Here is a 110,959-nt window from a genome sequence, read left to right as displayed (position 1 = left end):
GGCGCGACCCTGCGCCGGAAATCTCAAGAAAGTCTGAAACGCGAGCGAGCGGCGACTTCAGCCGGGCAGAACAGAGTAAACGACCCGGTAACCACACTCATAAGACCTTGGTTATTGTTCGCTTTACTTCGATTTAAGAGCTGATCCGTAGAGTGAGGCTTGTAAACGGGATCCAGCGGGCAAATCCGATGGTCCTTCCAGTACCAACCCCTTTTGCTCGCTCAATCAAGGAAACTCACATGACCAAGTTCATCTCCAAGTTCGTTGCCGACGAATCCGGCGCCACCGCCATCGAGTACGGCCTGATCGCCGCCCTGATCGCCGTCGTCATCATCTCGGCCGTCACCACGCTCGGCACCACGATCTCCGCCAAGTTCGCGGCCGTTACCACCGGCATGACCGGCGCCTGATACCAATCGTCACGTAAAGTCTTGAAGCCGGCCCTGGGCCGGAGATCAGGGGGCCGGGGTGGAAACACCCCGGCCCTTTGCTTTTGAACTGCGCTGGATCGGTCGATCCTGTTTTTACAGTAAACGTCGAAGTAACCACGCCCGACGACGCGGTCTTAACCGCTTCCGGACATGATGCTCAGGCGTTTGGGGGTCCAGCGGGCGACCGGTCTCCCCCCAGCCATCGTTGCTCGCTTGACCCACTCATAAAGGAAACCAGAATGACCAAGTTCATCTCCAAGTTCGTTGCCGACGAATCCGGCGCCACCGCCATCGAATACGGCCTGATCGCCGCCCTGATCGCCGTCGTCATCATCTCGGCCGTCACCACGCTCGGCACCACGATCTCCGCCAAGTTCGCGGCCGTCACCACCGGCATGACCGGCGCCTGATACCGTCGGTCCAGTAAAGTCTTGAAGCCGGGGCCGGGGTGGAAACACCCCGGCCCTTTGCTTTTGTCCCGCATCGAAAGCGCCACGGTAAACAGCCCGGTTACTATCCTTGCCGACGCGTCCTTAAGGTTCCGGCGTCATGTTTGCCGTCAGCCGGGGCAGGAGCTGCGGCATTGACCACAGTTCCCCGCGTCTCTCACCCACTTACCAGGACCGCCGCCATGACCAAGTTCATCTCCAAGTTCGTTGCCGACGAATCCGGCGCCACCGCCATTGAGTACGGCCTGATCGCCGCCCTGATCGCCGTCGTCATCATCGCCGCCGTGACCACGCTCGGCACGACGATCTCGTCCAAGTTCGAGGCCGTCACCACCGGCATGACCGGCGCCTGATCCCGTCGGTCCAGTAAAGTCTTGAAGTCAGCCTGCGGGCTGAAGGTGGGGGCCGGAGCGGAAACGCTCCGGCCCTTTGCCTTGTCCGGCCCGGAAACCGGGTCTTAACGGGACCGAGGCTAGAGGTGGGTCATGGACACCGTCACCCTCCTGCTGCTCAGCCTGCTGCCCGGTCTGACGATCGCGGCGGGCATTCGTGACCTGACGACGATGACGATCCCGAACTGGATCTCGGCGGCGCTGATCCTGGGCTTCTTCCCGGCCGCCTTCATGGTGGGATTGAGCCCCATGAACGTTCTGGTCCATGTCGGCATCGCCGCCGGTGCCCTGTTCGTCGGGATGGGACTGTTCGCCGCGCGGATCATCGGCGGCGGCGACGCCAAGCTGATGGCGGCGGCCTGTCTGTGGCTGGGTCTCAGCGGATCGGGCGCCTTCATGCTGTGGACCGGCGTGGCGGGCGGCCTGTTCTGCCTGATGCTGATCTTCGCCCGCACCCAGGTCCGACCCTATGTCGCCGGCGGCCCCGAATGGGTCCATCACCTGCTCGAGCCCAAGGGCGACATTCCCTACGGCGTCGCCATCGCCGTCGGCGTGCTGATGGCCTTTCCGTCGAGTGCGCTGCTGACGACGTTCGCCTCGGGAACCTGAAGCGATTCCCCGCTTAGGAGCGCGTTAACCCGCAGCCTTCATTCTCGTTAACGGCAGAGGCCGGGGGACCGATTCCACGCGCGCTCCCATCCTGCCGGAGACCGTCATGAAGCCCGCCAAGATCGCCGTCATCTGTATCGCCGCCGTCGCGGCCATCGGCCTGGCCTTCGTCGTGCGCGCCATGGGCTCTTCGGGCGGACAGCCCGTCGCCACGGCCACGGCCGGCCCCGTCGTTCCCGCTCGCCCCATGACCAAGGTGCTGGTCGCCGCCCGCGACCTGGACCCCGGCAAGCGGCTGGAAGACGCCGACCTGACCTGGAAGGAATGGCCGGTCGACGAGGTCAACCCCGCCTTCATCACCGATGGCACCACACCCATTCCCGTCCCGCCCACCACCGGAGAGGCCGCAGCGGCCGCCGGTGCTCTGGAAGGTGCAGCCGCCAAGCCGGCCGGTGCCGTCGCCTCGGTCACCCGCGCCGCCACCGACATGGCCACGGGCGGGGCCAAGGCCGACTATTTCGGATCAGTCGTGCGCGAGCCCATCCTGGCCGGCGAACCCATCGTGGCCCGCAAGATCGTGCGCGCCGGCGACAGCGGATACCTGGCCGCCTATCTGGAGCCCGGGATGCGGGCCATGGCCATCAAGGTCTCGGTCGAGACCGCAGCCGGCGGCTTCATCCTGCCCGGCGACCGGGTCGATGTGTTGCTGACCCAGCAGACCACCCTGTCGAACCTGGACGGTGCCAGCCAGGCCTCAAAATTCCGGTCCTCGATGGTGATGCAGAACGTCAAGGTGCTGGCCATCGACCAGACCACCCGCGCCGGCGAGGACGAACAGTCGGTCGTCGGCGCCACCGCCACCCTGGAACTGCGGCCCTCCGATTCCGAGGCCCTGGCCCTGGCCAAGTCCGAGGGCGAGCTGTCGCTGGTGCTGCGCTCCTATGCCGACACCGCCGGACCGTCGGGCCGAGTGCAGGCACCGCGTGAATCCTCCGCCGTCCGCATCTTCCGTGGCGGCGCTCCCGAAACGGTCGTGATCCCGTGAGAGGTTCGATGACATCCAACCCGCGCCCGACCTGGCTGCGTCGCATCGGCGTGGCGGCCTCGGCCCTGCTGATCGGCGCGTCGTCCCTGATGCCCGCCACGACCCTGGCCCAGACGGCGCGCACCGTTTCGGCCGGCGGCGAGGCGCAGCTGGTCAATCTGCCGCGTGGGTCATCGTTCGCGGTGGACCTGCCTGCCGACGCCCATGACGTCATCATCTCCAACCCGGCGATCGCCGAGGCCCTGACCCATTCGCCGCGCCGCGTGACCGTGATCGGCGTCGCGCCCGGCCAGACCGACGCCGTCTTTCTCGATGCCTCGGGCCGGACCATCCTGTCGCTGCGGGTCCGGGTCGATGCGGGCGTCTATGCGCTTCAGGACACCATCAACCGGATCGCGCCGGGGTCCCAGGCCCGCGCCGAGGCGGTCAACGACAGCATCATCCTGACCGGTCTGGTGACCAGCCCGGCCGAGGCCGACCGGATCGTCCAGATCGCCCGTGCCTTCGTCTCGGCCCCCGAGAAGGTCATGAACATGATGAGCGTCGCCGAGAGCGACCAGGTCACGCTCAAGGTCCGGGTCGTCGAGATCCAGAGGAACGCCATCAAGCAGCTGGGCTTCAACACCTCGGCGGTGCTGGGTCAGCTGGGCGACGCCCAGTTCCTGATCGGCCAGGCGGCCAGCTTCGGCGTCAACGGTGCCCTGCTGGGCGGGATTTCGGCCGGGTCGTCGATCGACACCACGCGCAACTATCAGCTGGAACGGCCCTGCGTCGGGGCCGGCTATGTCGCCGGCACCATGTGCCCGTTCGTCGCCAACGGTCCCGAGGACGCCGGAAACTGGGACACCGCCCAGCCCGGGACCGGTCCCGGCGACCGCGACCTGAACCAGGGCAATGCGACCATCAAGGCGTTCGAACGGGTCGGACTGGTCCGCACCCTGGCCGAGCCCAACCTGACCGCCGTGTCCGGCGAGGCCGCGACCTTCCTGGCCGGCGGCGAGTTCCCTGTGCCCTCGGGCCGCGACCAGCAGGGCAATGTCAGCGTCGAATACAAGCCCTATGGTATCAGCCTGGCCTTCCGTCCGGTCGTCCTGACCGGCGGCCGCATCTCGATGCAGATCAAGGTCGAGGTCTCCGAACTGACGAGCCAGGGCGGCTTTACGCTCGGGGCCGGCACGGTCGGTGCCCTGACCCTGCAAGGGCTTCAGGTCCGCCGCACCGAAAGCACCGTCGAACTGCCCTCGGGTGGGTCGATGATGATCGCCGGCCTGCTTCAGGAACAGACCCGCCAGGCCATCGACGGCCTGCCCGGGACGACGACCGGCATCCTGGGGTCGCTGTTCCGCTCGCGCGACTATCTGTCGGGCGAGACCGAGCTGGTGGTGATCGTCGAGCCCTATATCGTCACACCGACCTCGCCGGGGCGGATGCAGACGCCCGCAGACGGCCTGCGCATCGCCACCGACATCCAGACCACCTTCTTCGGCCAGCTGAACCAGACCTATGGCAGCCCCGCCCCGACCGCCGTCGCCGGCGTCGGCTGGCAGGGCCCGGTCGGCTATGTGATCGAGTGAGCCCCATGATCGGCAGAACCGTCCGCACCGTCCTTCTCGCCGCCGTCGCCTCGGCGTCGCTGGCCGCCTGCATGGGTGGCCCGGCCGGGGGCGAGGGCCCCATGCCCCTGACCCCGACGTCGCGTTATTCCCTCCAGGTCGAGCCCGGCGTCGACCGCATCGCCCTGGCCGTCCGCGAGGACGGGGTGTCCCCGGCCCAGCAGGCGGCTCTGGGTGCCCTGATCCGTCGCTTCGGCGCCGAGCGCGCCACGGCCCTACGGATCCAGGCTCCGGGCGGCGGCGACGTGGTCGCCGGTGACTTCGCCTACCGGATCAAGGCGGCGCTGGAGCACGGCGGCGTTCCCGGACACCTGATCCAGATCGAGGGCTATGACGCGCCGGACGCCCGCGCGCCGGTGCTGGTCGGGTTCGAGACCCTGGAGGCCGTGGTGCCCCAGTGCGGCCTGCAATGGAACAATCTGGCGCGCACGGCTCGCAACGAGACCTCCTCGAACTTCGGCTGCGCGGTCAACGCCAACCTGGCGGCCCAGATCGCCAATCCGCGCGACATCGTCACGCCGCGCAACATGACAGCCTCCGACCAGGGCCGACGCGCCGTGGTCTTCGACAACTACCGCAAAGGCGAAGCCACGGCGGCCCCTCAAGAAGACCTGATCGCGAACGAGCGGGTCTCGCAGGCGGTGGACTGAGCGGATCATGAGTAACGCCTTCGCTCCACGCAGCTATGAGGCTTTCGAGGACGAGTTTGACCTGGACGGCGAGTTCGCGCCGGGGGCTGCGGGCGCGCGCGAGCCGCTGCAGTTCATGGCCCCGGCCGGAGCCTCGCCCCAGGCCGCTGCGATGCCGCAGGTCACCGCCATGCCCCAGGCCGCCGGTATGCCCGCGTCCATGCCGGCGCCCGGCTACAATCCCGTGGGCGAGATGATCGCCGGAGCCCAGACGGCCCTGGCCCCCAGCTCCATGCAGACCGCCCCCGTCCATACGGCCGCGTCGCTCGGTGCGCCCATGGGTGCCGAGGTGTCGGTGCCGCGCATCGCCATCCACGTCTTTGCCGAACGCCAGGACACCCTGGCCGCCGCCGAGCGCGCCGGTCAGGACCGTCGCCTGTCGCGCGCCACGACCCAGATCCGCGTGGGTGGCGTTCCGGCCGCTGTCGAGGCCTATCACCACGAGCCGACGCCGCCGCTCATCATCGTCGAATGCCTGACCGACCCGCACAGCCTGCTGGCCCAGGTCGACGCCCTGGCCGAGGTCTGCGACGCAGGCACCAAGGTGGTGGTCATCGGGGCCTCCAACGACATCATCCTGTTCCGCGAGCTGATGCGGCGGGGGGTGTCGGAATACCTGGTCGCCCCGATCCAGCCGCTGCAGCTGATCGCGGCCATCGGCGGGCTGTTCGCCGATCCAGCCATGCCCTTCGTCGGCCGTTCGATCGCCTTCGTCGGCGCGCGGGGTGGAGCGGGATCGTCCTCGGTCGCTCACAACACCGCCTATGCCATGTCCGAGCGGATCGGTGCCAACACCGTCATCGTCGACTATGACCTGCCGTTCGGCACGGCGGGGCTCGACTTCAATCAGGACCCGCTGAACGGCGTCGCCGACGCCTTGGGTCAGCCCGACCGGCTGGACGCCACGCTTCTGGACCGGATGATGGTCCGCTGCACCGACAAGCTGAGCCTGTTCGCAGCCCCCGCGACGCTCGACGTGGACTGGGACATTTCGCCGGACGCCTTCGAAGAGGTGACCAGCCGGATTCGTTCGACGGCACCCTTCGTGGTGCTGGACCTGCCGCATCTGTGGTCGGGCTGGATGAGGAAGACCCTGATCGCCGCCGACGAGGTGGTGGTGGTGGCGACGCCCGATCTGGCATCCCTGCGCAACGCCAAGAACATGATGGACCTGATCCGCGCCGGACGTCCCAACGACGCTCCGCCCCGGCTGGTGCTCAACCAGATGGGGATGCCGGGCCGACCGGAGATCCCGGCCAAGGATTTCGGGGCCGCCCTGGGGGTCCACCCCAGCCTGATCATCCCGTTCGACGCCAAGCTGTTCGGGGCCGCCGCCAACAACGGCCAGATGATCATCGACGCCGGCGCCAAGTCCAAGGCGGCCGACGCCTTCCAGACCCTGGCCCAGATCGTGTCGCGTCGCGAACTGCCCGCCGTCGCGGGTCCGAAGGGCAAGGCCTCGGCCAAGACCCCGTCGGAGAGCAAGTCGCTCTTCGGCAAGCTGTTCAAGAAGCGCTGACGGTCCCGCCGTGTTCGGAAAACGCACAGGATCGTCCAGCCCCTCGGCCCCCATGGCTCCTGCACGGCCTGCGCCGGAGCAGCCGGATCAGGGTGTCCAGACCCAGGCCTTCGCCTTTGCCGACGAAGCGCCCCAGCCGGCCCAGGCCTTCGGCACGGGCGGCACGGCACGACAGGCCGAGCCTTCCGGCGGTGCCGACCGGCTGGATGCCCTGGCGGCCCGGCCCAAGCCCGCCGCCTCTGCACCACCTCAGGCGTCGAACGGCCCCGGCCCCAAGGCCACACCCGCCTTCGAACAGCTGAAGAAGGCCCAGGCGGTCACCGAGATCGTCCGCGAGCAGAGCGACTACTACCACGCTACGAAGACGACCATCTTCAACGCGTTGATGAACACCATCGACCTGTCGCAGCTGGCGCAGCTGGACACCAAGGCCGCGTCCGAGGAAATCCGCGACATCGTCGCCGAGCTGGTGGCGATCAAGAACGTCTCCATGTCGGTCGCCGAACAGGAGCACCTCGTCCAGGACATCGTCAACGACGTGCTGGGCTATGGTCCGCTGGAGCCGCTGCTGGCGCGCGACGACATCGCCGACATCATGGTCAACGGCGCCGGCCGGGTCTTCATCGAAGTGAACGGCAAGGTCCAGCTGACCAATGTCCGCTTCCGCGACAATACCCAGCTGATGAACATCTGCCAGCGGATCGTGAGCCAGGTCGGCCGTCGCGTGGACGAAAGCAGCCCCATCTGCGACGCCCGCCTGCCCGACGGGTCGCGCGTCAACGTCATCGCCCCGCCGCTTGCCATCGACGGCGCGACCCTGACGATCCGGAAGTTCAAAAAAGACAAGCTGACGATGAAGAACCTGGTGGAGTACGCCTCCATCAGTCCGGAAGGGGCCCGGGTCCTGGGCGTCATCGGTGCCTGCCGATGCAATGTGGTCATCTCGGGCGGTACGGGTTCGGGCAAGACGACTCTGCTCAACACCCTGACCGCCTTCATCGACCCGACCGAGCGGGTCATCACCTGCGAGGACGCAGCCGAGCTTCAGCTGCAACAGCCGCACGTGGTCCGCCTGGAAACCCGGCCGCCGAACCTGGAGGGCCAGGGTGCCATCCACATGCGCGACCTGATCAAGAACTGTCTGCGGATGCGGCCCGAACGCATCATCGTCGGCGAGGTCCGGGGGCCGGAGGCGTTCGACCTGTTGCAGGCCATGAACACCGGCCACGACGGCTCCATGGGCACCCTGCACGCCAACAGCCCGCGCGAGGCCCTGGCCCGGATGGAGTCCATGATCACCATGGGCGGCTATGGCCTGCCGTCCAAGACGATCCGCGAGATGATCACCGGCTCGGTCGACGTCATCATCCAGGCCGCGCGTCTGAGGGACGGCTCGCGCCGCATCACCCACATCACCGAGGTGGTCGGGCTGGAAGGTGACGTGATCGTGACGCAGGACCTGTTCGTCTATGAGATCACCGGCGAGGACGCGAACGGCAAGATCATCGGCCGCCACCGCTCGACCGGCATCGCCCGGCCCCGCTTCTGGGACCGCGCCCGCTATTACGGGCTGGAGCGCGAACTGGCCGAAGCCCTGGACGCGGCGGAGTAGGCGGCGATGCTTCCCATCCTCGCGGCCATCCTGGCCTTCGTGACCATCGGCGGCCTGGGCTGGGTCCTGGTCGGCGGCGACGATTCCTCGACCCAGGCGCTGAAGCGCGCACAAGGGTTGGGGACCCGGACCCCGAACGCCAATCGAAAGGCCGCCCAGGCCGCCGTCGCCAACACGCCTGAAGCGCGCCGAAAGGCGATCCACGACCAGCTCAAGGAGGCCGACCGCAAGGAGCGCAAGGCCCGAATGACCATGGCCGCCAAGCTCAAGCAGGCGGGCCTGACCATGCCGATCCGGACCTTCTGGATCATCAGTGCGGGCCTGGCCGTCACGGCCCTGCTGCTGCCCCTGCTGCTCGGGGCCAACATCGTGCTCTGCCTCGGTCTGGCGGTCGTTTTCGGGGCGGGCCTGCCGCGCTGGATCGTCGGCTTCATCGGCAAGCGCCGCCGCAACAAATTCTCGCTCGAGTTCGCCAACGCCGTCGACGTCATCGTGCGCGGCATCCGGTCCGGCCTGCCGGTCCAGGAATGTTTCCGGATCATCGCCCGCGAGAGCCCGTCGCCCCTGGGGCCGGAGTTCCAGCGGCTGGTCGAGGGGCTGGGCGTCGGCCTGACCCTGCCCCAGGCGCTGGACAAGATGTACGAGCGGATGCCGACCGCCGAACTGCGCTTCTTCGCGATCGTCATCGCCATTCAACAGAAGACCGGCGGTAACCTGGCCGAGGCTCTCGCCAATCTGACCACCGTGCTGCGCGCGCGCCGGATGATGGCCGAAAAGATCAAGGCCCTGTCCTCCGAAGCCATGGCCTCGGCCGGCATCATCGGCTCCCTGCCCCCCGTGGTCATGGGGCTCGTCTTCATCACGACCCCTGCCTACATCATGCTGCTGTTCACCGACCCGCGCGGTCAGGTGATGCTGCTGGGGGCCGGACTGTGGATGTCCTGCGGCGTCTTCGTGATGAAGAAGATGATCGCGTTCAAGTTCTGAGGCGCCAGCAGTCATGATCGCCTTCCTCACCAATCCGCAGAACCTGCTCAGCCTTCTGGTCGGAGTCCTGGCCTTTGCGGCCCTGTTCACCGTGCTCAGTTCCATGAACGGCGGGGCCAGGCTGGAAGACCGGATGAAGGCCGTCTCGGTCCGCCGCGACGAGCTCAAGCGTCGCTCGCGCCAGGCCCTGGCCAAGGAGGGCGGCCTGCGTCACGCCGACGACGGCTTCCACAAGGACGTGGTCGAAAAGCTGAACCTAGCCAAGATGCTGGAAGACCCCAAGGTCGCCGAAAAGCTGGCCCAAGCCGGCTTCCGGGGGCCCAAGCCTCTGAACCGGTTCTATTTCTTCCGCTTCGCCTCACCCTTCATCTTCTTCGCCTTCGTCGGCTTCTATCTGTTCGTGTTCAACGATTTCGGCTTGCCCCTGATGGCGCGGGTCACGGCGACGATGGCGGCGACGGTGATCGGCTTCTATGCGCCCAACATCTATCTCTCGAACGTCATCGCCAAGCGCCAGCAGTCCATCATGCAGGCCTTTCCCGACGCGCTTGATCTGTTGCTGATCTGCGTCGAGGCCGGGATGTCGATCGAGGCGGCGATCCAGAAGGTCAGCCAGGAGATCGGCGGGTCGTCGATCGAACTGGCCGAGGAACTGTCGCTACTCTCGGCAGAGCTCAGCTACCTGCCCGAACGGCGCCAGGCCTATGAGGGGCTGGCCAAACGCACCAACCACGCCGGGGTCAAGTCGGTGGCCACCGCCATGGTCCAGGCCGAACAATACGGAACCCCCCTGGGCTCGGCGCTGCGTACCATGGCCAAGGAAAACCGCGACCTGCGGATGTCGGCCGCCGAGAAGAAGGCCGCCGCCCTGCCGGCCAAGCTGACCGTGCCGATGATCCTGTTCTTCCTGCCGGTGCTGTTCGTCGTGATCCTGGGCCCCGCGATCATCAACATCCAGGACACGATGAAGGCCTCGGGCGGGTGATCTAGCCTTCCGCCGCCGCCTTCAGCGCCTCGCTGATCGCCACGACGGCGGGTTTGATGGCCTTCTTCTGCTTGTCGAACGCCAGTTCGCCCCGCAGGCCTGAATAGATCACGCCGTTGGCGAGGATGCAGTTCTCGGGGCCGAGCGTCTCGATCTCGTAGAAGCGGGCCACCGTGAACAGAAAGCCGCGCTTCTCGACCCAGACCAGCTGGCTGTTGGGTGTCCAGTCGCTGACCTTCGCCGTCACCACACGTTCCGGCAGGCCAGGTATCCGTTCGGTCAGGCTGACGGCGCCGCCATAGCCGACCGCGCCCGAAACGCCCGTCTCGACGGGGTTCCACTGATCCCACGACGCCAGGTCCGCGATGAAGGACCACAGACGCTCGGGCGGGGCCACGACCCCGATCCTGCTTTCGACCTTGAACTGCATGGGTCTGGATTTGCCACGCCTTTTCGGCGGAGGAAAGGCGCAAGCGATCTGCCTTTCCGGCGGAGGAAAGGCGTTCAGTGGCCGCCTTCGGGGCCGGGCTGGGAGGCCGGCGGAGCCTCGATGGCACGTCGGGCCCCGTGCAGCAGCGCCACCTTCAGGGTCTTGCTGAACAGACAGACCGCCAGGGCCCCCAGCAACAGGGCGGCATTGGCCGCGAAAGGTGCCCATTCCGACAGCTGGTACAGGCCGACGCCGATGACCGGCGGGGCCAGGAAGCTGAGGCCCGCGAGGGACATCATCAGGCCGGCGACCGCGCCCTGCTCACGCTGGCCGACCGCCAGGGACGAACCGGCGGTGAATCCCGGACGGGCGAAGCCGACACCCATCGACACGACCGCATAGCCCACCACCACACCGAAGAACCCGGGTGCCGCGATGGAGAGCAGGTTTCCGCCCAGCGCCAGGGCGGCACCCCAGCGCATGAGGTCCCTGGCCTGGATCTTGAGCAGGGGGATCAAACCCCACTGGACCATCAGGGTCGCCGCCGCGCCAGCGAACATGGCCACGCCGATGAAGGGCTGGGCCTGGGCGGCCGTGATGCCCTGGGTCGCCATCTCGTCGATGACGTGGAAACCGAGGACCGAAATATTGACCCCCTGCGCGCTGGTCACCAGCAGTCCGTAGAGCAGGAAGGCGCGCACGCGACGGTCCTTCCACAGCCCCTTGCCGGTGCGGTCGGCGCGGCCGCTGGGGGACGGGGTGCGGATCACATCCCCGCTGGGCAACCGTTTCCAGACGACCCAGAGCACGACCAGGCCGCACGCCGCGAACGCATACATGGGTCCGGCCAGTCCCACGATCGGCAGGACGAAGAAGGGGGCGACTGTCGGACCGATGACCGTGCCGAGCCCCTGGGCCGAGGCCAGCAGGGCCATGGCCTGGGTCCGGCCCGCACCCTGGGTTCGATCGGCGACATAGGCTTGGGACGCGATCGGCGCGGCCGATCCGAACACGCCGTAGACGGTGCGCGCCATGGCCATCAGCACGAAGGCGGCGATCGGCCCCATCCAGGCCTCCAGCCCCGCCGTGGCGGCCAGGCCGAACCCCGCCATGGACACCGTGAAGCCGCCCAGGCCGATCAGGATGACCCGCTTGCGCCCCAGCCGGTCGGACAACCGGGCCCAGACGGGTGAGGCGAACGTCCACATCAGGGCCGAGATGGCAAAAGCCGCGACCACCAACGTGTCCGCCAGACCGAAGGCCCGGCCGATGTTCGGCAGCACCGACTGCAACGCCATATTGCCCGCCGCCGCGATCAGGCTGACGGCGAACAGTATCATGAAGGTGGGTGATCTGGGCGACACAGGATCGTCCTAGACCCCGCAGGGCCTCGCGTCACGCCGTCGCGGCTAATCCTCGACCAGGGTCAGCTCGGGTCTTACACGGCGGTGGTCGATCAACCCCAGCCGCGCCTTGACCTCGAGCAGGTCTGCGCCGACCGGCACGATCAGCAGCTGCTTGGGCTGGGCGGCATTGACGGCGATGACCGCATTCTTCGGACAGACGTCGAAACAGGCCGTCTCGATCACCGCCAGTTCGGCCTTGCGACCCTTTCCGGCCTTCAGATATTTGCGCAGGGCCTTCTTCAGGGTCTTGTCGCCGTCGGGGCCGAAGCCGCCGCCTTTCAGCTTCTTCGAGCATTTCTTGCAGACCAGGACGACGTCGCGCCACTGGGTCTTGGAGGTCTTGATGGCCATGAAACGCAGATCGGCGAGATCGTGCAGTCTTGCAAGAGGGCACGTCGGCCTTGCGCCGACGTCCCGGTGCCCCTCATGATCGGATCATCCCCGGAGACGCCATGACACGCCTGTTCGCAACCCTCGCCGCGGCCCTGACGCTAGCCGCCGGCACCGCTCAGGCCCAGAGCGCCGACACCCTGTCGGCCGATGTCGCGACGGCGACGACGGCGGTCATGCCCCGTGTGATCGAATGGCGGCGTCACCTGCATCAGAACCCGGAGCTGGGTTTCGCCGAGGTCAACACCGCCGCCTATCTCGCCGAACGGCTGAGGGCCATGGGGCTGGAGGTCACCACCGGGGTCGGCAAGACCGGGGTGGTGGCGGTGCTGAAGGGCGGCCTGCCCGGCGAACATGTGGTGGCGCTGCGGTCCGACATGGACGCCCTGCCGGTACTGGAGGCGACCGGCCTCCTCTTCGCCTCGACCGCGACCGGGACCTATCAGGGGGCGACCGTGCCCGTCGCCCACGCCTGTGGGCACGACGCCCACATGGCCATGCTGCTGGGTGCCGCCGAGGTGCTGTCGGGCATGAAGGATCGCATTCCCGGAACGATCGTCTTCATCTTCCAGCCGGCGGAGGAAGGCGCACCTCCCGGCGAACCCCTGGGCGGTGCCGCCCTGATGATCGAGGAAGGCGTGCTGACCGACCACAAGATCGAGGCCATCTTCGGCATCCATGTCGTGCCGGGCAAGGCGGGGACGCTGTTCTATCGGCCGCAGGGATTCATGGCGGCCTCGGACCGGGTCGACATCACGTTGAAGGGTCGCCAGACCCACGGGGCCTGGCCCTGGCGCGGGGTGGACGTCATCGCCGTGGCCAGCCAGATCGTGACGACGATCAACACCCTGACGGCGCGGACGATCGATCCGACGACGACGCCGACCGTCTTCACCGTCGCCACCATCAACGCCGGGGTGCGCTACAACATCATCCCCGAAGACGCGACAATGAGCGGGACGCTGCGCACCTTCGACGTCGCCTCGCGCGACGACCTGGTCAAGCGGGCCGAGGCCGCCATCGACAACGTCGCCGAAATCTATGGCGCAACGGCCGAGTTCTCGATCCGCCAGAACGCGGCCCTGACCTATAACGACCCGGCCCTGTCGGAATGGCTGGCCCCCGTGCTGGCCGAGGCTTCGCCGGTCGGGACGGTCAATCCGGCCAGCCCGCCGACGACGGTGGCGGAGGACTTCTCCTTCTTCCAGCAGAAGATTCCCGGGGTCTTCTTTCACCTGGGCGGGACGAAGGACGGCGTCGATCCGGCGACCACCGCCCCCAACCATTCCCCAGGTTTCGACGTGGACGAAAGCGCCCTGCCCGTCGGGGTGCGCGCCCATGCCATGACCGCGATCCGATATCTGCAGAGGCCTTGAAGCGCAGCGTCACCGGCAACCCGCCCTTGGCCGAACGACTCCGCCGTGCGTGACGGAGGCGCATGAAGCGGCCGGGTGAAGCGGATCACCGTTGGCCCGCTTTCAATGAGGCGGATCGAGTTTTGGGCCGACCGGCAAGCGGCCGGCCCGATGTTGGCGGCCTATCGTCTCGCGGTGAGAACGAAGCCGAAGGTCAGGGGCTCGGTCAGCCGGGTGTCCGCCGAAACGATGGCCGGACCCATCGGCTGGGCGATCAGGTTCAACGTCGCGTTGGTCCTGTGCTCATTGTCCCCGATGTTTCGGACATAGGCCGTCAGGGACAGGTTGTCGTTCGACGAACTCCATGTCGCGCTCAGATCCCCGAGGTACTGCTCGTCGGTCCGCACCCAGGGCTGATAGCCCAGGGCCGCAGCCTCGCTGGACAAGGGGTTGGTATCGTAGGCGCTTCTATAGCGCAGACCGGATCTCAGCTTCAGCGTCGAACCGTTGCTCAGGTCCACCAGGCGATCATACGAAAGCTGTGCCGTGAAAGGCACCACGTTCGGAATCCTGGAACTGGAGAAGAACTTGTCGGCGGTCCGCCCCCGGACCCAGGCACGATCTGGCTTTCCCGGTGGAGCAGGTCGCCGCGCGTGTAGCCCATGTTCAGCGCAAACTGATCACGCGGCGTCGCCTGGAAGGTCATTTCGACCTCTCCGCCATAGGCACGGGCCGGCACCGAAATGGCCGAGAAGGTCGGGTCGAAGGTGATTGTGTTTCCGGTGCGGATATTACCGACCTGGTAGCCGCCGTAGTCGTAGTAGAAGGCCGACGCATTGACCCGAAGCCGGTTGTCGAGGAACTGGTTCTTGGATCCGATCTCGTAGGACGTCAGCGTTTCCGAGGTGAAATCGACGACGATCGGCGCGCCGCTGACGCCGGTCGTGGCGGCGACGTCACCGGGCGAGAAGCCCGTGGCCGTCATCGCATAGATGAGATTCTGAGGCGTCAGGTCGTGCTCAAGCCGCAGCTTGTAGGTCGTGTTCGTGAACTTCCGCTGACCAGCGGAGCCCGAGACCACCTGGGTTCCGAAGGGTGTTGTATAGGTCTGGTTGATCTGCGTTTCGGTCTCGTCGTAGCGAAGTCCGACCGTCGCCCGCCAGTCGTCGGAGAAGGCGTAGGTCGCCTCGCCGAACGCGCCGATGGCCCTGGTCGTCTTGGCTGTGTCGGAGGCGAACTGCTGAGCCAGGGTGAACGGATTCGTCGAAACGACCTGATTTTCGATTTCGTTTCGGTAGTAGGTCATCCGGCCTGCCAGGTCAGGCGGCTGCCTGTGCCAGACGCAAGCCGCAACTCATGCGTGATGAACTCATCCGTCGGCGTCGTAATGATCTGGTCGGCACCGAGGCCCGGAAACGGTCCGGCGGGCGGGGCGATAATCGCGATATTGCGCGCGACCGACTCCCAGGTCCGGAAAGCGGGGATGTAGGTCAGGGTCATGTCGCCCAATGACCAGTTGAACTCGGCCCAATACTGTTTGAAGGCGTTCTCGCCGTCGCCGATCGGGTTTGGGTTGGCGATGTAGCTTTCGGGATCGGTCGCACTGACGTTGAACGTCACACCGCCGGAATGCTGGGTATTGTCCTGCTGGGCGTAGCCCAACAACACCGAAAGATCTTCGGTCGGCTGATAGAGCAGCTTGGCGCGAAGATCCTTGTTGGTGATCGCGTCCCCTGCCGAAAAATAGCCGTCCCGGTCGAAATAGTTGCCGGCCAGACGCAGGCCGAGTTTTCCGTCGATGATCGGCACGTTGACCGCACCCGTGACGTGACGCAGGTCATGGTTGCCGGCCTCGGCCGTCGCGTTGAAGCCGAATTCACTGAGGCCAGGATCGTTGGTGCGCACCGTGACCACGCCCGTGGTGGCGCTGCGTCCATACAGCGTGCCTTGCGGTCCCCGCAGGACTTCGACCCGGTTGATGTCGTACGAACCGCCGACGCCGCTGTAGACCCCGTCCACATAGATCGCAGCCGACGTCGCGACGGCGGTCGAGCTGCCGCCGATGCCCGTGTTGGAAGGGATGCCCCGGAAGTTGAGGCCGGCTGCGGGAGAGTCCGTCCCGGCTGACGATCCCGGCGAACTGGCGGCGAAGGTCGCCGCACCGCCCGTCACCCCGGGGATGTCTTCGAGAATGGCGCTCAGCGTGTATTTGCCTTCGGCTTCCAGTTCCTGGCCGGTGCGGACGGAGACCGAAGCCGCCGCGCGTTGAAGGTTTTCACTCCTTCGCTGGGCGGTGACCACGACCTCGCCCAGGTTGGCGGTGCCGGGGTCGGTTTGCGGGGCCTCTTGCGACCAGGCCATGCCCGCGGTGAGCGCGATCGTGCTGCTCGTTACGACTGAAAAAAGCCGAAGCTTCACTGGTTTCTCTCCCCTGATGTGACGTCTTGTTTTTTTTGGTGACCGCAAGGAGGCGCTCGACCTGGCCGTTGACGGCTATGTCGGCACACTCGCAGTCCCAGGCGGGCATCTTTTAGGGCCCGCCCACAAAGTTGATCTCGAACATCCCACAAGTCAACTTCTCTTGAACTGTTCGGTCCAAAAATGACTATCTTGCCCATAAGTCAGGATGTTCTGCGGCCCGGTCGATAACGTGCAAGCGTATGCATCAACGATTTCAGCCTCTTCTGGGTTTGCCGCCCAGGTCCGACGACAGCGGCGATCTCCATTCAGATCGACAGGTCCGGTCAAAGAACGATCACACCGGGCTGCGGAACAGCTTGGACTGGCGACCGCAACGCGACCGCGCTACAGGCGAGATTCACTTCAGGGAACCTGTCCATGATCACCCGCCTCGACGCGAGCGCCCGCATGAGCGAGGCGGTCATCCACGGCGATACCGTCTATCTGGCCGGTCAGGTCGGCGAGCCCGGTGACGACGTCACCGCCCAGACGAAGACAGTCCTGACGGAAATCGACAGCCTTCTGGCGCGGGCCGGGACCGACAAGTCGAAGATCCTGATGGCCACCATCTGGCTGGCCGACATCGGCGATTTCGCCGCCATGAACGCGGTCTGGGACGCCTGGGTCGACACGGCCAATCCACCCGCGCGCGCGACGTCGGAAGGCAAGCTCGCCACGCCCGACTATCTGGTCGAGATCATCGTGGTCGCAGCGAAGTAGGATCGGGACGGTGAGCGACAGCGAGCTGGAACGGTTCAAGGCGGCGCGAACGACCGCCCTGTTCCGTCTCGACCTGATCTCGAAGGGTGCCCGGATCACCTATGACGACGGCACGCCGGTGGACATGGCGTCGGAGAAGGCGCGGCTCGAGGATGTCGTCGCCGACATGGATCGCCGCATCGCCCGGATCGAGCTGGTCTCAGCCAAGGCACCGCCCGGCCCCTTGCACTGACCCGAAACGAAAACGGGGCCGGTGATTGCTCACCGACCCCGCAAGTCACTCGAAAAATCCGTGAAGGACTATTCGGCGGCCTTCAGCTGACCGGCAGATTCCTTGCCGGTGCGACGGTCGCGTTCGACCTCGTAGGAGATCTTCTGACCTTCGTTGAGGGTGTTCAGGTCGGACGTTTCAACGGCCGAGACGTGAACGAACACGTCCTTGCCGCCGTCCGAGGGCTCGATGAAGCCGTAGCCCTTGGTGGAGTTGTACCATTTGACAGTGCCGGTAGCCATTTTAAGGACCTCCGCTAGCAATTAGCCACGTGCAAGAGCGCGCGCGGCCTGTCGGGTCTGAATGGGATCGGCCAGAAACTCGGTGCGTTCGCAAAGAGAGAGGGGCGTGACGCAGAGAGATCGACGAGCGGCTTATGCCTGCAAACCGGGGCGGAAACAAGGTCGATGATTCGGATGCCAATTCAGGCGTCCTCGTCTTCGTCCTCTTCGACCACCTTGCCCGGCTCTTCTTCACCCTCGGGCGCGACATAGTGAGCGACGCAGAGCTTACGCAGGGCCGAGGTCAGGGAACCGCCGTACAACCGGTCCTGGACCCGCTCGTGGCCCTCTTGCTGGAGCTTCGTCTTGATGTCGCCGACCGTGCGGCAGGAACCGCTCTTGGCCAGCTCATAGGCACGTTCGATCGTGGTGGGGCGAAAAGTCATGCTCCACTAGATAGGCGCAAGCGGAGCGATATGCGAGGGGAGGAAGAAAAACCGCCTTGTTTCAATGTTGTGTCGGATTGTGGACAAAAGGCTGCGACAAACATGTTGCCTTTTTGTTCCATGTGAAACACTGTGTTTGAAGACCGGAGGAACCCGTCATGACCGACGAGATCGTGCTCTACACCAACCCCCAGTCGCGCGGTCGCATCGCCCGCTGGATGCTGGAGGAAGTCGGCCGACCCTACCGGACAGAGATCATCGACTATGGCGCGATGAAGTCGCCCGACTATCTGGCCGTCAATCCGATGGGCAAGGTGCCCGCCCTGACCCATCGCGGAGTGACCGTCACCGAATGCGCGGCCATCTGCGCCTATCTGGCCGACGCCTTTCCGGAAGCCGGCCTGGCTCCGGCGTTCGACGATCCGGCGCGCGGGACCTATCTGCGCTGGATGTTCTTTGCGGCCGGGCCGGTCGAGACGGCGGTGACAGCGAAATCCCTCGGCCTGCTGGCACCGGCCGACAAGGCGGGCATGGTCGGCTACGGTTCGTATGAGGCCACCATCGACGCGCTGGAGACCGCCGTGAGCGAGGGCCCCTATATTCTGGGCGACCGGTTCAGCGCGGCCGACGTCTATGTCGGCAGCCAGATCGGCTGGGGCCTGATGTTCAAGTCGATCCCCGAACGGCCGGCCTTCGCCGCCTATGCCGCCCGGATCATGGGCCGGGAGGCGGCGACGCGGGCGCGGACGCTGGACGACGGCGCGGCAACCTGACAGGGCGCTTGATCCTTGGAGGAACAGGGCGGAAGGTCGGGTCGTTGATGTCGCGTCCCACAGGAGCTGGATCCATGACTCGCCCCCTGATCCCCGCCGCCGTCGCCGCCCTTGCCCCGCTCGTCTTCGCCCTGGGTGCCTGCGCTTCCGCCGGCGCGCCGATGGAAAGCTATGGAGCCGCGACCGAACGCCTGGCCGCCGATTGTCAGGCGCACGGCGGCATCCTGCAGACCTCCGGTGCCCAGACCGGGCGCCCCGAGACCGACAATATCTGCAAGATCACCGGCGGGGCCTCGCGCCTGACCAGCGGCGGGCGTTGATCGGCCCGCGCCTCCCGACTTCGGCTTGTCAGATGCGCCGACCGCGCTAGACCGGTTGGATGACCGATACGGACCAACTCGAAACGCCCCTGACCGCCCCCGACGACCAGCCGGTGGTGCGGGTCATCGCCATGCCCGCCGACACCAACCCGGAGGGCGACATCTTCGGCGGCTGGCTGCTGGCCCAGATGGATCTGGCCGGGTCCACCCCCGCCTTCGACCTGGCCCGCGGTCGTTGTGCCACGATCGCCGTGGACGCCATGGTGTTCCACCAACCCGTTTCGGTCGGGGACGAGGTGTCGATCTATGCGCGGATCATCAAGGTCGGCCGCACCTCGATCCGGGTTCATGTCGAGGCCTGGAAGAGGCCTCGCGCCTCCCACACCGTCAGCCGGGTGACCGAGGGCGTCTTCACCTATGTGGCCATCGACGAGGACCGGAAGCCCCGCCCTCTTCCCGAGGCGCGCTGAAAGCCGGCGCCCACTTGATTTGCGAACGGTTCGCAACCAAGTCCCGGTTCAGGCGGCACCCGGCCGCGGAGATTTTTCCATGACCCGATCGACCACCACCGTCGCAACCTCGAACGCGTCGAAATACCTGACCCAACTGTCCAAGCACTGGAGCCATCGCTTTCCGGACCTGACCTATACGGCCGAGCGCGCCGACATTCCGCTGCCCGGTGGTCCCTGTGTGCTGACGGCGGATCCGCAGGCACTCCATATCGTCATCGACGGATCCGACGCCCAGACGGCGGAGCGGCTGGAAGGCGTCGTGGCCGAGCATCTGCGCCGTTTCGCCTTTCGTGAGGACCTGACGTTCGACTGGGTGCGCGAGGCCGGCTGACGTGCCGGGAACCCCGCAAATCTTGACCCGGAGCCCCTCCGCGCCTACCTGAAGACCATGTCCGTTCGCCGCATTCTTACCATCGACAACCCCGCCGACCTGGCCGTGCTCAAGCAGGTCTCCCGGCCGGTCGAGGCCGTGGACGACGACGTCCGCGCCCTGATGGACGACATGCTGGAGACCATGTACGCCGCGCCCGGCATCGGCCTGGCCGCCGCCCAGATCGGCGATCTGCGCAGGGTCGTGGTCATGGACCTGCACGACGGCGAGCCGACCACCGATGCCCCGGTCGTCGATGAGGGCGGCGAGGACGCCGAGCCCAACCGCACCGCCAACAACCCCCGCTTCTTCGCCAACCCCCAGGTGCTGTGGGCGTCCGACGAGATGTTCCAGTACGAGGAAGGCTGCCTGTCCCTGCCGGAATACTTCGACACGGTCGAACGCCCGGCCCGCATCCGGATCGGCTATCTGGACCGTGACAATAAGGCGGTCGAGGAAGAGATCGACGGCCTGTATGCCGTCTGTTTCCAGCACGAACTCGATCACCTGGAAGGCGTCCTGTTCATCGATCATCTGTCGCGGCTGAAGCGCGACCGGGCGGTGGCCAAGGTCAAGAAATACATGCGCTCGCGCGCACTCGAGGACGCATGATGGCCCGAGGCAAATCCGTCATCATCGACGCGGCCGGCAGGCGGCGTCTGACGACCTCGCAAAAGGTCGGCATCGGCAGCGTGGCGACCCTGGTCGGCGTCGCGGCACTGGGCATCATCGCAGGGGTCCTGCTGGACCGGCTGCTGGATTTCGACGACGCCCTGGATGCCGGTGGCGAATGGGACGAGGGCGGTGGGGTTCGCACCCGCTGGTACGATCCTTCCTAGATCATCTGTTCTTCTCCCGCTTGCGGGAGAAGTGGCCCGTCTTCGAGCGAAGCTCGAACAGGGTCGAAGAGGGAATTCTCCCATCGATGCTTCGGACTCCCCCCATCGTCACTGGATCGCTGCGCGATCGACGTGACACTTCCCTCGCAAGCGGGGGAAGAAAAGTGGCGTCCCTGACCAGTCACGACTAAGGCCCTGTCATGCGCCTCGCCTTCATGGGAACTCCCGACTTCGCCGTGCCGTCGCTGGCGGAGCTGATCGCCAGCGGGCACGAGATCGTGGCCGTCTATTCACAGCCGCCGAGGCCGAAAGGCCGTGGGCAGAAGCTGACGCCGTCGCCGGTGCAGGCCTTTGCCGAGGCCATGGGACTGCCGGTCTTCACCCCCGCCTCGATGAAATCGCCAGAGGCCATCGCCGACTTCCAGAGCCTGGATCTCGATGCCGCCTGTGTCGTCGCCTATGGCCAGATCCTGAAGACCGAAGTGCTCGACGCACCGCGCCTGGGCTGTTTCAACCTGCACGGTTCGCTTCTGCCCCGCTGGCGGGGCGCCGCGCCGATCCAGCGCGCCATCATGGCCGGAGATCGCCAGACCGGTGTCCAGATCATGCGGATGTCGGAGGGACTCGACGAGGGGGCGATCCTGCTGTCCGAGGTCCTGCCGATCACGGCCGACGACACCGCCGCCAGTTTGTCGGAACGGATGTCGGTGATCGGCGCGACCCTGTGGACCCGGGCGCTCGCCGCCATCGAACGTGGCGGAGTGACCGAGACGCCGCAGGTCGGCGAACCCACCTATGCCCGCAAGATCACCCCGGCCGAGGCCCGCATCGACTGGACCCGGCCGAGCGCAGAGATCGACGCCCATATCCGCGGCCTGTCGCCCTTCCCCGGGGCCTGGTGCGAAGCCCCCGACGGGATGCGGATGAAGGTGCTGATGTCGCGGGTCAGCCTGAAGGGCTCGGGCCAACCCGGCGAGGTTCTCGGTGATGACCTGCTGGTCGCCTGTGGTGAGGGGGCCGTGCGCCTGATCCGTGTCCAGCGCGAGGGCCGGGCCGCCCAGGACGCCTCCGAGTTCCTCAAGGGGTTCGCCATCACCGCCGGATCGTTGCTCGGCTGATGCCCCGCTATCGCCTGACGATCGAATACGACGGCGGTCCCTACAACGGGTTTCAGGCCCAGGCCGGTCAGCCGACGGTGCAGGGCGCGATCGAGACGGCGATCCAGGGGTTCTGTGGCCAGGACGTGCGGATCGCCGCCGCCGGCCGTACCGATTCCGGCGTCCACGCGACCGGTCAGGTGGTCCACGTCGATCTGGAGCGCGACTGGCCGGCCGCGACGGTCATGAACGCCCTGAACGCCCATATGGTCCGGGAGGCGGTGTCGGTGCTGGATTGCGTCGCCGCCCCTGACGACTGGCACGCGCGGTTCTCGGCGACCGGGCGGCGCTACCTGTACCGGATCCTGAACCGGCCCGGTCGCCCGGCCCTGTTGCAGGGTCAGGTCTGGCACATGCGAAAGCCGCTGGACGCCGGGGCCATGCATGATGCCGCCCAGAGACTGGTCGGCCATCACGACTTCACCACCTTCCGGGACCTGGCCTGCCAGTCGAAGTCGCCGGTCAAGACGCTGGATGTCGCTCGCGTCGCGCAGATCGGCGAGGAGGTGCATCTGGTGTTCGAGGCGCGGTCGTTTCTGCATCGCCAGGTGCGATCGATGGCCGGGACGCTCGTCGAGGTGGGCCTGGGGCGCTGGACGGCGTCGGACGTTACTGATGCCCTGGAGGCGCGGGACCGCGCGCGATGCGGCCCCGTCGCCCCTTCGGACGGACTGTATCTGACCGGGGTCGCCTACGACTGACGGCCCCGGATCAGCTCATGATCAAGCGGTGACCGGCAGGCGGCTGACCGCATAGCGGACCTGGGCGTATTCGGGCAGTTGCGACAGGGCTTCCTCGCGCACGGCACGCTCGCAGGCAGCGCGGTCGGAAATGCGGGTCGTGGCGCCACGGGACTCGCGGCAGAAGCTGCGAGCGGCCTTCTGAACGCGAGCGTCGAAGGTGGCGGCACCGGCGGTGGTGGCCAGGTCGAGGTCGCCATAGGCGATACGGGCTTCCTGGGCCGAGGCGGCACCGGCGGCGGCGAGGGTGCAGGCGGCGAGAAAGGCGGCGATCGTGCGGGTCATGGGTCGGTTTCCTGAGAGATGTTCGTCGCTCTGATCGGCGACGACCGAAACCTGGAGCCCGAACATCGCCGCCGGTTGTCCGACCGGCGGCAAACGTAAGGCAAAGCTTTAAATCGAGGTCATGACATCGGCTTCATGACATTCCAGACAGCCCTTCGGGTGACTATCGCACGGGAGCACCTATGTAATTCCGCATCTGGCTCTGCCCTTCGCGCTGATCTATCGTCGGTTGAACCAATCAAAGGGCAGGAACGACGTCATGGGTTTTCAGGTCGGCGGCGCAGGCAATGACACCCTCACGGGTCAGCCCAATGAGAACGATCAGCTGTATGGCCTGACCGGCAACGACGTGCTCGTCGGCAACAGCGGCGACGACTATCTGGACGGGGGCGACGGCGACGATGTCCTGACCGGGGGACTGGGCGCCGACGTCCTGTTCGGCGGGGCCGGGGCGGACCGGTTCGTCTATCTGAGCGGGTCGGACTCGGGGCTTAACCGCAACTACGACATGCTGGCCGATTTCGAGACCGGCATCGACACCATCGACCTGCGCGCCCTGTCGGTGTCCAGCGTCAGCATCCGCCGCGAGAGCGGCACCAACTCCAGCTTCGTCTTCGTCCAGCTGACGTCCGGCGAACTGCTGACCATTCTTGCCGCCGGTCAGGCGATCACGGCCGGCGACCTTTTGCTGTCCCAGAATGTCGGCGTCTTCGTCGGACGGGGCGATCCGGGCGAACTTCTGACCGGGTCGCCGGGACCCGATACCCTGTTCGGGTCGACCGGCAACGACACCCTGCTGGGCAACGACGGCAATGATGTGCTGGTCGGCGGCCTGGGCGGCGACACCCTGGGCGGCGGCGGGGGCGTGGATACCTTCCTCTATACATCGGTCAACGATTCCAACGCCGCCGGGTTCGACAACCTTTTCGACTTCCAGACCCGCATCGATTTCATCGACTTCCGGGGCCTGACCCTGTCGTCGATCAGCATCCAGCGCGAGGCCGACGGCACCAGCCTGGTTTTCGCCACCTCCAGCACCGGCCTTCTGACCCTCCTGGCGGCCACACCGATCAACTCAAGCGACCTGCTGCTCGCGGGCAACTATTTCAACAACGTCGTCGTCCTGGGCACGGCCAACGCCGATATCCTAACGGGCGGGCTGGCGAGAGACGCGTTGTATGGACAGGAGGGTGCCGACGTCCTGTACGGTGCTGCTGGGAGCGACTCCTTGTTCGGCGGGATCGGGGACGACACCCTTCTTGGAGAGGATGGCAGCGATTCCCTCTACGGCCAGGCCGGAAACGATGTCATCTATGGCGGACAGGGCAGCGATTATATTCAGGGTGATGACGGAAACGATGTCCTGTACGGCGACGCGGGCGGCGACAGCATGTACGGGTTTCAAGGTCGCGACGTCTACGCTTGGCGCGCTTACGAGGGCGCTGTCCGCCAGTCCGAATACGTCGACCTTAACCGCGCTGACGGCGACACCCTGCGGTTCGACATGGCGTCTATCACCGGCGTGACCCTGTACCGGTTCGGGAGTTTCCAGACCCAGCTCGACATCGTCGGCGGAGCGGGCGAGTCCCTGCTGCTGAACTTCTTCAGCAATGCCCTGTTGCTTTCGGATCTGACCTTCGTGGGTTCACCGACCTTCTTCACCATCGACGACCGCAGCGGTACGACGACCTTCAGCGGCACGACCCGGAATGAGGTCATCATCGGCGGCAGCGGGATCGACACCATGTCCGGCGGGGGCGGTCGCGACACCTTCCGCTATCTGGTCACCAGCGACTCGACGATCACGGCCTCGGACACGATCGCCGATTTCATCAGTGGGGACGACCTGCTGGACTTCCGCGCGTTCGGGTCGAACGCCGTCATCAACCTGGCCGTGGTCATCGGTGCCATGAACGTCTTCGTCGATGTCGACGGCAACGGCACCAACGACATGCTGATCCGCCTCACCGGCGTTTCGGCCCTGACCCCCAACGACTTCCTGTTCAACGGACGTTTCGGCAGCCAGCCGGCGGCCGCCCCGATCGAGGCGGCTGAGCCTGAGGCCCTCGCCGTGATCGGGTTCGGGGCGAACGACGACGGATTGGCCGGATTCGACGGTCTGACCGGGTGGTCCGGCCAGGGCCACGGCGACTGGGCCCTGTTCGCCTGACACACAGGCACCGGGCCGCCGGAGCCTGGTGCGGACCCAATCCCCTCGGAGACGATCTTGGGCTTCTTCACCGGTACGAGCGGCTCGGACACTCTGACAGGTCGTCCGAACGAGGATGATCAGGTCTATGGCTTCGACGGCGACGACACCCTGTCCGGAGACAGCGGTGCCGACTTCCTGCACGGCGGGAACGGGGCGGATGTCCTGACCGGGGGCGCGGGCGGCGACGCCCTGTTCGGCGGGACGGGGGCGGACGCCTTCGTCTATCTGAACGCGTCGGACTCAAGCCAGGCGAGCGGGATCGACACCCTGATCGACTTCGAGACCGGGATCGACCGCATCGACCTGCGCGCCCTGTCGGTGACGGCCGCCAGCATCCTCCAGCGCCAGGGCGGAGGCAGCTATCTGTTCGTGACGACCAGCACGGGCCAGACCCTGACGCTGAACTCCAACCAGACCCTGTTCGCCGGCGACCTGCTGATGATCCAGGCCGTCGGGGTCCATGTCGGAGGCACGTCGGCGTCGGAGACCCTGAACGGGACCATCAATGCCGATATCCTGTACGGTCAGGGCGGATCGGACACCCTGCTGGGCGGCGCGGGCGACGACATCCTGAATGGCGGGGCGGGCGGCGACACCCTGATCGGCGGGGCGGGTTTCGACAGCTTCCTGTATCTCGCGGATACCGATTCGAATGCCGCCACCGGCTATGACAACATTGCTGACTTTCAGACCGGTGCCGACAGGCTCGACCTGCGCAACATCGCGCTGACGGGGCTCAACATCGTACGCCAGACCGACGGATCGGCGATTGTCTTTGTGAACACCAATGCGGGCGGACTGGTCTTGCTGTCCGGCAGCACGATCAACACCGCCGACCTGCTGCTGCCCTTCGATCCTGTGAACGGCATCGTTGATGCGGGATCCTCTGCGGGCGAAACCTTCGTCGGCGCAGGCATCAGGGATATCGTCTACGGGCTTGGCGGAAATGACGTCATTTTCGGCAACGACGGAAATGACATCCTTTTCGGCGGCGATGGCGACGACGTCATGTACGGCGGGCGTGGCAACGACAGGATGGACGGCAGCGGCGGTCGCGATGTCTTTGCCTGGCGTGAGTACGAGGGCCTGACACGGTCATCGGACAGTATCGCACTGTTCACCGGGGCCGATGACCGGGTCCGCTTCGAGATGCTGGACATCGTATCGATCAGCCTGAACCGATCGCCGTTCGGAACCGAGATAGATGTGATCGGCCTGGGCGGAACGACGCTTTATCTGGTTCTTACCACGGTGGTGAACGGCCAGGACCTGGAGTTTCTTCGCGCGCCCCTCTTCATCAACCTGACGGGATCGGTGGGCAATGACACTCTGATCGGCGGCGCGTTCAACGAGATCATCACCGGCGGAGGCAACTTCGACAACCTGACGGGTGGCGGCGGGCGCGACACCTTCCGCTACAATTCCGCGACGGACTCACAAGGGGCGTTTGCCGATTTCATAACCGATTTCACCAGCGGGCAGGATCTGCTGGATCTGCGGCCGTTGGGATCCAACATCGTCGTGAATTTCGTCCAGTCCGGCAATACCATGCATGTCTTCGTCGATGTCGATGCGAACGGCACGAACGACATGCAGATCCGCCTGACCGGCGTCACCGCCCTGACCCCCAACGACTTCCTGTTCACCGGCCGGTTCGGCAGCCAGCCGGCGGCCGCCCCGATCGAGCCGGAGTCTGCTCCGATGTTTGAAGACGCAGGCGTCCCGGACGCGGTGGCACCCTGGCTGCATCCCACCCACGGCGACTGGATGCTGGTCGCCTGACGACGGGGCTCAGCCGCTGTTCCTGAGGCCCGCCGCGATGCCGTTGACGGCCAGAAGGATGCCTTCGCGGACGCGGGGGTCGTCGTCGCCGGCGCGGCGGCGGCGGATCAGCTCGATCTGGACATGGTTCAGCGGCTCGACATAGGGCATCCGCAGCCGGATCAGCCGGTCCAGCTCGGGCTGGCCGCCCAGCAGGTCGGACTGGCTGGTAATGGTCAGGATGGCGTCGCGGGTCCGGTCCCACTCGGCCCTGATCTCTCCGTAGATGGTGGCGGCCAGGTTCGCGTCCGGCACCAGCCGGGCATAGCGCCGCGCGATGGTCATGTCCGACTTGGCCATGATCATCTCCATGTTCTGGAGCAGAGTGCGGAAGAATGGCCATTCGCGGCCCATGGCCTGAAGCTCGCCCATGTCCGCGCCGGCGACGGCGCTGCCGAAGCCGAACCAACCCGGCAGCATCACGCGGCTCTGCGACCAGCTGAACACCCACGGAATGGCGCGCAGGTCCTCGATGGCGGTGGAGGCCGTGCGCGAGGCCGGGCGCGAGCCGATCTTCAGCTCGGCCAGTTCGGCGATCGGGGTGGCGGCGCGGAAATAATCGACGAAGCCGGGATGCTCGTACACCAAGGCACGATAGGCGTTCATCGAGGCCTGGCTGAGGGCCGAAGCCGTCTTGCCATGGCGCGCGGTCAGGGCGTCGTCCGGCGGTGGGGCCAGGGAGGCGATCAGGACGCCGGCGGTCAGGGCGTCGAGGTTGCGCCGCGCCACGTCGGGCTCGCCGTATTTGTTAGCGATGACCTCTCCCTGTTCGGTGATGCGGATGCGGCCCGCCACGGTCCCGGTCGGTTGCGAGATCACCCCGGCGAAGCTGGACCCGCCGCCGCGACCGACCGCCCCGCCCCGTCCGTGGAACAACTGGAGCTTCAGCCCCGCCGCATGGGTGACGTCGAGCAGGGCGCGCGACGCCTCGTGCAGCTCCCAGGTCGAGGTCAGGTAGGAGCCGTCCTTGTTGGAGTCCGAATAGCCGATCATGACTTCCTGAACCCCGCGCGCGGCCGCCACCGCGCGTGCGGAGGGTTCGGCCAGCAGCCGTTCCAGCGTCGGCTTTGCGGCGCGAAGGTCATCGATCGTCTCGAACAAGGGCGCGGCCTGGATCGGACAGGCGCCGGGGTCGGACGGCCGATAGATCCCGACCTCCTTGAGCAGCAGATAGACCTCCAGCAGGTCGGACGCCGCATCCGTCTTGGACACGATATGGGTGCGGATCGCCTGGGGGCCGTAGGCGGCCAGGGCCCGGGCGGCGGCCTGAAGGATGGCGCGCTCCTTCAGCGTCTCTTCGGCATAGGTCGCATAGGGGCTGAACAGCAGACGGCCCGAGGCCAGTTCGGCCGACAGGACGGCGATGCGCGCCTCTTCGTCCAGCGATGCATAGTCGGCCTCTACTCCTGCGACCTTGAACAGGTCGGCGACGACACGCTCATGGACGTCGGAGTTCTGGCGCAGGTCCAGGGTCGCCATGTGAAAGCCGAAGATGTCCACCGCCGTGATCAGCCGCGACAGGCTGTCGTCGGCGAACACCTGGCCGTGGCTGGCGACCAGACTGTCCTGCAGGATGGCCAGCTCGGCCCGGAAGGCCTCGGGGCCGTCATAGACGGGAGCCTCGAACCGGGCCGGACGCGGCGCCGCCATTCCGGTCAGATGCAGGTGGGTCGCGGCCAGCCGGGCGTAGATCTCGGTCAGGGCGCGGCGATAGGGTTCGTCCGTGCGGTGCGGACTGTCGTCATCCGACGCCTTGGACAGGGCCTTCAGGGCCGGGGTTACCGTGGCCAGGGTCCCCGACAGGCTGAGCTCGGCCCCCAGGGCATGGACCTCATCCAGATAGAACCGCAGCACGGCGCGCGCGGCCGTCGCCATGGCCGCCGACAGGGTCTGTCCGTCCACATTGGGATTGCCGTCCCGGTCGCCCCCGACCCAGGCTCCGATGCGGATGAAGGGGGCGAGGTCCGGCGCATCCAGCGCGGTGCGCCACTCGGCCAGCTGGGCCGGGGCCACCCGCAGGAAGATGCGCTCGAGGAAGGAGACCACCGTGTCGATCTCGTCCTGCACCACCAGTCCGCTCATCCGCACCAGACGCGTGGCCCAAAGGATGGTCGTCTGGCGGCGAAGGCCCCGCGTCATGACCTCGGGCGCACAGCTCAGGTCGTCGCGGTCGCAGGCGTCGAGCAGGTCGGACACCGAGGCGATCCGGTCCAGCACCGACTTGCGCCGCACCTCCGACGGGTGGGCGGTCAGGACCGGCGAGATCAGGGCGTCGGACAACAGGGCCCGGGCGTCCTCCTGCGTCTGACCCGCCGCCTTCAGCCGGGCCAGCGCCCCCTCCAGCGTGTCGGGCCGGGCCCCCTCGGCGGTCTGGGTCTGGGCGCGGCGCTTGCCCGCCCGGTCCTCGGCGACATTGGCCAGCAGCGAGAAGACCGCGAACCCGTGCGCCAGCCCCACCGCCTGATCCAGCGACAGGTCCTTGAGCAGGGCCTCCAGCTTTGACGCCCCATGCGACTGCGGATCGCGGTGATAGGCCACCGAGGCCTGACGCACCGCCTCGATCCGGTCGTACAGATCCTGACCGCCCTCATCCCGGATCACCTCGCCCAGCAGCCCGCCCAGCAGGCGAACCTCCTCGCGCAAGCGATCGTCGGCGACGGGAGCGGATGCAGGCATGGTAACGTCTTTCAGCGGGGAGGCCGGAGGATCATGTGACGTCGGCTGACCGTGTTTCGTCAACGCAATACGCGTTTCAACCGACCCTGCTTGATGGTGTCCTCAACGCTCGACCGTACACGGGCGAACAGGCCGGGCGGCAGAAATCCGTATTCGACGGTACCGTCGCGCCTTCGTGCCAGATCGTGACCGGGCCACTGGAAGATGTTGGCTTCGTCCGTAACGATCCATGATGGAAGATCATCCAGTCCAAGGCTTTTCTTCACCGACGGCGGAAGTTCGATCGCGGATGTGCTGTCACGCGGAGCAGAATGGGTGACCGGAACCGTCACGACGGTGTTCGGACCAACAGCCCTCGTTTCAAGCGCCAAGACAATCACACATGGACGCGGATAGCGGGCCTCTTCGCGACCAGTATCCGCCTCGCGACGCCACAGATAGTTCAGGGCAATCACGAGCCCGGGCTCCGGCCTCGGCAAGGCCACGCTCTATTCGTCCAGTAGGGCGTCGAGGTGAGCGTGACGCGGGTCCATTTCCGCTTTGCCGATTGCCTCAACGATATCGTCCGGCAAATCCCAGACGAAATAGGCCTTGGTCTCGCGCGCCTTTAATTCCTGATAGTGATCGAAATCGGCCTTGGAGATCAGAACCTCGGTGATCCCCGACCGATCACTGACCGCGACAGGCTCCCGATGCGCAGCCCGGCGATACTGGCCCATCTTCTTGGCGAAGTCGGTGGCGGATACTTCGATCATGGGGGCCTCCTCTGATGCGGATCATACGGATTTTGCGGATCCGCGTCCAGTGAGGCAGACGGTTACAGATCGCCTACCTTGCCTCCACCTCCCTTTTCCGCCATAAGCCGCGCCTTCCGGCGCAATTGAACCTGCGTCTCCACCTGCACGTCCCCATCATCGCGATGGACGAGGCAGGCGAGAACCCTCTGCCGACGTGAGCGTCGCCAGAGGCCGTTTTCGTATGGAGTGTGGTTCGACCGCCTCTTGAGGTGCTCATGTTCGAGGCTCTGAACGAAAGGTTGACAGGCGTTTTCGACCGGATCACCGGTCGTGGAGCCCTGTCCGAGAAGGACGTCTCCGAGGCGATGCGCGAGGTTCGCGTGGCCCTGCTGGAGGCCGACGTCGCCCTGCCGGTCGTCAAGGACTTCATCGCCTTCGCCACCGAACGCGCCACCGGCGAAGACGTCATCCGCTCGGTCAAGCCGGCCGATCAGGTGGTCAAGATCGTCTATGACGGCCTGATCGAGATGCTGGGCGGCGAGGAGCCGACCCCGATCAACCTGAACGCCGCGCCGCCCGCCGTCATCCTGATGGCCGGCCTGCAGGGCTCGGGCAAGACCACGACCTCGGCCAAGCTGGCGCTGCGTCTGACGAAGTTCGATCGCAAGAAGGTCATGCTTGCATCCCTCGATACGCGCCGTCCGGCCGCGATGGAGCAGCTTGCCCAGCTGGGCAAGCAGATCGAGGTCGCCGTCCTGCCGATCGTCGCGGGCGAGAGCGCGGTCCAGATCGCCCGGCGCGCCCTGACGTCCGCGAAACTCCAGGGCTTCGACGTCCTGATCCTCGACACCGCCGGGCGGATCACTCTGGACGAGGCCCTGATGGCCGAGGTGGCCGAGGTGGCCGCCGTCGCCAATCCGGTCGAGACGCTGCTGGTCGCCGACAGCCTGACCGGCCAGGACGCGGTGCGCACCGCCAAGGCCTTCCACGAGCGGCTACCGCTGACCGGCCTGGTCCTGACCCGCGCCGACGGCGACGGGCGTGGCGGTGCCATGCTGTCGATGCGGGCGGTCACCGGCCTGCCGATCAAATACATGGGCTCGGGCGAGAAGGTCGATGCCCTCGACGTGTTCGACGCCCGCCGCGTCGCCGGCCGCATCCTGGGCCAGGGGGACATCGTCGCCCTGGTCGAGAAGGCGTCCCAGGAACTGGATCAGTCCAAGGCCGAGGCCATGGCCCGCAAGCTGGCCAAGGGCCAGTTCGACCTGAACGACCTGGCCGCCCAGTTCCAGCAGATGAAGAAGATGGGCGGGCTTCAGGGCATCATGGGAATGCTGCCCGGCGTCGCCAAGATGAAGAACCAGATGGCCGAGAGCGGCGTCGACGACAAATCGATCGCGCGCCAGGAAGCCATCATCAGCTCCATGACCAAGGCCGAGCGCAAGAAGCCGGACCTGTTGAACGCCAGCCGCAAGAAGCGCGTCGCGGCGGGTGCCGGGGTCGAGGTCCAGGACATCAACCGCCTGCTGAAACAGCACCGCCAGATGGCCGACATGGTCAAGTCCATGTCCAGGGGCGGCCCGCGCAAGATGCAGCAGATGGCCGCCATGCTGGGCGGCCTCGGCGGCCCCACCGGTGTCCCCGGCATGGGCTCGGGCGCCGACATGAAACGCCTTCAGGCCATGGGGGGCGGCAAGCTGCCCGACACCTCGGCCGACGAGATGAAAGCCATTCAGGACCGGCTCGCCGGTCTGGGCGGCGGACAACTGCCGGGAGGGCTTCCGGGCCTGCCCGGACTTCCCATCAAGAAATAATCCGACTTAACGAAAGAGACTGAAAATGCTGAAGATTCGACTGGCCCGCGGTGGTGCCAAGAAGCGCCCCTACTATCACATCGTCATCGCCGACTCGCACTCGCCCCGCGACGGCAAGTTCATCGAGAAGGTCGGCAGCTACAACCCGATGCTGCCCAAGGACGGCGAGAAGCCCCGCGTCGCCCTGAAGGCCGACCGGATCTCGGAGTGGCTGTCCAAGGGCGCCCAGCCGACCGACCGCGTGGCCCGCTTCATCTCGCAGAGCACCGACGAAGCCCTGGTCGGCAAGGTCGCCTGGACGCAATCCAATAACCCGACCAAGGGTGCCCCGGGCAAGAAGGCCCAGGAGCGTTCGGCCGAACGCGCCCAGCGCGAAGCCGACCGCGCCGAGGCTGAAGCCGCCGCCAAGATCGAGGCCGCCGAAGCCGCCCAGAAGGCCAAGGAAGACGCCGCCGCCGCTGCCGAAGCCGCCAAGAACGCTCCGGTCGTCGAAGAGACCCCGGCCGAAGAGGCTCCGGCCGCTGAAGCTGAAGGTTCGGCCGAGGTCGCCGTCGAAGAGGCTCCGGCCGAAGGCACCGCCGAAGACGAAAAGACCGAGGCCTAAGCCTCAACCTCCGCTCATTCCGGCCTTTGTCGGGATGAGCGGGCCTGGGGTTCACGGACATGACGGACGCACAGCCCAAACTCATCCTCGTCGGCCAGGTCGCCGGCGGGTTCGGTGTGAAGGGGGAGGTGCGGGTCACGGCCTATACCGCCGACCCCAGAGCGCTGACCGCATACGGCCCGCTGCTGCGCGCCGATGGATCACCGGGCCTGACCCTGACGGCCACACGGGCGACCAAGGACGGCCTTATCGGCCGGGCCAGCGAAATCAGGACCAAAGAAGAGGCAGACGCTCTGCGCGGGCTGAAGCTGCACGTCCCGCGCGACCGGTTCCCAGAGCCGGACGAAGACGAGGTCTATCTGGCCGACCTGATCGGCGTCGAGGCCCGCGACCCGGAAGGCGTCGTGCTGGGCACGGTGCGGGCGGTGCAGAATTTCGGTGCCGACGACATGCTCGAGATCTCGCCCGCGACCGGTGGCCCGACCTGGTTCCTGCCCTTCACCAAGGCGACGACGCCCGAGCTTCATCTCGCCGACGGCTGGCTCCTGGCCGAGCGGCCCGTAGAGGTTGGCGAACGCGAGCCGGACTGAGGGTGCCTGAAACGAAACGGGCCCCGCGACAAGGTCGCGAGGCCCGGGATCAAAATGGTGCAGGTACGACTACTCGATCTCGACCGTCTCGGCGTCGCCGACATATTTCTTGATCGACTCGATCGCCCGCTTGGCCCCCGACTTGTCGGAATAGCCCTCGGTCGCGAAAATCACCTCTGAATTGTACTTGAAGCGGACGCGGAACTCGCCCGCCTTGTCCTTGTAGACTTCGAACTTGTGCGCCACGGGGGCCTCCTTGGATGGGTCCTGTCGGACTGCGGCCAAGCTACGGCGTCGCACCCCGGCGTCAATCCCGAAATGTCATCCACCGCTCACTTCGGACGACGCGAACCGTCAGCCGGCGAAGCACCAGGCCAGAACCGCCTTCTGAGCGTGGATGCGGTTCTCTGCCTCGTCCCAGACCAGCGAGCGCGGTCCGTCGATGACCGCGTCGGTGACCTCCTCGCCACGGTGGGCCGGCAGGCAGTGCAGGAAGACGGCGGCGGGATCGGCCTTGTTCATCAGGGCCTCGTCGACGCCATAGGTCTCGAAGGCATGCAGGCGCTGCTCATAGTCGCTGTCGCCCATCGACACCCAGGTGTCGGTGACCACGACGTCGGCGCCCAGCACCGCCTCGTTCGGATCGGACGTCAGGGTGACGGCGTTGCCGCCCCTGGCCAGGTCGTGGAGGTCGGGGTGATACTCGGCGGGGCAGGCGACGTTGAAGTGGAAGCCCAGCTTGGGCGCCGCATGCATGAAGGAATGGCAGACATTGTTGCCGTCCCCGACCCAGGCGATGGTCTTGCCCGAGATCGGACCCTTGGCCTCTTCGATGGTCATGATGTCGGCCAGGATCTGGCACGGGTGTGATCGGTCGGTGAGGCCGTTGATGACGGGCACGGTCGAGACGCGGGCGAACCGTTCGACGTCCTCATGGGAATTGGCGCGGATCATGACGGCATCGACCATGCGCGACAGGACCTTGGCGGTGTCCTCGACCGGCTCGCCGCGACCCAGTTGCATGTCCGAGGCGGTGGCGATGATCGACGATCCGCCGAGTTGGCGGATGGCGGCGTCGAAGCTGAACCGGGTGCGGGTCGAGTTCTTCTCGAAGATCATGGCCAGGACGCGGTCCCTGGCCGGTGCGTCGGCATCGGCGCGACCCTTGGGCCAGCCCTTGCGGGCGGCCTTGCGGGCATGGGCGTCGTCGAGGATCGCGCGCAGGTCTTCTGCGGAGAGACGGTGGATGTCGAGGAAGTGTCTGACCATGATTTCCGCTCATCCCGGCGAAAGCCGGGACCCAGTTCTTAAGTGTGGCAGAGCGGCTGGGATGAGCAGCCGTGGTGGATATTGAACTCCGATCGCCCAAAACACTGGGTCCCGGCTTTCGCCGGGATGAGCGGAGGTGGTGAACTTACGCCGCCGCCTTCATCTGCGCTCGGGCCACCTCGCAGGCACCCTCGAACTTCTCGATGGCCTCGCGCGCCTCATCGAGCGTGATGTTCAGCGGCGGCAGGATGCGGCAGCAATTGTCGCCGCCGCCGGCGATCAGCAGATGCTGTTCATCGCGCGCGAGGGCCATGAAGTCACGGTTGTTGGGGATCAGCTTGACCCCGATCAGCAAACCCTTGCCGCGCACATCGGCGATCACGTCGGGAAACCGTTCCTTCAGCCCGTGCAGCTGCTGCTTCAGGTAGCCGGCGATCTCGTTGACGTTCTGGATCAGCGCGGGCTTCACCAGTTCGCCGAAGGCCGCAACGCCAACCGCCATGGCCAGGGGATTGCCGCCGAAGGTCGAGCCGTGGGCTCCGACCGTCATGCCCGACGCTGCCTTCTCCGACGCCAGGCAGGCCCCGATGGGGAAGCCGCCGCCCAGGGCCTTGGCGATGGCCATGATATCGGGCTCCATCCCGGCCCATTCGTGGGCCCAGAGCTTGCCGGTCCGGCCCATGCCGCACTGGACCTCGTCGAAGATGATGAGCACGCCGTGCTGGTCGCAGAGCTCGCGCAGGCCGCGCAGGCAGACGTCCGGCATGGCGCGGCAACCGCCCTCGCCCTGGACCGGCTCGACGATGATGGCGGCGGTCGTCGGGGCGGCGATGGCGGCCTTCAGCGCCTCGTGGTCGCCCCAGGTCAGCTGGTGGAAGCCCTCCATCGGCGGACCGAAGCCGTTGGTATAGCTGGGGTTGGCCGCCGCGTTGATCGCGCCATAGGTACGGCCGTGAAAGGATCCGTCGAAGCCGTAGATGTCGATCCGCTCAGGCGCACCGGCGTGGTGGTGGTATTTGCGCGCGGTCTTGATCGCGCACTCGACCGCCTCGGTGCCCGAGTTGGTGAAAAAGACGGCATCTGCGAACGAATGCTCGCACAGCATGTCGGCCAGCTTTTCCTGGTCCGGAATCCGGAAGATGTTGGACACATGCCACAGCTTCTCGGCCTGGTCCTTGACCGCCTGGACCAGGATCGGATTGGCGTGACCCAGAGCGTTGGTCGAGATGCCGGAAACGCAGTCTAGGTATTCCGTGCCGTCCACCGACCACAGACGCATGCCTCGCCCGCGATCCACTTCCAGCGGCGCGCGATTGTAGACACCCATCAGATGGCTTGTGGACACGGGACCTGTACCTCCAAAAGCAATGAAGCCCCGACGCGGGCGCGGCGGGACTTTCCTAAAGCGACGTTGTCGGACGCGAGACGAGGTGAGTCAACTCACGGCTCCGAATCGCGACATCGAAACGCCTTGACCGTTCCAGTGTTACAGCATAGTGGAACGCCCGCAATGACCGATGCCCTTCCCAACCCGGCCCCCGACAAGGCCTCACGATCGGCGGATGCCGATCGGGCGGCGCTGTTCGACGCCCTGTTGTCGCTGAAGACGCGCGACGAGGTCGATGCCTTCCTGGCCGACCTCTGCACCCCGTCCGAGGTCCGCGCCTTCGCCGAACGCTGGGCCGTCGCCCGGCTGCTGGCGCAGAACTGCAAATCCTATCGCGAGATCGCGCTGGAGGCCGGGGCCAGCCCCACCACCGTCGTGCGCGTCGCGCGGTTCCTGAAAGAGATGCCGCATCAGGGTTATCGCCTGGTGCTCGATCGTCTGAACTCGAAAGCCTGACATTTCCATGAGTACCGTCCAGGGGCGACTTCGCATCGCCATCCAGAAATCCGGCCGCCTGTCCGAACGCAGCCTCGACCTGATCCGCGACGCGGGTCTCAAGTGGGTCAAAGGCGCCAACGACCTGCTGTACAAGGTCGAGAACTATCCGATCGACCTGCTGCGGGTCCGCGACGACGACATTCCCACGTTTGTCGCCGACGGCGTCTGTGATCTCGGCATCGTCGGCGAGAACGTGCTGGAGGAGGACAAGAACGGCGGCAGCCATGCCGAGGTCGTCATGCCGCTGGGCTTCGGCCGCTGCACGCTGAAGCTCGCGGTGCCGCCGACCATGACCTATGCGGGCCCGCGCTCGCTGGCCGGACTGCGGATCGCGACCTCCTATCCCAAGATCCTGCAACGCTATCTGGACGACCAGGGCATCGGGGCCGAGATCGTGACCATGCGTGGTGCCGTCGAGGTGGCGCCGAGGCTGAAGCTCGCCGCCGCGATCTGTGACCTGGTCTCGACGGGCGCGACGCTGGAGGCCAACGGCCTGATCGCCAAGGAGACGGTGCTGCAAAGCCAGGCCGTCCTGATCAAGTCTCCGACCCCGCCGGAGCCCGCCCTGCAACACCTGCTGGATTCGATCGTCGAGCGGATGGCGGGCGTGGTGTCCTCGCAGGGGGCCAAATATGTGATGCTGAACGCCCCACGTTCGGCCCTCGACGCGATCACCGCCATCCTGCCCGGCGCCGGCGCGCCGACAGTCATGCCGTTGATGGGCCGCGACGACGCCGTCGCCGTCCACGCCGTCTGCCAGGAAGCGGTGTTCTGGGAGACGCTGGAGAAGCTCAAGGCGGCCGGAGCCTCCGCTATCCTGGTGCTGCCGATCGAGAAGATGATGTGATGGCCACGACCGCCTTCAAACGCATTGACTGGGCGTCGCTAGATGCCGCCGGGCGCAAGGCCGCTCTCGCTCGCCCGCGCCAGAGAACGGAGGGCCGCGTCACCGACGTGGTCCGGGAGATCTTCGACGACGTCCAGACAAGGGGCGGCGCCGCCGTCGCCGACTGGGCGATCAAGCTCGACAAGGCCCCGCCCCGGCGCATCGCGATCACGCCGGATGTCGTGGCGGCCGCGCGCGACGCCCTGCCGCCCGCCGACACGCGCTGCATCCGCATCGCCGCCGAGAATGTCCGCGTCTTCCACCAGGCGACCCGGCCCGAGGACACCGCGTTCGTCGAGACCACACCGGGCGTGCGCTCGAAACTGGTCTGGCGCCCCATCGGCGCGGCGGGCCTCTATGTGCCCGGCGGTTCGGCGCCGTTGTTCTCGTCCCTGCTGATGCTGGCCATCCCGGCTCAGGTCGCGGGGGTGCGCCAGCGAGTGGCGGTCACGCCTCCGTCGAAGGACGGCGGGGTCCACCCGGCGATGATCATCGCCGCCGCCGAGGCCGAGCTGGACGCCCTGTGGCTTGTCGGCGGGGCCCAGGCGATTGCGGCCATGACCTTCGGCGCGACCTTCGACGACGGCGAGATCGTGGCCTGCGACAAGCTGTTCGGACCCGGCAACGCCTATGTCGCCGAGGCCAAGAAATATGCCTCGTCCCTGCCCGGCGGTCCGTCGGTCGACATGCCGGCGGGACCGTCGGAACTGCTGGTCATCGCCGACGGGTCGGCCGATCCCGAGATCGCCGCCGCCGACCTGCTCAGCCAGGCCGAACACGACGCCGACGCTCAGGTCATCCTGGTCTGCGACTCGACCGCGACGATCAACGCCATCCTCGAAGCCGTCGAGGAGCAGCTCGAGACCCTGCCCCGCGCCGAGATCGCGCGCGCCTCGCTCGCGGAAGCCCGGATCATCAAGGTGAGCGATACGGCGACCGCCTGTGAAGTGACCAACCTGTACGGACCGGAACACCTAGCCATCCAGACGGAGGACGCCGAGGCCCTAGTCGCCTCCATCACCGCCGCAGGCGCCGTCTTCGTCGGCCGTTTCGCGGCCGAGACCCTGGGGGACTACGCGGCGGGCCCCAGCCACGTCCTGCCCACCGACGGCGGGGCCCGGACTCTGGGCGGGATCACGACGTCGAGCTTCATGACCACCATGTCGGTCCAGACGGTGACGGAAGCGGGCGCGGCGGTGCTGGCCCCCGTGGCGGCCCGACTGGCGCGGCTGGAAGGCCTGGAAGCCCACGCGCGGGCGGCGGATCTGAGGAGCGCGGTATGACCCTGCCCGCTCCCTATCCCCCGTTGGTCGCAGGCGGCGACGGCCTCGACCGCTATCCGGCCGATCCGTCGGCGCTGGCCGCGCGCATGGCCCAGATTTACCGCGTGCCCCCCGAGCAGGTGCTGCCGATCCGGGGCCTGACCCACGGGCTGGAACTGGTCTGGCGTCTGGCCGCGCAAGCGAACCAGAGTGTTCAGGCCCCCGACGCCGAACCCTATACCCGCCTCGACGCCATCTATGGCCGCAAGGGCGACACCGCTGCGGTCGTCATCCGCGCCCTCGGCTCGCCCGAGGCGGTCGCAGAGATGGCCGCCCGCGTCGCCCCGGCTCTGCTAGTCGTGGACGAAGGCCTGATCGAGTTCGCCGACACGGCGTCGGCCGCCACCATCCTCGACGCCCACGCCAACCTCGTAGTCCTGCGCAGCCTGTCCCTGGCCTATGGGCTGGCCGGTGCCCGCGTCGGTGCCGCGCTCGCCCAGGCGACAACCCTGGCCCGGCTGTCGGCCATGCTCGAGCCCTATGCCCTGCCCGAACCGCTGGTCCGACTGGCGCAACAGGCGCTCGACCCGTCGCGGATGATCGAGACCGCCGAACGGATCACAGGCGTCAAGCGCGAGCGCGCCCGCATCGCCCGCGAAGTGTCACGGCTGATGACGGTCGAGACCGGCGTCGGCCCCATCCTGATGGCCCGGCCCACCGATCCGGAAGCCCTGCTGGCCGAGTTTGCGAAATACGGCGTGGCCGCCGACCGCTCCGGCGACCGGCTGCGCCTGCCGATCTCGCTGAAGCCCGAGGTCAACGACCGGCTGTTGCTGGCGCTGGGCCTGACCCCGCCGCGCAGTCGCCCGGCCCGTCTCGGCCAGGCCGTGAGAGATACGAAGGAGACGCGGATCGTCTGCGCCGTCGATCTGGACAGCCCCGGTCCCGTCGCCATCCACACCGGCGTCGGCTTCTTCGATCACATGCTAGAACAGGTCGCGGCCCACGGCGGCTTCTCGATCCGGCTGGCCTGCGAAGGCGACCTGCACACCGACGCCCACCACACCATCGAGGACAGCGCCATCGCCCTGGGCCAGGCCCTGAAACAGGCGCTGGGCGAGCGGCGCGGCATCGCCCGCTACGGCTTCGTCCTGGCCATGGACGAGGCCGAGGCCCATATCGCCATCGACCTGTCGGGCCGTCCCTATCCACTGTTCGAGGGAAGCTTCTCGACCCCCATGATCGGCGAATACCGTACCGACCTGACCGCCCATGTGTTCCGCTCGCTGGCCGAGGCTATGGGCGCCGCGATCCACGTCAAGGTCACCGGCGACGACGACCACCACAAGACCGAGGCCGTCTACAAGGCCTTCGGCCGCGCCCTGAGACAGGCCATCCGCATCGAAGGCGACGCCGTTCCATCGACAAAGGGTGTCCTGTGACCGTCGCCATCATCGGATACGGGGCCGGCAACACCGCCTCGGTGCAGTTCGCGCTGGAGCGGCTGGGGTGCGAGGCCGTCATCACCTCGGACCCTGAAGTTGTCGCCTCGGCCGACAAGGTCATCCTGCCCGGCGTCGGCGCGGCGGGCTATGCGATGGCGCGGCTGGCCGAACTGGGCCTGATCGACCCGATCCGGTCGTTCGAGCGGCCGCTGCTGGGCGTCTGCCTCGGCCAGCAACTGCTGTTCGAGCGCAGCGAGGAAGGCAACGGCGTCGATCTGCTCGGCTTCATCCCCGGAACCGTGACCCGGCTGAACGTCCGGCCGGACCTGACCGTGCCGCACATGGGCTGGACCCAGCTGGACCGGGGTCAGCCCGACCCGCTGCTGGAGGGGGTCAACGACGGCGACTATGCCTATTTCGTCCATAGTTTCGTCTGTCCCGACAGCGACGCGACGATCGCCTGCGCCGACTATGGGACCGATGTCCCTGCCGTGGTCCGCTCGGGCAATCGCTGGGGCTGCCAGTTTCACCCAGAGCGTTCGGCGGCGACCGGCGCGCGTATCCTGAAGAATTTCCTGAGCCTGACATGATCATCTATCCCGCCATCGACCTGAGGGAGGGCGTCTGCGTCCGGCTGATGCACGGCCGGTTCGATCAGGTGACGCAGTACGACGACAATCCCGCCGACCGGCTGGCCGGTTTCGTGGCCGAGGGCGCGACCTGGGTGCACATCGTCGATCTGGACGGGGCCAAGGCGGGCAAAGCCGTGCAGCATGAACTGATCGGCAAGCTGGCCGCCGGGACGACGGCCTCGATCCAGTCGGGCGGCGGGGTGCGCACGGCCGAGGATGTCGAGCGGCTGGTGGACGCCGGTGTCACGCGCGTCGTCGTCGGATCGCTGGCGGTGACGAAGCCGGATGAGGTCGCGGCCTGGCTGGCGCGGTTCGGACCCGAGCGGCTGACGCTGGCCTTCGATGTCCGCGTCGGCGAGGACGGAGTTCCGACGCCGTCGCTCAAGGGCTGGACCGAGGCAGCCGGGTTCGACCTGTGGAGCGCGCTGGACCGCTATCCCGCCGGGACGCTGAGTCACGTCCTGATCACCGACGTGGGTCGCGACGGCGCCCTGACCGGTCCCAACCTCGACCTGCTGGGCGAGGCGCGGCGGCGCAGGCCCGACCTGAAGATACAGGCATCGGGCGGGGTGTCGTCGCTGGACGACCTGACGGCCGCCGCCGCCATCGGTTGCGACGGGGCCATCGTCGGCCGCGCCATCTACGAGGGCCGGTTCACTGCCGGTCAGGCCATCGAGGCCACCCGATGACGGCGCGGCGGATCATCCCCTGCCTCGACGTCAAGGACGGCCGCGTCGTCAAGGGGGTCAAGTTCGAGGGCCACATCGACATGGGCGATGCCGCCGAGCTGGCTGCCCGCTATCGCGACGAGGGTGCCGACGAACTGGTCTTCTACGACATCACCGCGTCGCCCGAGGGCCGGACGCTGGACTACACCTGGGTCAAGTCGATCGCGCGGCTTCTGGACATCCCCTTCTGCGTGGCCGGCGGCATCCGGTCGGTGGATCAGGCCGCCGCCTGTCTGGACCACGGCGCCGACAAGGTCTCGATCAACTCGCCGGCCCTGGAGCGCCCCGAGCTGATCGGCGAGATGGCGGCGCGGCTGGGCAGCCAGTGCGTGGTCGTCGGCGTCGATTCCCGGCGCGAGAACGGCGAATATGTCGTTCACAAATACACGGGCGACCCCGATGCGCGCCGCCTGGCCGGACGCCGGACACTGGACTGGATCGTGGAAGCGCAAACGCTCGGCGCAGGCGAGATCGTGCTCAACTGCATCGATCAGGACGGGGTGCGTCAGGGCTATGATACCGCTCAACTGGCCGACGCCCGCTCGCGCCTGACCATCCCCCTGATCGCCTCGGGCGGCGCGGGGGCGGTGTCGCATTTCCTCGACGTTTTCGACCGCGCCAATGTGTCGGGCGCACTGGCGGCCAGCGTGTTCCACACCGGTGCGATCGCGATCCCGGACCTGAAAGCCTCGCTGGCGGCGTCGGGCGTGGAGGTGAGGCTGTGACTGTTCCAATGACACTCGATCCCGACACCCTCGACTTCGCCAAGGGCGACGGCCTGATCCCGGCCATCGTGCAGGACGCCGATACACTTCAAGTGCTGACGCTAGCCTATATGGACCGCGCCGCGCTGGAGGAGACGATTTCATCCGGCGAGGCCACCTTCTATTCCCGCTCGCGTGGAGGGCGGTGGCGCAAGGGCGAAACGAGCGGCAACCGGCAGACGGTGGTGTCGATCACCCCCGACTGCGACGGCGACGCCCTGGTCCTGGGCGTGCGGCCGATGGGGCCGGCCTGTCATCTGGGGACGACCAGCTGTTTCGGGAACGACGAGGCTCCCGGCGTGGGTCGGATCGCGGCGCTTGAACGCACCATCGTCGAACGCGCGGCGCAGGACCCGTCCGTCAGCTACACCGCCCGCCTGATCGCTGAAGGACCCAAACGCCTGGCCCAGAAGGTCGGGGAAGAAGGCGTCGAGACGGCCCTGGCCGGGGTCGCCGGGCCCGACGAAGAACTGGCCAGCGAGGGCGCGGACCTGATCTACCACTTGCTGGTTCTGTTACGGGCGCGTCACATGTCGTTTCAGGACGTTCTCGACGTGTTGGCCCGGCGGGCACAACCAGCCAAAGACGCAACCTGAGCTGTCCGGCCGCGCTACCGTCATTCGGGACCGCGAACGAGATCAGGCAAGGCAGGAAGGACGACAAGCATGGCGGCACTCGTGCTGTTCGGCGGCGGTGGCGATCTGGCGATGCGGATGCTGCTGCCTTCGCTCTATTTCCTCGACCATGAAGGCCGCCTGCCCGAGGACCTGAAGATCATCGGCGCGGCCCGCTCCGAAGAGACGGCCGACGAATATATCGAAAAGGTTCGCACCGCCTGCGAGAGCAAGGCCAGGGCCGACGACGTCTGGGACGAGGCGACCTGGTCGCGGATGAAGGCCCGCCTCGACTATCTGGCCGTCGACGCCACCAGTGCCGAGAGCCTGAAACCCCTCAAGGACAAGGTCGGGGACGGGGACGTGACGTCCTTCCTCGCTGTCTCTCCGTCCCTCTATGCTCGCATCGTCACGGCCATGCGCGCGGCGGGTCTGGCCGAGGCCAACGACCGGGTGGTTCTGGAAAAGCCGGTCGGGCGCGACCTCGACAGTTTCCGCGAGATCGACGACGCGGTCTCGGACGCATTTTCGGAAAGCCAAGTGTTCCGCATCGACCACTATCTGGGCAAGGAGACGGTCCAGAATTTGATTGCCCTGCGGTTCGGCAACACGGTGTTCGAGCCCCTGTGGAACGCCCAGAACATCGATCACGTCGAGATCACCATCGGCGAGACGGTCGGGGTCGGCGACCGCTGGCCCTACTATGACGAATACGGCGCGCTGCGGGACATGCTGCAGAACCATATGCTCCAGCTGCTGTGTCTGGTGGCGATGGAGCCGCCGTCGGACCTCGATCCCGAGTCGGTGCGCAACGAGAAGGTCAAGGTTCTGCGGTCCTTGCGCCCGATCACCCACGAGGAGGCCGAGCGGGTCACGGTGCGCGGCCAGTACGTCGGCGGCATCGTCGATGGCGAGACGGTCAAGGGCTATGACGAGGAACGCGGCCAGCCGTCGGACACCGAGACCTTCGTCGCCATCCGGGCCGACATCGACAACTGGCGCTGGGCCGGCGTGCCCTTCTTCATGCGCACCGGCAAGCGGTTGCCGGAGAAGCGCACCGAGATCGTCATCGCCTTCAAGCCCCTGCCCCATTCGATCTTCGACGGTCGCGAGGGCGAGCCCCAGGCCAACCGGATGATCATCGAGCTTCAGCCCGAGGAAGACATCTCCCTGACGGTGATGAACAAGAAGGCCGGTCTGGATGCCCAGATGCAGCTCCAGCCAATCAAGATGAGCCTGAGCTGGGGCTTCCGCGACAAGACCGAGACCCCGCCGCGCCGCCGCATCGCCTATGAGCGGCTTCTTCTCGACGCCCTGAACGGCGATTCGACCCTGTTCGTGCGCCGGGACGAGGCGGAACAGGCGTGGAAATGGGTCGATGAGGTCTCCCAGGCCTGGTCCGACGGAAATGTGAAGCCCCAGGACTATGTCGCCGGCACCTGGGGTCCCGACACGGCCGACATGCTGATGGCCCGCACCGGGCGCGACTGGAACACGATCGACGTGCGCGACTGATGGTAGAGATCGAAACCTTCCCCACTCTCGACACCTGGGCCGCCTCCATCGCGGGACGGATCGAGGAGACCCTGGGCGCCGCCGTGCTCGAGACCGGCTGGGCCCTGTTCGCCGGTCCGGGCGGATCGACGCCCGCGCCGGTCTATGCCCGCCTGGCCCAGGCCGACATCGGCTGGGACCGGATCGCCGTGACCCTGGTGGACGAGCGCTATGTGCCCGAGACCTCGCCGGAGTCGAACGCGCGGCTGATCCGCGAGGTGCTGCTGCAAGGTCCGGCCGCCGCCGCGCGGTTCCTGCCCCTTTATCATGCCGCCGTGACGGTGGACCGGGCCGCTGCGCTCGCCGCCCATACTCTGGCCCAGGCCGGGGGCCGGTTCGACGCCGTCCTGCTGGGCATGGGCGAGGATGGACACATCTGTTCCATGTTCCCCAACTCGCCGACGCTGAAGACCCTGCTGTCCCCGACGCTGAAGCCCACGGTTCTGGGCGTGCCCCACGGCCGCGACGGCATGGCCCCCAGCCTGGAGAGGCTGTCGATCAATCTGCCCTATCTGATGACGGCGGGCCGGGTCATCCTGGGCCTGAAGGGTGCCGAGAAGCGCGCCGTGTTCGAGCGCGAGGCAGCGGGCGATCCCGCCCTCCAGCCGATCGCCGCCCTGATCGCGGCCAAGGTCCCCCTCGAAGTCGTCTGGACGGAGGCGAACTGATGCCCCACTTCAATCGCCCGCCGATGCACCCGGTCGTCGCCGAGGTCACCGCCCGCATCACGGCCCGCTCGGCCGAGCTTCGCGCCGACTATCTGCGACGCATGGACGCCGCCCGTGATTCCGGGACCGGACGCGCCAAACTGTCCTGCGCCAACTGGGCCCACGCCTTCGCCGGCCAGACCATCGCCGACAAGCTGACCGCCATGGACGGGTCCCGGCCCAACGTCGGCATCGTCACCGCCTATAACGACATGCTGTCGGCCCATCAGCCGTTCGAGCGTTTCCCGGCCGTGATCCGCGAGGCCGTGCGCACGGTCGGGGCGACGGCTCAGGTCGCCGGGGGCACGCCCGCCATGTGCGACGGGGTCACCCAAGGCCGCCCCGGGATGGAGCTGAGCCTTTTCAGCCGCGACGCCATCGCCATGTCGGTCGGTGTGGCCCTGACCCACGACGCCTTCGACGCCGCCATGATGCTGGGGGTCTGCGACAAGATCGTGCCCGGCCTGTTTATGGGGGCACTTGCCTTCGGCCACCTGCCGGTCGTCTTCGCCCCCGCAGGGCCCATGCCGTCCGGCATCCCCAATGCCGAGAAGGCCCGCGTCAGGGCGCTCTATGCCCAAGGCCAGGTCGATCGCCAGACCCTGTTGGACTCGGAGATCGGCTCCTATCATTCGCCCGGCACCTGCACCTTCTACGGCACCGCCAACTCCAACCAGATGATGATGGAGCTGGGCGGGCTTCACATGCCCTCCACCGCCTTCGTCCACCCGGAGACCGGCCTGCGCGACGCCCTGACGGCAGCGGCGGCCAAGCGGGCGGTCGAACTGGCCCGCAGCGGCGAGTGCCGGATGGCCGACGTCGTGTCGGAGAAGTCGGTCGTCAACATGATCGTGGCGCTGCTGGCCACCGGCGGATCGACCAACCACGCCATCCATCTGGTCGCCATGGCCCGGATGGCCGGGGTCCTGATCGACTGGACCGACATGGACCAGCTGTCGTCGGCGACGCCCCTGCTGGCGCGGGTCTATCCCAATGGTTCGGCCGATGTGAACGCGTTCCAGGCGGCCGGCGGGGTCGCCTTCGTGGCCCGCGAACTGGCGGGCGCGGGCATCCTGCATTCCGATGTCACCACCATCATGGGCGAGGGAATCGAGGCCTATTTCCAGGAACCGTCCATGGTTGACGGCGAACTGGTCTGGCGCGACGGCGTGGCCGAAAGCCTGGATCGCGACATCCTGCGCCCCGCATCGGACCCGTTCGACGTCGAGGGTGGACTGCGGCTGGTCAAGGGCGACCTCGGCCGGGCGGTCATCAAGGTCTCGGCCGTCAAGCCCGAGAACCGCATCGTCGAGGCTCCGGCCGAGGTCTATGAGACCCAGGAAGACGTCCTGGCCGACTTCAAGGCAGGCAAGCTGGACCGCGACGTCATCGTGGTGCTGCGCTTCCAGGGGCCGCGCGCCAACGGGATGCCGGAACTTCACTCCTTGTCGCCCGCGCTCGGCGTGCTTCAGGACAAGGGGTTCAAGGTCGCCCTGGTCACCGACGGCCGGATGTCGGGCGCGTCGGGCAAGACGCCCGCCGCCATCCACGTCAGCCCCGAGGCCCTGGCCGGGGGTCCGCTCGCCCACGTCCGCACCGGGGACCTCATCCGTCTGGACGCCGACGCCGGTGTCCTGTCCACGGTCGGGGGGGTCGATCTGACGTCGCGCCCGGGGGTCGAGCGTGCCGCCGCCCACTCGGAGGGTGCATCCTGGGGCTATGGCCGCGAACTGTTCGCCGCCTTCCGCCACGTCGTCGGGACGGCGGAGGAAGGGGCCTCGGTCTGCTTCCTGCCCGTGCCCGGTTCCGCGCGGCACACCGACACGCCGCCCGAACCCAATCTCGTCGATCGGGCCGTGGACGCTTAAGAACAACAAGAAAAACGGCCCTCACCTCGCGAGCCACCGCGTGGCGAGCACAGGGCCCATCGGAGGACGCTTATGACTGTTCAATGGGACAAGACCCTGCTCGTCGGCGATGTGGGCGGCACCAACGCCCGCTTCGCCCTGGCCCATATGGTCGAGGGCAGGCCTGTGCTGGAGAACCATCAGAGCTTTCCGGCGGCCGAACACCCGACCTTCCTGGGCGGGATCAGGGCCTATCTGGACGGCTGTGAGATCAAGCCCACGGCCTGCGTCCTGGCGGTCGCCGGGCCGGTGACCGACGGCGAGATCGACCTGACCAACTCGCCCTGGCGGGTATCGGAGGCCGAGCTGGAGACACTGGGGCTCAAGCCCGCACGCCTGATCAATGATTTCGAGGCCCTGGCCTGGGGGGCACCGGTCGTACCGGCCGATCAGTTGGCCTCGCTGGGCGGCCCCGACGAGGGCGAGGAGCACGCCACGGTCGCAGTCCTGGGCCCCGGCACCGGCTTCGGCGTCTCGGCCCTGGTCCGCGACGGCCGCGGCGGCGAGATGGCCATGCCGTCCGAGGGGGGCCACGCCTGCTTCCCCCCCGGCGATCCGATCGAGGACGAGATCCTGAGGATCCTGCGCAAACGCTATACCCGGGTCTCGATCGAGCGGCTGATCTGCGGGCCCGGCCTGTTGAACATGCACCGCGCCTTGGCCGAGATCGACGGGCGCGAGACCCATATCGACGACCCGGCCCAGATCACCCAGGAAGCGCTGGACGATCCGCGCAGTCACTGCGGCGCGACCCTGGCCCGGTTCTGCGCCATCCTGGGGGCGGTGGCGGGCGACATCGCCCTGACGACGGGCGCGCGTGGCGGAGTCTATATCGCCGGCGGCATCGCGCCACGCATCCTGCCCTTCCTCCAGGCCAGCCCATTCCGCGAGCGTTTCGAACGCAAGGGCCGGTTCCAGGACTATATGGCGGCCATCCCCACCAAGGTGATCCTGCACAAGCATGCGGCCCTGCTGGGGGCGGCCCGCGTGGCCTTCGCGGTGGCGGATTGAGACCGCCGTTATGCTGGGAACGCCCTAAAGCTTAGCAATAACAGTGCGCTGCACCATCAAATAATCATCACGGGCACGTGAACCAATCTGAAGCGGCACCGTTTGGGTCTTTCCAACAGGAAGGGAACTACCCCATGCGTAAACTGATCATCGCCTCCGCTGCCGTCGCCATGCTGGCCGGCGTCGCCGCCTGCGGCGAAAGCGCCGCCGACAAGGCCGCCGAGGTCCAGGCGGACTCGCTGGAGGCCCAGGCCGCCGCGACCCCGAACGAAGCCGAGGAAAAGGCCCTCAACGCCCAGGCCGACGTGATCGAGCAGCAAGCCGGCAACGCCGACGGCGGCATGACCACCGCCAACACCCCGAACACCTCGCCCTCGACCGGCGCGATGGCTCCGGGCGACACGGCGCCGAAGCACTAAGCCGCTTCTCTACCGATACGATCAGGCCCCCGTCGCAGAAGCGGCGGGGGCTTTTTCGTGGTTGCTGATATCAATCAATGCACAGCGTCGGATCGGCCTTGCCGCCCGTGATCGTGGTGTGACAGCCGAAGCGATCGCTATCCACCGTGCAGCGTCCCGCCACGGACGCCCCGGCCGGCGTGCTGATCGAGCCCTCGACCCGGCAATCGCCCTGACACTGGCCGTTGTCGGTGCAGGGTTTGTTGGCGTCGGCGTATTTCAGGATGCACTGCTGGCTCTGCATCCGGCCGACCCGCCGCAGTTCGCCGCCTCGTGCCGCACAGGAGGCCGCGTCGGCGCTCTGGACCGGCCCGGACGGCGCGGGACTGTCGGCCATCGGCGTACAGGCGGAAACCAGAAGAGCGGCAGCGGCGGCGATGAGGATCAGGCGCATGGTCGAAACTCCGTTTCGCCCTGACTGGGCGACGTTCGCGACCGTTGCATGACCATCACCCGTCTCGGTGGGCTATTTCCCGGTCGGCAGGAAGGGCGAGAAGGTGATGACGGTGAAGGTGTCGCGGATATGCGGCCGGGTCTGGACCGATTTCGTCACGAAGGTCCCGATGTCCATCTCTTTCGGCAGCTGGAACTTGGCCAGCAGGTCGTACTGGCCCGAGGTCGAATAGACCTCCGAGACGTTCTCGACATTGTCCACCATGTCGGCGGCGACGTCGTTGGCGTGGCCCAGCTCGCATTTGATGAAGACGAAGATGGCGGTCATCATGGCCGAAGGCTCCCGTGTCTGGAGCCGTTCCTAGCGGATGCGAACGTGACGGGTAAGAGCCGACCGGATCTCGAAGCGGGCTACAACAACCGCGCCGCCTGTCCCGACCACCCCGCCGTCATGGCCCGCTGGAAGGCCGAGGCCCAGGCCGCCCGGGCAGCCCATCCGCCGACCGTCCTGCGCTACGGTCCCGGCCCGCGCGAAACGATCGACCTGTTCGAGGCCGGGCCGGGCACGCCGATCGTCGCCTTCATCCACGGCGGTTACTGGCAGGCGCTGGATCCGTCCTGGTTCAGCTGGATCGCCCCGCCGTTGCTGGCCCACGGGATCAGCGTGGCCATCCCCGGCTACGACCTGTGCCCGGAGGTGTCGCTGGCCACCATCGTCGATCAGATGCGCACGGCGACGGCCCTGCTGACAGAGCGCGCCGGCGGGCCCCCGGTCCTCGTTGGCCATTCCGCCGGCGGCCATCTGGCGGCCTGTCTGCTCAGCGAGGGCCGGGCCGAGCGCGCGGTGTCCATCTCCGGCGTCTTCGACCTACGGCCGCTGGTTCACACCTCGATCAACACGGCGTTGCGTCTCGACCCACCCGAAGTCGCCCGCCTCAGCCCGCTGGGCTGGACCGTGCCTGAGGGAGCGGTCCTCGACTGTATCGTCGGCGGCGGCGAGACCTCGGAGTTCCTCCGTCAGAGCCGGACGATGGCCGAGGTCTGGGGTGCAGGCGGCGCGCAGACCCGGTTCGAGGCGCTGGGCACCCTCGATCATTTCACCGTGCTGGGCCCTCTGGCCGATCCGGACAGCACCCTGGTCGCCCGCATCGCCGATCTGGCCCTCAGCGCGTGACCACGGCGATGAACAGCAGCACCGCCAGCACCGCCGAAACCGCCTGCCAGAAGCGCACCGGATAGCGTTCCATCAGCGACAGGCTGTCGGCCATCGGGGCCGCCGTGGCGCTGCCGCTTTCCAGCACATGGATCAGTTCCTGAACGTCGGCGAACCGGTCGTCCGGGTCGGGCGCGACGGCCCGCACGATCGCCGCCTCGAGCCAGGCCGGCATGTCGGGCCGGTGCGTCGTCGGCCGCGTCAGCCGATCGAAACGGGGGCGACCCTCGGCCTGGCCCCACGGATACTGGGGCCCGCAGAACATCCGGTAGAGGGTCACGCCCAGGGCGAACTGGTCGCTGAGGGCGTCGCCGGCCGCACCTGAATGAAGCTCCGGTGCCATATAGCCCGGCGTCCCCGGTGCCTCGTTCTCGGAGAAATCCTCCGCGCCGAACCCTTCGATCCGGGGCAGGCGCGCGACGCCGAGGTCGATCAGCTTCAGTCCGCCTCCCTTTTCCAGGATGACATTGTCGGGCTTGATGTCGCGATGGGTGATGGTCTGGCGATGAAGGGCCTCCACCCCACGCGCCAGCCGGATCGCCGTGGAGACCCCCGACTGGATGTCCAGCGGACCTTCGCCCGCCAGCCGCCCATGCAGGGTCTGGCCGTCATAGAAGGGCTGGACGATATAGAGCCGGCTCTGGCGCCCCGCATCGACCGCCAGGGTCTTGCCGACGAAGGGACTGTCGATGCGCCGCCCGATGAAGCTCTCGCGCAGAAAGGCCGCCCGCGCGCCCTGTTCGGACAAAAGGGTGGGTTTCGGAAACTTGACCACGACCGGCGTCGGGTCGCTGCCGTCCCGCGCCAGGAACAGCCGCGTGTATTTCCCGTCCGACAGCGCCCGCTCCAGCGCATAGCCATCCACATTGTCGCCGACCTTGGGCGTCGGCAGGATCGGCAGGCCTTGCGCCTCTGCACCGATGGCGTCGCGGTCCAGGGCCGCGATGCGAACCACGTCCAGCACGATGGCCGTCGCATTGTCGCGCGTCCCGGCCAGCGTCGCCGCCTCGACGATGGCCTGCGCATCCGCATCGGGTGAGGCACGCCTGGCCAACAGGCGGCACAGGGCCTCATCGTCCACCACGCCGTGGACTCCGTCGCTGGTCAGCAACAGCCGGTCGTGGGCCTTCAGCGGCTGGACCCGGACGTCCAGCTTGACGTCCTGTTCGATGCCGACGGCGCGGTACAACACATGGTTCAGGCCCTGCTGCGACAAGGTGTGATCCTCGGTCAGCCGGGTCAGGACGCCGTCACGGAAATGCCAGGCCCGGCTGTCGCCCACGTGCAGGGCCGTCGCCTCGCGCCCGCGCAGCACCAGGGCGGTGAAGGTCGTCGCCGCCCCCGCCATGGCCGGGTCGGCCTTGCCCCGCGCATGGAGCCAGCGGTTGAACCCCCGCAGCGCCGCCACCCCCGCCGCCGCGATCCCGCCCAGCGGGTTCTGGCTCAGATAGCCGTCGATGAAGCTGCGGGCCGCCAGTTCGGACGCCACCCGCCCGGCCTTGGACCCCGAGACTCCGTCGGCGACCACCGCGACGATCCCGTGCAGCCGCTGCTCCGTCGGCGATCCGATATGGACCCCGCCGAAATCCTGGTTGTCCGCGCGCGGCCCCAGGGCCGTCGCAAACCCCGCCGCCACCTCCAGATCGCCGTCCGTGCTCATGCCGTGCCCCCTGTGAAGACAAGGGAGGCCGCGGCGGGCGAGGTCAAGGGGCCGGGAGCCTCGTCACACGGATTGATACCGGTTTACCGCCCTCGCCCTTGACGCGCACGGCCCCAGCGGCGACGCAGATCGCATCTTCCGGAGAGCCCCATGCCCATCGATCGCCTCAGCGTCCTGACCGCCCTCCAGACCCAGGGCGTCGCGCCGGTTTTCTATCATTCGGACCCGGAGGTCTGTCTGAACGTGATCCGGGCCTGTGCGCGCGGCGGAGCCAAGGCCGTTGAGTTCACCAATCGCGGCGACTTCGCCTGCGACCTGTTCGGCGAAATCAATCGCGAGATGATCAAGACCGACCCGGACGTGGTTCTCGGCATCGGCTCGATCATCGATGCGGGCACGGCGGCGCAGTTCCTCAATCGCGGCGCGCGGTTCGTGGTCAGCCCCTGTCTGGTGCCCGACGTGGCGCGGGTCTGCAACCGGCGCATGGTCGCCTACTTCCCGGGCTGCGGTTCGGTGCGCGACATCGGCGAGGCGCAGGAGCTGGGCTGCGAGATCATCAAACTGTTCCCCGGGGCCTCGGTCGGCGGACCGGACTTCGTCAAGGCGGTGCTGGGGCCCATGCCCTGGACCAAGATCATGCCGACCGGCGGCGTCGATCCGGACGCAGCGTCCATCGCCAAGTGGTTCGGCGCGGGCATCGTGGCGGCAGGCATGGGCTCCAAGCTGATCACCGATGCGGCGGTCAAGGCCGGCGACTGGGCCGGGATCGAGACCCAGGTCCGGGCCACCGTCGATGCCATCGCGGCCTTCCGCGCGAGCTGAGCCAGAACCCAATCGGCCCGGCGGTGTTCATTCGGCTCACTCCCAGCCGAGAGCCTTCCCATGACCGATCGCCTGACGATGCAGGATCCGCGCGAACAGTATCCGCGCCCGCCCTTTCCGAAACAGCCGCAACCCGCACCGGGCCTGGCCGAGCGGATGACGCCCGAGCCGGATCACGGCGAGACCAGCTACAAGGGGTCGGATCGGCTGGCCGGTCGCAAGGCCCTGATCACCGGCGGTGATTCTGGCATCGGTCGCGCCGCCGCCATCGCCTATGCACGGGAAGGTGCCGACGTGGCCATCGGCTATCTGTCGTCCGAAGCCGACGACGCCGACGACGTGATCAAATTGATCGAGGCGGAGGGCCGCACCGCCGTCGCCCTGGCCGGCGACGTCACCGACGAATCCTGGTGCCGCCAGATGGTCGAAAAGGCGGTCGAGGGTCTGGGCGGGCTCGACATCCTGGTGATCAATGCCGGCCACCAGCAGTTCCGCGAAGACGTGTCCCAGGTCTCCACCGCCGATTTCGACGTGACCATGAAGACCAACCTGTACGCCCTGCACTGGATCGTCCAGGCGGCAGTGCCGCATTTACCGGCGGGGGCCTCGGTGATCACCACGGCCTCGATCCAGGCCTATGAGCCCTCGGCCATCCTGCTGGACTATGCGACCACCAAGGCCGGGATCGTCGCCTATACCAAGGCCCTGGCCAAGCAGCTGATCGAGAAGGGCATCCGCGCCAATGTCGTAGCCCCCGGTCCGTTCTGGACCGTGCTGCAACCCTCGGGCGGCCAGCCTCAGGAGAAGGTCCAGCATTTCGGCGAACAGTCCGCCTTCGGCCGTCCGGGTCAGCCGGTGGAGATCGCGCCAGTCTATGTGCTGCTGGCGTCCCAAGAATCCAGCTTTACGACCGGTGAGGTCTATGGCGTGACGGGCGGCGCGGGCATCGCCTGATCGCTCCAGGCGGCGAGGGCGTGGTCGATGTCGATCAGGCCGCGTCGCGCCGGGTCGATGGCGGCAGGGGTATCGGAGAACCGAGGCGCCGGGGCCGGCTGGCGCACCCCATCGACCTCGATCAGGGTTTGGCGCGCGGCGTTGTGCGGATGGTCGGCCGCCTCGGCGAAATCGAGCACCGGCGACACGCAGGCGTCGGTGCCCTCGAACCGCGCGGCCCATTCGTCGCGGGTCCGTGTGGCAAAGACCCCGGCGAAGGTCTCGGCCATCGCGGGCCAACCGGACGGATCGAACTGGTTGAAGGCGGCGGGATCGAGGTCCAGCCCGGCCAGCAATCGGCCGAAGAAGGCCGGCTCCAGCGCCCCGACCGCGACGGATCGCCCGTCGGCACAGGCATAGCAGCGGTAGAAGGGTTTGGAGCCGTCCAGCAGGTTCAGCCCACGCGCGTTCATCCACAGACCCGACGCCGCCAGCCCGTGGAACAGGCTGGAGAGGGCCGCGACCCCGTCGGTCATGGCCACATCGACGACCTGTCCCCGACCCGAGGCCCGCGCGGATATGATGGCAGCCAGCAGCCCCATGACCGCGAACATCGACCCGCCGCCATAGTCCCCGACCAGATTCAGTGGCACGGGCGGCGGCCGGTCCGGCGAGCCCATGGCCTCCAGCACGCCCGTCACCGCGATATAGTTGAGGTCGTGCCCGGCCCGCTCGGCCAGTGGCCCGGTCTGACCCCAGCCGGTCATGCGCACGAAGGCCAGCCGGGGGTTGACGGTCAAACACGCGTCCGGCCCGAGGCCCAACCGTTCCATGACGCCTGGCCGGAAGCCCTCGATCACCGCATCGGCACGTGCGACTAGGGACAGGGCCCGATCGCGGTCGGCCGGGACTTTCAGATCCAGATGGACGTGTTTCCGGTTGCGGTTCAGCACCGCCCCGCCTGTGTCGTCCCAGGCCTGGCCCGAGTTCGGGGCTCGCGCGATCCGCACGATCTCGGCCCCCAGATCGGCCAGCAGCATGGCCGCCAGCGGCACCGGGCCGATGGCGTCGAACTCGACGATGCGGACTCCCGCTAGGGGCCCGGGCGGGAGGGTCAAGACGGCATCCCCTAGCGAAGTGCGCCGGTCGCGACGCTTCGCAGGCCTAGCCGCGCGGCCGCCAGGTGACAAGGATCAGGGCCGGCTCGTCATCGGCCTGAGACCGGGTCACGCTCCATCTCAGCCGGCCGCCGTTGAGGCGGTAGCGATCCCGCTCCGCCACGCCCTCGGCAGTCTGGTCCAGCGCCTGGGTCAGCCCCTGTGCGGCGGCCCAGGCCTGAAGCGCACGATCCACGCCATCCTGCGCGTTTCGCTCAAGCATCATGTCCAGGGTACAGCTGTCACCGGTGACGCGAGCCGCGATCGATCCATCGGCGCGGGCAAGCTCGTAGAAGTCGCCCCAGAACTCGAACCCCGCCGCCCGCGCCCGCCGCTGCCTGGTCCGCGCCGAGGCGGAAGCCGGAATCATGCACACGCGATCGAGGGCAGGTCCGACGGCCTCGGCCACGCCGGTTTGAAGCGCGAGACTGGCCATGAGGGCGGGCAGGAGGGACACGGGCGGCTCCGAAGGGATCGTCCCATCATGCCGGTCGCGGTGCACGGTACCAGCGTCGAAAGCTGATGACCCGACGGGGATGCCAAGGCCACGGGTCACCCGGCCGGAACGAAACCGGGCCCCGTGTCGAAACACGGGGCCCGGATCACGCGGAAATGGAAGGCGAGGCTTAGGCCGCCGCGACCTCCGAGGCCTGTTCGGCCAGGATGGTCAGGCCGGCGGGGGTCACGTCGGCGAAGCCGCCGTGGACCTCGAACACGCGACGGGCCGAGCCGTCGAACACGGTGACCGTGCCTTCGCGCAGGGCCGTCATGAACGGCGCATGGTCGGGCAGGACGCCGAAGTCGCCCTCGACGCCCGGCGCATCGACCTGATCCACGAGGCCGGAAAAGACCTCGCGTTCAGGCGACACCAGCGAGAAGCTGAGCTTGCCGGCCATGGATCAGGCCGCCTCGGCAGCGAGCTTCTGGGCCTTCTCGACGGCTTCCTCGATCGCGCCGACCATGTAGAAGGCGGCTTCGGGGAGGTGGTCGTATTCACCGGCGACGATGCCCTTGAACGAGCGGATCGTGTCTTCCAGCGACACGAACTTGCCGGGCGAGTTGGTGAACTGTTCGGCCACGAAGAAGGGCTGAGACAGGAAGCGGCTGATTTTGCGGGCGCGCGAGACGACCAGCTTGTCCTCTTCCGACAGCTCGTCCATGCCCAGGATGGCGATGATGTCCTTCAGCGCCTTGTACTGTTGCAGGACTTCCTGGACCGAACGGGCGACGCGGTAATGTTCCTCGCCGATGACCAGCGGGTCCATGATGCGCGAGGTCGAGTCGAGCGGATCCACGGCCGGGAAGATGGCCTGGGCGGCGATGTCGCGGTTCAGCACGGTCGTCGCGTCCAGGTGGGCGAACGAGGCGGCGGGCGCGGGGTCGGTCAGGTCGTCGGCGGGAACGTAGATGGCCTGGATCGAGGTGATCGAGCCCTTCTTGGTCGAGGTGATGCGTTCCTGCAGGTTGCCCATCTCGGTGGCCAGGGTCGGCTGATAGCCCACGGCCGAGGGGATACGACCCAGCAGGGCGGACATTTCGGAACCGGCCTGCGTGAAGCGGAAGATGTTGTCGATGAAGAGCAGCACGTCCTTGCCCTCTTCGTCGCGGAAATATTCGGCCTGGGCCAGACCGGTCAGGGCGACGCGGGCGCGGGCGCCGGGAGGCTCGTTCATCTGGCCGTAGACCAGGGCGCACTTCGAGCCTTCGCCGCCGCCGGCGACGTTCACGTTGGACTCGATCATCTCGTGATACAGGTCGTTGCCCTCGCGGGTGCGCTCACCCACGCCGGCCAGAACCGAGTAACCGCCATACGCCTTGGCGATGTTGTTGATCAGCTCCTGCATGGTCACGGTCTTGCCCACGCCGGCACCGCCGAACAGGCCGGTCTTGCCGCCCTTGGTATAGGGGCAGATCAGGTCGATGACCTTGATGCCGGTGACGAGGATTTCCGACGAGGTCGACTGTTCCTCGAACGACGGGGCCTCGCGGTGGATCGGGCGGAACATCGTGGTCTGGATCGGGCCGGCTTCGTCGATCGGCGCGCCGACGACGTTCATGATGCGGCCGAGGGTGCCCGGGCCGACGGGAGCCAGGATCGAGGTGCCGGTGTCGGTGACCGGCTGACCGCGCGTCAGGCCTTCGGTCGTGTCCATGGCGATGGTGCGGACCATGTTCTCACCCAGGTGCTGGGCGACTTCGAGAACCAGGGTGAAGGGCTCGCCCGTCTTCTGGTCGACGTTCTGGGTCTGCAGGGCGTTCAGGATGGCCGGCAGCTGGCCGGTGAACTCGACGTCCACGACGGCGCCGATGACCTGGGCGATCTTGCCCACGCCGGTTCCGGCTGTGACGGCGGCGTTGCCGGTGGCGGCAGCGGCGGCCGGGGCCTTGGGCTTGCGGGCGGCGGGTTTCTTGGCGACGGTGTCGGTCATCGGGAGGGGTCCGTTTCGGTCTGTATCTGTCAGGATCGGAGGATCAGAGCGCTTCCGCGCCGGCGATGATCTCGATCAGTTCGGTGGTGATCTGGGCCTGGCGCTTGCGGTTGTACTGCAGCGTCAGCGAGTTGATGAGGTCGCCCGCGTTGCGGGTGGCGTTGTCCATGGCGCCCATCTGGGCCCCGAAGAAGCTGGCCTGGTTCTCGTACAGCGCGGCCAGCACCTGGGTGGTGATGTTGCGCGGCAGGACGACGTCGAGGATTTCCTCTTCCGAGGGCTCGTAGTCATAGACGGCACCGTTCAGGTCGATCGGAGCGGCGTCGCCGTCCACCACGGCCGGGATCAGCTGTTTCGGTGTCGGTACCTGGGAGATCACCGACTGGAAGCGGCTGTAGAACAGGGTCACGACGTCGGCGCGGCCGGCCTCGAACTCCTCGGCGATCAGGGCAGCGATCGGCTCGGCCGCAGCCATGCCGATGACCTTGTGTTCGCTGAGCTCGAAGGTGTGGATCAGCTTGTCGCCGTACAGACGGGCCAGACCGTCACGGACCTTGCGGCCCACGGCGATGACGCGGACGTCCTTGCCGTTGGCGATCAGGGAGTTGATCCGTTCCTTGGCGGCACGGATGACGTTGGTGTTGAAACCGCCCGCCAGACCCTTGTCGCCCGTGGCCACGACCAGCAGGTGCTTCTTGTCCGCGCCCGTTCCGGCCAGCAGTTTCGGCGCGCCGTCACCCGAGACGCCCGCCGCCAGATTGGCGATGACGGCGGCCATCTTGCGGGCATAGGGGCGCGCGCTCTCGGCCTGGTCCTGGGCGCGTTTGAGCTTGGCCGCGGCGACCATGTTCAGGGCCTTCGTGATCTTCTGCGTGGACTTCACGCTTCCGATCCGATTGCGCATTTCCTTCAGACTGGCCATCGGGCGCTACTCTCTCAGCTTCCGGGTCAGGCTTACGCGAAGGTCTTGGCGAAGGATTCGATGGCGGCCTTCAGCTCGGCTTCCAGCTCCTTGGACAGGGCCTTCTGCGTGCGGATGGCGTCCAGGATGCCGGCGTGGTTCGAGTGCATCCGGGCCAGCAGTTCCGACTCGAAACGGCCGATGTCGGAGACGGCGACCTTGTCCAGATAGCCGCGCGTGCCGGCATAGATCGAAACCACCTGCTCCTCGACCGCCAGCGGCGAGTACTGGGGTTGCTTCAGCAGTTCCGTCAGGCGCGCACCGCGGGCCAGCAGGTTCTGGGTCGAGACGTCGAGGTCCGAACCGAACTTGGCGAAGGCGGCCATTTCCCGATACTGGGCCAGCTCGCCCTTGATCGAACCCGCGACCTGTTTCATCGCCTTGATCTGGGCCGAGGAGCCCACGCGCGACACCGAGATGCCGACGTTCACGGCCGGGCGGATGCCCTGGTAGAACAGGTCGGACTCCAGGAAGATCTGGCCGTCGGTGATCGAGATCACGTTCGTGGGGATATAGGCCGAGACGTCGTTGGCCTGGGTTTCGATCAGCGGCAGGGCCGTCATCGAACCCGAACCGTTGTCCTCGTTCAGCTTGGCCGAACGCTCCAGCAGGCGGCTGTGCAGATAGAAGACGTCGCCGGGATAGGCTTCGCGGCCCGGCGGGCGGCGCAGAAGCAGGGACATCTGGCGATAGGCCACGGCCTGTTTCGACAGATCGTCATAGACGATCAGGGCGTGCATGCCGTTGTCGCGGAAGAACTCGCCCATGGCCGTGCCCGAGAACGGGGCCAGGAACTGCAGCGGGGCGGGCTCGGACGCCGTAGCGGCGACGACGATCGTGTAGTCCAGGGCACCGCGCTCTTCGAGCGTCTTGACGATCTGGGCCACGGTCGAGCGCTTCTGGCCGATGGCGACGTAGATGCAGTAGAGCTTTTCGCCTTCCGAGGTCGCGGCGGCGTTGGTGTTCTTCTGGTTCAGGATGGTGTCGACGGCGACGGCGGTCTTGCCGACCTGACGGTCACCGATGATCAGCTCGCGCTGGCCACGACCGACGGGGATCAGAGTGTCGATGGCCTTCAGGCCGGTCTGCATCGGCTCGTGAACCGATTTCCGGGGAATGATGCCCGGTGCCTTGACGTCCACGCGGCGACGCTCGGTAAACTGGATCGGGCCCTTGCCGTCGATCGGCTCGCCCAGCGGGTTGACGACGCGGCCCAGCAGGCCCTTGCCGACCGGCACGTCCACGATCTCGCCCAGACGACGGACTTCGTCGCCCTCGGCGATCTGCGCGTCGGCACCGAAGATCACGGCCCCGACGTTGTCGCGTTCCAGGTTCAGGGCCATGCCCTTAACCCCGGCCTTGGGGAATTCGATCATCTCGCCGGCCTGGACATTGTCCAGACCATGGATGCGGGCGATGCCGTCGCCGACCGACAGGACGGAGCCGACATCGGACACGTCGGCTTCGACGCCGAAGTTTGCGATCTGCGACTTGAGGATGGCCGAAATCTCGGCGGCGCGGATGTCCATGGTCTGGCTCTCTGGCTTTCGTCTTCAGGTGCGGACCTCGCAAGGCCCGGCAGTCAATCGTGGTTGGCGGTGTGTATCAGGCCCGGCGAAGGGCGAACTTCATCTGGTCGAGCTTGGTCTTCAGCGAGGCGTCGAACAGCTTCGACCCGACCTTGACCTTGAGGCCGCCCAGGATCGACGGATCGACCCGCGCAGTCAGTTCGGGGGCCTTGCCGACCGCCTCGCGGATGGCGTTGCGGATGTGGGTCAGCTGGGCCGTCGTCAGGGCCTGGGTCGAGACGACCTCGGCGGCGACGACGCCCGTGTGCCTGGCGTACAGAGCCTCGAAGCCGGTGATGACGGCGGCCAGATCGCGGGCGCGGCCGTTCTGGGCCAGCAGGCCGAGGAAATTCTGGGTCGTCTGGTGGAACTTGGCCTTCACGGCGATGGCGGCCAGACCCTTGGACTGGTCCTCGGCGGCGATCACCGGCGAGGTGGCCAGACGGCGCAGGTCGGCGCTTTCGATCCAGGCGGCTTTCAGCGAGGCGAGGTCGGCGCGGACGAGGTCCAGCTTTCCGGTCTCGAGCGCGAGATCAAACAGCGCCTGTGCGTAGCGTGCGCCGACTTCCGTCGTCCTGAAATCGTCTGCCAAGGTCGGGTCCGTCCGGATCAGCTTCGAGTGTTCGCGACCGTTCGCGAGGGTCCGCGACAGCCAAAGGCCTGAAATGCTTTAGGAAAGCACGCCAAGGGCCGTTTCGTGCGAAACGCCCCCTGGAAGCCGGGCGCCTGATAGCATGGGCTTTTGCCGGTCGCAACAAGTCGTGATCGACCCCATTGGTCGCACCCGGCGCGTGTCGGAGCGGCGACAATCCGACGCGCGGCCCCTATGGCCTGACAGGCCTGTCCTGCGTTAGAAGGCGGCAAAGCTGATCAGGAACCCGCATGTTCGACTCCATCGCCCCTCTTCTGACCGACCCAGCGGCCTGGGCCGCGCTCGTCACCCTTGTGGTGATGGAGGTGGTGCTCGGGATCGACAACCTGATCTTCATCTCGATCCTGTCGAACAAGCTGCCGCCGGAACACCGTACCCGCGTCCGCCGCATCGGCATCGGCCTGGCCTTGGTCATGCGTCTGGCCCTGCTGTCGATCATCGCCTGGCTGGTCGGGCTGATCCAGCCTGTCTTCACGGTGTTCGGAAACGAGTTCTCGTGGAAGGACCTGATCCTGATCGCAGGCGGCCTGTTCCTGATCTGGAAGGCGACCAAGGAGATCCACCACACGGTCGATCCCACGCCGAGCCATGACGTGCTGGACAAGAAGGATGTGGTCATTTCCAACGCAGGGGCCGCGATCTTCCAGATCATCATCCTGGACCTGGTCTTCTCGATCGACTCCATCCTGACGGCCGTCGGCATGACCGAGCACCTGCCGATCATGGTGGTCGCCGTCCTGGCCGCCGTGACGGTCATGCTGCTGGCCGCCGACCCCCTGGCCAACTTCATCGCCAAGAACCCCACCGTGGTCATGCTGGCCCTGGGTTTCCTGCTGATGATCGGTCTGGTGCTGATCGCCGACGGCTTCGGCTTCCATGTGCCCAAGGGCTACATCTACGCCGCCATGGCCTTCTCCGCGGGGGTCGAGGCGCTCAACATGCTGAGCCGACGGTCCCAGACCAAACAGGAGAAGGCCCAAAGGGCGCGCGAAACGGCCGATCAGGCCGAGGCGCGGGCCAGGGAGGCCGAGGCCGAGGCGGCGCTGGACCCCACCCACTGATGCCAGGGCCCGGCCTGCGCAGGCTTTCGGCGGTCGCGGGGCTTTCGGCCCTTCTGATCGCCGGAACCTGTCTGGCCCAGACGCCGGCTCCGGTCTCTCCGCAGGCCGCTCCGGCGTCGCCCACCGTGCCTGCACCGGCCCGCCCGCCGGTCTATGGGTACGAGGTGGTCAATACCTATCCGCACGACCCGACTGCCTTCACCCAGGGCCTCGAGTTCCATGACGGCGTGCTGATCGAGAGCACCGGCCGGTTCCCCTCTACCATCCGCAAGGTCCGGCTGGAGACCGGCGAGGTGCTGGACCGCCGCGAGATTGACGAGACCTATTTCGGGGAGGGGCTGACCGTCGTCGGCGACCGGATCCTGTCGCTGACCTGGCGGAACCGGAAGGGGTTCGTCTGGGACCTGGACGACCTCGAGCCGCGCGGCGAGTTCGCCTATGCCGGCGAGGGCTGGGGCCTGACCCATGACGCCAGCCGGGTGATCCTGTCGGACGGCACGGCGGCGCTGCGGTTCCTCGATCCCGAGACCCTCGTCGAGACCGGCCGCGTTCCCGTGACCTGGCAGGGCCGGCCGATCGGCAAGCTGAACGAGCTGGAATGGGTCGAGGGCGAGGTCTTCGCCAATGTCTGGCAGTCCGACATCATCGTCCGCATCGACCCGGCGACCGGAAACATCACAGGCGTGATCGACCTGACCGGCCTGCTGCCCGCATCCGAGCGCGCCGACCCTGCCGACGACGTCCTCAACGGCATCGCCTGGGACGCCGATGGCAAACGCCTGTTCGTCACCGGCAAGAACTGGCCGAAACTTTTCGAGATCCGGCTGACCGGGCCGCGCTGACCGGCACCTCTGCGGCGACGCTGGCGGTCGGGGTCCAGATCGACCACTAACGGCGCCTATCGAATCACACAGCACGAAGCCACACGATGCCTGACCTGACCCTCTATCGCCCCAATGTCGGCGTCGTGCTGTTCAACCGCGAGGGCCTGGTCTGGTACGGCCGTCGGGCGGGCGTCGATGGTCCCCACAACTGGCAGTTCCCGCAGGGCGGTGTCGACAAGGGCGAGGCCCTGGAGGCGGCGGCCCTGCGCGAGTTGCACGAGGAGACGGGCGTCACCTCGGTCGAGCCGCTGGGCCGGACCGTGGAGGAGGTCCTCTATGACTTCCCGGCCGAGCTGAGGGCCCGGCATCTGCGCGAGGGCCGCAAGCCGTGGGACGGTCAGCGCCAGATGTGGTTCGCCTATCGCTTTACCGGCGAGGATACCGAGATCGACCTGAACCAGCACGACGAGGTCGAGTTCGATGCCTGGCGCTGGGGAGCGCTGTCGGAGGCCTGCGACCTGATCGTGCCGTTCAAGCGGGCGGCCTATGAGCAGGTGGTGGCGGCCTTTGCGGAGTTCGCGGCCTAGACGCGGTCACACTGGGTCGCCATAGGGACGGCCATGGCCGACGCCCCGTCCAGCAATGTGTCCCGCACCCTGTCCGTCGCTCCGATGATGGACTAGGTTGATTTTACCGCGATTTCAACGCGTTACGGGGAGGCGTGTGCAAATTAAGTGCACTCAGTTCTTGTTGTCTTTCCTTTTCGTTCACGCGAAACAGCCGCATTTTCTCGCACGATGGACCCTGACGCTCGCTGAAGAGCACCAAGACCGCCTTCACTGTCCAGACGTGCGAGCAGTGCATCAGACACCTTCCGCCCGTTGCGGTGAGCACCGGCCCCCGGACCGATCCGACAGTTTTGAAGCGCGGACTTTTGCAAGTCGCATCCGGTCAGCTGGCTCGCCATTGGCGGCTGACCTGATCGTCTGACCTCACCCTCAAAGCCACTCTGTCATGGCGCCCGTCCATGGCCGGCAAAGGCGTGCAGCCAGCCTGGGTAATGCGGGCCGGTATCGCTCACCCGATCAAGCGCCGCCAACTCCTCAGCGCTCAAAGTCAGGCTGAGCGCTGCAATGTTGTCATTGATTTGGTCCAGCCGACGCGCGCCGACGATCACGGAGGTGACCACGTCCTTGTCCAGCAGCCAGGCCAGCGCAACCTGGGCGGCGCTGACACCGTGCGCCTCCCCTACCAAGGTGAGCGCTTCGATGATGTCATAGGCCTTTTCACGATCAATCGGCGGGAACTCGACCTTGTCCCGACGTGAAACGCCCTGCTCTACTCTGCGGCCGTACTTGCCCGACAGAAAACCTCCCGCGAGAGGGCTCCAGACCATCAAGCCCAGTCCCTGATCCTCGATCATGGGAGCCAGTTCGTGTTCAAGATCGCGACCGGCCAGGGAGTAGTAGGCCTGTACAGACGCGAAGGGTTCGAGCCCTGCAGCCGACGAAATGCCCAAGGCCTTCATGATCTGCCAAGCCGCCAGGTTCGAACACCCGATCATCCGCACCTTACCCTGGCGCACCACATCATCGAGCGCTCTCAGCGTGACGTCGACCGGCGTCAAAGGATCAAGACTATGAAGTTGGTACAAGTCGATCCGGTCGGTCTGCAGACGCTTCAGACTCGCCTCGATCGCATTCATCATGTGTAGTCGGGACAGGCCGGTGTCGTTTGGACCGGGTCCCATACGCGCATGGAATTTGGTGGCCAGGACGATGTCGTCGCGGCGACCTTTGATCGCGTTTCCGACAATCGTCTCTGACTCCCCGCCCGCATAGACATTGGCGGTGTCGATGAAGTTCACGCCCGCATCGAGGGCGGCGTCGATGATCGCTTGCGACTCGCCTTGATCGAGCCCGCCCACCTTGTCGTAGGGCGGCATGTCACGTCCGCCGAACGTCATCGTTCCGAGGCAGATGCGCGACACGAACACACCTGTCCGACCGAGAACTCTGTACTGCATGGGGTTATTTCCGTTGATCATTCAAATCGCCCAGTTCGCTGAGGTATTCGCGGTATTCGACGATACGGCCGGCCTGCATGCGCAGGAACACCGTCTCGACTCCACGGTACGGCCTGCCCGCCATCTGGCCTTCGCCCCTCATGGCCAGCACCAGCCAGTCGCCGTCGATGAGCCGCAGATTTTCGTTCGCCGCGATGCGGGCGTTGACCGCCGCGTCGGTGCTCCACTGCTCCATATGGCGTCGCGCTTCTGAACCATGACGCCGGCCGCTATGCGGACCCGCCGGGAACTGGAACACAAAGTCGTCCGCGAACATCGAGGTGAACGGAGCCCAATCACCGGTCGCCCAAGCCTGAATAAAGGCGTCAGCGGCGTGATTGAGATCAGCGCGGGTCTGATCCGAAACAGTCATGTCGGTAAAGTCGAACTCCCTGAGCCAAGTCATCCATGTCGCTCGACAAACACGCTTGCGCCAGCCGGGATTCGCCGACATATCGTCGCGATCGTCCGGAGAATGCTCTCATCGATCCCCTGTCCCAGATCTTCGGAATGATGCATGTCGAGACGACCGGATCGTCCCGACTTGAGGCTGGAGGGGTTTGGGCGTTGCGTTTCGCCGCTCACTCGCATGTCAAGTTCGGCGCGGTTCTGCAGAACGAGTGCTGGCTGATTGTTGACGATCAGGCTCCGCTGCATCTTCGACAAGGCGATTGCTATCTTCTGACCAAGCCCGCCGACTACACGCTCGCCAGCGCCCCCGCCGCGCCCTCTTCGGACGGAACGGCCCTCTACGCAGGAGGTCAGTCCACCGCACGCATCGGCGACGGTGAGACTGTCCTGATCGGCGGCGGCTTCCTGTTCGATCTGGGTCTTGCCGGCCAGCTACTTGGCCTGCTGCCCGCAGTCATCCATGTGCCTGCCCGTTTGCCGGCCGCTGGTGTGCTTGCCGGCACGCTTCACGTTCTGGACGCTGAACTGACGACCCCCGGCATCGGGACGTCGCTGATGGTGGAACGCCTCGCCCAGATCCTGTTCGTTCAGGCGTTGCGGGCTCACCTGGAAGCGTCTCCCGAGGTCAGCTACGGCCTGGTCAGCGGCCTGGCGGATCCGCGGATCGGTCGTGCAATCGCGCTTATCCATGCCGAACCTGCGCGACGCTGGACGATCGCGGGCCTGGCATCGGCCGCCTCAATGTCGCGATCAAGCTTTGCCCAGCGGTTCCAGCGGCTCGTCGGCCAGGCGCCGCTCGACTATGTCACGCGTTGGCGAATGCAACTGGCCAAGGCGGAGTTCGCGCGGGGCACGCGACCGGTGGGAGTCGTGGCGCGCTCGCTCGGTTATCAGTCCGACAGCGCATTCACTGCCGCCTTCAAGCGAGTCTCGGGACGTTCGCCACGTGACTATCGCCAAAAACCAACCCCATAGTCGTGTCCGGCCCATTTTTCCGAAAGCGAGCCAAGTCCCGCGTCAGCGCCGTCAGGGTCGGGTAAGGCCGATCATCGATACGGTATACGGGGTCTTCGTAACCCACAGTGAATGCGGCGTCCTCCGCAGACGAGACAAGCGCGAAGCCGAGCCGTTCCAGCGCTCGCCCGAGCCAGATGGCTGTCGCCCCCGTCGCGGCCACGTAAGCCGATCCTCGTGGCGTCGAACGCGTCTCGAACCGTCCCGTCTCCAGTGAGAACACGAGATTGCTCTGGTCGAAGGCCTCGCCGATGGCCCCGGAAAGGGCGAGATCTTCCGGGGCACCATCCACGAACCGGCCGTCGCCAGGCAACAGCCATATCCGGTCCGCCGCATTGAGCGAGAGTTCCAGGTCATGGCTGGACAGGATGATCGCCACGCCGGCGTCGTGCGCGATCTGCCGCAAGGTCGCGGTGATGGTGACGCGACTGGGAAGGTCAAGGAAGGCTGTGATCTCATCGAGCAACATGACGTGAGGCTGCTGAGCGAGGGCGCGGGCGATCATAACTCGCTGGCGCTCGCCGTCGGACAGGCTGTCGACGAAACGCTCCCGCAAATGCGCCCCGTCGACGCGACCGAGAGCCTCTGCGGCTATCCGGCGATCTTCCGCCGACAGCGCCCCAGACCAGCCCGTGTAAGGCTGGCGGCCCATCTCGACCAGTTCCCAGACCCGAAGCGACCCGACCTGCGGACGATCGGTCAGAACGACCGCTACCTTGCGCGCCCGCTCGGACGCCGGCCAGTCGCGCACCGGTCGCGCCTCCAGACGGACGTTTCCGCTGACAGGCGCGATAAAGCCGGCCAGTGTTCGTAGCAGGGTCGATTTGCCCTGGCCGTTGCGCCCCAGCAGACAGATGAACTCGCCGGCGTCGACGGAGACGTCGGCGAGGGTGGAAAGAACGCGGCCGCCATAGCCGATTTCGAGCTTGTCGATGGCGAACATTCAGCCCTCCCCGCCACGAAGGCTTCTGGCGCGCAGCAGCAGCACCATAACCAGCGGCGCGCCGACGATCGCCAGGATGGCGTTCAGGTGAAGGAAATGCTGGTCCCAGGGCAGGTGGACAATGAGGTCCGCCGCCAAAGCCAGTACGGCGCCCGCCAGAACGGTCGCGGGGATCAACACTCCGATACGCGCCGACCCGACGAGGCCACGGGCCAGGTGGGGCACGATCAGGCCGACGAAGGCGACGGGACCGCAGAAGGCCGTGACCGGAGCGGCGAGGAGTATCGCCGCTGCGAGGACGCGGCGCCGAAGCTGCGCGACATTGACGCCAAGGCTTTCGGCATAGGCGTCCCCGAGCAGCAGCGCGGTCAGCGGTTTCGCCAGAAGGATCGCGCCGAGCACTCCGAGCGCCAACAAGGGTGCGAAGGTGAGAAAGTCGCCCCAGACGACATTGGCGAAGGTCGCATCATTCCAGGCGGCAAAGATACGGTTCTGGCTTCGGTTGGTGAAGTGCAACAACACGCTGATCAGCCCTTGGGCGAGGAACCCCAGCATCAGGCCAAGCACCAACAGCGAGACGGTGCCCACACGCCTCGCCATGGCGGTCATCGCCAGGGCTACAACGAGGGTGCCCAGGGCCGATCCGGCCACCAAGCCCAGGCCGGCGAAACCGGTGAGCACCATCAACACTCCCGGCCCCACGACCGCCCCCGCCACAACGACGAGCGCCGCACCAAACTGACCGCCGGCCATCAGTCCCAGGGACCAGGCGTCAGCCAGCGGATTGCGGAACAGGGTCTGCAGCAGCAGGCCAGCGAGCCCGAGCGCCCCACCGCCCATTATCGCCGCCAGAACGCGCGGCAGTCGCAGGTCGATGACGATACGGCTCTCGATCGAGCCGGACCCGGCCGACGCCAGCCCCGAGAGGACCTCCGCCGGCGTCAGCATCACCTGTCCCACCATAAGGCTGGCGAGGACCACAACGACAAGCGCCGCCAAGCTGACGCCCGCGACAAGAAGAGGGCGGGCGGGGCCGTTCATCGGTAAACGCCTCGCGGGACGGGTTTGAGATAGCGGAAGGGCTCGTCGACGAGATCCGGATGAATCGCCTTCACGAAATCGGCGAGCACCCAGTCCGGTCTCACCAGGGCGAGCTGATACCAGTCATAGGCGTCGGTCCGCGGATTGGTGCGGCCGGTATTCGAAAACAGCCGATCGTTGCGGAATGCGGGCGACGCCGCCTCCACCGCCGTCGATCTCGGCGGCGCCATGTGCATATCGCCGATGATCCACACTTCGGCCTTATCGGCGACCGGAAGGATCTGCTCGGTCGAAAGGGTCTCCGACGACCACTTGCGCGCATCCTCCGCGCGCTGGAGCAGATTGCGCCCGCCGGCGTCAGAAAGATAACTCGCTTCTGCGCCGCGGACTGTCGCGACCCAGCGGTCACCGCCGTTGGGATAGGCCCAGAGCACCGGAGACTGCGGGCGCGCCGCCGCGGCAGACTTGAGCGATGTCACCCGTTGTTCGATTCCGTTGAAAAGACGGTCCGCCTCCGCCTCGCGCCCTGTCAGGACGCCGTAAAGCCGGACCCATTCGGCCCGCCCCAGATAGGAGGGCTCGTCTTCCGCAAACGTGGGAACAACCGTCAGACCGAGGGCCCTTGCCCGGTCGAGGACAGGCGTATGCGCCAGATCGGACAGGCGCATGAGGAAGACATCCGGGCGGCTGGCCAGCAGGACGTCAAGGTTGGGCGGCGAGTGCCAGTTGTAGCCGATCTGGCCAATCCGCCCGGCCACCACGGCGTCGCGGATCTCGTCGTCATAGGACCCCAGACCGCCGACTGCGACCAGTCGATCTTTCGCCTCGAGCTGGCCGAGAAAGGCCTCGTCCGACGCTGCATTGGATGCGATCCGGGCGACCGGGGTCCGGACCACGGTGGCATGGGCGAGAGCGGCCGGCAGGCGAGGTTCGGGACCGTCCCGCGGCGCCAGTACGACAAGATCCGAGCGTTCCTCGACCTGTCCGCCGCTCTGGTCCGCGACGGGCGCTTTCATGCGGGCCAGAATGAAGCCGTCGTGACGTTCCAGTGTCAGATAGCGCGCGTGCCGAAGCCCCAGGTTTTCGCCCGGCGCTGCATCATCAGCCGACGGGGACGTTTGCGAGCCACAGCCGACCAGAGCGAGGCTAGCCGCCGATGCCAGGAATCCGCGTCGTTTCATGAGCAAGCCCATGCGAACCCCGCAGATCAGATCGGGCAGCTCCGCCTCATGGGGGAGATCGGACGTCGTCCGGGAGCCAGGCACAGGCGTCACCGCCACCGGTCGCCGTATCGCTCGCCCCCTCATTCGCAATCCCTCGCAAAAATCTCCAACGAGGGGTTACTAATGGTTATGTTATACCATAACAAGGCCGCCCAAATCTGCCTAAGGGGGCTTTATGAAACCGCTTTTCGCCACCGCTGGACTGGCCGCACTGCTCGCTTCGCCGGCGTTTGCCCAGGAAGGACCGATTGTCGCAGACGACGCCCAAGCGACCGAAGTCGCGGCCGTGACTGTCTACGGCCGCCCCTTGGGACGGAGCCCCGGCGAAACCGCGACGAAGACCGGATCGCCGGTGATCGAGACCCCTTTCACTATCAACGTCGTCCCGCGCGATCTCCTGGATCTGCGCAATGTCTCTAACATTGGCGAGGCTGCGGAAACCGTCAGCGGCGTCCAGCGCACCATCGGGTTTTCGGGCAATCAACGCTTCCGCATTCGCGGCTTCCAGAACATTTCCACGTTGCGCGACGGCTTCCGACAGTCGGTGAGCCAGCCCGAGATCGATCTGCAGGGCGTTGAGAGCATCGAGGTTCTCAAGGGACCGTCGTCGGCGCTCTACGGCCGTTTCGAACCCGGCGGCGTCATTAACTTCGTCTCGAAACGCCCTCGCGAAACCTTCGGCGGCGAGGCCTTCGTGGTCGCGGGCTCCTACGACTACTGGCGCGGCGGGCTCGATGTCACCGGACCGGTGAGCCGCGACGAAACCGTGCTGGCAAGACTGAACATCGGCTATGAGAACGCCGACAGTTTCCGCGATTTCGTCGACAGGAAGCAGTTGTTCATCTCGCCGGTGATCGAATGGCGACCGGACCAGGACACCAGCCTCCTCGCCCGCCTCGAATACATCGATCGTGACGCGACCTTTGATCGCGGATTCGGCAACAACGCCGCCTTTCTTTCACAGCCGATCAGCCGCAACTACGGCGAAGACTTCATGCGGGTGCGCAAGGAGCAATGGGTCGGCGGGCTCGAATACAACCATCGCCTGGCGCCGGACTGGCGTCTGCGACTGGGCGCTTTTCTGTCGAAGGTCGACGTACCGGAAGAGCAGTTTTTCAACTACGGCTTCCCGCCCCTGTCCGGGGCTACAGTCAACCGCAGCTTCGTCAGCTATGCCGAGACGCAGGACGATGTCACCCTTCAGGCGGAGCTCTACGGTCGGATCGTGACCGGCGCCATCACCCATCGCGTCCTGATCGGGGTCGATCACAGCCGCGACGAACTGGCCTACCTCGACGGGCGGATCGCCTATGGCCAGCCGATCGACCTCAACACGCCCGTCCAGTCAGGGCGCCCTGCCGCCTATCTGCCGGTTGGCGACAGTCACTATGACTATGTCTCTACCGGTCTCTATGTGCAGGACGAGATGACCTGGGATCGCTGGCGGCTCCTCATCGGCGGCCGCTATGAGACCGTGGACACCTACGCCTTCAGCGCTGATTTCCTCGACCCCGGCGTCAGCCGAACCGATCACCCGTTCTCGCCGCGCGCCGGCCTGACCTATATGCTCACGCCTGACTGGTCGTTGTACGGCAGCTGGTCACGCTCTTCGCGCAACGAAGGCGACGCAGGTCTGCTCGAAAGCGGACTGACGCCCAAGCCGACGCGCGGCGAGCAGTTCGAGATCGGGACCAAGGCCCTGCTGTTTGGCGGCCGGGCGGAAGCAACCCTGTCTGGGTTCGAAATCACCAAGACCGATGCTGTGGTGTCCGACCCTGTCGATTTCAACCTGGTCATCCAGGCGGGCGAACTTCGTGTTCGAGGGATCGAGGCCGAGGTCTCCGCCCGCCCTGTCGATCCCTGGACGATCGTCGCCTCCTATGCCTTCAGCGACAGTGAAATCAGCCGCGACAGCAACACCTTCATTGTGGGCAATCGCCTTGCCGGCGTTCCTGACCACCAGGCTGCCTTTTGGACCTCATGGGCCATGGGCGGCAAACTGGACGGCCTCACCCTCGGGGGCGGCGTTTTCTATGCGTCCAGCCAGGCTGCAACCACCTCCAACACCCTCGACCTGCCGGGTTATACGCGACTGGACCTGAACGCGGTCTGGGCCTTCGGCCAAGGTTACGAGATTGGTCTGAACGTCGACAACGTCACCGACGAGACGATCTACATCACCGGCGGCTTCTCCCAGATCTATCCGCAGGCGCCGCGCACGGCCCGCCTCACCCTGCGCAAGCGCTGGTGAGGTCGGCGACCCCGGCGCCCGACAATCCGCCTGAAAGGGCTTTCGCCGGTCGTCAGATCAGAGCTCCGGGGTCGGCCTCAATCGCTTTTGATCGACCACTGCTGGCCCGCCGCGCTAACCGGCGGTGAAGGCCGGGCGTCCTGCGCGCCGGCTCCCCTGAGCCGGCCGGCCCGTCGCCTTTTCGCAAGCCCGACAGCGAACATCGCCCGGCGTTCCGGTCCTGACCAGCTATGGCGACGGCGCCCGCGACGTGCACCCGAGGAGAACCCCCGCGGCGAGCGCCCCGATACCGACCTCGCCGGGGCGGGCCGGAAGCTGCGGCAGGGTCGAAGGCCACCGATGAGGTTTTTCAGTCGGTAACGGACCGGAATCCGTGGCTGAAAACTGCGATCATCGTCTCCAGGACGGCCGCCAGGTCTGAGGATTTGCATAGGCCGCCCGAGATGTCATCGATACGTCCCGTCTGGGCCAGACCGTGGGTCAGGCTGGAGGAGACCAAATCAAAGAACCAATAAATCCTCTCCGGCGGGGCGTCCGGCGCCAAGGCCTTGAGCATTCCGATAAATCGCTGGACGATGGGGTCGAAGTTCTCGGCCATGACGTCCTTGCCGCCAAAATGGGACGCGTTGGCGTGACCAACGATGGCGGCGAAATACACCCACCCCTCGCCCTTCTCGATAACTACTTCATAAATGGGCCGCAGGAAGACATCGAGGACGCCTTCTATCGTCATGGACGTACCAACCCTGGCCTCATAGGCGTCCATGGCCGCGACGCGAACCGCGTTCACCTCGACGGAACGTCGGGCGAAGACGGCGCGGAAGACCCGATCCTTGTCGCCGAAATAGTAATGGATCAGGGAGGCGTCGACCTTGGCGCCCGTCGCGATCGCCTTCAGGGTCACGCCGTCACGCCCGTGCAGGGCGAAGAGTTTCTCCGCCGCATCGAGGATCGTGTTGGTCGCCTCTTCCCGGCGGTCCGCCTGGGCCCGCCTCGGCGGACGCCTGGTCGCGGTGCGAGCGCCGGGGCGAATTTTGCGGGACTGGGCGAGAGTGTCTGTCATCGGGGTGCTGCAACCGGGGCCGGCGGAAACCGGATCAGTCTGATTGATAGGAGGATCAATCCGGGGAAACCAGCCGCTTTCACTTCTTTATTTTAACGCCAATAAAGTTTGTTGACGCCCCACATGACGTCCGCTTTAGTTCCGGCGTCCGATCGACGGACATCAATGAGCCGACGCCAAGCCGGCCGTTCACATAGGGATAAGGGAACCGCCATGCGGCAGACCATCATGACGGGCGTAAGCGCGCTCGCCTTCGCGCTTTTCGCATCGACGGCCTTGGCGCAGACCGCCGAGCCTCAATCCGAGCCGCAGGCGACAACGTTGGACGAAGTCGTCGTCACAGCCCGACGGACCGAGGAAAATATCCAGGACGTGCCCGTGGCCGTCACCGCCTTCAGCCAGGAAGGTCTGCGTCAACGCGGTATAGAGACCGGGACGGACCTACAGAACTTCACGCCTTCGCTCAGCGTCGTGGGCAACACCAACCGCAACCAGGAGAACTACACGATCCGCGGCATCGGCGGCATCGGCAGCCTGGGCACAGGCGGCGGCCCGGGCGTGGTCGCCTATTTCGCCGAAGTGCCCTCGACGGCGAGCGGCCCGGGGCTTCTGTTCGACCTGCAGTCCATTCAGGTCCTGAAAGGTCCCCAAGGAACGCTTTTCGGACGCAACACGACCGGCGGCGCGGTCCTGCTGGATCCGGTCAAGCCCGGCTTCGAGCCTGATGGCTACATCGAAGCCACCATCGGCGACCTGGATCGCCGATCGGCCCGCGCGGCCGTGACCCTGCCGCTCAGCGACAGCCTGTCGCTCCGTCTGGCCGGCCAGTTCGACCAGCGCGCAGGCTTCGTCACCGACGTCAACACGGGCAAGGACTATAACGACCGCAACAACTTCAGTCTGCGCGGCGGGTTGCTCTTCCAGCCGAACGACCGGCTCAGCAGCTACACGGCGATCAACTATGTCGACATCGACGAAAATGGTCCGGGAACCGTGTTGCTCGCCGTCAATCCCGCCGGTCCGGCGGCCGCTCTGCTGAACCCGCTGCTGGCGGCCCAACAGGCGCGCGGCAACGACCGGATCGCCTTGAGCGCCGATACCAAGAATGTCAGCCAGACCCTGCTTGCCCTGAACAACATCACCTTCCAGCTCAGTGACAATGTCACGATCAAGAACGTCCTGAGCTACACCCGCACCCGGGCCGACTTCGGCTCTGACGGCGACGCCTCCATCCTCGTGATCAACGACCTGAACGGCGCCATCGCCGGCCGCTGGAACGTCGATAACGAGACCTGGACCGAAGAACTCCAGGCGCGGATCGCGCTCGGTCGACTCACCTTCCAGACCGGTGTCTTCTATTCGGACACCTCGACGGTCACGCCCCTGACATTCGTCCAGCGCGCCAACCTCGGCGCCGTCACCCTGCTGCAGGACAGCGCCCACGCCAACGACAGCTCAAAGGCGATCTATGGCCAGTTCACCTACGCGATCACCGACACCCTGACCGCCAACGCCGGCTACCGCTACACCTGGGACGAATTCGGCGGCGACATCAGCATCTACATCCCGCAATTCGCCAATACCTGTGGCACAAACCCCGGCTTCTTCTTTCCCAACTGCAGCCGCGCCTTCGACGGCGAAAGCGACGGCGACACCTGGCAACTGGGCCTGGACTGGCAGGCCACGCCGAACACCCTGATCTACGGCGTGAGCCGCCACGGCTACAAGAGCGGCGGGATCAACCCTTCGGTGCTGCTGGTCAGCGCCACCAGCCCTCTGTTCCGGGTCCGGCCCGAGACCGTTACCGATGGCGAAATCGGCCTGAAGCACGACTGGTCGGCGTCAGGTGTCAAGGCGCGGACGAACTTCTCGGCCTTCTACATGAAGTATGAGGACATCCAGCGCAGCGACTACGCCCTCATCGGCGGCTTCAATACCCAGCTCATCACCAACGCCGCCGAGGCCACGGTGAAGGGCTTTGAGTTCGAGGGGGTGATCCAGCCGATCGCGCCGCTGACGCTCACCGCAACCTATTCGTACAACGACGCGAGCTACGACAGATACGTCGACGGCCTCGGCGTCGATCGCAGCGGCTTCCCGTTCCAGTATGTGCCTGAGAACAAGTACAGTGTGGACGCCAAACTCTACCTCCCGGTCGCGTCGACCGTCGGCGACGTCAGCGTGCGAGCTTCGTACTCCTGGCAGGACGACCAGCAGGTGTCGTCGGATCTGCAGCCCTTCGGCGTCATTCCTGCCTACGGGCTGCTCAACGTTCGTCTGGACTGGGAGCATATCGCTGGCTCGGACGTCGCCCTGTCGCTGTACGGGACCAACGTCACCGACGAGGAATACCGCGTCACCTCCAACGCGACCTACAACACCACGGGCTTGGTCGGCGCCGCCTTCGGCGACCCACGCCAGTACGGCGTGACCCTGCGCTACAGCTGGTAGGAGACGACAGAATGTCAATGAAGCCGCCCCCTCGATTTAAGAGAGCGTCCGTCGCCGCCCTCGCCGTCGCCGCTATCCTTGCTGGCGCCGGCTGCAGCACCCCGGCGAACGTCGACCTGCAACCGGCCCAGGCCTCCTTCGGCGCTCGAGCCTCGGCCCAGCAAGCGACAGACGTGAAGGTCAAGGCGCGCGAGGACGGCGGCTTCACCGTCAACGGCAAGCTGGAGGGCGACCATTTCGCCATGGCCGTGCCCGCGAACTGGAACGGCCGGGCCCTGGTCTTCGCCCACGGCTATTCCGTGCCCGGCAGTTCGGTCGCGGTATCCGAAGACCCGGCGGACAAGGATCCTTCGGGCGGGCTGATGAAGGGCGCCTATGCGCAGGGTTTCGCCGTCGCCCACAGCGACTTCGACAAGGCTGGGGTCGGCGTCGAGTCGGCCGTCGAGAACACCCTGCGACTGCGCGCCTTCCTCAGCCGCATGGGAGTGAGCGACGCCTATCTGGCTGGAGGGTCCATGGGCGGAAACATTGTTCTGGCCATCATTGAAACCCACCCGGACGCCTTCAAGGGGGCCCTGTCGGGTTGCGGCCTGGTTGATAACTGGACTGACGAAGTGGGACTGCTCATCGATTTGCGAGCGCTCTATGCCTACTACACCAGGGACACTCCCTACGCCCTGCCCGGCGAGGCCGATCTCAACCGGTCCGCTCTGTCCCCGACCGCGCCGAACGCTATCGGAGCCCTGAACGAACCCTTCCGCCTTCTCCAGATGAAGCGGATCGCCGATCCGATCGCCGCCCTGTTCAAGGCGGCGCGCGAAACACCGGGCGGCCGCGAGGCGCAGATCATCGACAAGATCGCGTCCATCGCCGGTGTGACGCCGGAACCCGCATCTCTGATCGTGCCGATCATGACTGTGTCGCTCGGTATGGATGACATGAACGCCACCTTCGGCGGCGGCGTCTACGACAATACGGCGAGGGTCTACGCAAGCCCGCTGCTTTCGACAGAAGAGGCCGCAGCCCTCAACCGCGACATCGGCCGGGTGCGCGCCACTCCGACGGCCGTCGCCTATGCCGATCGCTGGCGGCGATCGACGGGCCGGTTCTCCATTCCGCTCGTGGCCATGCACAACCGCATAGATTCCCTGGTGCCCTACAGTCAGTTCGAAGGTCTGATCCGCAAGACCCAGGCCGCCGGAAACGCCGACCGTCTGCTGGCCATCACGGTTCCGGAGATCAATACGCCGCTGACCGGCACCGGGCTCGACGGTTTGGCCCACTGCGGCTTCACCCCGGCCCAACTCGGCGCCGCCTTCGACGCCTTGCAGAGCTGGACAACCACAGGCCAGCGCCCCACCCCCGTGATGCCGACTGCGGCGCCGGCGCCCTGATCGATGACGCTTCGCTTCGCGGATCCGGCGCCGGACGCCTATGCCTATCCCCTGCTGATCCGGCATCTGCTGCAAAGCGCCCTGGATGCACGCAGCGGGCGGGAGATCGTGGGATCCGATGGTCGGCGTCACGACTACGTGGCGCTGGCGCACCGCATCGGGCGGCTGGCCGCCGTGCTTTCCGCCCACGGGGTGGATCAGGGCGATGTCGTCGCGGTCCTGGACTGGGACAGCCATCGCTACCTGGAAGCCTATTTCGCGATCCCGATGATGGGAGCGGTGTTGCAGACCGTGAACGTCAGACTGTCGCGGGACCAGATCGCCTACACCCTCAAGGACACCCGGCCGCGCGCAGTGATCGTGCACTCCGACTTCATCGAGGACCTCCTGGCCCTGCGTCCCGCCCTTGGCCCGGACTGCGCGATCATCACCTGCCATGACGGTCACCCCGTCTCGATCGATGATGCCGCTGGGGATTATGAGCGGCTTTTGGCCGCCGGAACCGCGACCTTCGACTTCGTCGATTTCGACGAGAACGCCCTGGCGACGACCTTCCACACCACGGGCACCACGGGCCAGCCCAAGGCTGTGACTTTCAGCCACCGTCAGCTCGTGCTCCACACCCTGGCCGTTGGTTTCGCCATGGGGCAGCAGCCCTATGAACAGGGCCTGTGGCGGGAGTCGGTCTATATGCCCGTCACTCCGATGTTCCATGTCCACGCCTGGGGTCTGCCCTATGTGGCGACCCTGCTGGGGCTGAAACAGGTCTATCCGGGACGTTACTTTCCAGCGCGGCTCCTGGCGCTCAAGCGCGAGGAACGGGTCACCTATTCCCATTGCGTGCCGACCATCCTGCAGATGATGCTGGACGAAGCGGGGCCAGACGCGCAACTCGGCCCCTGGACGATCATCATCGGCGGATCGGCCCTGCCGGAAACCCTGCTGCGCGCCGCCGCCGCCCGAGGCATCACCGCCGTAGCCGGATATGGCATGTCCGAAACCGGACCTGTCCTGACCCTGTCGCGCCATGAGTATGACGACAGCCGGCAGGCGGAGAGCGTCCGCCGATGGGCTGGTCGACCGCTTCCCCTAGTGCAGATACGGCTCCACGACGAAATGGGCCAAGAGGTCTCCGGCGGCGCCAACAGCCAGGGCGAAATCGTCGTCCGCGCGCCTTGGCTGACCCAGTCCTACCCGAACAGCGCAGAGGCCGGGGCGACACTCTGGGAGGGCGGGTGGCTCCACACCCAGGACGTCGCGAGCCGCGAACCGCAAGGCGACATCGTTATCCGCGACCGACTGAAGGACGTGATCAAAACCGGCGGCGAATGGGTCTCGTCCGCCGAGATCGAGGATCTGGCCTTACGGGATCCGGATATTGCCGAAGCCGCCGTTGTGGGCGCCCCCGACCCGCGTTGGGGAGAACGGCCCGTGCTATTCGCCGTCGCCTGTTCCGGCAGAACGCCCGTGTTGAAAACCCTGAAAGACCGGATGTCGCCCCTGGTGGCCGCCGGCCAGCTCAGCCGCTGGGCCGCGCCCGACCGACTGATCCTGGTCGAAGCCCTGCCGCGGACCAGCGTCGGCAAGATCGACAAGAAGCAGCTGCGTCTTCTTCTCGGAGAGGACGTTCTCGACAGCCGGAGCCCCTCATGAGCCTCAAGCCTTCCCCGAGCCCGAGCCGGCGCTCCATCCTGACGGCCGGGACACTCGCCGCCGCCCTCGCCACCCAGTCCCATGCCGCGCCAGCCCCACCGCGCCGCGTCGGCGGCGAGGGGGCGGCGCCTTTTCTCTGGGGCGCGGCCATCGCCGGCCATCAGGTCGAGGGGAACAATGTCGCCAGCGACATCTGGCTGCTGGAACAGGTCAGGCCGACCCTGTTCAGGGAACCGTCGGGCGACGCCTGCGACAGCTTCGAACGCTGGCGAGAAGACCTTCAGATCGTCCGCTCGCTGGATCTGAACGCCTACCGGTTCTCGGTCGAATGGTCGCGGATCGAACCGGCCGAGGGTCAGGTCTCGCGGGCGGCCCTCGACCATTATCGCCGGATCGTTCTCGCCTGCCGCGAGGCGGGCCTGGCGCCCGTCGTCACCCTCAGCCACTTCACCTCCCCGCGCTGGTTCGCCGCCAAGGGGGGCTGGTTCCATCCGGACGCGCCGGCGACCTTCGCACGCCACGCCGAGCGCGTGATCCGCCACCTCGGCGAAGGCGTCAGCCATGTGGTGACCTTCAACGAACCCAATCTCCAGCTTCTGGGCGAATGGGGCCGCACGCCCGATCCCGTCGTCCGCCAGACCATGGCGGACATGCTGGCCGCGGCGGCCCGGGCCAGCGGTTCGGACCGCTTTTCCCTGATGAACACGGGCGATGCGGCGGCCATGGTCGCCCCCGTGCTGGAGGCGCACCGCCTCGCCCGTCAGGCGATCAAGGGGATCCGTCCGGACCTGCCGGTGGGCATGACGATCGCCCTTCCCGACGATCAGGCCGTGGGTCCCGACAGCCGCCTGGAGGACAAGCGGGCGACTGTCTACGCCCCCTTCTTCGCCCAAGCCCGCCACGACGACTTCCTCGGCGTCCAGACCTACAGCCGCAGCCTCATTGGATCCGACGGCCCGCTGCCGGTTCCCGAAGGCGCGGACCGGACCCAGATGGGCGACGAGCTCTACCCGCAGGCCATCGGCGGTTCGATCCGCTACGCCCACGCCCAGACCGGACGCCCCATCCTCGTGACCGAGAACGGACTGGCGACCGAGGACGACGCGCTCAGGGCGCGGTTCATCCCCGCGGCGACGGCGGCCGTCATCGCCGCGCGTGACGAAGGCGTGCCGGTGATCGGCTATCTGCATTGGTCGCTGCTGGACAATTTTGAATGGTTCGCCGGCTATGGGCCGAAGTTCGGCCTGGTGTCGGTGGACCGGACCACGTTCGAACGCACGGTCAAACCCAGCGCCCGGGTTCTCGCCGGGATCGCCCGGCGGGACCTCTCGCGATGAAGGACGCACGTTTCATGCCGACCCGTTTCCTGTCCGCCGCCCTAGCGGCCGCTCTCGTCACGGCGACGTCGCCGGTCCTGGCCCAGTCGCAGGCTCCGGACGCCGTGACGGGCACTGAGCTTTCGACGGCGCACCTGCCGGCGATCGTCATGCCCTACTCCAACTTCGCCAGCCCTGAGGCCCGCGCCCTGGCGGGTCGGCTGATGCACGAACCGCCCTTCGTCTTCGGCGACGACGTCGCCAGGGCCCGCGCCCACTATGGTCGCTACAACGACGACCGCCTCGCGGAGGTGAGAGCCCTTTATGCGACCCGGGACGAGCGACAAACGTTGGGCGGCGTGCCGGTCGACGTCGTGCTGCCAACGCAAGGCGTCTCGGAGCGGAACGCGGATCGCGTGCTGATCAATGTCCATGGCGGCGCCTGGATGTGGGGGTCCGGCAGCGGCGCCCTTGTGGAAGCCATACCCATCGCCGCAGTCGGCCGGATCAAGGTCGTGGCCATCGATTACCGGCTCGCGCCCGAGCATCGATATCCTGCGGCGTCCGAAGATGTCGCAGCCGTCTATCGCGAACTCCTGAAGACCTACCGGCCCGAGAACATCGGCCTCTACGGCTGTTCGGCGGGCGGGGTGGTGGTGGCTCAGGCCACAGCCTGGTTTCAGACCCACAACCTGCCCGTTCCGGGCGCCATCGGCACCTTCTGCGGCACCGGCTCGGGCTATGGCGGCGACAGCGTCTTCCTCGGCCAGGCCACGACGGGCGGTACGGCTCCGCCGCCCGCCGCTGCTGAACGTATCGGCATCCCCAACCCATACATGGAGGGCGTGCCGCTTGATAACCCGGAGGCCTATCCGGCGACTGACGACGCCGTCATCGCTCGATTTCCGCCCACCCTGCTGCTGGCCGGCGGCCGCGACTTCGCTGCCTCCACACTGACGACCATGCACCGTCGCCTTGCCGCGGTCGGGGTGAAGTCCGACCTCTACCTGTTCGACGGCCTGTGGCACGCCTTCTTCGTCTGGCCAGACCTGCCGGAATCGAAGGAGGCCTATGGTCTGATCGCCCGGTTCTTTGACCTAAACCTCGGTGCGGCGCGACCGGCGTCCGTTTCCGGATCCTGAGCCTCGCTTCGTCGCCTCCGGTCGAACGGAGGACGTCCTGGTCCGTTCACACGACGGGCGTGCCTCTACCGGAGATGATCATGATGCGCCTCAGAACACTGCCGCTCGCACGCATTCTGTTGGTCGCCCTGGCCGCCTCGAACCTGGCGGCCCGGGCGCCGGACCAGACCCCGGCCGACCTTTACGGCCCGCTGTTCGAGGCGGTTCAGGCGCAGCGGATCTTTCCGGATGGCAAGACCTTCGTCGACGCCGTCCCCCGCATCGCGGTCGATCGCATCATGGCCGAGTACGCCGCCGCCCCGCCCGCCGACGACGCCGCGCTCAAGGCGTTCGTGGACGCCCGCTTCATCATCCCCGGGACTACGGTTCCAGACACCCCGCCCATGCCCCGGGGCCTCGATCTGAAGGCCCACATCGCCGCCCTCTGGCCCATCCTCACCCGGCCCGCCCTTGCGCCGGAGCCCGGCTCATCGGCCCTCGCCATGCCCGCGCCCTATGTCGTGCCGGGCGGCCGCTTCCGCGAGATCTACTACTGGGACACCTATTTCACGATGCTGGGTTTGAAGGCCGACGGCCAGCAGCCGCTCGTCGAATCCATGCTTGAGAATTTCGAGGCCCTGATCGCCGACCACGGCCATATCCCGAACGGAGCGCGGACCTACTATCTGAGCCGGTCCCAGCCGCCCTTCTTCGCCCTGATGGTTGGCCTGTCGGACCGCGCGGACCCGGAAAGCCGTCGCCGTCAGCTGGCGGCGATGCAGGGTGAGTACGCCTTCTGGATGAAGGGCGCGGAATGCGTCGCGGCCTCCGGGGCCTGCGACCACGTCGTGCGGATGCCGGACGGCTCCCTGCTCAACCGCTACTGGGACGCCCGGGATACGCCGCGCGACGAAAGCTGGGCCGAGGACGTCACCACCGCCCGGGAAGCCGCGGGCCGTCCGGCCGCCGAGGTCTATCGCGACCTTCGCTCCGGCGCCGAGAGCGGCTGGGACTTCAGTTCGCGCTGGTTCGACGATCCGCAAAACATCGCCACCCTGCATACAACCGAGATCGTGCCGGTCGATCTGAACAGCCTGCTCTGGACCTTGGAGCGGACCATCGCCGCCCACTGCCGGGCTCTGGCCGAACGAGCCTGCGTCCGCGACTTCGACCGCCGGGCCGGTGACCGCAAGCGCGCCATGAACCGCTACCTCTGGAGCACCTCGGAACGACGCTTCGGCGACTGGGACCGGCGGACCGGTCGACTGACATCGAATGTCTCGGCCGCCGGCCTCTATCCACTGTTCACGGGATGGGCGAACCGCACCCAGGCGCGCGCGACCGCCCGCCAGACCGATGCCATTCTGATCGCACCCGGGGGCCTGCGGACGACCACCCTGACCACTGGCCAACAGTGGGACGCACCCAACGGCTGGGCTCCGTTACAGTGGGTCGGGGTCGCGGGCCTTGAACGCTACGGGCACAGCGCTGAGGCCAAGACCATAGCCACGCGCTGGCTGGTCACGGTGGACCGCGTCTATCGCGAGACCGGCAAGATGCTCGAGAAATACAATGTCGAGGATCAACGTCCGGGCGGAGGCGGCGAATATCCCCTGCAGGACGGCTTTGGCTGGACCAACGGGGTCTCCCGCATCCTGCTCGATCGCTATCCAGACGCTATGCCCGACGCGGCGCAGGCCGTGCCCTGACATCACCGCCTTCCTTCAGACCGCCTGCCCCTGACCGGAGACCGCGCCATGATCAGCGGCTCCGGCAATGACACCCGCCCGTCGTCGTCGAGCCCAGGCGGCGAGGGCTGTTTGCACCGGTTGGCTTTTGGCCGTTCTTCATCTTGAGGGGCATGACCCGCCAGAACGACGTCCTGGCGCGCAAGCTCGAGTAACTGTTTGCGCTCTCCTGTTTCTGGCGACGCAATCTCGCCGGCCTTATCGCCGCCTGTCTCATCGCTCCCTTCCGGCCACCGCTCTCCTCCATAAAATCGGCCACATTCGCAGACGGTGTGGGCCTGCTGATGATATAAGCCGGGCCCCTGCTGTTCACCTCGGCCGACGCTAGCGCTGTTCAAAGAAGCCGCTCCGGACGGACGGCGATCTCGTAGCAGCAAGCGCCCGATTCTAGACGGCTGCGAGAGGTAGCCGGACCTCGGCGGTCAACCAGTCTCCCGTCCCCAAGTGCACGTCGCCACCGTGGGCTCTAACAAGCGCGGAAGGTGAAAGCCGATTGACTGTCTCGACGCCGGCGTTGCCGCTGCCTCCCCACATGAGAATGCAGCACGACCTTCAAGCTTTTTCCTTGGGTCAGTGCTGATCGTTTCGTTCACAAAGGGTGACGGTAAGCACGTCGCGCATGGTGTGTGGTGCTCGACCGAGCAGGCGTTCCAGGGTCGCATCGGTGGTGGAGAAATCGCCACGGCGAGCAGCACGGAATGTGCCCAGCAGCATCTCGGCATAGATGGCAGGCATACCATCGGCAATCTTCCCATTCCGCCAAGCCTCGTCCGTAACGGTGACGTGGCGAACTTCACGTCCGGTCACCTCCGATGCGATGGACGCGATCTCCGCCATGGTCACGGCTTCGCTAGCCGTCAATGGGGGCGTCACGCCGTCCCATGCGCCTTCGTTCATCAGGATGGCCGCGTCGGCGGCCGCCAAATCGGCGCGCGCCGTCCAACTAATCGGTCCGTCCTCGGGTACGCGCAACTCGCCGCTGCGCAGTCCATCCCCGATCATATAGAGGCAACTTTCGGCATAAAATCCGTGTCGGAGCGCGGTGTAAGCGACTCCGCTGGCCGCAAGGTCCGCCTCGGTTCCAGCGTGTTGATCGGCTGCAAGGAAAGGCGAACCGGCGCGCGCGCCCATATGGCTCGTATAGAGGATACGACGGCAGACACCGGCGTTGCGGGCGGCGTCGATCGCGTTGCGGTGCAGCCGCAGCGCTTCGTCGCCGAGCTTGTCGGCCGAGATCACCAGAACCTGGCTTGCGCCACGGAAAGCGGCTTCAAGGCTTGCCGGATCGGAAAAGTCACCGACACGGACCTCAACGCCCCTGGCGGCGAGGTCGGTCGCCTTGGTGGCGTCCCGCACGCTGGCAATGATCTCGCCCGCCTGGCCGCGGTCCAGCAAGCCCTCGACTACGCCCCGACCCAGTTGTCCTGTCGCTCCAGTCACCACGATCATCGCTGACCCCCTTCGTTATGCCCAACCGACCCAAATTTGTATCGTTGATAACACACAGGCATTATCAACGATAGCCTATATATGCCGGCGATATCACCCAAAGGCGATCAATGATATCGTGCCTCATGGCTGGTGGTTCGGATCGACACGCAACAACACAGGACACACGCGAGCGCGTGCTCGACGCCGCGTCCAAACTGATAGTCCAGGGCGGCATCGCGGCGCTTACAACCCGGGCCGTCGCCGCGGCCGCTTCCGTGCAGCCCCCTGCGTTATACCGCCTGTTCGGCGAGAAACGGGGGCTGCTCAATGCTGTGGCGGAGCGCGGCCTGGCGCCCTTTGTCGCACAGAAAGCGTCAGCCAAACTCCATCCCGATCCGGTGCAAGACCTACGCAACGCTTGGGACGGATTTGTCGCGTTCGGCCTCGCCAACCCCGCAGTGTTCGCTATCATGAACGAGATCGGAGCGCCTGGACCGGCGCCGCCAGCCATGCTCACCGGTATCTCGATCCTGCGCGAGCGAGTCCAGCGCATCGCGCGAAAGGGCCAGCTGAGGATGCCCGTGGAAAGGGCGGTGGCCCTGATCCATGCTGCAGGGGTAGGGACGGTCGCCACGCTGCTCGCCACGCCGGTCAACATGCGGGATTCGCAACTTGCCACCTCAGCATGTGACGCGGTGTTGGCCGCGATTGTCGCAGGGGGGCCAATGCATCCACGCGATGCCGGCATCGCCCCCCTCGCTGTGGCGCTCGCCAATCGCCTTGGTGAAGCGGGCGGGCTGACACCCGGAGAGCGGCTTCTACTTGGGGAGTTGCTGGACCGCCTTTCCGCCGTTTAGGACTTCCATCAGCATGGAAGTGATGGCCGGGGAGCGACGGGCGGCGCCCGGCTGCGTCTGCTTGGGCAGGTTAGACCCGCCGCGCGCCCCATGTGGATGACGCCCTCCGCTAAAGCCGCCGCCCGGCTCACGTCTTCCATGTTCTCCAGCGCGTCGCCAGGCGTCACGCCGGCGGGTTTGAGCCGTGCGACAGCCTCCGCCGAGGGAGCCCACCGTTCTGATGACCTGCCTCAACGAACTCGCGAACGCTCCGGAGCCCGTGGCGCTTGTAGCCAAAGCCCGCATTCCATCCTGGATGTCATGTGAATGCCTGCCCGTCAGAACACGAAGTAATCTGGCTGTCCAAGGTCAGCAAGGAGGCAAGGCTGCTCGGGTTTCCAATCCAGGATCGCGCGCGTCCGGTCGCTGTTCGTCGGCGTGTCGAGGCTCGCGAACGGCGCGAACCATCCGAAATGCTCGCCGGCGGCGCCGGCCGGTATAGAGACCAGGGGCAGGTCGAACCGGTGCGCGATCGCCTGGGCGATGTCCTTTAACGACACGCCCTGTTCGGCGACGGCATGGAACGGTCCGTCACCGGTGTGATTCAGAGCGAGCCGAAAGACCCGCGCGGCGTCGAGCCGATGCACCGCCGGCCAGCGGTTCTGCCCAGCGCCTATATAGGCGGACACACCCTTGTCGCGGGCGATCCCGGCGAGACGCGGCACGAAGCCACGGTCGCCGACGCCGTGCACCGACGGAGCAAGACGCACCGTTGTTGCATGGACGCCGCAACTGCGAAGCTCTTCGACGACGGCCTCGGATGCGCGCGGAAAACTCTCCGTCACCGGCGGCGCCACATCGCACTCGCAGGCCAGGCGACCGGGTGCAAGTAGAGCGACGCCCGAGGTGGCGATCAGCGGCCGGGAGGACCCGTTCAGTTCCGCGCCCAACACCTCGATCGCGCGCTTGTCGGCCGCGCAATTTTCGGCGAAGCGCGACCAGTCGTGGTTGAAGGCGGTGTGGATCACTGCATCGGCCGCCCGCACGGCATCCCGCAACACCTCAACATCTTCAACCGAGCCGGGGACCGCCCGCGCGCCAGCGAGGCCGAGCTTTTCGGCGGCCGCAGGCGAACGGGCGAGCCCGGAAACCTGATGCCCTTCGGCGATGAGATCCTCAACTACGGCGGAGCCGACCCATCCTGTGGCGCCTGTCACGAATATGCGCATGGCATTTGTCCCTCTTCTGACCCCTCCCCAAATTCGGTCGTCACCACGGAACTAGCCATGCCATAAAGCACCGATAGCGTTGTTGATCGTTCAGAATCTCATCAGATGGACCCACTCTCTGACGTGCTCGCGCTCCTCAAGCTCCGCAGCTACGTGTCGGGGGGCTTTGATGCGGGCGGAGACTGGGCGATCAGTTTCGGGCCGCATGAGGGAATCAAGTTCCACGCCGTATTGACCGGGTCGTGCTGGGTGTGGGTCGATGGCGAACTGCCGACGCAGGTAAGCGCTGGCGAATGTTATTTGCTTCCCCGGGGGCGGCCGTTCCGCATTGCGAGTGATCTCTCCGTAGAGCCTCTGCCCGTAAGCTCGATTGTGTCGCCACAGCCCAACGGCGGCATCCGTAGCTACAATGGCGGCGGGGATTATCTGAGCATCGGCGGCTATTTCACGCTGTTGGACGGGCACTCCGAGTTTATTGTGAACGCCCTCCCGCCGCTGCTGCACATCCGTGACGAGCCCGGCAGCGCGACCTTACGCTGGTGCGTCGAGCGCATGCGGCAAGAGCTTGTCGAAGGCCAGCCCGGCGATTTCATTGTCGCTCAGCAACTGGCAACGATCGTGCTCGTGCAGGTGCTCCGGCTTTATCTTTCCGAACGGCCGCCTGAAGGCGCTGGATGGCTCGTCGCGCTCGCAGACAAGCGGTTGCGCGCGGCCATCGCCGGGATGCACGGGGAGCCGGGACAGCGGTGGACGCTCCAGAGCCTTGCCAAGGTGGCGGGGATGTCGCGCACCGCTTTCGCGGTGACCTTCAAAGAGGTGGTCGGCATCACCCCTATCGAGTACCTGACCCGCTGGCGCATGTTGCAGGCGGCAGACCGATTGACCACCTCACGGCAGTCGCTTGCCGAAATCGGATCGGCGCTCGGCTATGAATCCGAGAAGTCCTTCAGCACGGCGTTCAAGCGGGTGATGCACTGCTCGCCGCGGCAATACGGTCGTCGACAACAGAAACCAAGAGTCTTGGGGGCCGCTTGGGTTTAAGGGATGGCTCGACCGTCCCCGACGAGATCGCACTGAACCCGTCGCATTTCAGCGCGCATAACGCCTTGCAAAGTCTTTCGACGCTCCTGCGCAATATGCCCCACCGCGGGCAGCACCACTGCGGCAAGCCCTCGCGCGCCGGCTGCCAGGGTAAGAGAGGGGCCGCGCAGATGCGCACGGGCGCGTTGGCGCCCTCCGACGCCGGCGCGCCCAACGAAATCCGGCCTGCAAGTGAACTGTGACATCGTGGCCGGGACGGCCTTTGCCGCCTGGAGGCGAAGGGCTTCACCTTGGGACAAGGCGAGCGACAGAGCGCCCGACGTTGTCGCCTTCGCCTCGGCGAACGACGACCATCCCCGCACTCTATAACCGGCGGCAGACCGAACTGCCTTGCCTGAGCAACAGCACTGCGCAGTCGAAGAACGGCATCGACATGGCCCAACCGGACATAGCGCACCAGGAAAGCCGGAGCGCTAGATCCGGGATGACCTGAAAGGTCGATGTCTTCGGCGCGATCTGGCCGAAAAACAGCAGCGCCCTCCGAGCAAGGTCGCACCCTCTATCCAAGGTGCGCCGCGCCGTGAGCCGTTCAGACTTGCATATCCTTTTCCCACCAGCCTCGGGTGTTCAGGTTCGTGGCGTCGGCGAGAGCTTCCAACTCCGCAATATCTTCGCTGGAGAGGGAAAGGCGGGTCGCGCGGACCAGAGCATCGACGTGAGAGGGCTTGGTCACACCAATGATCGGCGTCGCGCCCTTGGCGATGGCCCAGGCTACCGCGACATCGGGCGCTGCCGCACCGTGGTTCTGCCCGATCGCGGCGAGTTTGTCCGTTAGCACCTGCAGCTGCGGCAGGATGCCATTGTAGATCTTCGCCCGGTCGCTGCCTTCCGGCAACGGGTTTTCGCGGCTGTATTTGCCGCTCAGGGCGCCCTGTTCGAGCACCATATAGGCGAAGAACGGAATGCCTTGGTTGCGGCAATAGTCGAGGATGCCGGCATTCTCCGAGCTGCGGTAGAGAAGGCTGTAATGGTTTTGGACGGCTTCGATCCTGAACCCGGCTTCTCCGAGAATCTGATTGGCGAGCCCGATCTCGCCCAGGTTATGATTCGAGACGCCGACATGCTTGACCTTCCCGCTCCTCAGCAACGGGATCAGGCGGGGAGTCCACCGCGCGACATCGGCCGGGTTATGTATCCAGTAGAGGTCTACGCTATCGGCGCCGAGGCGCGCCAGACTCTGCTCCAGCATGTCGCCCATCGGATCATCGCCGGCCCCGGCAGCCTGTGGGGTGAATTTCGTCGAGAGCTGGTAGTCGCTGCGCGCAAAGCGCTTCAGGACCTCTCCAAGTACAGTTTCTGAACGGCCCATCCCGTAGACCACGGCAGTATCCCACAGGGCGAAGCCAGCCGCGTGCGCCTTGTCTGCGATCTCTTGCAGGCCAACTCGAGTCAAGGAACTGCCGAAATAACCGTCGCCAGTCTCCCCGCTATCGCCCCAGGCCCAGGTTCCCAGTGCGATCCTGGGAAGGTTCAGATTATCGCTTGTCATGTTCGCACCTTGTTTGTTCCGCCGCTCGGCCGCTGTGACCCATGAGCGCTGACATCATGATGCGCGGCGACGCCGAACCATCAGCCCGATGCACCGGCATTACTGCACGATCCTCCAGATATCGCACATCGCACTCATCGCGTTCTGGTCGCACCCATGCGATAGTTCGCCTGATGAGTATTCCGCCCAGAAATTTGGAAACCACTAGAGAAATCGCTTCCTTAATTGCCCGGCACGCCTCGAGGGACGGCTTCCACGCCACCCCGATCGCGGGGTTGACGCTTGCGCGATCCTCGACGGTGACCATGCCGATGCCGAATGTTTACCGCCCGCAAATGTGCCTGGTCGCGCAGGGGCAAAAGGAGGTCACGCTGGGCGACCACGTGTTTCGATATGCACCGGGCCGCTATGGGATCGTGACCTACGACCTGCCGGTGACCGGCTATGTCGTCGAAGCGACGCCAGACAAGCCATACCTCTGCCTGTTCCTCGACTTCGATCCGATCATGCTGGGGCAGTTGGCGTTGCGCGTGCCTCCGCCCCCGGGAACACCTGCCCAGCCCATAGGCAAGACAGTATCCGACGCAGGCGGCGGCCTGCTCGAGGCCTCGCTGCGCCTGCTGCGACTTCTCGACGATCCGGTCGCTTTGGCCGTTCTCGGACCGCTTGCCGAGCAGGAAATTCTCTATCGCCTGCTCGCCGGCCCGAACGGCGCCAGAATGCGCCACATCACCTCCAGTCAAGGTCGGGTGGCCCAGGTCGGCCGCGCCATCGCCTGGATCGGGAAGCACTTCCGGGAACGGTTCAGCATCGACCGGCTTGCTGCGGAAGTGGGCATGAGCCCGTCAGGCCTGCACGAGCATTTTCGCGCCGTGACAGCGATGACCCCGCTGCAATTCCAGAAGCAGCTCCGGCTACAGGACGCGCGCAGCCTGATGCTGATCGAGGACATCGACGTCGCGACGGCCGCCCTCCGTGTGGGTTACGAAAGTCCTTCGCAGTTCAGTCGCGAATATCGACGACATTTTGGGGAACCGCCCGCGCGCGACATCTCCCGATTGCGCGCTTCGCCGGGCTTGGCTGTGGTCTCCTGAGCTCAACTGGCCAAGCGGCGGAAGGGTTTCGTCCTGCACGGAGTCACCCCGGATTAACCCTATAGGCAACCGGATGTCTGGCCGTTTCCATCCTTGGCCCCTGCGCAAAAAGCGGTGCAGAGGCAGGCGTCCAGGGAAGGGGCGCGCGGTGCGGCGTCGGGCTCCGCCCCGTACGAGAAGCGGCTGAATAGCGGGATTGAGACATCCGGTCGACGTCTCGTCGCTGAAGTCTTGATCCAGCCGGGAGCATGGCCTGAGAGCCACGCGCGAAAGCGAAGCTAGATGACGATGAGAATGCTATCGCTACGGTCCGCGAGGCAGGGGATTCGTGAGACCCGATTGACGAGGACAAACGTCTCGACGCCGGGCTCCTTCCACAGCCCGGATGGCCAAGGTGCGCTGACCGGCTTCAACGCCGTGTCTTTGGCCACCCCTTGCGCTCGCGATCCTCTCGCACCCGCCCAAACTTGCTATCCGTTCAAATACCGACGCCGCAGACGATCTGCGGAGGTGAGGATAGCGCCTTGGCGGTTGCCGCTGTCTCATGAGCGTGTCTCGTCGGGGGTCTCCCTTTCCGGGGCCGCGACCATCGTGGCGGCCACGGCGGCGATCCGTTGCGCCATTTCCCCGGCTGTCTCGGTGGGCCTGTCGTGACGTAGCCAGCGCACCATGAGCCACATCGCTCCGCCGGCCATGACCGCCATGAGATCGCTCTTGCGAGCCGCCTGGCGGCGGGCGGCCAATTCGAAGGCGTCAGGCAGGAAGCGCCCGGAGAGGAACGAGACGATCTCTTCGAAAAACGCCGCATTGCCGGCTCCGTCGAGCACCCGCAGGTAGAATGACCGGTGTCCGTGCAGATGCTCAATCACAGGCAACGCTACCTCTGCCACATGCCCAACGATGGTCGGCGCGGTGATCTCGAGTTGCTCCGGAAACGGCTCGGGTATCGGGAAGGCTTCGTCCAGACGCGCCAGCGCTACCCGGCGCGCAGCGTCAGGAATATCAGCGAAATGCTGGTAAAATGTCGGCCGGGTCACCCCCGCCGCCTGGACCAGCGCGGTGATCGAAATCTCTTCCACCGGCTGCGCGTCGACCAGTTCGAGAAGGGCGACGTGAAGCGCCTTCAGGCTGCGCTGGAAACGCGGGTCATCTTCTCGCGGATGGCGTGGGTTCGCGACAGGCACTTTACAAATCCGCTTCTGGTATCTATTTTACGTTCGTAAATTATAACGAGCTGACTGTCCCGTCAATCCGACCCGCTTCTTGAGGAGAGCCCATGTCCAGCCAGCAGAATGTTCCCCAGCCTCCCGTGAAGCTGATCGTCGGCAACCTCGCCCAGATCGACGCTCGGGCGCCGGTCCAGGGTTTCATGGAGCTTTCTCGCAAGTACGGCCCGTTCTTCAAGATGCAGATATTCGATCGCACGGTGTACATCGCCAGCTCGCAGGAACTGGTCAACGAGTTGTGCGACGAATCCCGGTTCAACAAGCGCGTCCATCCGCCGCTCGAAGAGATCCGCGCCTTCGCAAAGGACGGGTTGTTCACCGCCTATAGCGAAGAGCCTAACTGGGCCAAGGCGCACCGCATCCTGATGCCCGCCTTCGGCCCCATCGGCGTGCGCGGCATGTTCGACCAGATGCTCGATATCGCCGACCAGATGTTCGTGCGCTGGGAGCGCTTCGGCCCGGGCACGGTAATTGATGTGCCGGACAATATGACCCGCCTGACGCTGGATACGATCGCGCTTTGCGCCTTCGACTACCGCTTCAACAGTTTCTACCAGGACGAAATGCACCCTTTCGTCGGCGCGATGGTGGGCGCGCTGAGTGAGAGTGGGCAGCGGTCGCGTCGGCCGAAGCTGGTAAGCAACCTGATGCTGTCGACCGCCCGGCAGTATCAGGCCGACGCCGACCTGATGCACGGCGTCGCCAGACAGTTGATAGACGAGCGTCGGCGGGACCCGAAGGGCGCCGAGAAAAAGGACCTGCTCAACCTGATGCTGGATGGCGTCGATCCGGAGACCGGGGAAAAGCTCAGCGACGAGAACATCGGCTATCAGATGATCACCTTCCTGATCGCCGGGCACGAGACGACCAGTGGCCTTCTGTCCTTCGCGACCTATTTGCTGCTCAAGAATCCCGAGGCCCTGCAGAAGGCCCGCGCCATTGTCGATGACGTGCTGGGGGACGAGATGCCCCGCATCGAGCATCTGGCCCAGCTACGCTATATCGAGCAGATTTTGATGGAGAGCCTGCGCCTCTGGCCGACGGCGGCCGTGTTCGGCGTGAAGCCGCTGGAGGACATGATACTGGCCGGCAAGTATCCGCTGACGACGGAGGATACGGTGCTGATCCTCGAACCGATGCTGCACCGCGATCCCAAGGTCTGGGAGGAGCCGGAGACATTTCGCCCGGAGCGTTTCGCGCCGGAGAATGCCGAGAAGCTGCCGCCAAACGCCTGGAAGCCGTTCGGCAGCGGCGCTCGCGCCTGCATCGGCCGTCCCTTCGCCATGCAGGAGGCGCAGCTGGTTCTGGCGATGATGCTCCAGCGCTTCGACTTCGTGTTCGACGATCCGTCCTACCAGCTCAAGGTGCATGAAACGCTGACACTCAAACCCGAGAACCTGAAGATCCGGGCACGGGCGCGTCGCTCCTCGGCCACGCTGGCCCGAGGCGGGTCGATTACGCGCGAGTTGCCGGTGCTCACGCCGCCGGCCGCAGCCGACAAGACGCTGGACGCCGATGCGCCACGTCTCCTGGTCCTCTACGGCTCCAATACAGGCTCCTCGGAAGCCTTTGCCAACCGCATCGCAGGCGAAGCGGCCGGACATGGCTTCGCCGCGACCGCCGCGCCGATGGACGATTTTGCCGGCAATCTGCCGAAGAACGGCGCACTGGTCGTCGTCACCGCCTCCTACGAAGGCCAGCCGCCGGACAATGCCCGCCAGTTTGTCGCCAATGTCGAGGCGCTGAACGCCGATGACCTTTCCGGCGTCAGGTTCGCGGTCTTTGGCTGCGGCAACCGCCAATGGGCGCGGACCTATCAGGCGATCCCCAAGCGCGTCGACGCCGCCCTCGAAAAAGCCGGAGGCGTGCGCATCGCCGTTCGCGGCGAAGCGGATTCGGGCGGCGATTTTTTCGGCGCCTTCGACGAATGGTATGCCACGTTCTGGCCAGCCGCCTCCCAAGCCTTCGGCAAGGAAGCTGTGTCCCTCGAAACCGCCAGCAAGCTGGAAGTGTCTTTCGTCCGGGGCGGGCGCGAAAGCATGCTTCGGCTTGGCGATCTCAAACAGGGCGTTGTGATCGAGAACCGGGAACTGGTCGACATGAGCGCGACCGATGCCCGCTCCAAGCGCCACATCGCCTTCTCGCTGCCCGAGGGCATGAGCTATCAGGCCGGCGACTATCTCGCCGTTCTGGCGCGCAATCCGGCCAGCCTCGTCGACCGCGTGCTGCGTCGCTTCGGGCTATCTCACGACACCCAGATCGTCATCTCGGGCGCCTCGGGAGCCACCGGCCTGCCTACGGGCCATCCGGTTGCGTGCGGCGACCTGCTCGAAAGCTATGTCGAGCTTGCACAGCCCGCCACCCGGGCACAGGTCGCGACCCTTGCCGCCGCCACCCGCTGCCCGCCGGAAAAGCTCCCGCTCGATAGGTTGGCCCAGGAGACATACGAGGACGAGGTGCTTGGAAAGCGCCTGAGCGTCATCGACCTGCTCGACCGCTTCCAGGCGTGTGAGCTCGACTTCGCGGGCTACCTTTCCATGCTGCCGCCGATGAAGGCGCGGCAATACTCGATCTCCTCCTCACCCCTTTGGAAGCCGGACGCCGTCACGCTGACGGTGGCTGTGGTCGACGCGCCAGCCCTGTCGGGGCATGGTCGCTATCAGGGCGTGGCTTCCAGCTACCTTGCTTCGCTGGAGCCGGGCGACCGCGTCTCAATCGCCGTGCGGCCCTCAAATGCCCGTTTCCATCCGCCGGCCGACCCGAAAACGCCGATGATCATGATCTGTGCAGGCTCTGGCATCGCCCCGTTTCGCGGCTTCCTGCAGGACCGCGCGGCACAGAAGGCCGGCGGGCAGGAGATCGGGCCATCGCTGCTGTTGTTCGGGACAAACCACCCCGACGTCGACTATCTCTATCATGACGAGTTGTCTGAATGGGAGCGCGACGGCGTCGTGGAGGTGCTGCCCGCCTTCAGCCTCCAGCCCGAACACGACGTCAAGTTCGTGCAGCATCGCGTCTGGGCGGCGCGCGAGCGCATCGCGGAGTTGTTCAAGAGCGGCGCGACCGTCTTCGTTTGCGGCGACGGCAGACAGATGGCCCCGGCTGTGCGCGAGACACTCATCCGCATCTATCGGGAGACAACCGGCGCCACGGAATCCGAAGCCGACCATTGGGCGGATGAGATCGAACGCGAGCACGGCAGATATGTCGCTGATGTGTTCGCTTGACCGCGGAGGTGCACAGGCGGACGGGCGTGGGACCTAGAAGACGTGACTGTCCTTCCCCGCCCGGGTTTGCGGCCTTGCTGCGTCCATGAGCCTTCCACAACGGGTCTTGGCGGCAGCAGTTTGAGCAAAAATCTCTACCCCCCTGAGATAGAGAATTAATTTCCGGGGTTTGGAGCGAAATCTGAATCTGCCTTTTCCAGGGTATGCGGTCGGCGTTGGGGGCGGCCATGAGCTGACGAGCGCGGCCACGTGTACGGCTTCCAGACGCCGGTCGTCTCAAACCGTTTACCGCAGAGGCCGGGCGCGCCGCGCGCAGCCTCCCGTGAACCTGGCCTGACCATCGCGAGCCCGAAAGCGAACATCGCCCGGCGTTCCGGCCCTGGTCAGCCAGGGCGAGGCGCGCCCGCGGCGTCCATTCCGGGAATGACCTCTGCGGCGAGCGCCCCGATGGTGACCTCGGCGAAGCGGACCAGAAGCTGCTGCTCGGCGGTGTCCATCGCCTCGGCGAGGGCGGCGTTGACCGCCCTCTCGACGAGACATCTGGGATCGTCATCCGACAGGCCGATAGCGAAGACGCGAGGACTGCCGAGCGCTTCGTGGATGTCGCGCAGGGTGATTGCATCAAGCGGGCGCGCCAGGGACCAGCCACCGCCATGGCCTTTCTCGGAATGCAGGTAGCCGGCGTCCTTCAACCCGGACATCGTGCGGCGGACAACGACCGGATTGGTGTTGAGCATGCGGGCGATGACGTCTGACGTGACGGGGCCTCGATGGCGCTCCATGTGGATCAGAACGTGAAGCATCCGGGAAAGACGGCTGTCGCTGGGCATCCTCGAGATATAGCGCTCGCTTCAGGAAACAAACAGAGTTGCGTAAGCGACATGCGGAGCTATTGTCTCGCAACAATAAAAGTTACGAGAGCCATCGATGTCCGATTATGAGGTTGTGGTTGTAGGCGGCGGGTTCGCTGGCCTGTCGGCGGCAATGCAGCTGGCGCGCGCGCGTCGACGCTTGCTGCTCATAGACGCAGGCCGCCTCCGGAACCGGTTCGCCGCAACATCCCACGGCTTCCTCGGTCAGGACGGAGTCGCACCGGCCGAGATCATGCGCCGCGGCTTCGAACAGCTGGCGGCCTACCCTACGGTCGATGTCGTCCGGCACGAAGCTCTGGACGCCTGCGCCGTCGACGGTGGTTTCGAACTCCGCCTGACGAACGGAGCGGCGGTCACGGGCGCCCGGCTGATCCTCGCGACGGGAGTGATCGACACCCTGCCCCTGTCATCGATGCAAGCGCGATGGGGCGTCAGCGTTCTTCACTGCCCCTACTGCCACGGTTACGAAGTGCAGGATCGTCGGATCGCCGCCATCGCCAATGTCCCGGTCGCCGTCCATCAGGCGATCATCCTCCCGGACTGGGGACCGACGACCTTCTACACCCAGGGCGTGTTCGAACCGACGCCGGAAGACGCGGCCTTGCTGGCCGCGCGGGGCGTGGCGATCGAGCGGAGCCCGGTGGTGGAGTTGCTCGGCGTCGGCGCCGGCCTTTCCGCCGTGCGTCTGGCCGACGGGCGCGACGTTCCGACCGAGGTCGCCTTCACGACCCCGAAGACGCGCGTCGCCAGTCCCCTGGCCGAGCAACTCGGATGCGGCTTCGTCGACGGCGTGACCGGCGCGCACATCCAGGTGGATGCGATGCAGCAGACGACAGTCCCGGGCGTGTTCGCCGCCGGGGACGCTGCGACGGCCATGTTCAACGCGACCCTCGCCTCTGCGGCCGGCGTGACCGCGGGCGTGGCGACGCACCGGTCTCTGGTGATGGCAAAGGCCACTGGAGGACTGCGCTCGTGAGCGACTTCTTCAATCGGGACATGGCCGCCGCGTATGATGAGCGCAACAGCCGTTTGTCCCCCATCACCGACAACCTGCATTTCCTCACTCAACTGGTGCTCGCCGGGCTTCCGGCCGACGCCAGGATCCTTTGTGTAGGCGTGGGGACGGGAGCCGAAATCCTGTCGCTGGCCCACGCCTTTCCAGACTGGTCTTTTGTCGGCGTCGACCCCTCTCTGGAAATGCTCGACGTCTGCCGGCGCCGGCTGGACCGCGCGGGGCTGTCCAATCGCGCACGCTTGCAGCACGGCTATGTCCAGGATCTTGCTCCAGACCTGGCCTTCGATGGCGTGGTCAGTCTGCTCGTCGCCCACTTCGTCCAGCGAGAAGAACGTCCCGGATTCTATCGCGCCATACACGACCATCTGAGACCGGGGGGATGCTACCTCAGCGCGGAAATCAGCACGGATCTGAACGACGCCGCATTCCCGATGGCTCTTGAGGACTGAAAAAAGATTCAGGCGCTGATGGGCGTATCCGACGACGGGCTGGCCCGGCTGGAAGAGGGGCTGCGTGGAGCCCTGACGGTACTACCGCCCGAGGACACCGAGGCGCTTTGGCGTGATGCTGGCTTCGCCGTACCGGTGCCCTTCTTCCAGTCGATCCTCATTCGGGGCTGGCACGCGAGACGGGCATGACAGGATCCTGATCGAGCAGGCTGAGCCCCAATAACCCCAAATCAGACCCGTTGGCTGACCCCCTATCGGCGGGATGCAGACCTGCGTGCCCCGCGACCATTGGGAACGGGCGGCATTTCAAGGGCCCCTTTGATCTGGCATCAACAGCCATGCGACGTCCTGAACTCATCATCTTCGACTACGATGGCGTCATCGCCGACAGCGAGTTGCTAAACAACGCCGCAATGGCAGAGGTTCTAACCGGCATCGGCCTGCCCACGACCACAGATCAAGCCATTGCCCGCTACATGGGCAAGCGATGGCTGGATTGCCGTCCAATGGTAGAAGAGCAGCTCGGGCGATCTTGTCCCGATAGCGTCGTCGTTGATTGGACCAGGCTATGCCATGAGCGAGCCGAGAACATGCTGACCCCCGTCCAAGGTCTGCTCGATTTTGTCAAAGGACTGGCGCAGCCTCGGTGCATTGCTTCGTCCAGCCCGCCTGATTGGATTGAACTGGGTCTGGCTCGCTTCGGATTGACGGATCAAATGGGTCCAATCTTTAGCGCGGCAGTTCATGTCACTCGGGGTAAACCCCACCCCGATCTTTTCCTCCATGCTGCTCAGGCCTTCGACACGGACCCCGCAAGTACAGTCGTGGTCGAGGACAGTCCGATTGGGGTTCGTGCAGGCGTGGCGGCAGGAATGATGGTGATCGGGCTGTGCGCAGGAGGGCACATCCGCGAGGGCCACGCCGAGCAGCTTTCGGACGCCGGCGCCCATCGGATCGCAAAATCATACAGGGAAATCGCTAACTGGATCGACTGATGGTGGCACAGATAGTCAGGGAAGGCTCTTGGTGGTCCGCCGGCGCCGTCCGGATCAGACAAGCGGTCGACCGATCCCGCCGATGCCGATGTATTTGATCTCCAGATAGTCCTCGATCCCGTGACGGGAGCCTTCGCGCCCCAAGCCGGAGGACTTCACGCCACCGAACGGGGCGACCTCGGTGGAAATCAGGCCCTCGTTGACGCCGACAATGCCGCATTCGAGGGCTTCGGCGACCCGGAAGGCCCGAGCGAGATCGGACGTGTACAGATAGCTCGCCAGGCCGAACTCGGTGTCGTTCGCCAGGGCGATCGCCTCCTCTTCGGTCTCGAACCGGAAGATCGGCGCGACAGGCCCGAAGATCTCCTCGCGGAAACACAAGGCCGTGGTCGGCGTATCGACGAGAACGGTCGGCTCGAACCAGGCCTCACGCACAGGCCGCCCGCCCGCGACGCAGCGTGCGCCTTTCGAGACCGCGTCCTCAACATAGTTAGCGACCTTGTGAACGGCTCCGGCGTCAATCAGGGGGCCCTGGGTGACGCCGCCCTGCAGGCCGTCGCCGCAGACCAGGGCCTCGACCCTGGCCTTCAGCCGCGCGACGAAGGCGTCGTGAACCCCGGTCTGGACCAGCAGTCTGTTGGCGCAGACGCAGGTCTGGCCGGCGTTGCGGAATTTGGCGACCATGGCGCCTTCAACGGCCAGATCGAGATCGGCGTCGTCGAAGACGATAAACGGCGCGTTGCCGCCGAGCTCCATGCTCGTCTTCTTGATGGTGGGCGCGCACTGGGCAAGCAGGATAGCGCCGACCCGGGTGGAACCGGTGAAGCTGACCTTGCGGACCGTTGCACTGCCGGTGAGTTCGGCGCCGATCGCAACCGGATCACCCGTCACGATATTGCACACGCCGGCCGGCAGACCCGCACGCTCGGCCAGCACGCCGAGGGCGAGCGCCGAAAGCGGTGTCTGGTTGGCCGGGCGAATGACCCCTGTACAGCCTGCAGCCCAGGCCGGGGCCGCCTTGCGGGTGATCATGGCCGAGGGAAAGTTCCAGGGCGTGATCGCGGCGAACACGCCGATCGGCTCCCGGGTCGTCAGGATACGTCGCCCCGGGATGTTGGGCGGGATGATCTCGCCATAAACCCTGCGCCCCTCCTCGGCGAACCATTCCAGAAAGGACGCTGCATAGGCGATCTCTCCCCGACTCTCCGCGAGCGGCTTGCCCTGCTCGCAGGTCATGATCAGGGCGAGATCCTCTACGTTGGCGATCATCAGCTCCGACATCCGCCGAAGGATGCGTCCGCGCTCAAGGGCGGTGCGGCGCCGCCAGGCCGGAAAGGCGGCGGCCGCAGCCGCGATGGCTTCGCGGGTCTCGGCGACGCCCATGTCCGGGACCCGGCCGATCACCGCCCCCGTCGCCGGGTTGACGACGTCGAAGACGGCCCCGCTCCCGGCGTCCGCCCAACGCCCGCCGATCAGGGCCCGGGAAGACAGAAGACCGGGATCCGACAGGCGGGGCGGCGACAGGTCAGACGACGTCATGTTCAGGCCGGCTCGCGAATGAGATCGTAGATCTGGCGCGACAAGCGTCGCTGATCCGCCACCGGCGCCTGGTCGATTTCGAGCTGGCCCAGTCCGACGGAGCCTTCGACGACGGCGGCGCAGCGCTCGTACCGACGCGTCATGAAGGCGTCAAAGACCTCGGGAAGGGGATCGCCTGCGCGCAGCAGTTCGGCCAGCACCACCCCGTCCTCGATCGCGAGGCCGGCGCCATAGCCCACATGAGGCGTCGTGGCGTGAGCGGCGTCGCCGATCAGCAGGACGCGGCCCTTGTGCCAGGGCGGCGGCATGACGATCGTCTCAAGCGGGCGATAGTTGATCCGGGAACCGGCTCCCAGGTTGTCGCGCACCTCGCCGATATGGCCGCCAAACTCGGCGAGCTCCCCCTTGAGCAGATCCACCCAGTCGGCCTCCTCATGCCAGGGGTTGGTCGGGGCGGACACCAGGCAGAACAGGTACATTTCGTCGGCCGAGACCGGATTGATTCCCGCCTTGTGACGCGTCCCGAAATAGAGCTCGCTGGTGGTCACCGAGGCGGGACGTGGGGCGACGGCGCGCCAGCAGCCCTGGCCGGAAAAGACCGGCCCGGGCGCATCCGGGAACACCATCCGGCGGGTGGACGAGAGCAGGCCGTCCGCGCCGATGACAAGATCATAGGTTCGCGCGGAGCCGTCCGTAAAGGTGATCTCCGCCCCGCCCGGGCTCTCGACGATGGCCTCCACCGTCGTGGAGGTGCGCGCCCTGACCCCTTGTCGCTCGGCTTCTGTCTTGAGGATCTCATGCAGGACCGGCCTGAGGATGCCGCCCAGGACGGGCACGCCCGCGCCGTAGACCTCCTCGTCGCTGCTTTCGACCAGAACCTTGCCGTTCTTGTCGCATACGCGCGACGTCCCGTGGGAACACCCGCGCGCCAGCACCGCGTCGATCACCCCGACCTGGGCCAGGGCCTTGGCCGTCGCGCCATTGAAGGTGAGACCGGCGCCGAGCGCGGCGAGATCCGCATTGCGTTCGATCAGGTCAACGGCATGACCGTCGCGCACAAGCGCAATCGCCGCCGACAGGCCGCCTATGCCGCCGCCAATGACCAGAACCCGCAAACCCATCCGTCAACCCTTTATTCTTTCAAGCAGGAATAAAGGGGCTTTCGCCGCGGCGCAAGGCCCTTCGTCAGGCCTCAAGCCCGAACAGGCGGATGGCGTTGCCGGAAAGAATCGCGTCGCGCTCCGCAGGCGACAGACCCTCGACCGACCTGATGAGCCCCACAGGGTCGTAGTCGCCCATGTCGAACGGATAGTCGGTGCCCACGACCACCCTGTCGGCCCCCACGACGTCGATCAGGCGGCGCAGATGGGCCGGGTCGTAGACGAGCGAGTCGAACCAGAGCCGTTTCAGATAGGCGCTGGGCGGTTGCAGGCAGCCGCAACTTTCGGGCCGCACCGACCAGGCGTGATCCGAGCGGCCGGCGTAGAGCGGCAGATAGCCCCCGCCATGAACGGCGCAGATCCTGACCGCGTCAAACCGGTCCAGATGACCGCCCATGATCAGTCGCGACAGCGCCACCGCCGTCTCGGCGGGCTGGCCGATGATGTTGGAGAGGTAGTGGTCGTCAAGGCGCGACCCGAGGGTCGTTCCCAGGGGATGGAGCAGCACGGGCGCGCCCAGATCGTTCATCGCCGACCAGAAGGGATCGAAGCGCGGAGCGTCTACAGGGTCTGCGCCTACCAGGGTAGAGATCTCCACGCCCTTGAGCCCCAGTTCGCGGATTGCGTGGCGAGCCTGCGCCGCGGCGCGCTCCGGATGCTGCAGGGAGACCGTGGCCAGACCGGCGAGACGGTCCGGATGCCGGGCGCAAAGCTCGGCGATGCCTTCGTTCTGGCGAAGGACGAGCGCCTCCGCCGCTTCCGGCCCGGCCCAGTAGTAGTACTGGGTCGGAGACGGGCTCAGGATCTGCAGGTCCACGCCCATGGCGTCCATGTCGGCCAGGCGGGCCGACAGATCGGTCAGTCGCGGCCTGTAGGCGGTTTCGATCAGCCGGCGATTGTAGTCGGCTGTCCATCCCGCCGCTGTGCCCGGCGTGGGGCCCGCGACGGGGCGTTCAGGCAGGCCTTCGGCCAGGCGCTCGGCCTGCGGATCTAGGACATGGCAATGGACATCGATGACGGCCAGGCCGCCCTTTCGGGTTCGCGCCACACGCGGTCTGGACACGGGCTCGGGATGCGACCCACACCGATGCAGGGCGACCGCCTCCACCTCAGCGCCCATCGACCAGGATGAAGGCGATCCGGGCCATGGCGTCCGTCCGGTTCTCCCAGCCATGGTTGGTCCCCCGCTGGATCAGGACGTCGCCGGGATGAAGGTCCGTCTCGCCGTCCTCCAGGATGGCGGTGACGACGCCCGAGATCACGATGGCGTAGTCGACCGAACGGGTCACATGCATGCCGGGCTTGGCGTGCCCGCTCGCATGGGCGGCGTCAGCGAACAGGGCGTTCAGCGAGGCCGACGCCTGCCGGCGCCGCTCCTCCGGATCCCGCGGTCGGGGCGGATAATCGATGATGCGCAACACCGTGCCGCCGGCCGGCGGCATGACGCCCTCATGGTCGACGATACTGTCGGGGGCCGCGATCTCGGTGGGCCCGCCCACGGTTCGCCAGACATTGGTGTTCACGAAACCCGGACGCCCCTCCACCGTCCGCACGACCGGCGACGGCCCGTCCTCGACGATCACGGAACGGCCAGCCGGGTCGTGTCCCGTGACGACGCGTCGAATGGGCCTGAGCGGCGCAGGCAGGACCGGGCCGGTCATCCGCGGACGTATCCGGCAGGGCCCGCGACGACCCTGTTGCGCTGACGACCGCAGTACTGGACCTCGGTCTCGACGAGGTCCCCGGTCTTGAGGAACTCCAGGCGCTCCTGCCCGGTCCCGGCCGGCGTGCCCGTCGCAACGGTGTCGCCCGGTCGAAGCGTCATGAGCCGCGAGGCGTATTCGAGCTGTTCCTCGATGCCGAAAATCATGTCGCGGCTGTTGCCGTCCTGTTTGAGCTCGCCGTTGACCCACAGACGGATCGACACATCGGCATGGTCGGGCACAAAGGCGGCGGGCGTGAACCAGGGTCCGGTCGGCGAGAAGGTGTCGAAGCTTTTGCCGGCAAGCCAGTCGGACCGGATCGTCGGCCGGTCGTCGCGCCAGGTCAGATCCCGGCACGAGATGTCGTTGAAGGTCATATAGCCGGCGATGTGGTCGGCAGCCCGGGCCCGGGGAATGTTGCGGCCGGCTCGACCGATCACCACCATCAGTTCCGCCTCCCAGTCTGTCCGGGCGATGCCCGCCGGAAGCGCGATGTCGTCGTGGGCGCCCGTCGGCGAGTTCAGACGCCCGAACATATAGGGGCGCAGCGCCGGCAGCGGTTTGGCGGCCTCGACGTCCGACAGGGGGGGTGTGAAGGTCTTGCGCATGCCCGCGACGTGGTCGCGGTAGTTGGCGGCGGCGCAGAGCTGCTTGCCGCCCTGCCCGAGGGGCGGCAAGGGCCGCCCTGCGTCCAGCGGCCTGCCGTGCGCCTCAACCCCGCAGGCCCGGGCATGAGCGGCCACGGCGGTCAGGGTTTCGAAGGCGCGATCCCAGTCCTCAAGGAGGGGGACAATCCCGCCGGGCGCCATGGCATGCCCCGCCCGGCCGGCGGCCTGGTCCAGATCAAGCAGACGCTCGTCCAGGACCAGCACGCGGGTCGCGCGGCCGTCGAGGTCGAACAGGCCCAGATGAAAGATGTCGTCGGCCATGTCAGCCTCCCTGCGGCGGATTGAAGGTGACGGACCAGGCGGCGGTGTTGGTCGGGACAAAATCCCACTCCTGGACCGGCCAGTCATCGTCGGCCCGGTCCATGTCGGCGGTCAGTTCCATGGCGCCGCCGAGCGGGCTCTTGAAATACCAGAAGAAGTTGGAGCCGATCCGGTGTCGCCCCGGTCCGATCTTGGTCTCCCAGCCGGAGCGCAGCATCGCCTGACCGCCGAGCATGATGTCGTTGAAGTCGGTCACGGGAAAGGCGATGTGATGCAGGCCCCTGGGTCCCGCGATCAGGAAAAGGTTGTGGTGGTAGGTCGAGCCTGACGCCCGCAGAAACACGCCCTTGCCATCGCGAAAACGGTCACTCACCCGAAACCCCAGCCGCTCGACATAGAAGGCGGTCGCTTTGGGCACATCCGATGAAAACACCACCACATGGGCGATGGAGGCCGGCCGTATCGCCTCCATGAAGTCGATGCGGCTGTTCATCGGCCGCGTCGGTTCGGCGCCGTAGATGTTCAGCCGGTTGGCCGCCGGGACGGGTTTGCGTCTCTGTTCGACCCGGAAGCCGATCCCGTAGCCGTCCTCGTCCACGCTGTGCACGGTCCCGTCGGGATCGCGACTGACCGGACGATCACGCGCCAGTTCGGCAGCGATCGCTTCCAGGTCGGCGGCCGAGGCGGCGCCCCAGATCATTTCGCGGATCGTCGAACCGGCCGCCTGGGCGACAGGCAGGCCTGGATCATCGGACCGGCGCACGAGAATCTGACTGCCGTCGCGGGCCTCGAAGTCGGCGTAGCTCGCCCCTGCCGCCGTGGGGCTGAGGCCAAAATCCCCATAGAAGCGCCGGCCCGCCGCGATGTCCTCAACGCCGAGGACGACGGCGTCCACCCCTTTGAGCTGCATATCGATCCTCCGGAAGTCGCCCCGACCGTCACGCGGCGGGTTGCGTCCGGTTTATTCTCTGTGGCAGGAAATAGTCAACCCGCCTTGGAGAGGCCGCCATGACCCTGCCCGTCCCCCCCCTCACATCCTGGGTTTCCAGCGCCCGCGGCCACCCCTTGTTTCCGCTGGAAAACTTGCCATTCGGCGTCTTCAGCACCGGAGGATCGGCGCCGCGCATCGGCGTCGCCATCGGCGACGAGATCCTCGACCTGAAGGTTGCCGCCGATGAAGGCGGCCTCGAGGGTCTGGAGGCGGGCGTCATCGAAGCCTGTCAGGACCGCCGTCTGAACGGGCTGATGGCGTTGCCGGGTCCGGCGATGAAAGCCCTGCGTCGGAGCCTGGTCACGCTTCTGTCCGACGACGGCCCGGCGAAGCCGCAACGCGAGACGTGGCTGTTCGCCCAGGCCCTGTGCGAAATGCACCGACCGGTCGACATTGGCGACTACACGGACTTCTACGCGGGCATTCACCACGCGACCGCGGCGGGGCGCCTGTTCCGGCCGTCGGGCGACGCCCTCCTTCCCAACTATCGCCACCTCCCGGTCGCCTATCATGGCCGGGCGTCGAGCGTTGACGTCAGCGCGACGATCGCCCGGCCGCTTGGGCAGGTTCTGGTCGAGGGCCAGCCCGTCCTTCAACCGACGGCCAAGCTGGACTATGAGCTGGAGCTGGCGATCTGGATGGGAGCGGCCGATCATCCCGGCGCCGTCGATATCGCGAGCGCTGACGCCGTCGTGTTCGGCTACGGACTGCTGAACGACTGGTCAGCCCGGGATTTCCAGCGCTGGGAAGCCCAGCCGCTCGGGCCTTTTCTGTCCAAGAATTTCGCGACCTCGGTCTCGCCCTGGATCGTGACCCGGGACGCTCTGGCCCCCTACCGCGCGCCCCGGCAGGATCGGGGGGCGGACGCGCCCCCGCTTCTGGACTATCTCGACGCGGAGACCGATCGCCGTGCGGGCGCTCTGGATATCGATCTGGAGGTCTGGATCCAGACCGCGGCCATGCGCGCTGGCGGAGTGGAGCCCGAGCGGATCACCACCGCCTCCAGCCTCGACCTCTACTGGACCCCCGCCCAGATGATCGCCCACCATACCGTGGGCGGATGCGGCCTGAACCCCGGCGACCTTCTGGGCAGCGGCACCATCTCCGCATCGGGAGACACCGGCGGCGGCTGCCTGCTCGAGCGCACCGCCGACGGCGCGCGTCCCTTGCGGCTTTCGACCGGCGAGACGCGCACCTATCTGGAGGACGGGGACGAGGTGATCCTGCGCGCGCTCTGCCGCCGGGAGGGTTGCGTCCCGATCGGTCTGGGCGAGATCCGCACACGCGTGACCCCCGCCGCCGGCTAGCGGCGGCCGCATCCAGGCCGCGGGGCGCCGCCGTGGCCCCCGACCCCGGGGGCGGTCGCCGGGCGGTCTGGATGCGCCTCGCCCCTCGACCCTAGCCGAGCACCCGTTGATCGCTGAGATCCTTGCCGCCCCGGGTCACGGCGATGGAGGCGCCGCGCGACTCGAGCACGGGCAGGGCCGCCAGGGCGTTGACGATGTGGAACATGGTCGGCAGCTGTTCCCAGGTCGACGGCAGGAACCGGACCTCGGCGTCGCCCCGCTGATAGGACTCATAGCGAACGGTCGCGCCCCCGGCGGGGGTCAGCACCATCTGTTCGATCTCCGCCTCCGATGTCGCCGAGACCCGCGGGAGGTAACGGTGATGAATGACCCCGTCGATCGCGGGATTGGCGGCCGGCGGGACCGCATCCCTGAGGTTGTCGACAGACAGCTCGATAAAGGTATGGCCGTCCCAGACCGCCGCCCATTGCCTGCGCCCGCGCAGGACGCGCGGCGCGGGCAGTTCGCAGTACAGCTTGGCGAAACCGAGTTCCTCGCGACCGCTCAGAATGGGTTCGGGCCGGTTTTCCCACAGCACCGCGTAGAAGGGCCCGCGAACGCTCTCGCTCGGCCCGGCGTAACGCACCGGATATTTGACGCCCAACAGGCTGTAGGTTCGCCCCGCCAACCATTCCAGGTCCCGCAGTTCGATGTGCTCAACAGTGACCACCGGCTCGCCGTCGAGCACGCAGAAGGGCGGCAGATAGGCCTCCAGCGCGCTGGCCTGCGTCAAAAAGCTCATGGTCACCGTCGTGCGGGGCGCATCAGCATAGTCGTAGAGTTCCCCGTCGGGGCCCTGGCGAGGCCCGCAGGTGGGCCCGAACACGACGGGCATGCGATGTCTGAGCGGACGAGAGGCGAACATGGATCTTCCTTTCCTGGAGCGTCTGCGGACGAAATGATCGTCGACAGCCGCCTGCGACTTTGCGAAGCCGTTATTTCCTTGTAGAAGGAATACTGCCGCGCAACGCCACAAAGAGCAATCGCGGAGTCAGGGAGTGGAGTATGACGAACATACGCGAAAGCCATCACGTCCGGGTGCGCCGGCGCGAAGCCCTCTCCGCGGACGTGGTCCTGCTCGAACTCGAACCCGTGGACGGCGTCCTGCCGCCGTTCGAGGCGGGCGCCCATATCGATGTCCATCTGCCCGACAGTGTTCGCCAGTATTCCCTTTGCGGCGACCCGGGTCAGGCCGGGACCTACCAGATCGCCGTGCTTCGCGACCCGCAGTCGCGCGGCGGATCGATCGCGGTCCACGCCATAGCTGAAGGCGAGGGCTTGCGCATCGGCGCGCCCCGCAACCACTTCAGCCTGACGCCGGCCCCTTTCGTCGTTCTGATCGCCGGCGGGATCGGGCTCACGCCCCTGCTGTCCATGGCTCACGCCCTGACGACGCAGGGCGTCCCGTTTCACCTCCACTATGTGGTCAACCGTCACAGCGCGGCGCCGTTTGAGACGCGTCTCGCCCGGGCGGGACTGGCAGGCGAGATTTCGATCCACCGCACCGATCGCGCCGCCGGTCGCGCCTTTGATGCGGCGCAGATCCTGCCGCCGGCTCGCGACGGCGCCCACCTCTACGTCTGCGGCCCGACCGGATTCATGCAGTCCGTCATCGCCTCCGCCCGGAGCCTGGGCTGGCCGGACGAGGCGATCCACAAGGAAGATTTCGGGGCCGAGATCGACATCGCCGGCGACGCCTTTGAGGTCGAGGCTAGGGCGTCGGGCCGGGTTGTCCGGGTCGGCCCCGACGAGACCATCGCCGACGCCCTGATCGCCGCCGGCGTCGATGTCCCCCTGTCCTGCGAACAGGGGGTGTGCGGCACCTGCATGACCCGGGTGATCGCGGGCGTCGTCGATCATCGGGACATGTATCTGAGCCCGGCCGAACAGGCGGCGAATGATGTGATGGCGATCTGCTGTTCGCGCGCCGTCGGCGGCCGTCTGGTTCTGGATATCTAGAAAAACAAACCCAAGGGAGACCCGAATGCTTATCGAAAACGCCGCCAGCTTCTATCCCGGCAAACTGCCCGCGCCGCGGAACGCCTGGTATGTCGTCGGCTTCTCCAACGAAGTGACGTCAAAGCCCATGTCGCGCCGGATTCTGGGCGACCGCGTGGTCCTTTACCGCACCGACGACGGCCGGGCGGTGATGCTGGCCGACTACTGTGCGCACCGGGCCATGGCCCTGTCCCTGGGCAAGGTCGTCTGCGGCGACCGGATCCAGTGCGCCTACCACGGCCTGGAGTTCGAGCCCTCGGGCGATTGCGTCAAGGTGCCTTCCCAGGTCCAGATCCCGCGCCAGATGAAGGTCCGCTCCTATCCCGTCGCCGAACGCTGGGACTGGATCTGGGCCTGGATGGGCGAACCCGCCCTCGCCGATGAGGGCCTGATCCCCGATCACCAGGCGTTCGGCCTGGCCGACGATGACGGTTTCCACAAGACCCAGCGGTTCCTGATGGGGATCGGCGGCAGCTACCAGCTGCTCCACGAAAACCTTCTGGACGTGTCTCACATCACCTTCCTCCACGAAGGCTATTTCGACAGCGGCAAGATCGCCGAAACGCCGGCGCGAACCGAGATCGTGGGGGATGGATCGATCCGGATCTCGCGCACCGTCGAGGAAGTCGTGACAGGCCCCTACGCCAAACAGTTCGGACTGCCCGACGGGGTGCGGGTCCATCGCGAGCTGATCTCGCAGACCTGGGTCCCGAGCCTCAATGTCGTGACCAACATCTTCTCTTTCCCCGACGATCCGGACCGCGCCCCTGCGATCCGTCACGCGCCTTTCGGCATCACTCCCGAGACGGACACGAGCTGCCACTACTTCGTGGCGGCCGCCAGCAACTACGGCGCAAAGCTGGAGGGCGACGCGCTCGCCGCGCAGAACCAGGTCGTCTGGGACGTTTTCCTGACGGACCGGGAGGCGATCGAGTCGATCCAGACGTCCTATAACGAACTCGGCGCGGCCACGCCCGACACCAGTGTCCGGGCCGACGAAGCGGCGTTGCGGTTCCGGCGCATGCTCATCGCCAAGGTCAGCGAAGAAGCCGGCCCCGTGGTCGCCTGACGCCGGCGTCGCGCGTCGGCCTCAGGCTGACGCGCGAAGCCGGCGACGGAAGTTGAGAAACAGGACCACGGCCGAGCCGAGCGCGACCAGGGCCAGACCGGCGTGGACGACGCTCATGGCCGAGGCGATCGGCGTCGCCTGTCCGGCGAACAGATGTTCACCGACCGAGGCCGTCAGGGCCGGCGCGACGCCCGAGCCGAGGGCGCCCTGAAGCACCAGGAACACCGCCATGGTCTTGCCGATGGCCCGCTGGGGCGCGATCTGGGCGACGAGGGTCGAGGTCACCGCCAGATAGGTCGTGGCGCCCAGCAGGACGAGGCCCTGGGCGACCCAGAAGGTCTCCACCGAGGGGACCAGCGGGTGAAAGGGGGTCACCGCCAGCAGCAGGACCGAGGCGATGACGGCGACCGCCGCCGATCCGGCGCCGCCCGCCTTGTTGATCCGGTCAATGCCGAAGCCTGTCAGAACGAGTCCCAGAGGCCCCATGGTCATCAGCAGAAGGCCGAGGATGGGGCCCATCTGGGCCGGTCCCAGATCGAACCGCAGACCCACCAGGGCCGGCACCCAAACGCCCAGCGATTGCGTCAGCATGGCGTGAGCGACTGAGAAGACCGCCAGCGGAAGATAGACGGCGCGGTCGGCCCACATGAGGCCCAACGCGCTTTTGAAACTGACGGCCGACTGCTCGGCCGAACCCCTGCCCGGCTCGCGAATGGTGGCCAGCAAAAGGAGCAGGGGCAGACCGGCGAGACCGGCGAAGATCAGGGCGAGCGACCAGGGCGCCAGACCCGAAAGGACCGGCCACCCGCTGAAATCGGCGGTCGAAAGGGCCCTGATCAACAGCCCGCCCGCCACAAAGGCCAGCCCGGTGCCCAGAAGGGTCGCCATGGCGTAGATGCTGAAGGCCCGTCCGCGCCGCGCGGGCGAGACGCCGTCACGCAGAAGGGAATAGGCCGCGGGCGGCAGCAGCCCCTCGGCCAACCCCACCCCTGCACGCGCCCAGAACAGGGTCAGGAAATTGCCCGCCAGGCCGCAGGTCGCGGCCATGGCGGACCACAGGCCCACCCCGACGAACAGGATCGACTTGCGGTTGACCTTGTCCGCCAGCCAGCCCGCGGGAATGCCGATGACCAGGTTGGAGACCGCAAAGGCCGTGCCGATGATCAGGCCGATCTGGGTGTCGCTCAGGCCCAGATCCCTTTTGATGGGCAGGACAAGCAGGGTGATGATGTTCTTGTCGACCATCGCCAGCATGGCGAAGACCGTCAGACAGCCGACCAGCCACCACTGTCGCAGGCCACCGCCTCCGCTGCGGTCGTGGGGATCGGAAGCGGAGGCGGCGTCGGGGAGAGGGGTCACGAGCAGGCCTTGTTCAGTAGCGGAGGTTGAGCTGGAGCAGGACAGAGCGCGGATCTTCCCACTGCGCCACCGAGTTCCCGCTGGGGAAGAAGGAGGCGTTGAAGCCGAAGGACGCGGACCGGTCGTTGAACAGGTTTCGGCCGATCAGTTTGAGATCCCAGGGCGCGCCGGCGCGCGACAGCCCGATGTGGGCGTTGACCGGCGTAAAGGCGTCGCCGCGCGGGGTCACGATCGGGTTCTGCTGGTGGGTGATGCTCGAGCGATGCTGCACCGAGGCGTTCAGGTTGAGCGTATAGCCGCCGGAGAGATCCGCCACGTAATCCGCCGCCGCCAGTCCGGACCATTTCGGGGCCCGGGGCACCGGGGCGCCGGTGATGGCGTCCTGTGTTTCGGCATAGGTCGCATTCAGGGTGAAGGCGAGCGCCGACACGGGCCGCCATTCCGCGAACACCTCGGCGCCATCCGACTTCAGGTCGGTGTTGGAGACGATATATTTCTGACCATCGAAATTGCTGGTCTGGAAATCGTCCACCCGCGTCCGGAACAGGGCGAGATTGAAGGTCACCGCGCGATCCAGCGCCGTCAGCTTCATCCCGGCCTCGATCGTGCGCGCCTGTTCAGCCGAATATTCAGCATTGGCCGGGAAGGTCGCGGCGTCCGAGAAGCCGCCGCCCTTCGTGCCCTGGGCGGCGCTGATGTAGAACAGGGCGTCGTCGGTCGCCTTGTAGTTCAGCCCGACCGAGCCGTCGGTGACCTGCTCCTGGCGATCGAGGAAGGTCAGGGCGTAGTCGGGGTTCAGGATGGTCGAGAAGGGGCCCGGACGCACTGTGACCCGCGAGGTCGAGATGGATTTCTTCTCGTCGGTGAAACGCACGCCCACCGAGGCGCTCAACCGCTCGGTGATGTCGTAGTCGGCCTGACCGAAGGCCGACCAGGTGGTGGTGTCCTGCTCGAACGCCTGGCGGTAGGCGCCCTGCAGGGCGAAGGGCGCAATGGTCGGGATCGGGTAGTTGGCGTCGGCCAGCTGCGTCGTCTGCAGATTGTTGCGCAGGTACAGGGCGCCGACGATGTACCGGAACCGCCGGGCTTCCGGGGAGGTGAGACGCACCTCCTGGCTGAAGGTGTCGCCTGAGTTGTTGAAGAGAATGTTGAAGAAGCGGCCAGGCGAGTTGTCGAAGTCCGCGTTGACCACCTCATCGTAGCGGGACCAGCCCGTGATGCCGCTGACCGTATATTCGCCCAGTCGCCAGTTGATGGAGCCGGTCACCCGATCCGAATCCTGGTCGATGGTGGTCTCGTCAGGTCCGCGCAGGTTGGAGAAATCCGGATTGACCTCGAACTGGCCCGGATATCCGGCCGCGGCGTAGAGATCCGGCCCGACCGTGGTGCGCGAGGCGATGAACTCATAGGCGCCGCCCGTGGATTTCAGGCTCTCGCTCTGGGCCGACAGGGTGATGTCGATCGCATCGGTCGGGGTCCACAGGCCGGTCAACCGCACGCCGCTCTGTTCGTCGTGACGCGCCTTGTCGCCGTTGTAGCGGTTCTCGATATAGCCGCCGATGTCCTGGTACTGGCCCGCCAGCCGCAAGGCGAAGCGGTCATTGACCGGCAGGTTCACCCCGCCGTTCAACACCGTGGACTCCCGCTCGAAATCATACTGGGCCGTGGCATTGAAACCGAACGCCGCCCCGGGCTTGCGGGTGGTCAGGGCGATGGCGCCCAGGCTGGTGTTCTTGCCGAGCAGCGAGGCCTGGGTGCCCTTGACGACCTGGACGCTCTGCAGATCGAACAGGGACGTCCGGAAATCCTGGGCCCGTCCGGCGTAGACGCCGTCGACGAAGAAGCTGACGGACTGATCGAACGCCTGCGGTCCCGCGACCGAACCCAGGCCGCGCACCGAGGCGTTGACCGTATTGTTCGGCGCCCGCGTCA

Annotated in this window: 110 protein-coding genes (1 of these 110 only partly in view); 65 read left to right on the top strand and 45 right to left on the bottom strand. The window is 66.4% G+C overall.

Features of this window, described 5'->3' with window-relative positions; genetic code table 11:
* Nucleotides 1–239 precede the first annotated feature (239 nt).
* The 11 genes from O5K39_RS04585 (at nt 240) to O5K39_RS04535 (ending at nt 10,331) form a co-directional block, all read left to right on the top strand.
* Complete coding sequence (locus O5K39_RS04585; RefSeq protein ID WP_271146108.1) at nt 240–410, top strand: Flp family type IVb pilin; 171 nt, start codon at nt 240–242, stop codon at nt 408–410.
* A 260-nt stretch (nt 411–670) separates the two neighbouring features.
* Nucleotides 671–841 (top strand): Flp family type IVb pilin, encoded by a 171-nt coding sequence (locus tag O5K39_RS04580; RefSeq protein WP_271146108.1) that lies wholly within the window; start codon nt 671–673, stop codon nt 839–841.
* Between the two features lie 221 nt (nt 842–1,062).
* Nucleotides 1,063–1,233: a Flp family type IVb pilin gene (locus O5K39_RS04575; protein ID WP_271146107.1), complete on the top strand. Its 171-nt coding sequence runs from the start codon at nt 1,063–1,065 to the stop codon at nt 1,231–1,233.
* 132 nt (nt 1,234–1,365) lie between these two features.
* Nucleotides 1,366–1,881, top strand: a complete 516-nt coding sequence (locus tag O5K39_RS04570; RefSeq protein ID WP_271146106.1) for a prepilin peptidase — start codon at nt 1,366–1,368, stop codon at nt 1,879–1,881.
* 106 nt (nt 1,882–1,987) lie between these two features.
* On the top strand, nt 1,988–2,926 hold the full coding sequence (gene cpaB, locus O5K39_RS04565) for a Flp pilus assembly protein CpaB (protein ID WP_271146105.1): 939 nt from the start codon (nt 1,988–1,990) through the stop codon (nt 2,924–2,926).
* A gap of 8 nt (nt 2,927–2,934) precedes the next feature.
* Nucleotides 2,935–4,500 carry a type II and III secretion system protein family protein gene (locus O5K39_RS04560; RefSeq protein ID WP_348637125.1) on the top strand — a complete coding sequence of 522 codons (1,566 nt, stop codon included), beginning with the start codon at nt 2,935–2,937 and terminating at the stop codon, nt 4,498–4,500.
* A 5-nt stretch (nt 4,501–4,505) separates the two neighbouring features.
* Nucleotides 4,506–5,189, top strand: a complete 684-nt coding sequence (locus tag O5K39_RS04555; protein WP_271146104.1) for a CpaD family pilus assembly protein — start codon at nt 4,506–4,508, stop codon at nt 5,187–5,189.
* Between the two features lie 7 nt (nt 5,190–5,196).
* Entirely contained in the window at nt 5,197–6,747 is a 1,551-nt protein-coding gene (locus O5K39_RS04550; protein ID WP_271146103.1) for a cellulose synthase operon protein YhjQ/BcsQ, read from the top strand.
* A 52-nt stretch (nt 6,748–6,799) separates the two neighbouring features.
* Complete coding sequence (locus tag O5K39_RS04545; protein WP_271147221.1) at nt 6,800–8,359, top strand: ATPase, T2SS/T4P/T4SS family; 1,560 nt, start codon at nt 6,800–6,802, stop codon at nt 8,357–8,359.
* Between the two features lie 6 nt (nt 8,360–8,365).
* A complete protein-coding gene (locus O5K39_RS04540; protein WP_271146102.1) occupies nt 8,366–9,346 on the top strand; it encodes a type II secretion system F family protein in 981 nt (326 codons plus the stop codon).
* A gap of 13 nt (nt 9,347–9,359) precedes the next feature.
* Entirely contained in the window at nt 9,360–10,331 is a 972-nt protein-coding gene (locus tag O5K39_RS04535) for a type II secretion system F family protein (protein ID WP_271146101.1), read from the top strand.
* Nucleotide 10,332: 1 nt separating this feature from the next.
* On the opposite strand, the gene O5K39_RS04530 is transcribed toward O5K39_RS04535, so the two are convergent.
* The 3 genes from O5K39_RS04530 to O5K39_RS04520 form a co-directional block, all read right to left on the bottom strand.
* A complete protein-coding gene (locus tag O5K39_RS04530; RefSeq protein ID WP_271146100.1) occupies nt 10,333–10,761 on the bottom strand; it encodes an SRPBCC domain-containing protein in 429 nt (142 codons plus the stop codon).
* A gap of 74 nt (nt 10,762–10,835) precedes the next feature.
* Nucleotides 10,836–12,125 carry an MFS transporter gene (locus O5K39_RS04525; RefSeq protein ID WP_271146099.1) on the bottom strand — a complete coding sequence of 430 codons (1,290 nt, stop codon included), beginning with the start codon at nt 12,123–12,125 and terminating at the stop codon, nt 10,836–10,838.
* 45 nt (nt 12,126–12,170) lie between these two features.
* Nucleotides 12,171–12,518, bottom strand: a complete 348-nt coding sequence (locus O5K39_RS04520) for a hypothetical protein (protein ID WP_271146098.1) — start codon at nt 12,516–12,518, stop codon at nt 12,171–12,173.
* A 101-nt stretch (nt 12,519–12,619) separates the two neighbouring features.
* Here O5K39_RS04520 and O5K39_RS04515 point away from each other — a divergent pair, with 101 nt between their 5' ends.
* On the top strand, nt 12,620–13,933 hold the full coding sequence (locus O5K39_RS04515) for an amidohydrolase (protein ID WP_271146097.1): 1,314 nt from the start codon (nt 12,620–12,622) through the stop codon (nt 13,931–13,933).
* Between the two features lie 161 nt (nt 13,934–14,094).
* Here the strand turns inward: O5K39_RS04515 and O5K39_RS04510 are convergent, their stop codons facing one another.
* From O5K39_RS04510 to O5K39_RS04500, 3 genes are read right to left on the bottom strand one after another with little or no spacing between them, the layout of a single operon-like run.
* Nucleotides 14,095–14,433 (bottom strand): hypothetical protein, encoded by a 339-nt coding sequence (locus O5K39_RS04510; protein WP_348637124.1) that lies wholly within the window; start codon nt 14,431–14,433, stop codon nt 14,095–14,097.
* On the bottom strand, nt 14,424–15,218 hold the full coding sequence (locus tag O5K39_RS04505) for a TonB-dependent receptor (RefSeq protein ID WP_271146096.1): 795 nt from the start codon (nt 15,216–15,218) through the stop codon (nt 14,424–14,426). The genes O5K39_RS04510 and O5K39_RS04505 overlap by 10 nt, the downstream gene beginning before the upstream one ends.
* On the bottom strand, nt 15,215–16,273 hold the full coding sequence (locus tag O5K39_RS04500) for a TonB-dependent receptor plug domain-containing protein (RefSeq protein WP_271146095.1): 1,059 nt from the start codon (nt 16,271–16,273) through the stop codon (nt 15,215–15,217). The genes O5K39_RS04505 and O5K39_RS04500 overlap by 4 nt, the downstream gene beginning before the upstream one ends.
* A gap of 477 nt (nt 16,274–16,750) precedes the next feature.
* On the opposite strand from O5K39_RS04500, the gene O5K39_RS04495 reads away from it, so the two are divergent.
* Together O5K39_RS04495 and O5K39_RS04490 are read left to right on the top strand one after the other, a co-directional pair.
* Nucleotides 16,751–17,092, top strand: a complete 342-nt coding sequence (locus O5K39_RS04495; protein WP_271146094.1) for a RidA family protein — start codon at nt 16,751–16,753, stop codon at nt 17,090–17,092.
* A 10-nt stretch (nt 17,093–17,102) separates the two neighbouring features.
* Nucleotides 17,103–17,324: a hypothetical protein gene (locus O5K39_RS04490; protein WP_271146093.1), complete on the top strand. Its 222-nt coding sequence runs from the start codon at nt 17,103–17,105 to the stop codon at nt 17,322–17,324.
* A 68-nt stretch (nt 17,325–17,392) separates the two neighbouring features.
* On the opposite strand, the gene O5K39_RS04485 is transcribed toward O5K39_RS04490, so the two are convergent.
* Nucleotides 17,393–17,605, bottom strand: a complete 213-nt coding sequence (locus O5K39_RS04485) for a cold-shock protein (RefSeq protein ID WP_271146092.1) — start codon at nt 17,603–17,605, stop codon at nt 17,393–17,395.
* A 182-nt stretch (nt 17,606–17,787) separates the two neighbouring features.
* Nucleotides 17,788–18,030 carry a hypothetical protein gene (locus tag O5K39_RS04480; RefSeq protein ID WP_271146091.1) on the bottom strand — a complete coding sequence of 81 codons (243 nt, stop codon included), beginning with the start codon at nt 18,028–18,030 and terminating at the stop codon, nt 17,788–17,790.
* A 158-nt stretch (nt 18,031–18,188) separates the two neighbouring features.
* Here O5K39_RS04480 and O5K39_RS04475 point away from each other — a divergent pair, with 158 nt between their 5' ends.
* The 8 genes from O5K39_RS04475 to truA all read left to right on the top strand — a co-directional run bounded on the left by O5K39_RS04475 (nt 18,189) and on the right by truA (nt 22,702).
* Entirely contained in the window at nt 18,189–18,803 is a 615-nt protein-coding gene (locus O5K39_RS04475) for a glutathione S-transferase family protein (protein WP_271146090.1), read from the top strand.
* Between the two features lie 74 nt (nt 18,804–18,877).
* Nucleotides 18,878–19,123, top strand: a complete 246-nt coding sequence (locus tag O5K39_RS04470; RefSeq protein ID WP_271146089.1) for a hypothetical protein — start codon at nt 18,878–18,880, stop codon at nt 19,121–19,123.
* Between the two features lie 59 nt (nt 19,124–19,182).
* Entirely contained in the window at nt 19,183–19,593 is a 411-nt protein-coding gene (locus tag O5K39_RS04465; protein ID WP_271146088.1) for an acyl-CoA thioesterase, read from the top strand.
* A 79-nt stretch (nt 19,594–19,672) separates the two neighbouring features.
* Complete coding sequence (locus O5K39_RS04460; RefSeq protein WP_271146087.1) at nt 19,673–19,966, top strand: DUF2218 domain-containing protein; 294 nt, start codon at nt 19,673–19,675, stop codon at nt 19,964–19,966.
* A 57-nt stretch (nt 19,967–20,023) separates the two neighbouring features.
* Complete coding sequence (locus tag O5K39_RS04455) at nt 20,024–20,617, top strand: peptide deformylase (protein WP_271146086.1); 594 nt, start codon at nt 20,024–20,026, stop codon at nt 20,615–20,617.
* Entirely contained in the window at nt 20,617–20,844 is a 228-nt protein-coding gene (locus O5K39_RS04450) for a hypothetical protein (protein ID WP_271146085.1), read from the top strand. The genes O5K39_RS04455 and O5K39_RS04450 overlap by 1 nt, the downstream gene beginning before the upstream one ends.
* A gap of 200 nt (nt 20,845–21,044) precedes the next feature.
* Nucleotides 21,045–21,962: a methionyl-tRNA formyltransferase gene (gene fmt / locus O5K39_RS04445; RefSeq protein ID WP_271146084.1), complete on the top strand. Its 918-nt coding sequence runs from the start codon at nt 21,045–21,047 to the stop codon at nt 21,960–21,962.
* Nucleotides 21,962–22,702 (top strand): tRNA pseudouridine(38-40) synthase TruA, encoded by a 741-nt coding sequence (gene truA, locus O5K39_RS04440; RefSeq protein WP_271146083.1) that lies wholly within the window; start codon nt 21,962–21,964, stop codon nt 22,700–22,702. The genes fmt and truA overlap by 1 nt, the downstream gene beginning before the upstream one ends.
* A 21-nt stretch (nt 22,703–22,723) precedes the next feature.
* Here the strand turns inward: truA and O5K39_RS04435 are convergent, their stop codons facing one another.
* Nucleotides 22,724–23,026: a UrcA family protein gene (locus O5K39_RS04435; protein WP_271146082.1), complete on the bottom strand. Its 303-nt coding sequence runs from the start codon at nt 23,024–23,026 to the stop codon at nt 22,724–22,726.
* A 259-nt stretch (nt 23,027–23,285) separates the two neighbouring features.
* Between O5K39_RS04435 and O5K39_RS04430 the strand changes: the two genes are divergently transcribed.
* Together O5K39_RS04430 and O5K39_RS04425 are read left to right on the top strand one after the other, a co-directional pair.
* Nucleotides 23,286–25,196 carry a M10 family metallopeptidase C-terminal domain-containing protein gene (locus O5K39_RS04430; RefSeq protein ID WP_271146081.1) on the top strand — a complete coding sequence of 637 codons (1,911 nt, stop codon included), beginning with the start codon at nt 23,286–23,288 and terminating at the stop codon, nt 25,194–25,196.
* A 57-nt stretch (nt 25,197–25,253) separates the two neighbouring features.
* The gene (locus tag O5K39_RS04425) at nt 25,254–27,020 is read left to right on the top strand and encodes a M10 family metallopeptidase C-terminal domain-containing protein (RefSeq protein ID WP_271146080.1); all 1,767 of its coding nucleotides are present in this window, start codon (nt 25,254–25,256) and stop codon (nt 27,018–27,020) included.
* A gap of 9 nt (nt 27,021–27,029) precedes the next feature.
* On the opposite strand, the gene ppc is transcribed toward O5K39_RS04425, so the two are convergent.
* Genes ppc through O5K39_RS04410 form a run of 3 tightly spaced genes read right to left on the bottom strand, consistent with a single transcriptional unit; the run spans nt 27,030 to nt 30,490 of the window.
* The gene (ppc, locus tag O5K39_RS04420; RefSeq protein WP_271146079.1) at nt 27,030–29,735 is read right to left on the bottom strand and encodes a phosphoenolpyruvate carboxylase; all 2,706 of its coding nucleotides are present in this window, start codon (nt 29,733–29,735) and stop codon (nt 27,030–27,032) included.
* Between the two features lie 59 nt (nt 29,736–29,794).
* Complete coding sequence (locus O5K39_RS04415; protein WP_271146078.1) at nt 29,795–30,190, bottom strand: type II toxin-antitoxin system PemK/MazF family toxin; 396 nt, start codon at nt 30,188–30,190, stop codon at nt 29,795–29,797.
* 33 nt (nt 30,191–30,223) lie between these two features.
* Complete coding sequence (locus O5K39_RS04410) at nt 30,224–30,490, bottom strand: type II toxin-antitoxin system Phd/YefM family antitoxin (protein ID WP_271146077.1); 267 nt, start codon at nt 30,488–30,490, stop codon at nt 30,224–30,226.
* 257 nt (nt 30,491–30,747) lie between these two features.
* On the opposite strand from O5K39_RS04410, the gene ffh reads away from it, so the two are divergent.
* Genes ffh through rimM form a run of 3 tightly spaced genes read left to right on the top strand, consistent with a single transcriptional unit; the run spans nt 30,748 to nt 33,480 of the window.
* Nucleotides 30,748–32,286, top strand: coding sequence for a signal recognition particle protein (ffh, locus tag O5K39_RS04405; protein ID WP_271146076.1), 1,539 nt, complete (start codon nt 30,748–30,750; stop codon nt 32,284–32,286).
* Nucleotides 32,287–32,311: 25 nt separating this feature from the next.
* The gene (rpsP, locus tag O5K39_RS04400) at nt 32,312–32,890 is read left to right on the top strand and encodes a 30S ribosomal protein S16 (protein WP_271146075.1); all 579 of its coding nucleotides are present in this window, start codon (nt 32,312–32,314) and stop codon (nt 32,888–32,890) included.
* A gap of 59 nt (nt 32,891–32,949) precedes the next feature.
* Nucleotides 32,950–33,480, top strand: coding sequence for a ribosome maturation factor RimM (gene rimM / locus O5K39_RS04395; protein WP_271146074.1), 531 nt, complete (start codon nt 32,950–32,952; stop codon nt 33,478–33,480).
* A 69-nt stretch (nt 33,481–33,549) separates the two neighbouring features.
* On the opposite strand, the gene O5K39_RS04390 is transcribed toward rimM, so the two are convergent.
* The 3 genes from O5K39_RS04390 to O5K39_RS04380 form a co-directional block, all read right to left on the bottom strand.
* Nucleotides 33,550–33,726, bottom strand: a complete 177-nt coding sequence (locus O5K39_RS04390; RefSeq protein ID WP_271146073.1) for a DUF1508 domain-containing protein — start codon at nt 33,724–33,726, stop codon at nt 33,550–33,552.
* A gap of 108 nt (nt 33,727–33,834) precedes the next feature.
* Nucleotides 33,835–34,749, bottom strand: coding sequence for an ornithine carbamoyltransferase (gene argF, locus O5K39_RS04385; RefSeq protein WP_271146072.1), 915 nt, complete (start codon nt 34,747–34,749; stop codon nt 33,835–33,837).
* A 145-nt stretch (nt 34,750–34,894) separates the two neighbouring features.
* Complete coding sequence (locus O5K39_RS04380) at nt 34,895–36,094, bottom strand: aspartate aminotransferase family protein (protein WP_271146071.1); 1,200 nt, start codon at nt 36,092–36,094, stop codon at nt 34,895–34,897.
* A gap of 165 nt (nt 36,095–36,259) precedes the next feature.
* Between O5K39_RS04380 and O5K39_RS04375 the strand changes: the two genes are divergently transcribed.
* The 13 genes from O5K39_RS04375 to O5K39_RS04315 all read left to right on the top strand — a co-directional run bounded on the left by O5K39_RS04375 (nt 36,260) and on the right by O5K39_RS04315 (nt 48,563).
* On the top strand, nt 36,260–36,592 hold the full coding sequence (locus O5K39_RS04375) for a YerC/YecD family TrpR-related protein (RefSeq protein WP_271146070.1): 333 nt from the start codon (nt 36,260–36,262) through the stop codon (nt 36,590–36,592).
* Nucleotides 36,593–36,599: 7 nt separating this feature from the next.
* Nucleotides 36,600–37,481 carry an ATP phosphoribosyltransferase gene (gene hisG, locus O5K39_RS04370; protein WP_271146069.1) on the top strand — a complete coding sequence of 294 codons (882 nt, stop codon included), beginning with the start codon at nt 36,600–36,602 and terminating at the stop codon, nt 37,479–37,481.
* Nucleotides 37,481–38,803 carry a histidinol dehydrogenase gene (gene hisD / locus O5K39_RS04365; protein WP_271146068.1) on the top strand — a complete coding sequence of 441 codons (1,323 nt, stop codon included), beginning with the start codon at nt 37,481–37,483 and terminating at the stop codon, nt 38,801–38,803. The genes hisG and hisD overlap by 1 nt, the downstream gene beginning before the upstream one ends.
* Nucleotides 38,800–40,224 (top strand): imidazoleglycerol-phosphate dehydratase HisB, encoded by a 1,425-nt coding sequence (gene hisB, locus O5K39_RS04360; protein ID WP_271146067.1) that lies wholly within the window; start codon nt 38,800–38,802, stop codon nt 40,222–40,224. The genes hisD and hisB overlap by 4 nt, the downstream gene beginning before the upstream one ends.
* Complete coding sequence (gene hisH, locus O5K39_RS04355) at nt 40,221–40,817, top strand: imidazole glycerol phosphate synthase subunit HisH (RefSeq protein WP_271146066.1); 597 nt, start codon at nt 40,221–40,223, stop codon at nt 40,815–40,817. The genes hisB and hisH overlap by 4 nt, the downstream gene beginning before the upstream one ends.
* Complete coding sequence (gene hisA / locus O5K39_RS04350; RefSeq protein WP_271146065.1) at nt 40,814–41,548, top strand: 1-(5-phosphoribosyl)-5-[(5-phosphoribosylamino)methylideneamino]imidazole-4-carboxamide isomerase; 735 nt, start codon at nt 40,814–40,816, stop codon at nt 41,546–41,548. Before hisH ends, hisA begins: the two co-directional genes overlap by 4 nt.
* On the top strand, nt 41,545–42,312 hold the full coding sequence (gene hisF / locus O5K39_RS04345) for an imidazole glycerol phosphate synthase subunit HisF (RefSeq protein WP_271146064.1): 768 nt from the start codon (nt 41,545–41,547) through the stop codon (nt 42,310–42,312). Before hisA ends, hisF begins: the two co-directional genes overlap by 4 nt.
* Nucleotides 42,313–42,320: 8 nt before the next feature.
* On the top strand, nt 42,321–42,947 hold the full coding sequence (gene hisIE / locus O5K39_RS04340; protein WP_271146063.1) for a bifunctional phosphoribosyl-AMP cyclohydrolase/phosphoribosyl-ATP diphosphatase HisIE: 627 nt from the start codon (nt 42,321–42,323) through the stop codon (nt 42,945–42,947).
* A 69-nt stretch (nt 42,948–43,016) separates the two neighbouring features.
* Entirely contained in the window at nt 43,017–44,480 is a 1,464-nt protein-coding gene (gene zwf / locus O5K39_RS04335) for a glucose-6-phosphate dehydrogenase (RefSeq protein WP_271146062.1), read from the top strand.
* On the top strand, nt 44,480–45,187 hold the full coding sequence (gene pgl, locus O5K39_RS04330) for a 6-phosphogluconolactonase (protein WP_271146061.1): 708 nt from the start codon (nt 44,480–44,482) through the stop codon (nt 45,185–45,187). The genes zwf and pgl overlap by 1 nt, the downstream gene beginning before the upstream one ends.
* Nucleotides 45,187–47,094: a phosphogluconate dehydratase gene (gene edd / locus O5K39_RS04325; RefSeq protein ID WP_271146060.1), complete on the top strand. Its 1,908-nt coding sequence runs from the start codon at nt 45,187–45,189 to the stop codon at nt 47,092–47,094. Before pgl ends, edd begins: the two co-directional genes overlap by 1 nt.
* A gap of 72 nt (nt 47,095–47,166) precedes the next feature.
* On the top strand, nt 47,167–48,144 hold the full coding sequence (gene glk, locus O5K39_RS04320) for a glucokinase (protein WP_271146059.1): 978 nt from the start codon (nt 47,167–47,169) through the stop codon (nt 48,142–48,144).
* A 134-nt stretch (nt 48,145–48,278) separates the two neighbouring features.
* A complete protein-coding gene (locus tag O5K39_RS04315) occupies nt 48,279–48,563 on the top strand; it encodes a hypothetical protein (RefSeq protein WP_271146058.1) in 285 nt (94 codons plus the stop codon).
* A 70-nt stretch (nt 48,564–48,633) separates the two neighbouring features.
* Here O5K39_RS04315 and O5K39_RS04310 read toward each other — a convergent pair whose 3' ends face one another.
* Entirely contained in the window at nt 48,634–48,996 is a 363-nt protein-coding gene (locus O5K39_RS04310; RefSeq protein ID WP_271146057.1) for a hypothetical protein, read from the bottom strand.
* A 72-nt stretch (nt 48,997–49,068) separates the two neighbouring features.
* Nucleotides 49,069–49,326 carry an Lrp/AsnC family transcriptional regulator gene (locus O5K39_RS04305; RefSeq protein ID WP_271146056.1) on the bottom strand — a complete coding sequence of 86 codons (258 nt, stop codon included), beginning with the start codon at nt 49,324–49,326 and terminating at the stop codon, nt 49,069–49,071.
* A 45-nt stretch (nt 49,327–49,371) separates the two neighbouring features.
* Here O5K39_RS04305 and O5K39_RS04300 point away from each other — a divergent pair, with 45 nt between their 5' ends.
* Nucleotides 49,372–50,169 carry an alpha/beta hydrolase gene (locus O5K39_RS04300; RefSeq protein ID WP_271146055.1) on the top strand — a complete coding sequence of 266 codons (798 nt, stop codon included), beginning with the start codon at nt 49,372–49,374 and terminating at the stop codon, nt 50,167–50,169.
* Here O5K39_RS04300 and O5K39_RS04295 read toward each other — a convergent pair.
* Nucleotides 50,159–51,868, bottom strand: coding sequence for a bifunctional protein-serine/threonine kinase/phosphatase (locus O5K39_RS04295; RefSeq protein ID WP_271146054.1), 1,710 nt, complete (start codon nt 51,866–51,868; stop codon nt 50,159–50,161). The two genes, O5K39_RS04300 and O5K39_RS04295, sit on opposite strands and share 11 nt — an antisense overlap.
* Nucleotides 51,869–52,018: 150 nt before the next feature.
* On the opposite strand from O5K39_RS04295, the gene O5K39_RS04290 reads away from it, so the two are divergent.
* Nucleotides 52,019–52,690: a bifunctional 4-hydroxy-2-oxoglutarate aldolase/2-dehydro-3-deoxy-phosphogluconate aldolase gene (locus tag O5K39_RS04290; RefSeq protein ID WP_271146053.1), complete on the top strand. Its 672-nt coding sequence runs from the start codon at nt 52,019–52,021 to the stop codon at nt 52,688–52,690.
* Between the two features lie 60 nt (nt 52,691–52,750).
* Nucleotides 52,751–53,644, top strand: coding sequence for an SDR family oxidoreductase (locus O5K39_RS04285; protein ID WP_271146052.1), 894 nt, complete (start codon nt 52,751–52,753; stop codon nt 53,642–53,644).
* Here the strand turns inward: O5K39_RS04285 and O5K39_RS04280 are convergent.
* From O5K39_RS04280 to O5K39_RS04250, 7 genes are all read right to left on the bottom strand, one after another.
* Nucleotides 53,611–54,741: a CaiB/BaiF CoA-transferase family protein gene (locus tag O5K39_RS04280; protein WP_271146051.1), complete on the bottom strand. Its 1,131-nt coding sequence runs from the start codon at nt 54,739–54,741 to the stop codon at nt 53,611–53,613. The genes O5K39_RS04285 and O5K39_RS04280 overlap by 34 nt on opposite strands.
* Nucleotides 54,742–54,787: 46 nt before the next feature.
* Entirely contained in the window at nt 54,788–55,237 is a 450-nt protein-coding gene (locus tag O5K39_RS04275) for a hypothetical protein (protein WP_271146050.1), read from the bottom strand.
* A 169-nt stretch (nt 55,238–55,406) separates the two neighbouring features.
* Entirely contained in the window at nt 55,407–55,676 is a 270-nt protein-coding gene (locus O5K39_RS04270; RefSeq protein WP_271146049.1) for an ATP synthase F1 subunit epsilon, read from the bottom strand.
* Between the two features lie 3 nt (nt 55,677–55,679).
* A complete protein-coding gene (atpD, locus tag O5K39_RS04265; RefSeq protein WP_271146048.1) occupies nt 55,680–57,209 on the bottom strand; it encodes a F0F1 ATP synthase subunit beta in 1,530 nt (509 codons plus the stop codon).
* A gap of 43 nt (nt 57,210–57,252) precedes the next feature.
* The gene (locus O5K39_RS04260; protein WP_271146047.1) at nt 57,253–58,131 is read right to left on the bottom strand and encodes a F0F1 ATP synthase subunit gamma; all 879 of its coding nucleotides are present in this window, start codon (nt 58,129–58,131) and stop codon (nt 57,253–57,255) included.
* 32 nt (nt 58,132–58,163) lie between these two features.
* Nucleotides 58,164–59,699, bottom strand: coding sequence for a F0F1 ATP synthase subunit alpha (gene atpA, locus O5K39_RS04255; RefSeq protein WP_271146046.1), 1,536 nt, complete (start codon nt 59,697–59,699; stop codon nt 58,164–58,166).
* A 76-nt stretch (nt 59,700–59,775) separates the two neighbouring features.
* Nucleotides 59,776–60,330, bottom strand: a complete 555-nt coding sequence (locus O5K39_RS04250; RefSeq protein WP_271146045.1) for a F0F1 ATP synthase subunit delta — start codon at nt 60,328–60,330, stop codon at nt 59,776–59,778.
* A 290-nt stretch (nt 60,331–60,620) separates the two neighbouring features.
* Between O5K39_RS04250 and O5K39_RS04245 the strand changes: the two genes are divergently transcribed.
* The 3 genes from O5K39_RS04245 to O5K39_RS04235 all read left to right on the top strand — a co-directional run bounded on the left by O5K39_RS04245 (nt 60,621) and on the right by O5K39_RS04235 (nt 62,862).
* The gene (locus tag O5K39_RS04245) at nt 60,621–61,451 is read left to right on the top strand and encodes a TerC family protein (RefSeq protein WP_271146044.1); all 831 of its coding nucleotides are present in this window, start codon (nt 60,621–60,623) and stop codon (nt 61,449–61,451) included.
* On the top strand, nt 61,451–62,293 hold the full coding sequence (locus O5K39_RS04240; protein WP_271146043.1) for a glutaminyl-peptide cyclotransferase: 843 nt from the start codon (nt 61,451–61,453) through the stop codon (nt 62,291–62,293). The genes O5K39_RS04245 and O5K39_RS04240 overlap by 1 nt, the downstream gene beginning before the upstream one ends.
* Nucleotides 62,294–62,379: 86 nt before the next feature.
* The gene (locus tag O5K39_RS04235; RefSeq protein WP_271146042.1) at nt 62,380–62,862 is read left to right on the top strand and encodes an RNA pyrophosphohydrolase; all 483 of its coding nucleotides are present in this window, start codon (nt 62,380–62,382) and stop codon (nt 62,860–62,862) included.
* A 425-nt stretch (nt 62,863–63,287) separates the two neighbouring features.
* On the opposite strand, the gene O5K39_RS04230 is transcribed toward O5K39_RS04235, so the two are convergent.
* A complete protein-coding gene (locus O5K39_RS04230) occupies nt 63,288–64,322 on the bottom strand; it encodes an aldo/keto reductase (protein ID WP_271146041.1) in 1,035 nt (344 codons plus the stop codon).
* A complete protein-coding gene (locus O5K39_RS04225; protein ID WP_271146040.1) occupies nt 64,306–64,746 on the bottom strand; it encodes a nuclear transport factor 2 family protein in 441 nt (146 codons plus the stop codon). Before O5K39_RS04225 ends, O5K39_RS04230 begins: the two co-directional genes overlap by 17 nt.
* Before the next feature lie 2 nt (nt 64,747–64,748).
* Between O5K39_RS04225 and O5K39_RS04220 the strand changes: the two genes are divergently transcribed.
* Entirely contained in the window at nt 64,749–65,726 is a 978-nt protein-coding gene (locus O5K39_RS04220; protein ID WP_271146039.1) for an AraC family transcriptional regulator, read from the top strand.
* On the opposite strand, the gene O5K39_RS04215 is transcribed toward O5K39_RS04220, so the two are convergent.
* From O5K39_RS04215 to O5K39_RS04205, 3 genes are read right to left on the bottom strand one after another with little or no spacing between them, the layout of a single operon-like run.
* The gene (locus O5K39_RS04215) at nt 65,671–66,708 is read right to left on the bottom strand and encodes an ABC transporter ATP-binding protein (protein WP_271146038.1); all 1,038 of its coding nucleotides are present in this window, start codon (nt 66,706–66,708) and stop codon (nt 65,671–65,673) included. The two genes, O5K39_RS04220 and O5K39_RS04215, sit on opposite strands and share 56 nt — an antisense overlap.
* Complete coding sequence (locus tag O5K39_RS04210) at nt 66,709–67,749, bottom strand: iron chelate uptake ABC transporter family permease subunit (protein WP_271146037.1); 1,041 nt, start codon at nt 67,747–67,749, stop codon at nt 66,709–66,711.
* Nucleotides 67,746–68,930 carry an ABC transporter substrate-binding protein gene (locus tag O5K39_RS04205; protein WP_271146036.1) on the bottom strand — a complete coding sequence of 395 codons (1,185 nt, stop codon included), beginning with the start codon at nt 68,928–68,930 and terminating at the stop codon, nt 67,746–67,748. Before O5K39_RS04205 ends, O5K39_RS04210 begins: the two co-directional genes overlap by 4 nt.
* A gap of 217 nt (nt 68,931–69,147) precedes the next feature.
* On the opposite strand from O5K39_RS04205, the gene O5K39_RS04200 reads away from it, so the two are divergent.
* On the top strand, nt 69,148–71,223 hold the full coding sequence (locus O5K39_RS04200) for a TonB-dependent siderophore receptor (protein WP_271146035.1): 2,076 nt from the start codon (nt 69,148–69,150) through the stop codon (nt 71,221–71,223).
* Nucleotides 71,224–71,572: 349 nt separating this feature from the next.
* Here the strand turns inward: O5K39_RS04200 and O5K39_RS04195 are convergent, their stop codons facing one another.
* Complete coding sequence (locus O5K39_RS04195; protein WP_271146034.1) at nt 71,573–72,286, bottom strand: TetR/AcrR family transcriptional regulator; 714 nt, start codon at nt 72,284–72,286, stop codon at nt 71,573–71,575.
* Between the two features lie 213 nt (nt 72,287–72,499).
* On the opposite strand from O5K39_RS04195, the gene O5K39_RS04190 reads away from it, so the two are divergent.
* From O5K39_RS04190 to treF, 6 genes are all read left to right on the top strand, one after another.
* Nucleotides 72,500–74,737, top strand: coding sequence for a TonB-dependent receptor (locus O5K39_RS04190; RefSeq protein ID WP_271146033.1), 2,238 nt, complete (start codon nt 72,500–72,502; stop codon nt 74,735–74,737).
* A gap of 17 nt (nt 74,738–74,754) precedes the next feature.
* The gene (locus tag O5K39_RS04185) at nt 74,755–76,131 is read left to right on the top strand and encodes an alpha/beta hydrolase (protein ID WP_271146032.1); all 1,377 of its coding nucleotides are present in this window, start codon (nt 74,755–74,757) and stop codon (nt 76,129–76,131) included.
* Nucleotides 76,132–76,134: 3 nt separating this feature from the next.
* The gene (locus O5K39_RS04180; RefSeq protein WP_271146031.1) at nt 76,135–77,784 is read left to right on the top strand and encodes a long-chain-fatty-acid--CoA ligase; all 1,650 of its coding nucleotides are present in this window, start codon (nt 76,135–76,137) and stop codon (nt 77,782–77,784) included.
* On the top strand, nt 77,781–79,121 hold the full coding sequence (locus tag O5K39_RS04175; protein ID WP_271146030.1) for a family 1 glycosylhydrolase: 1,341 nt from the start codon (nt 77,781–77,783) through the stop codon (nt 79,119–79,121). Before O5K39_RS04180 ends, O5K39_RS04175 begins: the two co-directional genes overlap by 4 nt.
* 14 nt (nt 79,122–79,135) lie before the next feature.
* Entirely contained in the window at nt 79,136–80,242 is a 1,107-nt protein-coding gene (locus tag O5K39_RS04170; protein WP_271146029.1) for an alpha/beta hydrolase fold domain-containing protein, read from the top strand.
* Nucleotides 80,243–80,322: 80 nt separating this feature from the next.
* Nucleotides 80,323–81,930 carry an alpha,alpha-trehalase TreF gene (treF, locus tag O5K39_RS04165; protein WP_271146028.1) on the top strand — a complete coding sequence of 536 codons (1,608 nt, stop codon included), beginning with the start codon at nt 80,323–80,325 and terminating at the stop codon, nt 81,928–81,930.
* A gap of 609 nt (nt 81,931–82,539) precedes the next feature.
* On the opposite strand, the gene O5K39_RS04160 is transcribed toward treF, so the two are convergent.
* On the bottom strand, nt 82,540–83,418 hold the full coding sequence (locus O5K39_RS04160; RefSeq protein WP_271146027.1) for an SDR family oxidoreductase: 879 nt from the start codon (nt 83,416–83,418) through the stop codon (nt 82,540–82,542).
* 176 nt (nt 83,419–83,594) lie between these two features.
* Here O5K39_RS04160 and O5K39_RS04155 point away from each other — a divergent pair, with 176 nt between their 5' ends.
* Nucleotides 83,595–84,257 (top strand): TetR/AcrR family transcriptional regulator, encoded by a 663-nt coding sequence (locus O5K39_RS04155; RefSeq protein ID WP_271146026.1) that lies wholly within the window; start codon nt 83,595–83,597, stop codon nt 84,255–84,257.
* A 317-nt stretch (nt 84,258–84,574) separates the two neighbouring features.
* Here the strand turns inward: O5K39_RS04155 and O5K39_RS04150 are convergent, their stop codons facing one another.
* The gene (locus O5K39_RS04150) at nt 84,575–85,465 is read right to left on the bottom strand and encodes an SDR family oxidoreductase (RefSeq protein ID WP_271146025.1); all 891 of its coding nucleotides are present in this window, start codon (nt 85,463–85,465) and stop codon (nt 84,575–84,577) included.
* Between the two features lie 105 nt (nt 85,466–85,570).
* On the opposite strand from O5K39_RS04150, the gene O5K39_RS04145 reads away from it, so the two are divergent.
* Nucleotides 85,571–86,506, top strand: a complete 936-nt coding sequence (locus tag O5K39_RS04145; RefSeq protein ID WP_271146024.1) for an AraC family transcriptional regulator — start codon at nt 85,571–85,573, stop codon at nt 86,504–86,506.
* A gap of 589 nt (nt 86,507–87,095) precedes the next feature.
* Here O5K39_RS04145 and O5K39_RS04140 read toward each other — a convergent pair.
* The gene (locus O5K39_RS04140; RefSeq protein ID WP_271146023.1) at nt 87,096–88,055 is read right to left on the bottom strand and encodes an aldo/keto reductase; all 960 of its coding nucleotides are present in this window, start codon (nt 88,053–88,055) and stop codon (nt 87,096–87,098) included.
* A 173-nt stretch (nt 88,056–88,228) separates the two neighbouring features.
* On the opposite strand from O5K39_RS04140, the gene O5K39_RS04135 reads away from it, so the two are divergent.
* A complete protein-coding gene (locus O5K39_RS04135) occupies nt 88,229–89,149 on the top strand; it encodes an AraC family transcriptional regulator (protein WP_271146022.1) in 921 nt (306 codons plus the stop codon).
* 542 nt (nt 89,150–89,691) lie between these two features.
* Here the strand turns inward: O5K39_RS04135 and O5K39_RS04130 are convergent.
* Nucleotides 89,692–90,333: a TetR family transcriptional regulator gene (locus O5K39_RS04130; protein WP_271146021.1), complete on the bottom strand. Its 642-nt coding sequence runs from the start codon at nt 90,331–90,333 to the stop codon at nt 89,692–89,694.
* A 92-nt stretch (nt 90,334–90,425) separates the two neighbouring features.
* Between O5K39_RS04130 and O5K39_RS04125 the strand changes: the two genes are divergently transcribed.
* Complete coding sequence (locus tag O5K39_RS04125; RefSeq protein ID WP_271146020.1) at nt 90,426–93,602, top strand: cytochrome P450; 3,177 nt, start codon at nt 90,426–90,428, stop codon at nt 93,600–93,602.
* Nucleotides 93,603–93,985: 383 nt separating this feature from the next.
* Here the strand turns inward: O5K39_RS04125 and O5K39_RS04120 are convergent, their stop codons facing one another.
* Entirely contained in the window at nt 93,986–94,432 is a 447-nt protein-coding gene (locus tag O5K39_RS04120) for an Rrf2 family transcriptional regulator (protein ID WP_271146019.1), read from the bottom strand.
* Nucleotides 94,433–94,529: 97 nt separating this feature from the next.
* On the opposite strand from O5K39_RS04120, the gene O5K39_RS04115 reads away from it, so the two are divergent.
* The 4 genes from O5K39_RS04115 to O5K39_RS04100 all read left to right on the top strand — a co-directional run bounded on the left by O5K39_RS04115 (nt 94,530) and on the right by O5K39_RS04100 (nt 96,933).
* Nucleotides 94,530–95,450: an NAD(P)/FAD-dependent oxidoreductase gene (locus O5K39_RS04115; protein WP_271146018.1), complete on the top strand. Its 921-nt coding sequence runs from the start codon at nt 94,530–94,532 to the stop codon at nt 95,448–95,450.
* Nucleotides 95,447–95,938 (top strand): class I SAM-dependent methyltransferase, encoded by a 492-nt coding sequence (locus O5K39_RS04110; RefSeq protein WP_271146017.1) that lies wholly within the window; start codon nt 95,447–95,449, stop codon nt 95,936–95,938. The genes O5K39_RS04115 and O5K39_RS04110 overlap by 4 nt, the downstream gene beginning before the upstream one ends.
* A gap of 18 nt (nt 95,939–95,956) precedes the next feature.
* Nucleotides 95,957–96,127 (top strand): hypothetical protein, encoded by a 171-nt coding sequence (locus O5K39_RS04105; RefSeq protein ID WP_271146016.1) that lies wholly within the window; start codon nt 95,957–95,959, stop codon nt 96,125–96,127.
* Between the two features lie 149 nt (nt 96,128–96,276).
* Nucleotides 96,277–96,933, top strand: a complete 657-nt coding sequence (locus tag O5K39_RS04100) for an HAD family phosphatase (RefSeq protein ID WP_271146015.1) — start codon at nt 96,277–96,279, stop codon at nt 96,931–96,933.
* A gap of 54 nt (nt 96,934–96,987) precedes the next feature.
* Here the strand turns inward: O5K39_RS04100 and O5K39_RS04095 are convergent, their stop codons facing one another.
* The 6 genes from O5K39_RS04095 to O5K39_RS04070 form a co-directional block, all read right to left on the bottom strand.
* Entirely contained in the window at nt 96,988–98,472 is a 1,485-nt protein-coding gene (locus tag O5K39_RS04095; protein ID WP_271146014.1) for an NAD-dependent succinate-semialdehyde dehydrogenase, read from the bottom strand.
* A gap of 2 nt (nt 98,473–98,474) precedes the next feature.
* Entirely contained in the window at nt 98,475–99,593 is a 1,119-nt protein-coding gene (locus tag O5K39_RS04090; protein ID WP_271146013.1) for an FAD-dependent monooxygenase, read from the bottom strand.
* Nucleotides 99,594–99,657: 64 nt separating this feature from the next.
* Nucleotides 99,658–100,695 carry an amidohydrolase family protein gene (locus O5K39_RS04085; RefSeq protein ID WP_271146012.1) on the bottom strand — a complete coding sequence of 346 codons (1,038 nt, stop codon included), beginning with the start codon at nt 100,693–100,695 and terminating at the stop codon, nt 99,658–99,660.
* A 46-nt stretch (nt 100,696–100,741) separates the two neighbouring features.
* Nucleotides 100,742–101,293, bottom strand: coding sequence for a cupin domain-containing protein (locus tag O5K39_RS04080; protein ID WP_271146011.1), 552 nt, complete (start codon nt 101,291–101,293; stop codon nt 100,742–100,744).
* Nucleotides 101,290–102,264, bottom strand: a complete 975-nt coding sequence (locus tag O5K39_RS04075) for a fumarylacetoacetate hydrolase family protein (protein WP_271146010.1) — start codon at nt 102,262–102,264, stop codon at nt 101,290–101,292. The genes O5K39_RS04080 and O5K39_RS04075 overlap by 4 nt, the downstream gene beginning before the upstream one ends.
* A gap of 1 nt (nt 102,265) precedes the next feature.
* Nucleotides 102,266–103,174, bottom strand: a complete 909-nt coding sequence (locus O5K39_RS04070; RefSeq protein ID WP_271146009.1) for a VOC family protein — start codon at nt 103,172–103,174, stop codon at nt 102,266–102,268.
* A 98-nt stretch (nt 103,175–103,272) separates the two neighbouring features.
* On the opposite strand from O5K39_RS04070, the gene fahA reads away from it, so the two are divergent.
* Entirely contained in the window at nt 103,273–104,562 is a 1,290-nt protein-coding gene (gene fahA, locus O5K39_RS04065; protein WP_271146008.1) for a fumarylacetoacetase, read from the top strand.
* 91 nt (nt 104,563–104,653) lie between these two features.
* Here the strand turns inward: fahA and O5K39_RS04060 are convergent, their stop codons facing one another.
* Nucleotides 104,654–105,436 (bottom strand): acetoacetate decarboxylase family protein, encoded by a 783-nt coding sequence (locus O5K39_RS04060; RefSeq protein WP_271146007.1) that lies wholly within the window; start codon nt 105,434–105,436, stop codon nt 104,654–104,656.
* A 170-nt stretch (nt 105,437–105,606) separates the two neighbouring features.
* Between O5K39_RS04060 and O5K39_RS04055 the strand changes: the two genes are divergently transcribed.
* Together O5K39_RS04055 and O5K39_RS04050 are read left to right on the top strand one after the other, a co-directional pair.
* Nucleotides 105,607–106,560 carry a PDR/VanB family oxidoreductase gene (locus O5K39_RS04055; RefSeq protein ID WP_271146006.1) on the top strand — a complete coding sequence of 318 codons (954 nt, stop codon included), beginning with the start codon at nt 105,607–105,609 and terminating at the stop codon, nt 106,558–106,560.
* 25 nt (nt 106,561–106,585) lie between these two features.
* The gene (locus tag O5K39_RS04050) at nt 106,586–107,668 is read left to right on the top strand and encodes an aromatic ring-hydroxylating dioxygenase subunit alpha (protein ID WP_271146005.1); all 1,083 of its coding nucleotides are present in this window, start codon (nt 106,586–106,588) and stop codon (nt 107,666–107,668) included.
* 21 nt (nt 107,669–107,689) lie between these two features.
* Here the strand turns inward: O5K39_RS04050 and O5K39_RS04045 are convergent, their stop codons facing one another.
* Together O5K39_RS04045 and O5K39_RS04040 are read right to left on the bottom strand one after the other, a co-directional pair.
* On the bottom strand, nt 107,690–109,027 hold the full coding sequence (locus O5K39_RS04045) for an MFS transporter (RefSeq protein ID WP_271146004.1): 1,338 nt from the start codon (nt 109,025–109,027) through the stop codon (nt 107,690–107,692).
* Between the two features lie 13 nt (nt 109,028–109,040).
* Nucleotides 109,041–110,959, bottom strand: partial view of a TonB-dependent receptor gene (locus tag O5K39_RS04040; protein WP_271146003.1) — the 3' portion only. 277 nt of this gene lie beyond the right edge of the window; the window shows 1,919 of its 2,196 coding nt (coding positions 278–2,196); its start codon lies beyond the right edge, outside the window; its stop codon occupies nt 109,041–109,043.

The sequence above is a fragment of the Brevundimonas sp. NIBR10 genome, from assembly GCF_027912515.1.
In the GTDB taxonomy this organism is placed as follows: domain Bacteria; phylum Pseudomonadota; class Alphaproteobacteria; order Caulobacterales; family Caulobacteraceae; genus Brevundimonas.
This window is presented reverse-complemented; position numbering and strand designations above follow the sequence as displayed.

What these genes read in the sequence shown, in the direction of transcription:
- O5K39_RS04215 (WP_271146038.1), bottom strand. Translation starts at nt 66,708, where the DNA reads ATGTTCGCCATCGACAAGCTCGAAATCGGCTATGGCGGCCGCGTTCTT.
- O5K39_RS04170 (WP_271146029.1), top strand. Translation starts at nt 79,136, where the DNA reads ATGCCGACCCGTTTCCTGTCCGCCGCCCTAGCGGCCGCTCTCGTCACG.
- O5K39_RS04410 (WP_271146077.1), bottom strand. Translation starts at nt 30,490, where the DNA reads ATGATCGAAGTATCCGCCACCGACTTCGCCAAGAAGATGGGCCAGTAT.
- O5K39_RS04145 (WP_271146024.1), top strand. Translation starts at nt 85,571, where the DNA reads ATGGACCCACTCTCTGACGTGCTCGCGCTCCTCAAGCTCCGCAGCTAC.
- O5K39_RS04120 (WP_271146019.1), bottom strand. Translation starts at nt 94,432, where the DNA reads ATGCCCAGCGACAGCCGTCTTTCCCGGATGCTTCACGTTCTGATCCAC.
- O5K39_RS04205 (WP_271146036.1), bottom strand. Translation starts at nt 68,930, where the DNA reads ATGAAACGACGCGGATTCCTGGCATCGGCGGCTAGCCTCGCTCTGGTC.
- O5K39_RS04080 (WP_271146011.1), bottom strand. Translation starts at nt 101,293, where the DNA reads ATGACCGGCCCGGTCCTGCCTGCGCCGCTCAGGCCCATTCGACGCGTC.
- O5K39_RS04050 (WP_271146005.1), top strand. Translation starts at nt 106,586, where the DNA reads ATGCTTATCGAAAACGCCGCCAGCTTCTATCCCGGCAAACTGCCCGCG.
- O5K39_RS04140 (WP_271146023.1), bottom strand. Translation starts at nt 88,055, where the DNA reads ATGACAAGCGATAATCTGAACCTTCCCAGGATCGCACTGGGAACCTGG.
- atpA (WP_271146046.1), bottom strand. Translation starts at nt 59,699, where the DNA reads ATGGACATCCGCGCCGCCGAGATTTCGGCCATCCTCAAGTCGCAGATC.
- ppc (WP_271146079.1), bottom strand. Translation starts at nt 29,735, where the DNA reads ATGCCTGCATCCGCTCCCGTCGCCGACGATCGCTTGCGCGAGGAGGTT.
- atpD (WP_271146048.1), bottom strand. Translation starts at nt 57,209, where the DNA reads ATGACCGACACCGTCGCCAAGAAACCCGCCGCCCGCAAGCCCAAGGCC.
- ffh (WP_271146076.1), top strand. Translation starts at nt 30,748, where the DNA reads ATGTTCGAGGCTCTGAACGAAAGGTTGACAGGCGTTTTCGACCGGATC.
- O5K39_RS04160 (WP_271146027.1), bottom strand. Translation starts at nt 83,418, where the DNA reads ATGATCGTGGTGACTGGAGCGACAGGACAACTGGGTCGGGGCGTAGTC.
- rimM (WP_271146074.1), top strand. Translation starts at nt 32,950, where the DNA reads ATGACGGACGCACAGCCCAAACTCATCCTCGTCGGCCAGGTCGCCGGC.
- O5K39_RS04305 (WP_271146056.1), bottom strand. Translation starts at nt 49,326, where the DNA reads ATGATGACCGCCATCTTCGTCTTCATCAAATGCGAGCTGGGCCACGCC.
- O5K39_RS04075 (WP_271146010.1), bottom strand. Translation starts at nt 102,264, where the DNA reads ATGGCCGACGACATCTTTCATCTGGGCCTGTTCGACCTCGACGGCCGC.
- O5K39_RS04495 (WP_271146094.1), top strand. Translation starts at nt 16,751, where the DNA reads ATGATCACCCGCCTCGACGCGAGCGCCCGCATGAGCGAGGCGGTCATC.
- O5K39_RS04435 (WP_271146082.1), bottom strand. Translation starts at nt 23,026, where the DNA reads ATGACCCGCACGATCGCCGCCTTTCTCGCCGCCTGCACCCTCGCCGCC.
- O5K39_RS04430 (WP_271146081.1), top strand. Translation starts at nt 23,286, where the DNA reads ATGGGTTTTCAGGTCGGCGGCGCAGGCAATGACACCCTCACGGGTCAG.
- O5K39_RS04315 (WP_271146058.1), top strand. Translation starts at nt 48,279, where the DNA reads ATGCGTAAACTGATCATCGCCTCCGCTGCCGTCGCCATGCTGGCCGGC.
- O5K39_RS04500 (WP_271146095.1), bottom strand. Translation starts at nt 16,273, where the DNA reads ATGGCCTGGTCGCAAGAGGCCCCGCAAACCGACCCCGGCACCGCCAAC.
- treF (WP_271146028.1), top strand. Translation starts at nt 80,323, where the DNA reads ATGATGCGCCTCAGAACACTGCCGCTCGCACGCATTCTGTTGGTCGCC.
- O5K39_RS04190 (WP_271146033.1), top strand. Translation starts at nt 72,500, where the DNA reads ATGCGGCAGACCATCATGACGGGCGTAAGCGCGCTCGCCTTCGCGCTT.
- O5K39_RS04460 (WP_271146087.1), top strand. Translation starts at nt 19,673, where the DNA reads ATGACCCGATCGACCACCACCGTCGCAACCTCGAACGCGTCGAAATAC.
- O5K39_RS04570 (WP_271146106.1), top strand. Translation starts at nt 1,366, where the DNA reads ATGGACACCGTCACCCTCCTGCTGCTCAGCCTGCTGCCCGGTCTGACG.
- O5K39_RS04095 (WP_271146014.1), bottom strand. Translation starts at nt 98,472, where the DNA reads ATGACGTCGTCTGACCTGTCGCCGCCCCGCCTGTCGGATCCCGGTCTT.
- O5K39_RS04485 (WP_271146092.1), bottom strand. Translation starts at nt 17,605, where the DNA reads ATGGCTACCGGCACTGTCAAATGGTACAACTCCACCAAGGGCTACGGC.
- glk (WP_271146059.1), top strand. Translation starts at nt 47,167, where the DNA reads ATGACTGTTCAATGGGACAAGACCCTGCTCGTCGGCGATGTGGGCGGC.
- O5K39_RS04055 (WP_271146006.1), top strand. Translation starts at nt 105,607, where the DNA reads ATGACGAACATACGCGAAAGCCATCACGTCCGGGTGCGCCGGCGCGAA.
- hisF (WP_271146064.1), top strand. Translation starts at nt 41,545, where the DNA reads ATGACGGCGCGGCGGATCATCCCCTGCCTCGACGTCAAGGACGGCCGC.
- O5K39_RS04210 (WP_271146037.1), bottom strand. Translation starts at nt 67,749, where the DNA reads ATGAACGGCCCCGCCCGCCCTCTTCTTGTCGCGGGCGTCAGCTTGGCG.
- O5K39_RS04560 (WP_348637125.1), top strand. Translation starts at nt 2,935, where the DNA reads ATGACATCCAACCCGCGCCCGACCTGGCTGCGTCGCATCGGCGTGGCG.
- O5K39_RS04225 (WP_271146040.1), bottom strand. Translation starts at nt 64,746, where the DNA reads ATGACTTGGCTCAGGGAGTTCGACTTTACCGACATGACTGTTTCGGAT.
- O5K39_RS04475 (WP_271146090.1), top strand. Translation starts at nt 18,189, where the DNA reads ATGACCGACGAGATCGTGCTCTACACCAACCCCCAGTCGCGCGGTCGC.
- O5K39_RS04100 (WP_271146015.1), top strand. Translation starts at nt 96,277, where the DNA reads ATGCGACGTCCTGAACTCATCATCTTCGACTACGATGGCGTCATCGCC.
- O5K39_RS04535 (WP_271146101.1), top strand. Translation starts at nt 9,360, where the DNA reads ATGATCGCCTTCCTCACCAATCCGCAGAACCTGCTCAGCCTTCTGGTC.
- O5K39_RS04235 (WP_271146042.1), top strand. Translation starts at nt 62,380, where the DNA reads ATGCCTGACCTGACCCTCTATCGCCCCAATGTCGGCGTCGTGCTGTTC.
- rpsP (WP_271146075.1), top strand. Translation starts at nt 32,312, where the DNA reads ATGCTGAAGATTCGACTGGCCCGCGGTGGTGCCAAGAAGCGCCCCTAC.
- O5K39_RS04540 (WP_271146102.1), top strand. Translation starts at nt 8,366, where the DNA reads ATGCTTCCCATCCTCGCGGCCATCCTGGCCTTCGTGACCATCGGCGGC.
- O5K39_RS04375 (WP_271146070.1), top strand. Translation starts at nt 36,260, where the DNA reads ATGACCGATGCCCTTCCCAACCCGGCCCCCGACAAGGCCTCACGATCG.
- O5K39_RS04530 (WP_271146100.1), bottom strand. Translation starts at nt 10,761, where the DNA reads ATGCAGTTCAAGGTCGAAAGCAGGATCGGGGTCGTGGCCCCGCCCGAG.
- hisIE (WP_271146063.1), top strand. Translation starts at nt 42,321, where the DNA reads ATGACACTCGATCCCGACACCCTCGACTTCGCCAAGGGCGACGGCCTG.
- hisA (WP_271146065.1), top strand. Translation starts at nt 40,814, where the DNA reads ATGATCATCTATCCCGCCATCGACCTGAGGGAGGGCGTCTGCGTCCGG.
- O5K39_RS04585 (WP_271146108.1), top strand. Translation starts at nt 240, where the DNA reads ATGACCAAGTTCATCTCCAAGTTCGTTGCCGACGAATCCGGCGCCACC.
- O5K39_RS04245 (WP_271146044.1), top strand. Translation starts at nt 60,621, where the DNA reads ATGTTCGACTCCATCGCCCCTCTTCTGACCGACCCAGCGGCCTGGGCC.
- O5K39_RS04505 (WP_271146096.1), bottom strand. Translation starts at nt 15,218, where the DNA reads ATGACCTACTACCGAAACGAAATCGAAAATCAGGTCGTTTCGACGAAT.
- O5K39_RS04555 (WP_271146104.1), top strand. Translation starts at nt 4,506, where the DNA reads ATGATCGGCAGAACCGTCCGCACCGTCCTTCTCGCCGCCGTCGCCTCG.
- fmt (WP_271146084.1), top strand. Translation starts at nt 21,045, where the DNA reads ATGCGCCTCGCCTTCATGGGAACTCCCGACTTCGCCGTGCCGTCGCTG.
- O5K39_RS04285 (WP_271146052.1), top strand. Translation starts at nt 52,751, where the DNA reads ATGACCGATCGCCTGACGATGCAGGATCCGCGCGAACAGTATCCGCGC.
- O5K39_RS04465 (WP_271146088.1), top strand. Translation starts at nt 19,183, where the DNA reads ATGACCGATACGGACCAACTCGAAACGCCCCTGACCGCCCCCGACGAC.
- O5K39_RS04580 (WP_271146108.1), top strand. Translation starts at nt 671, where the DNA reads ATGACCAAGTTCATCTCCAAGTTCGTTGCCGACGAATCCGGCGCCACC.
- O5K39_RS04060 (WP_271146007.1), bottom strand. Translation starts at nt 105,436, where the DNA reads ATGCCCGTCGTGTTCGGGCCCACCTGCGGGCCTCGCCAGGGCCCCGAC.
- pgl (WP_271146061.1), top strand. Translation starts at nt 44,480, where the DNA reads ATGGTAGAGATCGAAACCTTCCCCACTCTCGACACCTGGGCCGCCTCC.
- O5K39_RS04070 (WP_271146009.1), bottom strand. Translation starts at nt 103,174, where the DNA reads ATGCAGCTCAAAGGGGTGGACGCCGTCGTCCTCGGCGTTGAGGACATC.
- O5K39_RS04310 (WP_271146057.1), bottom strand. Translation starts at nt 48,996, where the DNA reads ATGCGCCTGATCCTCATCGCCGCCGCTGCCGCTCTTCTGGTTTCCGCC.
- O5K39_RS04105 (WP_271146016.1), top strand. Translation starts at nt 95,957, where the DNA reads ATGGGCGTATCCGACGACGGGCTGGCCCGGCTGGAAGAGGGGCTGCGT.
- O5K39_RS04260 (WP_271146047.1), bottom strand. Translation starts at nt 58,131, where the DNA reads ATGGCCAGTCTGAAGGAAATGCGCAATCGGATCGGAAGCGTGAAGTCC.
- O5K39_RS04180 (WP_271146031.1), top strand. Translation starts at nt 76,135, where the DNA reads ATGACGCTTCGCTTCGCGGATCCGGCGCCGGACGCCTATGCCTATCCC.
- O5K39_RS04200 (WP_271146035.1), top strand. Translation starts at nt 69,148, where the DNA reads ATGAAACCGCTTTTCGCCACCGCTGGACTGGCCGCACTGCTCGCTTCG.
- O5K39_RS04195 (WP_271146034.1), bottom strand. Translation starts at nt 72,286, where the DNA reads ATGACAGACACTCTCGCCCAGTCCCGCAAAATTCGCCCCGGCGCTCGC.
- O5K39_RS04125 (WP_271146020.1), top strand. Translation starts at nt 90,426, where the DNA reads ATGTCCAGCCAGCAGAATGTTCCCCAGCCTCCCGTGAAGCTGATCGTC.
- hisD (WP_271146068.1), top strand. Translation starts at nt 37,481, where the DNA reads ATGGCCACGACCGCCTTCAAACGCATTGACTGGGCGTCGCTAGATGCC.
- O5K39_RS04455 (WP_271146086.1), top strand. Translation starts at nt 20,024, where the DNA reads ATGTCCGTTCGCCGCATTCTTACCATCGACAACCCCGCCGACCTGGCC.
- argF (WP_271146072.1), bottom strand. Translation starts at nt 34,749, where the DNA reads ATGGTCAGACACTTCCTCGACATCCACCGTCTCTCCGCAGAAGACCTG.
- edd (WP_271146060.1), top strand. Translation starts at nt 45,187, where the DNA reads ATGCCCCACTTCAATCGCCCGCCGATGCACCCGGTCGTCGCCGAGGTC.
- fahA (WP_271146008.1), top strand. Translation starts at nt 103,273, where the DNA reads ATGACCCTGCCCGTCCCCCCCCTCACATCCTGGGTTTCCAGCGCCCGC.
- O5K39_RS04115 (WP_271146018.1), top strand. Translation starts at nt 94,530, where the DNA reads ATGTCCGATTATGAGGTTGTGGTTGTAGGCGGCGGGTTCGCTGGCCTG.
- cpaB (WP_271146105.1), top strand. Translation starts at nt 1,988, where the DNA reads ATGAAGCCCGCCAAGATCGCCGTCATCTGTATCGCCGCCGTCGCGGCC.
- O5K39_RS04450 (WP_271146085.1), top strand. Translation starts at nt 20,617, where the DNA reads ATGGCCCGAGGCAAATCCGTCATCATCGACGCGGCCGGCAGGCGGCGT.
- O5K39_RS04515 (WP_271146097.1), top strand. Translation starts at nt 12,620, where the DNA reads ATGACACGCCTGTTCGCAACCCTCGCCGCGGCCCTGACGCTAGCCGCC.
- O5K39_RS04470 (WP_271146089.1), top strand. Translation starts at nt 18,878, where the DNA reads ATGACTCGCCCCCTGATCCCCGCCGCCGTCGCCGCCCTTGCCCCGCTC.
- O5K39_RS04270 (WP_271146049.1), bottom strand. Translation starts at nt 55,676, where the DNA reads ATGGCCGGCAAGCTCAGCTTCTCGCTGGTGTCGCCTGAACGCGAGGTC.
- O5K39_RS04220 (WP_271146039.1), top strand. Translation starts at nt 64,749, where the DNA reads ATGTCGCTCGACAAACACGCTTGCGCCAGCCGGGATTCGCCGACATAT.
- O5K39_RS04240 (WP_271146043.1), top strand. Translation starts at nt 61,451, where the DNA reads ATGCCAGGGCCCGGCCTGCGCAGGCTTTCGGCGGTCGCGGGGCTTTCG.
- O5K39_RS04290 (WP_271146053.1), top strand. Translation starts at nt 52,019, where the DNA reads ATGCCCATCGATCGCCTCAGCGTCCTGACCGCCCTCCAGACCCAGGGC.
- O5K39_RS04575 (WP_271146107.1), top strand. Translation starts at nt 1,063, where the DNA reads ATGACCAAGTTCATCTCCAAGTTCGTTGCCGACGAATCCGGCGCCACC.
- O5K39_RS04090 (WP_271146013.1), bottom strand. Translation starts at nt 99,593, where the DNA reads ATGGGTTTGCGGGTTCTGGTCATTGGCGGCGGCATAGGCGGCCTGTCG.
- O5K39_RS04150 (WP_271146025.1), bottom strand. Translation starts at nt 85,465, where the DNA reads ATGCGCATATTCGTGACAGGCGCCACAGGATGGGTCGGCTCCGCCGTA.
- O5K39_RS04135 (WP_271146022.1), top strand. Translation starts at nt 88,229, where the DNA reads ATGAGTATTCCGCCCAGAAATTTGGAAACCACTAGAGAAATCGCTTCC.
- O5K39_RS04545 (WP_271147221.1), top strand. Translation starts at nt 6,800, where the DNA reads ATGGCTCCTGCACGGCCTGCGCCGGAGCAGCCGGATCAGGGTGTCCAG.
- O5K39_RS04480 (WP_271146091.1), bottom strand. Translation starts at nt 18,030, where the DNA reads ATGACTTTTCGCCCCACCACGATCGAACGTGCCTATGAGCTGGCCAAG.
- O5K39_RS04295 (WP_271146054.1), bottom strand. Translation starts at nt 51,868, where the DNA reads ATGAGCACGGACGGCGATCTGGAGGTGGCGGCGGGGTTTGCGACGGCC.
- O5K39_RS04175 (WP_271146030.1), top strand. Translation starts at nt 77,781, where the DNA reads ATGAGCCTCAAGCCTTCCCCGAGCCCGAGCCGGCGCTCCATCCTGACG.
- O5K39_RS04550 (WP_271146103.1), top strand. Translation starts at nt 5,197, where the DNA reads ATGAGTAACGCCTTCGCTCCACGCAGCTATGAGGCTTTCGAGGACGAG.
- O5K39_RS04520 (WP_271146098.1), bottom strand. Translation starts at nt 12,518, where the DNA reads ATGGCCATCAAGACCTCCAAGACCCAGTGGCGCGACGTCGTCCTGGTC.
- hisG (WP_271146069.1), top strand. Translation starts at nt 36,600, where the DNA reads ATGAGTACCGTCCAGGGGCGACTTCGCATCGCCATCCAGAAATCCGGC.
- O5K39_RS04230 (WP_271146041.1), bottom strand. Translation starts at nt 64,322, where the DNA reads ATGATCAACGGAAATAACCCCATGCAGTACAGAGTTCTCGGTCGGACA.
- O5K39_RS04185 (WP_271146032.1), top strand. Translation starts at nt 74,755, where the DNA reads ATGAAGCCGCCCCCTCGATTTAAGAGAGCGTCCGTCGCCGCCCTCGCC.
- zwf (WP_271146062.1), top strand. Translation starts at nt 43,017, where the DNA reads ATGGCGGCACTCGTGCTGTTCGGCGGCGGTGGCGATCTGGCGATGCGG.
- hisB (WP_271146067.1), top strand. Translation starts at nt 38,800, where the DNA reads ATGACCCTGCCCGCTCCCTATCCCCCGTTGGTCGCAGGCGGCGACGGC.
- truA (WP_271146083.1), top strand. Translation starts at nt 21,962, where the DNA reads ATGCCCCGCTATCGCCTGACGATCGAATACGACGGCGGTCCCTACAAC.